The following is an 85,741-nucleotide window of genomic DNA, read 5'->3' as shown; positions in this document are numbered from 1 at the left end:
TTCGCCATGTTGCCTTATCAAAAATAATTTTCTTTCTGTGAACGGCACAACGTTAGAGGGTAATCGTTGGTCTTCACCAGATCAGGACCACGATCTGAATACGATCCGTTTTGAACGGCCGGCCCATCTTGCGATTACCCGAGATACTCCCATTACTTTTACAGGCAAATACAAGGTTACGACTCATTCGGATGACAAAACGCCGCAGCATTTGACTGATATTTCTGAGCAAAAGCAGACGATAACGACGCAAATCGGCGGCTATCCTGTGAAGTGGACCTACTACAAACAAGGAGCAGATTTATTCGTAGAAACCGAAAGTGAGGATACTCACTTTGGAGGGATCAACCAGACGCATATTGGTCTGGGGAAAGAACGGATGATTGGCAAGCCGATCACAGCCAACTTCGCCGGAGACGGCAATAATAAGGCAGTCGATGTCTACAAGAACTTCAAGGGAAAGGAAGCTTCTATTTATATGTTCTACTATACAACGGACGAACCTGAAGCAGAGACGAGCGTACCCTTGCAGCCACTGACTAGCAACAGCCAAGCATCTAAATAACCATGCTATAAAAGGAGGGTTCTCTATACCTGTGTGATTCACAGTATAGGAACCCCCTTTTTATTCGCCTAGTAAGGCACAGCCTGCTGCTTGAAGCTGTTGTATTCTCATCTTATTTTACAGAACCTTGCGTAACACCATTAATAATCCATTTTTGTGCAATCAGATAGACAATAATCATCGGCAGCAAGGCCATCAAGTACGAGGCAAAGGCCAGATTAAAGTCAGTATTGAACTGTCCCTGGAACACATACTGGACGAGCGGCAATGTATATTGCTCCGCATCGCTGATAATAATGAGCGGCAGCAAAAAGTCATTATATGTGGACAAACAAGTGAGAATCCCCACTGTAGCACTAATCGGCGCCATCAGCGGAAATATAATACGCCAAAATGTCCCCCATGTCGTCGCACCATCTACCGTGGCTGCCTCTTCCAATGCCACTGGAATCGAACGAATATAACCGACATACACGAAGACATTAAACGCCAAGCCATACACCGTATGCAGCACAATGAGGCCCAACAGATTGGTCATATGCAGCCCCGAGGCCAGCTTTACAATCGGCAGCATGATGATCGGGAACGGAATAAACATGGCGCTGACAAAGTAAAAATATAATCCTTTGAAAAAACGCCGCTGCATATTGCGAGCAATGGCATAAGCAACCATCGAGTTGGTGAACAAAGTGAGTATGACCGTCGATGTTGTCACCATCACACTATTCTGAAAAGCACTGAAAAAATGGGTCATTTCCACTGCACGACTAAAATTTTCCCAATGCAGCTCCGTCGGAAAGGCAAAGGCGGAATGCGCCATCTGCTCGGGATTTTTGAGTGCAATCGTCACCGTCATATAGAGGGGAAACAGGATAAATATTGTCCCCAACGCTACCAGAATCAGCACAGGCCAGTTGGTACGTCTGCTTGTTTTCATCAGTTATCCATCTCCCTTCTCTGGAGGAATCGCAGCTGTAAGATGGAAATGATCGCGATCACAATAAAGTAAATCACAGAGTTAGCTGACTGATAGGCAAATTCTCCTCCTCTAAAGCCTCCGGTGTATATCAGATGAGAAATCGACTGCGTGGCCCGTCCCGGTCCGCCGTTCGTCAAGGCCACGATCTGATCGAATACCATTAGGGAATTTTTCATCGCCAATACCATATTGATCGTAAAAAATGGAGCAATCAACGGAAAGGTAATGCTCCAGAATTCACGCCATTTACCTGCACCGTCCAGGTTGGATGCCTCATACAGACTGGTCGGAATTGTTTGCAGCCCTGCCAGATAGAGAATTGTATTAAAGGCAATGCCCTGCCATACGGCTACAATGACCACTCCCACCCAAGCCAACTGCTCGCTACCCAGGATGTTGGTCGATAGTGAACTGATGCCCAGATTTTGTCCCCAAATCGTAAACACGTTCGAGAACAGGTAATTAAATATGTAACCTACAATTAATACACTCAAAATATTAGGCAAAAAATAAATTCCTCGAAAGAAATTACGAAAACGTATTTTAGCGTTCAGCCCCATGGCAATCAACAAGCTGAGAATATTAATCGCAATGGTAACCACAATCGCAAATTTGAAAGTAAACCAGTAAGCATTGCCCACATTGTCGTCCTGAAACAAATTAATATAGTTCTTAAATCCGACAAAGTGATACTGATGCCCGAATCCGTTCCAATTGGTAAGCGAATAATAAAAACCCTGCAAGGCAGGTAAGGTCAAAAATACAAAAAACAATAGCACCGCCGGCACCGTCATCCAGTAAAAAGTCGTCAGTCGCTTATTCATGTCTCATCCTCCTCCCCTATCGGCGGTTAGCTACCTTATTCCACTCACGGTCGAGCTTGGCTAGATAGGCGTCGATATCTCCATTTTGCAGGAAAGCCTGCACAATAGAATTCAATTGGACTGCTTTGGGAATATAATGATCGGCAAAATCAATGACACGGCCTGATTTAAAATACGGCAGCAGCTCTGCCACACTCGGGTCATCCTGTGTGACTCCCTTCACCGCTGAAAACAACGTTTGTTCCGTAATGTATTGCTTGCTGTTCTCTGGCTTCAACAGGAAGGCAATGAACTCTTCAGCTTCCTTTTTATGCGGGGTGCTTTCCGAAACAGCTAATAGCGTATCTATCCCAGACACTAGCTTGACCGCTTTTGCGTCATTCCCTGTGGGAAACGGGAAAAATCCGAGTTCCACTTTCGGGTTAGCTTTGCGGATTTCAGATATGGCCCACGAGCCTGAATGTACATCAGTCCCTGCCCGTTAGCGAAAGCACGGTTCCCGTCAGCATAGTTTTTGCCAAAATTATCATTATGTCCGTATTTCAGCAGCTCCAGCTGCTTTTCCGCAACCTCGCGGTACTTGTCCTGAAAGGTGACCTGATTCTCACGCCGTTGCAGGAAAAAATCAATGCCCACCAAATTCGGACCCAGTGCATTAAAAGGGAGGTTCGTCTGCCAATCATCTTTATATGTAAAATAGAATGGGATCTTGCCAGCGGCCTTGATTTTTTGCGCCGTTGCAATCAGGTCATCCCATGTTTTGGGCACCTGTAATCCCATTTCCTTAAAAAGCGTCTTGTTATACATCACACCATTCGCATTCGCAGCATAAGGAATTCCATACACAGGATCGACCCCGGTCACATCCTTAAGCATTTTTAGGTAAATCGGGTCCACCGTACGTGGTAATTCTGTATTTGCCAGATCCGTAAAAATACCGCTTTGCGCCAAAATGGAGTAGGTATCTGTGGCCCCAAGCCCCACAATGTCAGGTACATCGTTTTTGACAACCCGTGTCAATAGCACCGTTTCTGCCTCTGGCGGGTTGACCTGTGTCACTTCAATACCGGGATGCTCCTGATTGAATTGAGCGATCAGCTTATCGAATGAACCCTTAGCCTCCGGCTTATTTTGGAAAAACTCAATTTGCACCTTGCCTGAAGCGTCGCCCTTATTGCATGCGCTTACAACGATCGTTAGCAGCAGGATCGCCGCTAGTGCAGACAGCTTTTTGGCCCCATTCCACATGCTCATACCTCCTTTTCCCCTATGTCAATCTATGCGATACTAGACAATTAATACCCGTCCCTGACGAAAAAGAAACGATACCGTAGAGGCAAACGCCTTCCCGAAGTCCAACACCGTTCGTATTAAAAAAAGATCCAGCTAACCTTCAAACGGTCGCGTGGATCCCTTTCGCTTTTATAATGTTCGGGTTACAAACTTATTTCTAAACAATCTTCTTTTGCCATCGTGTAAAACTAATAATCATGCAGGCTATAATCATTCCTCCTGCACACATCCAAAATTCAAATGAGTTGTCAATCCTTAGAGCAAGCAATATTTCTCGAAATGGGTCCATTAACATAATGAGTGGCCTAAACAACTCGAAGAGAAATACGGATAAGATAAGAATCACTATATAAGCAAATAACGGCCGTGACACAAACAAACACACAACGCTACTCAACATGAGCTTTACCAGACAAACCAGCGTTAATACCAAATAAAACCCAAGTATGTAGGGGATAGCGTCCGACCGGAAAGAGGCAACGGATGACCCATATTTAAAAAAAAGTAGAGCTGTGCGGAAAAAACAACCATCCAGCGATTACACCTATAAGCAAGCTTGTCCCCATAAAAATGACCGTTATGGCTGATAGTGCTAGCAACTTGGCAAGCCAAAACTGAAAACGTCGATACGGTCGTAACACATATAGCCTATAGGCTCCAGAATAGAGATCCCCGCTTAATTGGTCCACATACAGAATGGGCAGGATTGCTGTAATGAGAAATAAAGCAACCTCACTCATCATCAGCCACGGCAGATTGAGATTATTTACGACCACAGTTCCTTCACCAAAACGTAAGACCTTCGTACCCGTTACTTTATGGCTCCATATAATTGCGATCACGATTAATATATAGGCTATATATAATAAAAGACTGGATTTGCGATTCCAAATTCGTAACATTTCACTTCGCCATATTCCTAGCACGAGGAAATCCCCCTAATACAGATAATCATCGGTCACAAACCGGCGGTAAGCCCCCCAAGTAAAAAAGATAAGATATAGACTAACAACGGTGATAATCGCTCCATTCACAGACAAATTCCCCATTAAGGACCTATCTAGTCCTGTATGCTGCATATATGGAACAATCATAAATGCAATCACATTGTATAAGTAGGGGATATGAGAAACCAAAGCGGCCAATTTTAAATACAATGAATCAAACAACAGTGAGCCCAGATTGTATACCATACAAAAACCGATTGCATACGTTACACTCTTACTGTACATCGCGACAAAGCAGTAAAAGGAGCTTATTGCCAATAATGAGGCAAGTGCCCAACCATAGTATTCAAGCATCTGTAGTCCCTGAGATCCAGACAGTCCCGCATCACTTATATCATATGAAAGAGTCCATACTTCAACGATCACCTGCGAGGATACTGCAAATGCCATGAGAAGAAGCAAGATAGAAGTATTCAAAACCAACAACTTACCCCAGAAAATCTGACCGCGGGTAAATCGGCGCATAAACAACAAGCGCAGTTGCCCGCTTCGAAATTCCTCTGTGTATACAGCAGCCGCTAAAACAGCCACAGCTATATTACATGCTAAAAACAAATTCTCACGCAGACCCGTAACGACAAAGTTTAGGGATAATACCTCTACAGGAATCTTCATCGTGCGCAAGAAATATACTCCTGTCGAACAGGCTAGCATTGGTGTACATAATACCATGAGCCAGAACCACTTTCGTCTCCATAATCTCTCGAACTCGCTGTATACTAATAACTTCATAGTCCCATTAATCCCATAAAGGCATCCTCCAGACGTTGGCCTTCCTTTATCAGCTGATCAGCGGGCCCCTGCCAAACTAGCCTACCCTCTTTAATTACAATGAGTTCATCGCACATCTGTTGCAATTCATCCAGTAGATGACTGGAGATAAAAAAGGCATAATTCGCAGAATCACGCAGCTGAAGCACAATATCTCTCAGCTCTCTCATCCCCATGGGATCAAGACCGTTGGACGGTTCATCCAGCAGCAGAAGCTCAGGAGCGCCCAGCATGGACTGCGCAATACCTAGTCTTTGCTTCATTCCCAGCGAGTAGGTTTTCACCTTGTCATCCCCCCGCTTTTCCAGCCTCACCTTTGTAAGCAACTCTTCGATATGTATCTCCCGATCTGAGGGCGCAATTTCAGAATGTAGCCGTGACAAGTTGCGCAAAACCTGCCTACCTGTCATGTAATCAAAAAAGACTGGAGATTCAACAATGGCCCCTACCTTGCATAACGCCTTTTCCCGATCAGTGTGCACATCATATGAAGCTATCTTTACAGAACCGCTGGTTGGCTGCATTAATCCGGTCATGATTCGCATCATTGTAGTTTTACCGGCCCCATTAGGCCCAATAAATCCATATATCTTTCCTTTTTGAAGCTTAAAGGAGACACGATCTAACAAATACCTTTTTCCCATTTTTTTCGTCACCTGGCTGACCTCCAGCAAGGAGTCCGACATACTATTTCCCCCATTCATAACGAATCGTAAAATAGTTTCAACGCGGGCATTGGATATATAAGATTTCTATTGACGACACAAACTTCAGTTAACAATGATCCACATTAACCATACAGTTTAAAAAATACCACATGTTGCGAAATGTAAAAGGTTCGCTTTATATGTAAAATAAAATATAAATAATTTATAAATGTCATTTAATATAATAGATGGTTATTAATTTGGCGATAATGTCTTTACCATACAAAAATAGCCCTTCGGCAGACGCGCTACCTCAGGGCTATTCTTTATGCAAATATACGTTGCCTATCTTCAGCAACCAGCCTGTTGCCTACTCCAGTTCAACCCACTCGCCGAGCAACGTGTCCAGCTCCGCTTGCAGTCGCTCACGCACGTCCCACAGCTCCGCCATGCGCGCTGTGTCGCTGCTTGTGCCGAGCAGTTCCAGCTCGGCATCTGTCGCCGCCAATGCTGCTTCCTTGGCGGCAATCGCCCGCTCCAACCGCTCGCGGGACACAGCGGGTGGGCGGGACGGCTTCGCGGACTTTGCTCCGCGTGCCCCACTCCGGGCATCGGGCGTCCCCAAGTGACCTGCCGCCCCGGAGCGAGCACGGCTCGCATCGGCTCCAGTGGTCGCTCGTGTCCGCGCAGCCGTTCCCGCATCATTGCTCGCTGCACCGGCAGGCGTAGCTAGACCCGAGCCTGAGCCGCCACCAGATGCGGCTCTACCTGCAGATGCCGAGCGTACTCCTGCATCCGCTCCGTGTTGCGAGTGGGCGTTTTCCAGCTCCCGCTTCTTCGCGCGGTATTCATCGAAGCCGCCCAGATAAAAGGACAACTTCCCGTTCTCCAGCTCCCACACGCGCCCAGCCAGCTTATTCACAAAGTAGCGGTCATGGGAAATGGCTAGCACCGTTCCCGTGTAGGTGCCCAGCGCTTCCTCCAAGGCCTCGCGGGAATCGATGTCCAGATGGTTGGTCGGCTCATCCAGCACCAGCAAATTCGGCTTTTTCATAACCAGCAACGCCAGCCGCAGGCGAGACCACTCCCCACCGGACAGCATGCTCACGGGTTTAAACACATCCGCACCATAAAATAAATACTTCGCCAGCTGTCCGCGTGCTTCGCCTTCTTCTAGCCCTGCTTCCTCCTTGAAGTAAGCAAGCACCGTCGCCCGGCTATCCCGTTCTCTCTCTTGCTGCGCCAAATATCCGTACTCGACGCGTGCGCCCCATTGGACCGTGCCTGCATCTACGCTTTCCTGACCAAGCAACAGCTTGAGCAGCGTCGTTTTGCCTGCACCGTTATCGCCTAGCAAAGCTACCTTTTCACCAAATTCCAGGCTGCCTGTTGCCCCGTTTAATATTTGACGTTCTCCATAGGCTTTGGTGATGTCCTCGAATTGAAGCACCCTGCGACCAGAACGATCCTCCAACTTTAGGTGAAACTCCGCACCTTGAGGGTCCAGTACAGGTCGCTTCACCAGCTCCATTCGTTCCAGCGCCTTGCGGATTGAGGCTGCTTTTTTGAAAAACTTTTCATTATCGCCATTGCGTCCCCACTCTTCCAAACGGCGAATGGCCTCTTTCATCTTTTTGATCCGCTTTTGCTGCTCCTTATAATCCTCAAATTGCAGCAGCAGACGTTCTTCCTTCTCCTTAACGTAGCCGCTGTAATTCGTATAGTACGTAAAGGCCTCGCCATCCTCCAGTTCGATCATCTTGCCGGCAACTCGATCCAGAAAATAGCGATCATGGGATACAACCACACACGCACCTGCGTAGCCCTGCAAAAATTGCTCCAGCCATTCCAATCCTTTCAAATCCAAATGGTTGGTCGGCTCATCCAGCAACAGCAGATCTGGTCGTCCAATGAGCTGTGATGCCAGCGCTATTTTGGTTTTTTCTCCGCCTGAAAGTGACCCGAAGTTGCGCGTATACATAGCTTTGGGAATACCTAGCCCATCCGCTATCTGATCCATACTGGCATCCATTTCATAGCCGCCGTTACGCTCAAACCGCTCCTGTAGAGAAGCATACGTTTGCAACAGCTTCTCTAACAGCTCGGGATTCGCTGCCACAACCAGATCTGACATTTCCCGTTCCAGTGTGGTCATCTGATTGCGGCAATCCTTCAGTTCACGATAGGCGTAAGCCAGCGTTTCGTATACGGTGAAGCTTTCAAACTCTGCCGGGATTTGCGGCAAATAGCCGATTTTCGTATCCTTGGCGATGACGAGCTGCCCTTCATCTGGGCGGGACAAACGCGCAATTAGGCGTAATAGGGTGGTTTTGCCGCTTCCGTTGCGACCGATAAGCCCCACCTTTTCTCCCTTATGGATATCAAACGTTGCTCCATCTAAAATCAGATTGGCAGCGTGGTATTTTTTCAATTGTTGACCGTTTACAATATACATGTTCAGGCTCTCCTTTATTTAGGAAGACCCTTACCCAGGTAACACAAAAAGAGCCGCAGGAGCAACCCCGCGACTCTTCGGAAGGTACAGCAATCCGTTCGAGTTAAGGTAGGCGTCTTCTCGCGATGTTTACAACCGTATGATTAAAATTGGACAGACTTCTCCCGTTGTATGGAAAAGCATGAACAATGCCAGCCATAGCAATCGGCAGCTGGCTAATACGGTTGTTCAGCATCTCGTGATTCACCTACCTCACCCCCTTCTTCATAATTGGAAGTAGTATAACATGTTTTTTCAAATAACAAAAGGGAAAAATATCCTACTGGGCTATGACACGGAGTGGTGTCCTCTGATTGTCTGCGATGTGCCCGCTCTGGTAATCGAAAAAACGCCGCAGACAAAAGCAACAATCACAAATGCCCCACCTACCCAAGCATTCGTGGCAACAGATTCGCTATTCTCAATCACTACCCCTCCCAAGGCAGAACCGAGAGCGATCCCGACCTGGAGTGCGGAGAAATTAAAGCTTTGCTGAATACTACCCGATTCGGGTGCATTTTCAATAAGATAACTTTGCATCGGGGGCGACAAGGCCCAGCTCAGGATCCCCCAGATGATCAGGAGCGGCGCAAACATATACACCGAGTGAATCGAGAAAGGCAGCAGGAACATCACGGCGATAAACACACCCACGACGATGAGGATGCTTTTCGCTGTACCGAATCGGTCTGCCAAAGAGCCGCCAATAAAACCTCCGCTCACTGCCGCCAGCCCAAAGACGAAATAGGCCACACTCACCCACGAGGCGTTCAAGCCCATCAGGTTTTCCAAAAACGGAGTGAAATAAGCATATAACGTGTAGTGTCCCGCCAGTGTCAGCGTTGTTACCAGATGGGCGCTGATTACTTTAACATTTTTCAAGGACTTCAACTGCTCACGCATAGGCACAACATGCTCTGTTGGAATCCGCTCCATAAACAAGTGCATAATGATCATAGAAACTACGGTCAACAAGGCAATGATCAGGAATAGCACCCGCCAGCCAAACGCATTTCCAATCAGCACCCCGGCTGGAATGCCTAGCACGATGGAAGAACTTACCCCCATGGAGATCACGCCGAGAACGCGGGCTTGATAAGCTTTGGACACTACTTTGACTGCAATGGTTAGCGACAATGTCACGATCAATGATCCACTGGCAGCAGTAATGATACGAGATATAAACAACACAGCATAGTTCGGACTCCAGAAAGCCAGCAGACTTCCCAGAATAAAGATAAACATCGACCACAAATACAGTCGCTTTCGTTCGATTTTGGCGGTCAACGCCAACAAAGTCGGCCCGGCAATAGCGTACACGAGCGCATAGATCATGATGAGCTGTCCTGCCGTGCTTACAGAGACGTTCAAATCCTGTGCAATCTGGGGCAGCACGCCACCGATAATCAACTCCACCAGACCTACCGTAAAGGTCGCAATGGTTAAAATAACTACTTTGAAGTTCATTACATTAGCTCCTTTGCTGTCATGTAAATCCCTCGCATCACGCAAAAAAATCCTGACCACAAGAAATGTACAAGACGTACACTTTTTGTAATCAGGATTTATCGGTTCCTGGTAGAGACCCTCAAACCATATTATTGAGGTTATACAAATGGGGTATTCATTTATTACGCTTCACGAAGGTTATAGCTATTACTATAAAGGAGCCTCTGGTTAAGTTCAACCCCTACAGCCGCAAAAATTCGCTCATGGCACGATCTGACAGATAGGGTAAATACTCATGACCGTATTCGTGATACACAAGCAATTCCTTGTCCGATACGATTTTATTGTACACCGCAAACTGTGTGGAAGGTGGGCAAATCACATCCGATAGCCCTGTCACGAATAGCACCCGTCCTCGAATACGGTCTGCTAAATGTTGAATGTCGATGTAGCCTAAGCGGTGAAACACTTCGCTCTCACGTACATGATTGGGATCAAACCAGCGAAAATAATAAACCAGTTCCTCATAGGCCGATGTCGTTGCATCCAGCGCCCAAGCTCTTTTATAGTCCGACAGGAACGGATATACCGGTACCGCCACACGGACACGCGGCTCCAATGCAGCGCAAGCAACCGTTAGTGCCCCGCCTTGGGAGCAGCCAAATGCACCGATCCGTTCAGGGTCAACCTGCTCCATAGACATTAGAATGCGCACCGTCTGCACCGTATCCAAAAATACGTTGCGGTAGTACAACCGATCCGGGTCCGGGTCGTCAATTCCGCGGATAATATGACCTCGAACCGTCGTTCCCTGAACCTGCAAATTGTCCTCAGACAGCCCGCCTTGCCCTCGGCAGTCCATGGCCAGCACAGTGAATCCGTGTGCCGCATAGCTCACCTTGTCGAACCAGTCGCCACTGTCGCAGGAATACCCATGAAACATAGCCAAGGCTGGACCTTGTTCCGTAAGATGCTTGGGACGAGCCAGCTTCCCATGAACCCTCGCTCCGCCCACTCCAGTAAAATACAGATGGTAACACTCCACCAGTGGAGAGACAAATTCGGCAGGCTCCAGTGTATATTCCAATGGCTGTCGTTCCAGCTCCTGTAGCGCCCGTTCCCAGTACATATCAAAATCCTGCGGCTTTGGATTACTCCCCATATAGGACTGTAGCTGCTGTAAAGACATATCCTCCGGCATGTAAAATTCCTCCTACATCCGGCCTGACTCACGATCATCTGCGACTACTTCATCCGTCGCGATGACATACTTCATAATGTCAGATACTGTCGTGTATGCGATACCTACATACGTATCAGCGGCTCCATAATAAATCGCAATTCTTCCGGTGTCTGCATCATGCAGTGTAGCACACGGGAACACCACATTTGGCACAAAGCCACGCTCTTCATACCATTCCTCTGGGGTCAACACGAAGTTGGAGGAACGATATTTGACTTTGGACGGATCATCCAGATCAAGAACAGCTACTCCCATGCTGTATACCAGTCCATTGCACGTGCCTGTCACCCCATGATAGAACATCAGCCAGCCCTCTGTCGTCTCAATCGGTGCTGGTCCGCCACCAATCTTCACCGATTGCCACCAGCCCTGACCACCCTTGCTCATTACATGACGATGCTTGCCCCAATACACCAAGTCAGGACTTTCGCTCAGGAAAATATCACCAAACGGAGTATGACCACTGTCGCTCGGACGGGATAGCAACATAAAGTTTCCATTTAGCTTGCGAGGCAAAAGCACTCCATTGCGATTAAACGGCAAGAACGGATTTTCCAAGCGCACAAAGCTTTTGAAATCCTTCGTTTGTGCGATTCCCAGCGCTGCACCATAGAAATCTGTACACCAGATGATATAATACGTGTCTTCCACTCGAACCAGACGCGGATCGTAAGCATAATTAGGCTGATATTCATTTCCTTCCTCATCGACCATATGCAGACGCTCTGTCTCAATGTCCCAAGCCAGCCCGTCGTCACTCCAGCCGAGATGCAAATGCGGGCGTCCATTAATCGTTTCAGCACGGAATATCCCTACAAACCGTCCTTCATACGGAGCTACGGCACTGTTGAAAATACGGGCAATGCCAGGCACCGGATTTCGTCCAATGACCGGATTCTCAGTATGCCTCCATACTGGAGCCTCACTGCCTTCCGGCTTATCCTGCCAAGGCATTTTCGACAAGCTGTCTCCTACAATTCGTACGTTACCTACATCCAAATCTACATTCAATTTACTCATACTTAACTCTCCTCTCACCTAGACACTTCATTTTATTTTTTTCTATTTCACTGAACCCTGTGCAAATCCGTTATAGATATATTTTTGTAATGATAAAAATGCAACCAGCGTCGGAATAATCGCAATGATGATGCCTGCGCTAATGACTTCCCATTGCGAACCGTATGGCCCTTTAAACTTAAACAGTGCCGTCGATATCACCTGAAGGCTTGTTTTGGGCATATACAGGAACGGAGTGTAAAAATCGTTGTAAATATTAACACCCTTGATGATGATTACCGTCACAATGGCAGGCTTCAGCAGCGGCAAAATAATGCGCCAGTAGATGGTTAGATAGGATGCCCCATCCAGCATGGCAGACTCATCCAGCGCCACCGCGATGGAATCCAGAAACTGAAGGAAAATATACACCGCGATAATATCGGTTCCCAAATACAGTAAAATGGCTGCCCAAGGTGTGTTAAACAGTTCCAGCTTGTTAATGATCTGGAATGTCGATACCTGTGTCGTCACCCCCGGAATGAGCGTGGCGAGTAAGAACGCACCCAGCATGAGACTTTTACCTTTAAATTTAAAGCGATTCAAAATATACGCGATCATGGAACCGGTCAACGTAGCCCCGATGATAGAGATCAGCAAAATAAAGGCTGTGTTCAAAAATCCGGTTAGCATATTTCCATCCACAAAGGCCTTGGCGTAGTTCGCCCAGTTCAGCCAGTTCACCGGGGGAGTCAGAGGACTGGTTGCCGCATATTCAGCCTTCGTCTTCAAAGATGCAAACAAAATCACAACAATTGGCAGTAGAGCAATGAACGCACCTAGCAATAGCGCACCATACTTGATGGTGTTTGCCAGTAATCTTTTTAGCTTATACATGATTAGTCCTCCTCCCCCCGAATCAGCAACCGCTGAAGCAGTGTAACAGCAACTACGATCAGTAGCAGAACAACCGCCATCGCTGAGGCTAAACCAACCTTGCTGTATTTAAATGCCACATCAATCGTCTGAATGACGAACGTCTTACTGCCGTTGGAGCCACCAGTCATAATGTAAGGAATATCGAATGCACTGATCGCGCCACTAATCGCCAAGATCAGATTCAGCTGCAAAATTCGCTTAATAGTCGGCAAAATGATAGAGCGGAACTGATGCCAGCGGTTGGCTCCGTCGATATCGGCTGCTTCGTACAGATCACTGGATATGGAAGAAATCGCACCTAGAAACACAATAAAGTTAAAGCCCATGTATCTCCAGATAGACGTACCAGCCAGCGAAATATTAATAATCTCCGGGTTGCCCAGCCACAGCTTGACATACGAACCCAATCCCATTGCCTGAAGCAGTGTATCAAGGGTACCGTCTGGCTTAAAAAAGAATAGAAAAATAAAACCAATCGCCACCCCGTTCATCAGGGAGGGAAAGAACAAAATGCCTTTAAAGAAATTTTTAAACCAGGTCTGAAAGCTGAGAATGGTTGCAAAATAAAGGGCCAAACCCATCTGTACAAACGTAGCTACAAAGTAATACAAACTGACCTTAAACACCGAGAAATACTCGGGGTCGGTAAAGATTTTGATATAGTTTTCAAAGCCCACATATTCCAGACGCTTACTATAACCATTCCAGTCCGAAAAGCTGTATTTAAACATATTGATCACCGGCAAGTACGCAAAAGTGACCAGCAGCGCCAGCGGAATAAATGAAAAGGCAACAATAATCGCTAATCTTTGTTTGGAGTAGCTGAGATTCGAAAATTTAAACATGCTGCACCTCCTGGCTATCCGTCCATCAACTGCCACTTCAATCTCTTCTTATGGTCAGTTCAGATGGCTATTTTGCTTCCTTGGCTGCCACTTCAGCACGCGCCTTCACCCATGCATCGTTCAGATCCTTCATAATGGTGTCATACGATTCCGGGCGGTTACCCACCGCTGCCTCAATAATTCGTTTCTTGAAATCAGGTTGCCACAAGCCGATTTCTCCCATTTTGTCGATTTTATCGACAATTCCTTCCTGCCCCTTCGGTGACGGAGTGAGCGCTTCAAAAACAACTCCCTCATTCTCATACTGCTTCAAAATGGCAGGCATTGCGGCACCCTTCAGCGGACTAATGCTGCCTGCCTGCTCTACAGCATAGTTGGACTTTTCGGTAAACCAATCCACCCAGGCACGGGCCGCCTCTTTATTTTCACTGTTTACATTAATACCGAGGTTAAAATCACCAGCCAGCGGTACAAGTACCTTGGAGGCATTCGTTGGGAAAGGCATGAAACCGATATCATCCTTGTTAGAAGCTACGCTTTTGATCTGATCAATCGCCCATGAGCCAAGCACCATCGTACCGATTTTGCCTTGAGCAAGATCCGCCTTGGAGGTCTCCCAATCCGTAGTCGTTGGATCTTTTTCAATCAGACCATTTTTAGCCGCATCGTACAGGACCTTGTACAGCTCATAGTGAGGCTGACCCTTCGTGAAATTATCATCTGTAGTCGGTTGTGTGACATTCACGTATTCCTTCGTACCTGCTACTGTTGCCAGGCTAGACTCCCACTGAGTCAGTGCCCAACCAGAGGCATAGTTGGTAAACAGCGGCACTGCCTTGGTTTTGTCCTTAATTTGCTGTAACGCTTTCAGGAATTGATCCGGTGTTTTAGGAATTTGTGTGATTCCTGCTTCCTTGAACACCTTTTTGTTATAAATCACACCCGAGTAAACCATCGCAATCGGAATACCGTAGCTGTTACCATCCACTGTACGTTCTTCAATGCCGGTATACTTGTTTTTCATCTCCTCATAAGTACCTAGAGGCTCGAAAAAATTGGGTAACTCTTCAATTGGAATGCTGCCAGGAATCAGCAAGACATCTCCGTAATCCCGAGTCCCCATCCGAATTTTAATTTGACCATCATAATCGGCCAATGCCTGAAAATTGACCTTCACGTTCGGATAAATTTTGTTAAATTCCTTGGCGTAATCCTGAAATACGGTATCCACAATATCTGTCCGCTGTGTGATCACCGTAATTTCCCCTTCCGGTCCCTTCGGATCAGAGCTGGTAGCTGGCGCATCCTTCTTTGAGGTACAGCCAGTAAACAGTCCCGCTAACAAAAGCACGGATAGTAATGACATTAAAACCTTGGACAACTTCATGAGACGACCCCTCCTGTTGTTTTGAATAAGGTTATCGTTAAACTAACAAAATCATTTTATTATGTTAGCGCTTACTGTGTCAATTACAATATTTTTTTGTAATAACAACACCCGAATGTTATGCAGAAACACAAATTAAGTATAGTTGACAGTTTATAAATACATAGATAAGATACCTTTTGTAAGGTTAACGATAAGCTAATAATTCATTTTCCGAAGGAGGCTTGTCTCTTGGAAACACTAGTACACGAAATTAGACAGGAATGGAAGGAACATATACTCCCATTCTGGCTAGGCTTGAAAGATGAAGCGCATGGCGGATTTTATGGCGAGGTAGACGCGGATCTGCACATCCATAAACAAGCGGACAAAGGTGGCATCGCCACTGCGCGGTTACTCTGGTCTTTCTCAGCAGCAGCCCGTGTAACAGGGGAACGTGCCTATGCAGATGCGGCACGACATGCTTTCATATTCCTGCGAGATCACCTGCTTGACCCATTACATGGAGGAATGTACTGGATGGTGGACTACACCGGGCAACCTGTGGATACGTGCAAGCACGTATATGCGCAGGCATTTGCCATCTATGCGTTGGCAGAATATGCACGAGCTACGGGTGACCCAAATGCATTGCCACTGGCAATGAAACTGTTTCACCTCGTGGAGCAAAAAGGGTATGATCCTGCTCTCCAAGCATACGGAGAACAATATGATCGATCGTGGAACGAGCAGCCTAATGAGCTACTCAGCGAAAATGGAGTTACCGCGCATATTACCATGAATACGCATATTCATGTTTTGGAAGCGTATACCCAATTGCTGCGCGCCTACCCAAACGAAGAGGTTCGGGACGCACTGAAGAACGTGCTGGACATTTTATACCAGCGTGTTTACGATGCTTCCGCCCGGCGGTTGGGAGTATTCTTCGACCGCGAATGGCACTCTCTGCTTGATTTGACCTCATATGGTCACGATATCGAAGCCAGCTGGTTGATGGAGGACGCCATGAATGTGCTGGGTTATCATCCATCCGAGTATGTGAATATGGTGGTGGATATTGCCAGCGCGGTAGCTGAGCGGGCTGTTCAGCCAGACGGATCGCTCATCAACGAGCGGGAGGGAGAGCGGGTAGACACTTCACGTATCTGGTGGGTACAGGCCGAGGCAATGGTTGGTTTTTACAATGCGTTTCAGCGGACACAGGATGAACGATTTTTGAAAATTGTGCGAAATCTATGGACCTATACCCGGCAGTATATCATCGATCCGCGCACCGGAGGCGAATGGTTCTGGTCGGTTCAAGCGGACGGTAAGCCTGACGCGAGAGAGATTGCAGGCCCTTGGAAGTGCCCATATCATAACAGCCGATTTTGCATTGAAATGCTGGAAAGGATGGATAAACAATGATTCATAACAAATACGATGAGCTGCTAGCGCAGCAAGAAGAACTGATTACGCGCCCCAATGAGGTTAAAACCTCCTTTTACAATGGTATCTATGAACGCTACCTCTATCCGGTGCTCACACGCCATCATGTTCCCATTCACTGGCGGTTTGATCTGGATGCACAAACCAATCCCTTTTTCATGGAACGACTGGGCGTCAATGCAGCACTGAATCCTGGAGCGATCTATCATGAAGGAAAATACATTCTTGTTTCGCGCACCGAGGGATTGGACCGAAAGTCGTTTTTTGCCTTAGCAGAGAGCGATAACGGCATTGATCAGTTTCGATTCGTTGACGCTCCCTTAGTATGGGATGATATCGACCCAGAAGAAACCAATATGTATGATATGCGGCTGGTGAAGCATGAGGACGGCTGGATTTACGGTATTTATTGCTCGGAGAAAAAGGACCCTGACGCGCCATCCCACGATACCTCCAGCGCTGTCGCTCAGGCTGGACTGGTCCGCACTCGTGATCTCCGCACATGGACCCGGCTCCCCAACATCACTACCCAGTCCCCGCAGCAACGTAACGTTGTCCTGCATCCCGAATTTGTGGACGGCCAATATGCCTTCTATACTCGTCCCCAAGATGGGTTTATTTCGACCGGATCAGGCGGAGGCATCGCGTTCGGTCTCTGCAAAGATATTACACAGCCCGTGATTGAACATGAGACAGTCATTGACGAGCGCTACTATCATACGGTATACGAAGTTAAGAACGGCCAAGGTCCTGCTCCGATCAAAACGAGTCGAGGCTGGATTCATATCGCTCACGGGGTACGCAATACAGCCGCCGGGCTGCGATATGTGCTGTATACCTTTGCCACCAGTCTGGAAGACCCTACGCGCGTCATCGCCAAGCCCGGTGGGCATTTTCTGGCTCCTTATGATGAGGAACGCGTGGGTGATGTTTCGAATGTTATTTTCTGCAATGGAGCAGTCGTTAATGAACGGGATGAAGTCTTCATATACTATGCGTCCAGTGATACCCGTATCCACGTGGCGACGACCACGATTGCCCGTCTGGAGGACTATACTTTCAATACACCATCCGACCCATTGCGTTCTCTTGGCAGCGCCGCTGTCCGCCGTGAGCTGATCCATCGCAATGAAGCGCTATTGCAAGCAAGCAACCGTCCTTCCCAGCGGATCTAAGCCGTAAGCTTTATCATGCTTGCGGAACCATGTATACTATCCATAGAACAATTGTTACCCGCAGGCTAATCGTTGTTCTATGGGCAGCTATGCTGCCAATCCTTGTATCTTTACAGAGCAGCTGCACCGCTAAGCTAATTGAATTTCTACAAGCGGATAAGCTATTCATATTCACCCCAGCATTTTGCAACCGTTATCTGGATGTAGGCAAAATGCTTATCTTTTTACAATTGGAAGGCGGAACAGGAATGAAGAGCAACGTAACGATGCGGGATATTGCAGATAAGCTGGGAATAAGCAGCGTGACCGTGTCGAAGGCGCTCAATGACAAGGATGGGGTTAGCGAGGAACTCAAAGAACGTATTAAAACACTCGCGGGCGAAATGGGTTATCGTTTTAATACCGTTGCCAAGTCCATGAAAGAGGGGCTCACCTATAACATTGGTGTTGTCATCCCTGAACGTTTTACTGGTCCTGGCCAATCGTTTTATTTGCATATTTACCAGCAAATTTCACGGGCACTGGAGCCATACGGCTACTACGGTATCCTTCACATCCTCCATCGCGAGGACGAAGAGCAGCTTAATCTGCCACGTATCTATTACGACCGTAAGGTGGACGGCTTCATTCTTCTGGGCCAAGTGAGCAAGCCATATATTGAGCTGGTACAAACCATGGACCAACCTAAAATGTTTCTCGACTTTTATGATGAGCATGCCGATATCGACTCTGTGGTGACGGATAATTTTTACGGAGCCTACGAGCTAACCAATTATTTGATCGCCCAGGGACACCGGGATATTGCTTATGTGGGAAATATCTATTCCACCAGCAGTATTCAGGATCGTTTCCTCGGCTACTATAAATCCTTGCTGGAGCACAGGTTGCCCCTCCGTAACGAGTGGGTACTCAGCGACCGGGACGACGAAGGGTCCTATGTTGAAATGGCTCTGCCTCAGCTACTACCGACCGCCTTTGTATGCAACTGCGATCAGGTCGCTCACAATCTGGTGCACCAGCTGATTGGTCTGGGATACCGCGTACCCGAGGACTGCTCTGTGGTCGGCTTTGATAACGATGTATACGCCACGCTTATTGTTCCGCAACTGACCACGGTCGGAGTAGACATTGAGCAAATGGCACGTACGGCGGTGGATTCAATAATGAAAAAAATAAGCCATCCCGGCAGTCGTTTTGGCCGAGTCCTCGTACAGGGTCACATTGTATATCGTGATTCCGTGCAGCCCCTTGAGAGGTCATGATCCGTGAATATTCCACAACCAAAAGCCGCTCAGCATGTCGCTGGAGCGGCCTTTGACGTTTATAAACTTTGCAGCGTAATCACGGGCTTACCCCTCAATTAAGAGCGCTGGGCGACAAAGGAATTGCCCGTCCGATTGAGAATCGGCAGCATTCGCATTTCCTGTCCCATCGTGGCTTGGCAAAGTGGACAAGCCGGCTCGCTCAAAAAGGTAAAATCCGTTCTCATCCATCCGTTGCAACCATCGTTGGTACACGACCAAATAGCCGTATTTTCCTCTGGAATGATCTCCGGGGCCTGGCGTCTGTACATCTATATCCCCCCTTGGTTGTTATAGGGGAACATCCCCTGTCGGCATACTGTTAATTCCGTCCTGTGCGGGTATTAATATGCTCCAACCTACGGAAAATATGCGTATTTTACCAAAATTCTTATTTGCGGATAGCCTTGGTCCAGAAACCACCATGAAATTGCTTTGGCTCCACCGTAATGACAAAAGCCTTGGGATCCAGCTCCAGGATAGACTGATACAGCTTATTCTGGTTTTTACGCTTGGCCAAAATCTCCATTACGAGGCGTTCTCCATCACGTCCACTGCCCAGCCAGGCTGTAACGCCATACCCTTTGTCTCGCAGCGCATTGGCAATTCCTCCATTGATCTCATTGCTGATCACCTTCACGGTGACATAACCGAGCGCTATTTTTTCCTCAATCCACGCTCCAATAAGAATCCCCACTGCGTAGCCTATAGCGTATACCGCAAGACTTGCCACTTGATCCAGATACTTAAGCACGACATTCAAGCCCAACACATAAACTGTAACTTCCACGGTGCTGATGAGTGCAGCAATGTACTTCTGTCCTTTCAGCGTCAAAATCATGCGCAGTGTGTACGCCGATACATAAATAAGTTGAATAACGAGAATAAACAATAAAATTTTGAGCATACGCTCACCCCTTATTTCACGATCTAGTTGACCCCGTCCCCAACATTATGCCCCTGTCTGTGATCTACAGCCTCACGTTTCGTATTACCCTCGCTCGGGTAATGACTAACTACAGCATGCTGAATGAAAGTTTGATTATATGAGGAGGGCTATACCATGAAGGATAACGGAATTAGCGATAAAATCAAAGGTAATGTAAATAAAGCTAAAGGTGAAATCAAAGACCAAATCGGGAACGCCACGGATAATAAGTCCCTTCAAGCTGAGGGTAAATTGGATAAAGCCAAAGGTCACCTTCAGGAAACAGCAGGCAAACTGAAGGATCACAAATAGTCCAACTTTTGATACCCTAACGTACTGTACTCCAAACAAGTCTTGCTGTCTTGTACAGCGGACTTGTTTTATTTTGTTCGGTTACTTTTGGAAAATTATTTACGCAGACAGGGCAACTTTTACAGTCGCTTTTGCGTCTAACTAATATAAGCACAACCAATAACAACCCTTCCAACCTGTTGGATTTTGTATGTATTAATGTTACTCTAGTCTATGTATCAAGCTATAATTCTTAAATAAAGGGGTAGACCAACGAATGAAATCATTGAAGTCCATGAAGAAACCTGTCATCATCACTGCCGTGTCGGCCTTGGCCATCTCCGGGGCTCTGTTCAGCCAATCTACATATGCTGCACAAGTAACTAAGCCGATCCAAGCAGTATATAACAATATTAAAATTATCTATAACGGAACCGAGGTTGCCTCGGATGCTAAAACAGAACCATTTCTGCTGGATGGCGTGACGTATATCCCGCTGAAGCTGGCAGGTACAGCTTTGGATAAAAAAGTAACATGGGATGGCACAAACAAACGCGTAGTCATTGCTGATAACGGCGTTCCTATTGATCAGTCTACGGTTACAGCACTGAACAACCAGATTACGACGCTGACTCAAGAACTGAACACAGCCAAAGCAGCGAACACGACGAAAGACGCTACCATTGCTCAGTTGCAAAAAGACAATCAGACGCTGAAAGATGAAGCAAGCAAAAATAGCTCAAGCACCTTGAAGGATCTTCAAAAGGAGCTGAACGATGATCACAGCGATAAATACGATACTAATTCGGATATTGAGCTCAGTGGCAACAAAAAGGATATTACAGTGACCATCGAAATGACGAAATCCAGATGGGAAGGTTTATCTAGCAGCAAACAAAGGACCTATCTGGAAGATATCGTTGAAGATATTTTGAAAGAGTACAAAGATGCCGAGGTAGAGGGTACGGTTAAGAACTCTAGTAATAGAGATAAATTAGCAACCTTTACAACCAATAGCAGAGGCGATGTTACGATTAAAAAAGTAGGTACATCTTTCGACGCAAGCAGTATCCAACGTGATTTATTCAACAGATACAGCAGCTACGCCGGATACGGCTTTGATTTCAGCGTAAGAGGCGACAGCAATAAAGCTAACGTGGATGTGTATGTAAATCCGGATGATTGGAACAAGATGTCAAATTTACAAAGAAGCAACCTGACAGATGGCATTATTGATTTTCTTAAAGACGAAGAGTCCATTGATAGAGTCGATGGAACTGTACGCAATAAAGGGAACAGCAGTCAAATCATTACCTTCTAAGATTATGACTTGTTTATATTATACTAATCAAAATATTCATATAAAGAGAGACCGGATCATTATGGATCCGGTCTCTCTTTATTATATACCGTGAGGTTAAGTTATACAGTATAATTTACTCTTCGCTCTAATCAACAAGTCGTCCCGCTGCAATAATATATTGCACCTTTTCACCCATATTCCCGAAATCGCGTTTTAACGTCAGCTTTCCTTTTCCTGTACATTGAATTTTGCTTCCTGGTATAGATTTAGAGTAAGGATCCATAGTAAATGTTTTCCCATACATTATTAAAGGGCGGATGTCCACTTGTTTCTTGGAAAATTTCAAGCTTTCATCATAGTTTGCGTGAATTATTAGCTTTCCTACACCATTCCATTCATAACTGTGTAGGTCAAAGGCTTCCTTATTCGTTACCTCCGCAAGATCTTGCCCCAAAAAGCTAAGAAGCACCTGACTTTTATTAAAACTATCATGTTCCAACTTCAGTAAGCCCCGTTCTGAGTCCCATTGCATCTTGGCATCCGTATCCTTGACCAACACCGAAATAGGGAGAAACATAGCATTCTCTTTTATAACAGGTACGGTATCCATTGTTACAGGCTCACCATTAATAGAAATATCTCTTGATCCAATGGTGACTACTACGCTACGCTCCAATAAATTTACCGTTGCCGTTTTATTCATAGCATTGTACCCCACCTTACCTCCCAGTAAATCTTTTACCGCTTTGAGGGGAATTAACAACCTTCCTTTAGGATCAACAAATGGTGGTTCAGGTTGAGTATATAAAATATAGAAATCGTTTACTTTAAAATGAATAGGGATTTCTTGAGATTTAGCAGTTGCGTCCCCTACTATTGGATTTAAACACAATAAAGTAATTAGAAAACATATTAAAAAATTAGTTTTCATACCGTTCTCCTATAAACTTATAACGTAGTTACCATTCATAAAAATGTGATAATCATCTATTTTGGTTTTGAATCCAACTAGCCATCCTAGTGTCGGGATCATAGTACTTAATATAATAAGTAGGCCAAGCAATAGTTCCATGCCATTTTTCCCCGTCCCACAATGAATATTCAGGGTAATCCCCCCAAGAATAGTAGTAATCTGAGTTAACCTTGGAAACTAGTAAATTATAAAAATCCCCACTTATCGCCCCATAAATATTGTTCCCATCAAAGTTATTTTTCGCTATTGAAAAAACTCTTTTAAGAGACAACGAAGGAAAATCAGATTCATCAAAAAAAGTCATCATAACGACAATTTTCTCGGAGCCAACTATTAGATAAGAATCGCCAGAATTAGAGTCAATGTAGAATTTCATAGGTTTGATTTCTGCTCCCTCTGACCATGTTCCGTAAGAATATTCAAACCGATTACTGTTTCTAACATATCCCTGCCAAACTTTCCGACCAGTCTGGTAAGAAAATCCTCCTTCAACTCCCCGTCCTTTTGCTGAATCAAAGCCGAAGTAGAACCACGGCTGCTCTCCATCTCCCAATCTATGAACATAGGGAAGCCAAAAATTCCCAGTCACACCATCGAATCCGTCAAATTTCAATTGAACCCTTGAAAAAGCTCCTGTTGTTCCTCCACTCACTTGCGATGGAGTGGGATTATTTTTACTTGATATGGAAACATCATGATTGTTGCTTGGTTCACTCAAAGAGTTTGTTTTCATATAAGTAGCATCCGTTACACTATCCTCTTTTGATTCAACTTTATCCGCCATGCCTACATAACCTTTTTCTGAGCTGTATACTTTTCCATCGAGCGTAAGATATATGTATTCCGATTTGTTAAGCTTCTCCAGATTTTGTTGTAGATCACTATTACTTTTACTCTTTAGTGATGTACTATCCGCTGTATTCAGTAGTTCAGCAATAGATGCTTTTGGATTAACGGCAATCTGGTGTTCCTGAAGTTCATGGACAATGGCCCGCTGTTTGAGATTTTCAAAAAATGAAGCATCGTACTCAGTTGCCTTAGGCTCCGCAGAGGCGAGGCTTCCCGAGAAGGCGGAACACATGAGGATAGTTGCTAACCCCATGCCAAAAAACTTATTTTTCCTAAACATACACAAACCTCCTAGTTATTTTTCGAAACTAGCATACTCCCACAAATATATAACGTCAACCATAATTTATAATTTTTACCTAAAAAGAGAGCAAGGTGTTTTACATATCATAGTGTATAAAAGGGTCCACTACATATAAAAAAAGAGAGTGTGGAATAGCACGGTCATAGAAGTTTCAAAGCCTTTAAGTTTTTTTCTATTATCATCTTACAGGTATACAACGATTCTTGGATGTCGAAACCTCCTCTACAGTTATGTAATTCATAAATACATTAATTATATTTATAAATATAAAGGTATTTAAGCAATGAAAGCAGAATATATCACTGTATTCCACTTTAGAAAGGGGTAAATGTATACGATGAGAAGATTGCTTAAACGTAGAGCCAGGTCGAGCATTGCATTAACAATGACTTTATTATTGGCAATTGCAGCCGTACCATTAGGTACACTGGACGCCGCAGCAGCGGAGCCGAACCAAAACAAGAAGCAGGATGTGCCGACCTTCTCTAATGTATCGGTTCACGATCCTTCGATTGTCAAAGACGGTGACACTTATTATGTGTTTGGGTCGCATATCGCCGCAGCGAAATCAAAAGATCTCACAAACTGGACTTCTTTTGCAAACGGTTACACTACGCCTGGGAATACCCTTTACGGGGATTTATCGAAGAATCTGGCCGGATCTTTCGCTTGGGCGGGTGAGAATGATGCGGACAGCAAAGGAGGATTCTCGGTATGGGCGCCCGATGTGTTTTGGAATGAGCATTATGTCAATAAGGATGGCACAAAAGGGGCCTACATGATTTATTATAGTGCCTCCTCCACCTATATACGCTCCGCGATCGGCATTGCCGTTGCCCCCAATATTGAGGGACCCTATCAATATGTGGATACCATTGTGAACACTGGTTTTACAAAGGAGACTGCATTCGATAAAAATAGCAAAGTAGATAAAAAGTGGACAAATACGCCGATTCCACAACTCATTAATGAAGGCAAGCTGAAGGGTCCCAGAGCAGGATGGTTTAATGCCGACGGTTCTTATGTGAATCGGGTGTTCCCGAATGCAATCGATGCAGCAGTCTTTTATGATACAGACGGGCGCTTATGGATGACGTATGGGTCATGGTCCGGAGGCATTTTTTTGCTGGAGCTGGATAAAGCAACTGGCAAACCGATCTATCCAGGCCAAGATGGAACGACGGAGGATGGCCGGTTGATTGATCGTTATTTTGGCACCAAGATTGCAGGTGGATACGGTGAGTCCGGGGAAGGTCCGTATATTGAATACAACTCAAAAACGGGTTACTACTATCTGTATGTAACCTATGGCGGACTTGCAGCTGACGGTGGATATAACATGAGATTATTCCGTTCCAAGAGTCCGACAGGACCTTATAAGGATGCCAAAGGGCAGAATGCTGTTCTGCCAGCAAACACCAAAAATGCAGCCTATGGCAACAAATTAATGGGTAACTTCTTGTTCGATAGCCAAATAGGCGATCCAGGTACAGGTGTGGGCTACGGCTATGTATCTCCTGGGCATAACTCGGTGTACACCGATCCTGCTACCGGACAAATGTTTGTTGTCTTTCATACCCGATTCCCTCAGCAGGGGGAGACTCACGAGCTGCGTGTACATCAAATGTTCATGAATCAGGATGACTGGCCTGTGGTAGCTCCTTACCGTTACGGTGGCGAGACGCTTACAAAGCTGGATGAGAAACAATTCATTGGCGATTATCAATATATTAACCATGGTAGTGATTCTTCGGCGACAATCAAAAATACGCAGTTCATTCAGCTGAAAGCAGATCACACTATTAAAGGCGATGTGCAAGGAACATGGCACAAGTCGGGGGATGCGAATATCCAACTAACACTGGATGGCATTGTGTTTGATGGAGTATTCCTGAGACAATGGGACCAGGTAACGAATCAATATATTTTGGCGTTTACAGTTCTATCGAATAAAGGCGAAATGGCCTGGGGCAGTAAGTTCCCTGATATGCCGGATACGACAGTCGTTGACAGTGTGTATCGTGAATTAGATCTTGGCGATACGAGCCGGGTGACGGCTAATCTGACGCTTCCGAAGGAAGGCAGTCGGCAATCCGCGATTACCTGGAAAACTTCAAACCCAAACGTCATTTCTGATACTGGTGAAGTCAAGCGCCCCGGGATCGGTGAAAAGGCTGTATCCGCTACTTTGACGGCTTCCATCACCAAAGGAGACAGCAGTCGGGATAAAACTTTTAACATTACGGTAGCTCCTTATGAGAAGGCAACATTGACCGCTTCATACCCATTTGAAAATAACCTAAAGGATCAGAATGATGCTTTTGCCAATGGTAAGGTTATTGGTGACCGGATCGATCGTCAGGGAGGAAGTGTATCCTACGCTGAAGGCGTAAGGGGCCAAGCTGTAGTCCTTGATGGACAGTCAGGTATTGCTCTGCCTGAAGGACTCATATCCAGCTCAGCCTATTCTGTGTCACTGTGGGTGAAGCCCAGCGAGTTGACTGTCCATACACCAACTTTTTTTGGAGCTATGGATAGCAACCACTGGGTTAGCCTTCTGCCCAGAGGACCCGAGAAGGATAACACTATGGTCTGGTCCGGCAGCTCAACTTGGTATACTGGCAGTACGGGCCTGAAGATCAAAGCCAATGAATGGACACATCTGGCCTTCACTGTAGATCGTGGGGTATTAGAGGTGTATGTGAATGGCAAAATTCAATTTACCGGCTCAAAGTTCCCGGATGTCTTTACCTCTAAATCTGGAACATTCAGCCTAGGGGTCAATTGGTGGGACCCTGCGTTCAAAGGATCTATAGACGAGCTGAATATATTTGAAGGCGCGCTCCCTCCTGCACAGGTGGAAGAGTTAGCCCAGATGAAGTGAATTAAGACTATTTGTGAAATGCGTAAGCATAGCTAGTGTCGAAGAATGAAAAAAAGAGAGCGCTGAACAGCACTCTCTTTTAATAAACCATATAAATATTAGTAGGCCAGTGCAAAAAGTCCTTTGATATGGGACAGGTAACGGATGTTACTGCCTTCTTTCATCAAAGTAGCTACAGCGCCTTTCAGTTGGGTGCCATTCGCGCCTACAGTACCGATCGCGTCTGTTCTTCCCAAGCTGCCCAGTGTACCGGAGAACACTGGCGTAAAGCGTTCCATTTTCGCTCCGTTGAAATAAGCGAAGATGTTGTAACCAACTAATTCACCCATTTGCCAAGCCAACTGTGCAGTTGGAGGGTATGGACGCTCGCCTTCACCTGGGAACACTACTGCGCTGTCGCCAGCGAGGAAGATGTCTTCGTGGGAAGTCGATTGCAGTGCGCCATTCACAGTTGCGCGACCGCGGTTTACTTCGATACCGGATGCGCCAACCAGTGCATTACCTTGTACGCCGCCTGTCCAGATCAGTGTGTTCGTTTTGATCGAACGTCCGTCTTTCAAGAGAACTTCGTCAGCTTTCATTTCTGTAATCGGAACACCCGCTACGATTTGAACGCCACGTTTTTCAAGGCTTGTTACTGCACGATCAACCAGTGGTTGAGGGAAGCCTGCCAAAATAGATGGTCCAGCTTCTACGCAATACAAGTTGATATCTTCGTAGTTAATGCCTTTTTCACGGCAAACTGCAGGCAGTTTGTCAGCATATTCGCCCACCAGCTCAACGCCAGTCAGACCGCCGCCACCGATAACAATGGTAGCGTCCGCTTTGTTACCGGATTGCTTGTAAGCATCCAGACGAGCTTCCACATGTGCACGGATGCGATTAGCTTCTGCCACTGATTTCAGTGTGAAGCTATGCTCTTGCAGCCCCGGAATACCGAAGTATGCCGTTTCACTGCCCAGGGAAATAACGAGAGCGTCATAGCTCAACGTAGCACCACTAGCCAGAGTTACTTTCTTATCGTCCGGTTTGATTTCGGAAACAGTATCCACTTTCAGGATAATATCTTTGTTACGCAGCAGTTTTTCCAAAGGAAGCGCCACAGCTTTTTCGGCAATCGTACCTGCCGCCAAACGGTGCAGTTCCGTAATAATTTGGTGCGACGCAAAGCGGTTTACCACTGTAATGGTTGCTTGGCTAGCGTCCATATGCTGGCGTGCTGTAAGAGCGGCCAGCAATCCGCCGTATCCGCCGCCCAAGATCAAAATTTGCTTCGACATGTCCATCCTCCGTTCTCGATCAGGTAATTATTTGCTTTCGCGTTGGCGCTCATTCAGAATATCCAGGAAAGCCTGGCTGAAACGCAGCGTTTTTTGTACATTAGGATCTTTAAGCATTTTGAGCAGGCCAAACAGACCTACACTGCCGTCCGTAGTTTGTACACGGTCATTTGCTTCAATTGCAGCAGAAGCCAATCCTTTAGCCGAATCTGTAACAGGCTTCACAAACTCTCCCATGGAGTTTTTCATATCTCCGATAAAGACAGGGTCAGTTGCCAGACTGCGGGCTACATCATAAGCATCGGTCATCAAAGTAACCATCTCAGTCAACTTTGGCAGATTCTCTACCAGTACGGTCAGCGATTGCTGAACCTCCGGTTTCATCAATTGGTCCAATACATCCCGAGACTCTTTGGTAGCTTCTTGTGTTACGGCCACCTCTTGTTGGTTTTCAGACATGCGTGAACGTCCTCCTTTACTGTGAAAATAGAAGTCCATTCCTTTCTCGTAACCTGCATCATAAACTCTAGCAATAAAACGTTCAATGAATTCGCCCTTAAACATGCAAGAAGCACAGCTTAAACCGGCCTATACCCTAAAGGGCAAGACTGATGATCGCAGATGCCAATTGTATATTGCTTGGACGTTATTCTGTTGTTGTTACTGCTGCGGAATATCTCACGAAGCGCTCCCTCGTGACTACAACAGGCCGAAACGGAACCCTATACCTCTATATTACACCTTTCACAACCCAATCGTCGAAGAAATTTTAAATTTGCACAAATTTCTGCAAATTTTTTATTGTTATTTTAGATAAAAATTAGAATAAGCACGATTTTTGTCTAAGTTTACCTTAAAAAAAGGGGCATTTTATACTAGAGATGGGTAATAGAGAGAGTGAGTTTCTGTTCATTAATATGAAAACCAATACAAAACATATTCCTACGGAGGGTTAAACGATGGCTAAAACATTTGCAGATATGGTTCAAGAAGCGAGGCAGCACGTTCAGGGCATTACTTCACAGGAGGCCCGTCAGCGAATTGAATCCAATCCAGATACATTCGTTATCGACGTACAGGATTCTCATGATGCAGGTGCTTGCGGCCTAATTCGCGGTAGCGCCAATATTTCACTGGGTATGCTACCCATCCGCGCTGACCTGGACGTTCCACAAGATTTGCGTGATGAACGCTTACGTGACCGCAACCGCCCAATTATCACCACTTGTGGGGCAGGCGGACAAGCTGCATTGGCAGCTTATATACTGCAACAGATGGGCTTTACCAATGTGGCCTTTATTGAAGGCGGAACAACAGCCTGGAAGGAATCTGGCTTTGAAGTAGAACTGTATTAAGGGAATGTAGCCGATTCCCCAGCAAATCGTCCTAGGTGCGTAAGGTGTCCTCAGAAGCATCGGAAGCACCAGAAGGTTCAAAATCATCCGGAATCGGCAGTGGCACGCCAGACTCGATAAATTCCTCTACATCACGGGCTGCTTTAACTTGATTGCACTCGTTGCAGGCGCATACGCAATTTACTGGCGTGGTGTGTCCACCTTTAGCCCGTGGAAGTAAATGATCAATCGTGTCGCCATAGCCACCGCAAAAAAAGCACGTATAACGGTCACGTTTAAGCACATATTGGCGGAATTCCTTGTTGCTATAAAGTCTGCGGACCGTGTACGGATTTACAATCACTGCCATGCGTTCTCTGACCAGAGTCATCGCCAAATCAAGCTCAATCTCCTGATGCCAGCGTCTCCCTTGGTCGGTTTTGCCTCTTAGTCGAATCATGCCATTGCGATTAAGCCGCAACGCACGGGTATCCGCAGGCTTCAGCCTGCTAAGCAAATGACGAACCCGTTGCCGATGGCGCTCACGCGCTTTGTCCGTGACGGGCTTCCTACGGGGGCGTTGGGAATCATTAGAAGGCTGCGCGGACGCTTCCAGACCGTACGCAGTCGTATCTGCTTCGGAGCTATGCCGTTCCACAGGAGCAGCCAAGGGCTTCGTTTCCTCATGGGAAGGAGCGGACGTAACCGCCCGTTCTTGCGGGGCTAACCCCCGACAGGAACGACAAGGACCACGTCGGGAATAAGGCCCCGCCCGGCGACCGGTTCTGCGCTGAAAGTCTGATAATGGTTTTATCTCCTGACAATACGTACATTTTTTCATCAGCGGTTCTCTCGCTTCATCCTTATTCTGCTGCGGATCTGTCACGTTCATCCCTCCTTCCCTTTCTTGTTCGAGCTTATGGTTTGCCCGAAATCCGAACTATAGCTAAGTTAGATTCATTTTACCGTTTTCACGTTTCCTTTTCTAGCCATCGAGTCGTTGTCATCACTCAAGGTATAACAAATTTTAATGATTTAGCATACGTTATATAGCGATCCATGTTCTTCATCAACATCATATTGACCATCAGACGTTTAGCCCCCCTCACTTGGTGGGTAACTTGTTATATATGAAGGAGGGACGCACATGAAAAGGAACCATACGATGATGCAATTTTTCGAGTGGAATGTCGCAGCTGACGGTTCTCACTGGAAAAAGCTTGCCCGCCTGGCACCGGAACTAAAAGCCAAAGGAATTGACGCGATATGGATTCCACCTGTCACCAAAGGCCAATCTCCTGAGGATACGGGTTACGGCGTCTATGACCTTTACGATCTGGGCGAATTTGACCAAAAAGGTGCAGTACGCACCAAATACGGAACCAGGGAAGATCTGCTGGAAGCTGTCGCATCCTGCGTTCGCCACGGCGTAGCCGTCTATGTCGATCTGGTCATGAACCATAAGGCAGGTGCAGATGAAACCGAAGTATTCAAGGTCGTCGAGGTCAACCCGGATAATCGTAATGAGGTCATTTCCGAGCCCTTTGATATCGAAGGCTGGACTAAATTTACATTCCCCGGCCGGCAAGGGAAGTATTCCACATTTCAATGGAACTTCGAACATTTTAACGGAACGGATTACGATGCAAGTCAGGACCGGACAGGAATCTATCGTATTTTAGGTAAAAATAAAAACTGGAGCGATAATGTAGATGATGAATTCGGCAATTATGATTATTTAATGTTCGCCAATATTGACTATAATCATCAGGATGTGCGTAAGGAAATGATCCGCTGGGGCAAGTGGCTGGTGGATACTCTACAATGCAACGGATTCCGTCTGGATGCAATCAAGCATATTAATCATGAATTTGTACGAGAGTTTGCTACAGAAATGATTAAAAAGCGCGGGCAGGATTTTTATATGGTAGGCGAGTTTTGGAAACCGGATCTGGAATCGTGTCAAAAGTTTCTGGATACCATCGATTATAAAATCGACCTGTTTGACGTATCCCTCCACTACAAACTACATAGCGCTTCCTTGGGTGGTAAGGATTTCGATTTAAGCACCATTTTCGAGGATACGCTGGTTCATACCCATCCCCTGAACTCGGTTACTTTTGTCGATAATCATGATTCCCAGCCGCATGAAGCGCTCGAATCCTGGGTGGAGGACTGGTTTAAGCCCAGTGCCTATGCACTCATCCTACTGCGCAAAGATGGTTATCCCTGCGTATTCTACGGGGATTACTACGGTATCCAGGGACAAACGCCTGTGAAAGGCAAGCAAGCTGAGCTAGACCCGCTCCTATATGCTCGGTACCACAAAGCTTATGGTGAGCAAAAAGATTATTTTGATGATCCCCATACGATTGGATGGGTTCGTCAGGGCATTCCTGAGCTGCACGGCTCTGGATGTGCTGTGGTGATCACCAACGCAAATGACGGGGAAAAGCGCATGTTCGTGGGTAAACAACATGCAGGAGAAAAATGGACCGATTTGACTGGGCATCACGATCATGCCGTGAAGATCGAACAGGATGGCTACGGCGTATTTCCCGTTCGTGCTGGCAGTGTATCTGTATGGGCACTTCCTACCGAGGAAGACAGCCTGGAAACAGAGGATACCGCGAACGCTTGATGTATATCAACTCAAAGAGGACAGGATGCAAGGAAGCGCCCTGTCCTCTTTGTATATGGAAAATCACTCCGTCACCTTGCTTTGGTTGGCCACAGCCTGTTTTTTTGCCTCAACATGACTCGGATCCCCAAGATAGAAGCGCCGTATAGGATCGATATGCTCATCCAGCTCATACACCAGTGGGATACCTGTCGGGATGTTCAAATCCAGCAGTGCAGTTTCGTCCAAATTCTCCATGTACTTGATCAAGGCTCGTAAAGTATTACCGTGTGCGGAAATGATAACCCGGTCCTTTTTGAGAATCAACGGCACGATCCGTTGCTTCCAAAACTCACCAACCCGATGCACAGTGTCTTCTAGGCTTTCCCCGAGCGGCAGCTCCTCCGGCTTAATATGGCGATAACGCTCTTCCCGATGTGGACTCCGTTCATCCTGCTCATCCAACATGGGTGGTCGCACCGTCAAACTACGTCGCCAAATATGAACCTGCTCCTCGCCGTATTGCACGGCGGAATCCAGCTTGCTGAGCCCCTGAAGAGCACCATAGTGGCGTTCATTCAGCTTCCATGACTTCTGCACAGGTATCCACAGATGATCCAGCTCATCCAAGATATGATACAACGTGCGGATAGAACGTTTTAGCACAGAAGCAAATGCCAAATCAAACGTATACCCAGCCTCCTTGAGGATACGTCCTGCCTCGATGGCCTCATGAGTTCCCTGTTCAGTCAGATCAACATCCGTCCAGCCTGTGAACAAGTTTTGTCGGTTATACACGCTTTCTCCATGCCTCACCAGCACCACTTGATACATATACCTCACTCCTCACCTATCTATCCTCTATGTTTTACCCAACTTCTATGTATTTAACGTAAAATGCATTTTTTAAACCGCCTTTTTCATACAAAAAAGGACGACATTCAGCCGCCCTTCTCTTCTCATCCTACTTAAACCATATGCAATAGTCGCAGATCTTAGTCCCTATTGCTAAGCTTGGCTAACAGATCCAATATTCGTACATATAGCCACACTAACGTTACCAGCAATGCAAAAGCACCATACCATTCCATATATTTGGGTGCGCCTTGATCAGCTTGTTCCTCAATGAAATTAAAATCTACGAGCAGATTCAAAGCGGCAATGATGACGATAAATAAACTAATGCCAATACCCACCCAGCCCGTTTCATGGATATACGGAACATTCATACCGAAAAAATTCAAAATAAAATCAACCAACGTCACCAGAAAAATCGCCATCGTACATAGGACAACAAATGAGATAAAGCCACGTGTCACCTTGATGATTCGTTGTGTATACATAAAGAGCATCAAGAACAAGATACCCACAGTCAGCAAAATGGCATTAACTACAATTCCAGGGTACTCATACTCCATAAAAGCGGAAACGCCACCCAAAGCAAAGCCACTCAGAATCGCATATACAGGAGAAAGCAATGGAGCCGCTTTTGGAAAAAAGGATATCGCAAGTGCTACGCCTGCCATCCCAATAAAGCCTGCCGTCAGCAACGATAGCACCTCTACGGTTCCTTGGTAGGTCATATACCAGGTAATACTGCTAGAAACGATAAGTAGGACCAGCAGAAGTAACGTTTTGTTCACCGTTCCTCCGATGGTCATACGTTGTTCGCTAGCTTCTCTTTCATCTTCACGTAAAAAGATGTCATCACGTAAAACCGGATTGCTAAAGCTCATACAGGGTACTCCTTTTCGATGTGTTATTTACGATGTCATATGTATATATCGGCACAACCTGAAAAAAGTTTCAGAAAATTTCAAACAATAAAAAAACTCTAACCTTGCCTTTCGGCAAAGCTAGAGTTAGAGGGTCAAGTCGTTACAGATTAAAAATCAGCGGTAGCAATTTGGATAGTACCTGTTACTGCTCCAACTGGAGTCGCCTGAAGAGCAGCTACCAGCAGCAAAGCAACTTCTAACGTAAGGCTGTTGCCCGCTGGGATTACATAAGTGATCACAGGAGCATTGACACGGGTAACCACAAGATCAACCGGATTGGCACCTGTATTATTCACAGTAATCGTAGCATTATTACCGCCTCTCAGATTTTCAAAGAAGGACTTACCCACACCAGCAGCAAGATTGTAGAATTGCGAAGGTAAAAGAATCGCCATAGTCTTCACCTCCCTTGCGTTTGATAATGTATTCTATGCTCCCAATCTATCAACGTAACGTTAAGTGTCTCAGTAATAAGACACAATTTAAAAGACTTATAGATTAACGTACTCTCTATATATTAAAAGGAGTTGCCCTCTCAGATCCTTTGCAGAATCTGCGGACAACCTGTCATTTTGAAAGGTTAAACCATTTTTTTCATATTATAAGCCTAATCATGATAAAATACGTACCATAATGAAAAAGACCCGAGGAGGATAACCACATGAAACAGGAACTGATTGACCGCCTGACTACATATGTTCAGGTGGATACCCAATCCGACGAAAGCAGCCACACTTGCCCCACCACACCCGGACAGCTCACATTGGGCAACCTCCTGGTAGACGAACTGAAATCCATCGGTATGACAGACGTAACCATTGATGGTCATGGTTATGTAATGGCAACCCTTCCCTCCAATACGGATAAAGAAGTGCCCGTCATTGGTTTTCTGGCACACCTTGATACGGCTACTGAGCTAACCGGCGCAGGAGTGAAGCCACAGTTGACGGAGAATTACGATGGAGGCGATATCACGCTGAATGCCTCGCTGGGTGTAGTACTTTCTCCACGTGAGTTTCCCGAATTGACTCAATATAAAGGCCATACCCTAATCACAACAGATGGTACCACCCTGCTCGGTGCAGACAACAAAGCTGGCATCGCAGAAATCATGACAGCAATCCACTATCTGATTGATCATCCAGAAATTCAACATGGCAAAATTCGCGTTGCTTTTACACCGGACGAAGAGATTGGAAGAGGACCTGAACGCTTTGATGTAGCCGCTTTTGGTGCTGAATATGCTTATACAGTAGACGGCGGACCGCTCGGAGAACTGGAGTATGAGAGCTTCAATGCCGCAGCTGCTCATATTACCATTCATGGTGTGAATGTACATCCTGGTACGGCTAAAAACAAAATGATCCACGCTGCCAAAATCGCTATGGAACTGCACAGTAGATTACCTGCGAATGAAGCCCCGGAATATACAGACGGGTATGATGGCTTCTATCATCTGTTGGAGTCTACAGGCACAGCAGAACAAGCCAAACTGTACTATATTATCCGCGATTTTGATCGCGAGAGCTTCGAAAACCGGAAAGCTTATTTGACAAATATCGTAAAAGAGCTCCAGGCTGCCTATGGAGATAACCGCATCACGCTGGAGCTGAGAGATCAGTATTACAACATGAAAGAGAAAATCGAGCCTGTCAAACATATCGTCGATATCGCACATGAAGCAATGACAAAGCTGAATATTGAGCCCATTATCAAGCCGATTCGTGGAGGCACAGACGGTTCACAGCTGTCTTACATGGGACTGCCTACACCGAATATTTTCACAGGTGGGGAGAACTATCACGGTAAGTATGAGTATGTGTCAGTGGACAACATGGTGCTTGCCACCAAGGTTATTGTGGAAATCGCACAATTGTTCGAGCAACGCGGCAAGTGAACCACTTTTACACACACTGACACGTTTAGATTAAATATGAAGGCATATCGTTTCGTAATGGAAACGATATGCCTTTTTTATTGAAGCTCTCATATCCCCTTTAAATTTTCGATACCTTTATAACTTTTATCCGTCTTCAGACCGACAATTATATAAGACTATAAAAAATATATTTAGTAAAGAAAGGTAGGCAGTCCACTTGAATACAATAGATGCATTAATTGTAGCCATTCCCTACATACAACAGGTTATGCGTGAGAAAGTAACCCTTGCTCTCTTCGACCGCACTCACGTTCTTGCTTACACCCAATCAGAGGGTATGGACCTCGGCTTTGAAACAGGCTCGGAGCTGCTGGAGGACTACAAAAATTTTGCCATGCTTAAAAATGGACATGAGGCCAGCTTGACCCACATTCCGGCTGAAGTCCTGGGATATCCTCTTGATATGATCAGTATTCCTGTCTTTGACGATAAAGGGGACGTCATCGCAGCGTTTGCCGCCTCCTATAATTTGACCAACAAAAATCAACTGGATCAAATCGTATCCGAAAACCTCTCCATTACCGAGCAGCTCATTGAGATGGTGCAACATGTAACAGCGCATTCGGAGGAGTTACAGGCTACCAGTGAACACATTTTGAAGAACACCCAAATTGCCGTACAAAACTCGGGTAAAATTAATCAGGTTGCTGTATTTATCAAGGAAATTTCCGATCAAACCAACCTGCTTGGATTGAATGCTGCGATCGAAGCCGCACGTGTCGGAGAAGCAGGAGCAGGCTTCGGTATCGTTGCTCAAGAAGTACGCAAGCTGTCCGTAGAGTCCAAAAAAGCGACGGTCGATATCGAGGGAGCCCTTAAGGATGTACAGAACTCCATTCGTCAGATGGAGCAGGAAATAGAGCAAATTGTTTCTTCTTCTCAAGAGCAGGCGACTCTGGTAGGCTCTTTCACCGAAGTCATGGAGCGTATGCAAAAGGCGAGCGAAACGATGCAACATCTGGCCGATAACCTGACTTCCTATATTGTAAAATAAATAACATCGTTACTTTGCATGAGAAAGGGGAGCGCACTGATCCGCAAATGGCGAAAAAGTGCGCTCCCCTTATTTACACAATCCCTACTGGGTAAGACGATCGAAGTCTAAAATCAAGCAGTAAAAGAAAAAACACCATGATTCGAAGGATGCACGGAGTCTAAATCTCCCAATGTATTTCCTATCGGAAGAGCAACACTAAGAAACGCTAAGACCATAGTTATCGAGCTTAATGCCTTTTTCATTATGAAGCCCCCTTAATAAAATGGTTTGGTATTGCTCTTGCTGGGACGGTGTTGCCAAATCTCGGTAAGTTTCGAATAGTGCAACCAGTGTTCTAAAATCGGCATCGGCTTCTACCCCAATAGAGAATTGCAGAGAAACAAGGATATAATTCAATGCAACGATATACTGCTTCTTTTTCAAATAGTAAATAGCTAATTGGTTGACCAGTTTCAAATAATATACGCGGTTGGCTCTATCTTCATAACCTTCAAATATCTCAATATCATCGGCAAACTCGTTCAGCAGTTCATCAATCTCCCAATCGTTCAAGTTAGCTGCTTCAGTAATACCAACCAATCCTGGTAGTAGCTCCTCGTCATTGTTGTGAAGAAACTGAACATATTCCGGTAAAAGTTCCTTCTTCCCCAAAAGTAAATCAATCATATATAAATTGGCCTTGGCGAGAAAACGGAATCTCTCTACTTCTTCGTGACCGCTTTGATCCAGCCCCATAAACCAGCCCATTTCGCTATACTTCATAATATAATCTCTGGCTTCCTCATACTGGCCTATATTCTGATAATAAATCGATTTCGCTAGATAACTGTAAGCATAATAAAACACCAGCGGGTGTTTGGTGTCCAATGTCTCATACTTGCCGTCCGCAGCATTTCTCAGTTGGGTGTGATACAGGCTTTCAGCCAACGAATGCAAATAATCCGCAACCTTGTTCGCTTCATCCCAATCATTATGCGTGTAGCTGATTCTAAATAACTCGCAAGCTTTATCAAGCGCGTGGCTGTCCGACAACAAATAAATAGCTCCCCTTTGATTCAGGACCTCTTCCACTAAACCCCGCCTCCCTATCCTGAAAATTACGGTCACCCCTAGCCTTGTGGCTATTCTTCAGGGTAGTTATGCTATTAGCCCCATTTTTACATGCCAGTATATTACAAATATAGTCAAAGCCTAACTTGAAGTCAATTTAATCATCGGTACATTCATATTTTTGCAATCTGACATGGATATGTATATTTACGAGTCACGAATAGAGGATTTTCATTATTGAAATAATGCTAAAGAAGACAAAAGGTGGGCTCTCTTATGAGTGGTTTTCATGATCTATAGTATCGTCAGGGTAACTACGTTACGAATTAGTGCGTACTTTTCAACCGAATACCGGGGCCTTACAATCAAACCTGTGCACGAAAGCAAAGTATAGAGTACGACTCAACAAAGCATGTACCTGTTCATCCAAATACAATTCACTTAAGGAGTGAAGTTAATAACATGGAACTTCAATTGGCTTTAGACTTGGTAGATATCCCACAAGGTATTGCATTGGTAAAAGAAGTGGAATCGTATATTGATATCGTAGAAATCGGTACGCCGATTGTCATCAATGAAGGACTTCACGCTGTAAAAGCAATGAAAGAAGCATTTCCCAATCTAAAAGTGCTGGCTGACCTGAAAGTTATGGACGCAGGGGGATATGAAGTGCTGAAAGCTTCCGAGGCTGGTGCCGATATTGTGACGATTTTGGCTGTAGCTGAAGATGCAACGATCAAAGGTGCTGTAGAAGAAGCTAAGAAACAAGGCGGCAAAAAAATCCTGGTGGACATGATCGGTGTTAAAAACCTGGAGCAACGTGCGAAAGAAATTGATGCTTTAGGCGTTGACTACATCTGTGTGCACACAGGCTACGATCTGCAAGCGGAAGGACAAAGTCCGTTCGAAGCATTGCAAACCGTCAAAAAAGTCGTAAAAAACTCCAAAACAGCCGTAGCTGGCGGCATCAAGCTGAGTACATTGGCTGAAGTGGTAAAAGCTCAACCGGATCTGGTTATCGTAGGCGGCGGTATCACTGGCGAAGACGACAAAAAGGCTGTAGCCTCGCAAATGCAGCAGCTCATTAAACAAGGTTAATCCCAATGGAGACCTCTCAATATTTATCCGAGGTAATCAAGGAGCTGCAATTCGTTCCACAGCTAATCAGCGATACCGAATCGGAACAGCTGATCCACTCCATCGCTGCTGCGAATAAGGTATTCGTAGCAGGAGCGGGGCGCTCAGGGTTCATGATTCGCTCGCTGGCCATGCGGCTGATGCATATGGGAATTCAAGCTTACGTCGTTGGGGAAACCGTAACCCCTGGTTTAAGCGAGGGTGATCTGCTGATTATCGGTTCAGGCTCTGGTGAAACTAAAAGCCTAGCCTCCATGGCAGACAAAGCGAAAAAACTCGGGGCCTCACTGGCGCTCCTTACCACCTCCCCCGAATCCACCATCGGCAAACTGGCCGATATCATCGTTAAGCTGCCCGGCGCACCCAAGGACCCATCCAACAAGAATTACCAAACCATTCAGCCCATGGGCTCACTGTTTGAACAAACCCTGCTGCTGTATGGCGATGCGTTGGTACTCAGAACGATGAAGCTGCGCAAGCTGACTTCCGAATCCATGTATGGTCAACACGCCAATTTGGAATAAAACTGCTTTTTCCTTTACGATAACAAAGCAGGCTGTCCCTACATGTCCGAGCATGTAAAGACAGCCTGCCTATTGTGTTTAAATGAAGTAAAATCTTAGTCTTCTACTCCTCTGTCTCAAATCATTTATTCATTACTCCCTACTGGCAGCGGCGGCACTTTGGATGGATCAACCAGCGCCCAATATGCATATTTGGCCTTTAACCGTTCATTGAACAGCAGCGGCTTATCCAGCCGGGCAATCGGGAATGTAGTAAGCCACGTATTGCCATCATCTGTCCCCCAAATCGTCACATTGCTGAGATGTTCCTGCTGTCTTGTAAACATATCGAACAGCGCCTGATAACGATGAGCCTGCCGGATCAGTAGAGCTTCAGGAATCGTTTCGTAGCGATCCGTATCATTAGAGTAGAGGCCCATATCCAGCTCTGTGATCTGATTATCCAGCCCGAGTGAAGCAAACTTTTCGATGGATTGCTCGATTTCGGCAATAGTAGGGAACTCCAGGCGGATATGCGATTGGTGACCTACGCCATCAATCGGTACACCTTTGGCAAGCAAATCACGCACCAGATTGTACAGAAAATCCCGTTTCTTCGGTTCATGGGTATTGTAATCGTTAATGAACAACCGCGCGTTTGGCCCCGCCACTTCCCTCGTGACACGGAACGCTTTTTCAATATAATCGGTTCCTGTAATCTGATACCACTTGCTACGGCGCATGCCGTCTGGCTGATCAGGATCAATGACCTCATTCACCACATCCCAATCGGTAATAACATTTTTATAACGAGCGGCAACAGCACGAATATGCGTCTCCAGGCGGTCCAGCAAAAGCTTTTTATTCTCAGCAGTCGGTGTCATCGGCTGTCCATTTTTGTCCTTAAACATCCAATCCCCGGTTTGGTTATGCCACACTAAGGTATGGAAACGAATTTCCAATCCGTGCTGTTTTGCAAATTGCACAATTTGGTCTGCTTCCTCCCAATGGAACTGCCCCTCGGATGGTTGCAAGGAGACAGGCTTCATCGCATTCCCTGCAACGACGCTGTTAAAATGCTTCTGTACCAGTTCTCCGTAAGCCCCTTCGGTCTGGAAAGCCTCAATCGCTGTGCCGATGCTGAACTGTCCCTGATATAATCCATGCAAAGAAGGTATGTCCTTCTCAATCGCCAGCGGCGGCACCAGGGACAATTCGAAATCATCCATATAAAAGGAAGACGTCCCTTCTGGCGATTCCAGGTACATAGAAACGGCATCTGTGTCATGTGCGAGCGTATACGTGCCAGCCAAATGCATCCATCCTCCTGTCGTAATCGCCGTATCGCCTACAATCGTTTCATATGCACTTTGTCCTTGATAATCACGCTGTACGCTGAGCCTCACCTTGGCAGGCTGCTCACCCGGCGCCAGCTTCACCCAGGTGCTGACCGTATAACGGTTGCCCTTTTGCATCGTGGCAGTCACGTCCAGCTTGGGACCGGCATATGCCTTTTGTCTGCCTGTTGTCAGCAGACTGTATGAGCCGGTCCGTGCATCGGCATTCGAGACCTGCACAGTCTCGGCTCCTAAGCGGGATACCCAACCTTGGGCTGTGCCATCTTCAAACCCAGATACAATCCCACTTGTAGGATTCGTTGGTGTTACTGATACCTGCCTAATTTCCACCTCATCCACATAGTAGGCCTGAGCGGGGTTCGAGTTCTCCACATACAGCTTCAATGCATTCATCTCCCCGGTAAACGTATATCTCCCCTGAAGTTTAATCCACGAAGTATCTGCTGTTTCAGTCTGGGCTACAGTCTTCCATGCTGTAGTCCCCCCTGTCGGCTGCTGCTCCATCGTAAGCTTAATCACGCTTGGAATTGCCGCATTGCCGTCCAGTTTTACATACCCGCTAATTTCATACTCCACATCCGGCAGCAGCAGCGGCTTCACATCCAGCTCTGCTCCGTTCCAAGCCGCCGTACGAGCGGTTGCCTTCAGACTGTGCGTACCGCCATAGGCCGCTTCCGTGACGGATGCAATTTGGGTATAAGCTCCCCGGGGCTTCCAGCCGTCACTGTTTCCTTGCTCAAATCCATACGTTTTAATGATCTTCCCTGCCGATAGCACCTTGTCCGAAACCGACGGAGAATGTTCCATAGACGAAGCTGCCTTCGCTACAGACGTTCCCCACCATCCGATAGGTGATAACAACAGCACTCCAGCCAGTACCAGACAAAAAGGCGTATACCAACATGACCGCACAGCAATCCCTCCTGCACTCAAATTTTTGAATTCATATTTGGCACTCTTGGATTATAGTTATCTGCGGATTGGAAACGGCTCTTAGAATGAATGTAAAATATTCACTATCCTTTGACGCCTCCCAAGGTCATACCCTTCACAAAATATTTTTGTAAAAACGGATAGACTAAAATAATAGGCACTGAAGCAACAATCGTCATCGTGGCACGAATAGAGGTAGGCGTAACCGCCTTCGCCAAATTTTCCGACCCTGCAAATTGGCTGGCATAGTCCTGAGCGTTAACGGACGTATTGGAATTTTGTAGAATTTTCATCAGCTCATATTGGAGAGTGCTCCATTGCTCATACGACGAATTGTACAAAAATACATCGAACCAGGAATTCCATTGCGAGACCGCCGTGAACAGGGATACTGTTGCCAGCACTGGCACACACAGCGGCAAAACAATGCGCATAAAAGTAGCAAACTCGCCAGCCCCATCAATACGTGCCGACTCCAAAATCCCCTCTGGCAATCCCTCAATAAAGGAGCGAATGACTATGACATTAAACACCCCGATCAAGCCCGGCACGATGTACACCCAAAAGGTTCCCAGCATCCCAAGTTCACGAATCAAGAGAAAATTTGGGATCAATCCACCGCTAAAATACATCGTTAAAATAAAAGCAATCGAAACAAATTTGCGCAGCACATATTCCGGTCGGCTGATCGTATACGCCACCATTGCGCAGCAAAACACTGAGGTCACTGTACCCGCGACCGTACGTAATACAGAAATTAACGTAGCATGAAAAATCGTCGCTTCCTTGAATACAAATTCATAATTACTCCACGTGAATTCACGCGGCCACAAATAAATCCCACCCCGAATCGAGTCATTCGCTTCATTTAATGAAACCGCCAACGTATTTAAAAATGGATACAGCGTGAACACCATTAGGCACAGCATAAACACAACATTGCACGCATCAAAAATCCGATCCGAGGGCGCCCGAAATCGCCCGTGTATGGCCTTCCCTTTGCCCATGACTTCCTCTCCTTTCTAAAAAATAGCCTAGTCCTGCACTTAAATCCGATTGATTATTCTTAGAGTTTGTTGGTACTGTTACTTGGAACTATCATTTTGAGTGGTTATATCTAGTGGCAATTGGAGTGAATTATGTGGATTATTTTTGGGACTATAAGAAGTCGTGTTGTAGTTCGTTGGTAAGGTCTTGATGAGGTCCGCGAAGCGGCCTGTTAAAAATCCACTGACCTTCCCTGTAGAATGGATGAGCAAGTTCCCCTGCTACAACCCTCAGTTCTTAAAAAATGACTTTACGGAGGATAGCAGCGGAGCGGGCGGAATTGTTCTAAAGAAGCGGAGCGTTCACCTTTATTCCCGGATTTTAACCTATGATTTTTATTCCAATAAGAAAATCCGGGGATAACAGTGATCGGAAGAACAATCCGCACGCGAAGCGACCTTCTCCCCCGTAACTCACTCTTTTTTAGAACAACCGCTCCTCCCCTAACCGCTTCGCAATATGATTGGCGCTAAACAACAGAATGAAGCTAACCACCGTTTTGAACATTCCAGCAGCAATGGAAAGTGAAAAGTTCCCCATCTGGATACCATATTTCAGGACGAAAATATCTAAGTTTTCCGAGTAATCCACGTTCATGCCGTTGCCCAGTAAATATTGCGGTTCAAAGCCTGATTCCAGCAGGTTGCCAATGTTCATTATGAGCAGGATGATAAATACAGGCTTTAGTCCCGGCAAGGTCACATGCCAAATCCGCTGAAACCGCCCTGCTCCGTCCATCTCGGCCGCTTCATACTGCGAGGGGTCAATCGTGGTCATCGCGGCCAAATAAATGATGGTATTCCAGCCGGCATTTTTCCATACCTCCGACGATCCGAGAATCCCCCAAAAGTAGCTTCCCTCACCCAACCACAGAATAGGTTCCTTAATGAGTCCAAGCCACATCAGCACCTCATTGACAATACCACCGTCTGCTGATAGCGCCGTACTAATAATGCTGGCCGCAACTACCCACGAAATAAAATGTGGCAAGTAGCTGATCGTCTGCACCACTCGCTTAAATACAATCTGACGAAGCTCATTCAGCAAAATTGCTAGTGTTATAGCGGTAACAAATCCCAGCACCAGATTAATAAAGCTCATCGCCAGCGTATTGCGCATCACCCGCAGAAAGTGTTCATCCTGAAATAGAAAACGGAAATGCTTCAATCCAACCCATTGCTGATCAAGCAGCTTGCGGGCAGGCTTAAAATCCTGGAAGGCAATCGTCCAGCCCCAAAGAGGCAAATATTTAAAAATAAGCAGCCAGATTAAAAAAGGGACGGACATCCATACGAGTGCACGCTGCTGATTCAGCTTGTGTATAAATCCCCTAAAGCCGGTTCGCCGTGAGAGCGGCAAATGGCCCGAGGAGGTCGTAACAGGTGGCGGTGACGTGTAGCTCATAGCTGCTTCCTCCTTTATTTTTTCCCGACCGTCTTGATTTTTTTGGCAACCTCCTTCGTGATCAGCTCCTCAAAGGCCTTCACATCCAGCTTGTTAAACTCGGTGGTGTATTCCTTCCAAATGGCATCAAACTGTGCCGGTGCAGACAGTACCAAGCGCGGGAAATATTTGCGCTGCAGGTCTCCTTTCTTTTGCTGGAAAATCTGCGCAGGCGAGCCTTGATCAACCTGAATGCTCCAGGCTGGGAACCATGGACGCTCGTCAGGTGCGGAAAACATCTGCGAGAAGGACTCTACACCGTTCGCTTTAAGCAGCTTTTTATCACCTTCGGTATACGACATCCGCGCAACCTCAGGCTGCCGTCCGGGGCTAGCCGAGTTGCCGTCGGGCAAGGAAGAACCGTTACCGTACCGCGGCCAGCTGTATTCAAAATATTTGAACCCAAATGAGTCACGGAACGCATCCTCACCCGTCTTCTTAATTTGCTCCTTGGTCCGATAAAAGCGCCCATTTTTATCTACATCATAGGTTTCACCTTTGATCCCCCAGTTGGATAATACCTGGTTTTCGTCGGTCAGCAGATTGTTGAAAAATTTGATGATACGTACCGGGTCCTTGGCACTGACTGTAATTCCGATGCCTCGGTTATTAACAAATGACGACGGATCAAGATACTGATCCTTTATATTCCGGTCGTATACAACAGGCAGCCCTACATATTCCAGATCATCATTACCCGAACGCTTGGAAGCCTCCTGCAGGTTATTTAGAGACTGCCCTGCCTGCCAGCGATAATCGAAAAAGCCCAGCACCTTACCCGAGGTTAGCTTCGCCAAATATTGGTCGTAATTGTCTACAAAGGAGGATTTATCGAATAGGCCCTCTGCGTTAAGCTGATTCAGTTCCTGGAGATACCGCTTTGTGATTTCCTCATCTCCATAATCCGTCGCCTGGTGTGTTTTCATATCAATAATCGTGCCGCCATCATTGGGATAGCCTGCCAGATGCATCGGCGCATTCGTAAGCGCATAAAACCTATCCTGCGTGGTTAACGCCAAGTACCCGGTTAATCCCTCGTCTGCATGCTTTTTCGCATAGTTCCGAATCAGAGCCAAGTACTCATCTAAAGTTTTTATTTTTGGGTATCCCGCCTCCTTCAACACTCTACGCTGTATCCAAAAAGCTCCCTGCTCTATATTAGGAGCAGACAAATAATCACCGACCACCGCACTGAACGGCAGGAAATAGATATTCCCATCCTCCGCTTTCATCAGATTGTAGTACGATCCATATACACGCTTGATATTTGGCCCATATTTATCGATCAAATCATTCAGGGGAATAAAAGCCCCGGCATCCAGCAGTTTATCAATCGTGCCATCAGGTACAATCACGTCTGGATAGTCATTACTGGCAATAAACGTGCCGATTTTCGTATTCGAATCCCCTACCAAATGCTCCAGCTTCCAGTTCACGCCGGTCTGATCTTCCAGTATTTTTCCGATCCGCGTTTCATTGGTATTAATGTCTCTTCCCGCCGTGGCATTAAAATACGTGAATGTGACCTTCTCCTTGCTATCTCCCGACGCAGGCTCCTTACCCGAGCTCCCTGAGCAAGCAGCGATCATAGATGCCATCATAACCATTACCAGACTGATGATTCCGAACCTTTTGCTTGTCATGCCAGACCTTCCCCTTTCGGCCTCTTTTGTCGATTGTGTGTGAATAGCAAATTGTAAGCACTTTCATTTTATAAAATGCCTTTCATTTTGTTCACCTGTCAATCTATAGGTGTTACTTAGGAAACTATAGGTCCCGATCCGCAGGAATCATTATACGAATCTCCGTACCCTCGCCGGGGGCACTGCGAATGACCAGCTTAAAGCGGTTGCCGTAGTAAAGTTTTAGACGATAGATGACATTTTGCAGACCTATACGCTCACCCATTTCTTCCTGCCTTTGCATGTAACCATATAAGCGCTGCACCTGTTCCGCAGACATGCCCACCCCATCATCCCGAACCGTTAGCATCAGTCGTTCTTCCTCATGCTCAAAAAGAATCTCAATGCGTCCCCCATGCTTTAGCGGCTCAATGCCGTGGATACTTGCATTTTCAACCAGCGTCAGTACGACCATTTTGGGAATCAAATTGTCCAAGTCTTCGGAGCGTGCCTGTACATCGTACTGTATTCGCTCACCAAAGCGATATTGTTGGATTTCCAGAAAACAACGGATCAACTCCAGCTCGTCCCGCAAAGTAACCCGATCCTTGTTCCACACCAGCGAATTGCGGAAAATCCGTGCCATATTATGAATAATGCGGGCTGTCTCATCCTCATGCTTCATCAGGCTTCGCATACGAATCGTCTCCAGCGCATTGAACAGAAAATGGGGGTTGATCTGGCTGTGAAGTGCATTCAACTGGGCGTGCCTACGCTGAATCTCCAGATTTTTTCGCTGAATATCGGCCATATAGACATCGTTAATCAGTCGTTTGATTCTCAGCGTCATCCGGTTAAATTCACCTGTGAGCTGTCCGATTTCATCACTCGAGTCCATACCTGGAATGAGTTCAAAATGCTGATTTTTCACCTTCTTCACATGTTTCAGAATGCGATGAAGCCGCACGTTCAGCGAACGTGTAATCCAGATAATGATCAAGGTGGGCAGCAGCATATTTACACAGGTTAACAAGAGCGCAAAATTGCGAGGTTCCTGCATTTCATACAACACTTCATCTCTGGATACCGCAGCCACAATGCTCCAGCCGTTCAGATTATTCGTAAGCACATAATGAGTCTTGAATTCCATGGTGTCATTGGGTAGCTTGAGGGTGCTATAGGCCACGCTCTTATGATTTATATCAACCTTGGGGTCATTTGTATATTCGACTTCTCCCCGTTCGTTAAGCAGAAAGAGACTCCCCTGCAAGTTCAAGTTATTGAAAATCTCCCGAATGGATGACATTCGCAGCTCTATTTTCAGTATTTTTTCACGACCATTTTGGGAATAAAAATAGTTCATCCGTCGAATCAGGCTGAAGGGGTGTAGCTGCTCAGCGGTACTGTCGTCAGTACGGACAAATATAGGCTTGGACTGGCGTCCAGGCGGGATTTGGGTATACCAGGGGAAGCTTTTGACCCTCTCATCTATAAAGCTGATTCCCCCGGAATCCATTAGCGTTGGATTATCTGTATAGATCGTAATTCCACCCACGGATTGGTACACAGGACTGTAAGTATTGTTTAAGATACGACGTAAATAAGAGTCATAAACAGCAATATAGTCAGCAGGGTGGGGATATGTTTCTTCCAACACCTCATTGAGTCGATAATCGGTATAAAAGATAGACGAGATTTCCATCGCATCTTCAAATTCCCGGTAAAATTCAATTTTAATTTGTTCCAGTGCGCGCGTAATATCCTGAATACGCTGTTCTTTCACATTTTGCGAGGTAACATGGTAAAAGATCAGATTGGTCAGCACGATAGGTGTAAAAACACAGAGGAAATAAAGCAGCAGCATTTTATCTCGCAGCCGTATATGATCCAGGATAGTTCTCAGCCTCTTCATTCGCCGGACCTCTCTGGCTCGTACCCAGCACTTAGGCTATTGCGGTATTCACTTGGCGTGACGTGCGCCAGCTTTTCAAACTGAGTCACAAAATAGTCTGAACTGCCGAAGCCCACTCGCTCCGCAATTTCATAAATACGCAGGTCCGTCTGCCGCAGCAGGCGTTTCGCCTCCTGAATGCGCAATTTCAGCAGAAATTCGTTAAAGTACACCCCGTATGTTTTTCTGAACAATTGACCGAGGTATACCGGATTCATGTAAAAGTGAGCCGCTATGCTTTTCAGGCTTATATTCTCGGCAGCATGCTGCTCAATATAAGCACGGATGTGCTGGATTCCTCCCTGCTGACATTCCTTGCGCAACGTCCCAATATATTTTCCACTTTCTTCGGCAAAGGCTGTAAACAATCGTTGGAGTTCACCCAACGACAGATTCATATCCTGCCAGTTTATCATCGGTTCCAGTGACTGGAGTGAGCGCTCATTTCCCTGCATGTTTTGAATGACCCGCACGATACTAAGAACGCATTGATGCAGACTCATTTTCATAGCCTCAGGAGCATAATACTCTTCCCGAAAGCTGCTAAATAAATAACCTACGGTCGCACGTAGCTCTTCCAATTGGAGCTCCTCCACCTGCTCTGTCAAGCTATCCAGTACGTCCTGACGAATGGTCCTATAGTGGAGGGATGGCATTTCATCCTGTAAAAAGATAACAATACCACTAGGGTCATGAATGTATTTATGAAGCACTGCTTCCTTTGCACTGGCATAAGACTGCTGGATATCCCGCAACCGATTTACAGGACTTCCCGCATAAACGAATACCCGAATTCCCAACTGGTTTTTTACTGACTCCATCCCCTCTATCTCCTGTTGTAGCGCTTTCATAAACAATTCTACTTTGGCTCCAAAACCCTCTAAAAAGAAGTCCGGTACGATAAGACCAACCCGGTTACGATGCTCATGGACATAGAGGGGGTACTTGCCGTCCATTAAACGATGAAGCGCTTGCTCTATAAGCTCCCTGAACTGGAAAAGCGATAGCATGACACCATCGTCACCGGAGCGCCAAGGATGCTGATCATTCAGCTCAACAAGTACATAGTACATACACGTGGCTTCTCCAAGCCGCAACTGTTGCTCCCAATGTGTCACCACTGCATCATCCACTGGGTTCATCATCATCGTCTCTAACAGCCCGCCTGTAAGGTGGTGTTGATATCGCTGCGCGTTCTGTTGCTCACGGTGCAATCTTTCACTCAGCTTGCGCAGTGTAGCCGAAAAGTCCTCATCATCAACCGGCTTGAGTATAAAATCATGCACTCCATAGCGGAGTGCCTGCTGTGCATAAGTAAAATCACTGTAACCACTCATGATAATAAAAGCAGGATGTTGGGTACCCCGTTCGAGTACGGATCGAATCAGCTCTAATCCATCCAGCACAGGCATACGAATATCGGTAATGATCAGATCCGGGTGAAGACGACTGATTAGCTCCAGCGCATCCTCACCATTATCAGCTTCTCCCACGATTTCAAAGCCACAGGTTTCCCAATCCACAAGTTGAATTAGCCCTTTGCGGGTGAATATTTCATCATCCACCACAATGGCTCGATGCAGCTTCATAACCTGCCTCCTCCTTTCAATGAAACGTTATTTTATTGGGGTTGACTACTTCGCGGGCCTTGCACGATATCCCAGCTGGAGAAATATGGCCTTTGCAACGTATTGTGGCACTTCGAGAGCAGTTTGTACAGACGGGATTTCATCATAAGGTCGCTCCAAAGCGTGAAAACTATTGCCCCCAGCTGCTTCCTCGCCGAACACAACCGTGACCTATAGTGGCTTGTTGATGAACAGACATCCAGCGTTGTCACAGATACAGTCATCCAGCTCAGAGGGGAATGTATAGTCTATTTCGGGGTGTGGCTCTCCAATAAGAAAGCCGCTTGGTCATTTAAACCAAGCGGCTTTCTTATATTTGGATTGCGTTTTCTCTTCTTGTTATTTCTATACTTTATACATTTTGTGCGTAGCTTTCACTTGGCGTTTTGGTCAACACCACATGCAGGCTGGAGTTCGCTCCCGCACCACCACGATAGGAAAAGTGCTCATCTCCAGTAATATGGATCATATCCCCTTGGACAACTTCCGTTTGTTCACCATTTACAGTTACAGTACCGCTTCCTTCAAGAACGAGCAAATATACATTCGCTCCTGGATGGTTATGTGTTGGCAACTCAGCATTAGGGGTGAAGTTGAGAATAAAAATAACATTGTCAGCTTCCTTATGCACAATTCGTTTTGTAAATGCAGCTTCTTTATATTCCTGAAATTGAATGAGGTTTGATTTTTTCATGTAGATTCACTCTCCTGTTTGTAATTGGATTGGGCCTATATAGTCTTATTGTATTTGATTATTACGCTCGTCTTGTGATTGCGATCACAAACATAAATTTAAGTCATAAATACTTTGAAATATTCAAAAATTTGATTTCAATCATCTTTTTCATCATCACATCTAGCTAGAATCAAATTGTGTTAGACAAACCAAAACAACAGGAGGTTATTCCTATGAAACCAGGATTCAAGCTGGCAAAGAATATATATTGGGTAGGAAAAATCGATAATCGTGAGGTACCCTTTCATCGGCTTACCCTATCTAAGGGTACAACCTATAATGCATACTTACTAAAAACCGGAAAACCAACCATTATAGATACCGTAGATATGGCGTTCGGTAGAGAATTTGCCGAAGCTGTAGCGGAATTGATCGACCCGTTGGATATTCAATATATAATCGTCAATCACACGGAACCGGACCACTCCGGCGGGTTGGCGGCCCTTGCTTCCAAGGCAGCAAACGCCACCATTGTCTGCACTGAGATTGCCGTTCCGGAAATTCAGCAGATGTACAAGCTCCAGCATCGGAACTTCCTCGTAATCAAGGATGGGGATCAACTCGATATTGGAGGCAAGACACTGCTATTTAAGGAAACACCTTACCTCCATACGGAGGAAACCATGATTACGTATTGCGTGGAAGATAAAATCTTGTTCCCTTGCGATATTTTCAGCACACACGTAGCTGTAGAGCATCTATTTGCCGATGAGGCCGGTTTTGATATTACCGAGGATTTTATCGGATACTACCAGGCTATTATTCATCCACATCGCAGATATGTGCGTACATTAATCGAAGCTGTATCTGACTTGGATATTGAGATGATTGCTCCTTCCCACGGCTTCGCGATCCGACATGATATTGCCAAATTTATTGATTTGTACGCATCGATGAGCACCGAAACCAAGGATGATAAAAAAGTAGCGATTGTTTATGCCACCTTAAAAAATAATACTAAAAAAATGGCAAACATCCTGAGAGATTGCTTTTTGGAGAACCAAATCAAGGTGGAGCTATGGGATGTAGATAAGGCGGATGAAACCGAGATATTAAATAGTATTGCCTCAGCGGATGCTGTTTTCGTCGGTAGCTCTACCAAATATGCCGACATGACAGGCAAATTGGAAGACCTGCTGCAACAAATGCAAAAGATGAATTTGGAAGGCAAGCTTGCTGCCGCCTTTGGCTCCTATGGCTGGAGCGGTGAAGCCATTGAGGTCGTACAGGATTACTTGAACGGTACTAATATGAAAGTCCAAAGTACTTCAGATGTAATCAAGTCAACGGGTATGACGCATGTGGAATTTCCGGTACGTGTTCGCTTCTCTCCTACAGAAGATGAAAAAGTGAAAAAAATAAAAAATGCTGCTGAATTTGTCTCAGATCTGCTGCTTAGTGTTATTTAGCGCAGAAAGCTAGAGGAATAGGAGAGATGCCGAATGGGTAACCAACATTACGTTATAATCGGAGGCGGCGTGGCCGCTATCAACGCGGCAAAAGCAATTAGAGATCATGATGAGTTAGCCGAAATTTCGATTTACGGGGAAGAATCCTCCCTTCCGTATAACAGAGTCAAGCTTTCCAAGGCGCTATTTACTGACTTGCATAGCGACAAAATCCTGATCAAAAAGGAAAAATGGTTTGCCAATCAGCGGATTAACGTTTATTCCGGCATAAAGATCACCGCGATACACGCAGAGGACTGCACCATCGAAACAATAAATGGACAAACCGTTGCTTATGACAAGCTGTTGCTGTGTACAGGAGCCCATAACCGTAAGCTGGTGCTGGACGGGGCTTCACTAAGGAACGTTCACAACATTCGGTTTCGACAAGATGCAGACAGACTTAAAGCGGAATTGCGAGAGGGAGACCGGATATGTATCGTCGGGGGCGGTATTCAGGGTGTAGAAACCGCCTGGTCCTTCCAGCAAGCCGGATATGCCGTCACCATTCTGGAAGCTTCGCAACGGCTGATGCCCCGTCAGCTAGATGAAAAGGCATCCGCTATTTTGACCCGCCGAGTAATCGAACAGGGCACCCAGGTATGCCTTGGACAAGGCGTAAAGCGTATTACAGGCACGGAGCATGTAGAGGGCGTAGAACTGCAGGACGGCACTGTTATTCCCTGTGAACATGTCGTGTATTCTATCGGCATTGTACCTAATACGGAGCTTGCTCGCCAAATCGGTCTTGATATCAGACAAGGCATTCAGGTGAATGCGCAGATGGAGACCAGCTTCCCCAATATATACGCAGCAGGTGATGTAGCCGAGTTCCACAATAGAGTAGATGGATTATGGGAAAGTGCTATGGAACAAGGGAAAATAGCAGGCACTAATATGGCGGGCGCCTCCGCAGCTTACCAGCGTCCCATTCCTGCCACCCTGTCCAACAGCTATGAATGCCCCTTGTTTTCCATCGGTCTGGTAGATGAACAGGCCTGCGACAACAGCCTGACCCGTGAAAATCAAGTTTCTTATACACGTATGTTCATACAAAACGGCTCTATCTGTGGCGCGATTGGCTTCGGAGATGCTCTTGCTTCACTTCCATATAAAGCAGCCATTACCCAAGGACTCAGTCCGGACGCACCAGAGCTTACAAAAATTTTAGATGACAAGGAGAATTAACAATGAAAAAATATGTATGTCAGCCCTGTGGATACGTTTATGATCCTGCTATAGGTGACCCTGATGAAGACGTGATGCCAGGTACAGCGTTCGAAGACCTTCCAGAGGACTGGGTTTGTCCAGTCTGCGGTGAGGATCAAAGCCATTTTGCCCCTATAGATGATACAAAATAACAAGAACACACTATACTTTTTAGTTTCCGGTTGATGAATGGAGTGAATGAATGTGAATGAAATGTCCTGCCCCTGCCAGTGCGAACAGGAGCCCTGTGCCCGCAAAGTGCCTATCTTTTCCTCTTTGTCCTGCGAAGATTTGTGCAAGGTTAGCTCCATGATCCGGCACCGAAAATATCAGAAAGGCGAGGCCTTGATTGTCGAGGAACAGGCATCGGATACGCTATACATTATTAAAAGCGGGCATGTCAAGCTGCTGAAGATGACACCTCAGGGGAAAGAGCAAATTCTACACATTCTGACTACTGGCGATTTTTTTGGTGAGTTGAACATATTTAATAACGACGAGCTGAGTAATTTTAGTGCGTACGCCTTAAAGGATACTGATATTTGTATGCTCACCAAGGATGATATGGAGGAGTTGATCCGCAACAATCCCGATATCTCTTTGAGGCTGCTTAAAACGATTACCAAACGCTTGGCACATACTGAAAACCTGGCTCAAAGTCTGGCTACCAAAGACCCGGAAATCCGTATTGCTACATGATTCTCGAACTCGGACATAAATACGGCAAGCCAGACGGCTCCAATATTAAAATAAATCTCCCCCTCTCACGCGAGGAAATGGCTAATTATGTGGGTGTGACACGTGAAACCATCAGCCGCAAGTTCGGAAAATTTGAACAACTGGGGATTATTCATATCAAAGGTACACGAGAGATTACCATCTGCGATGTACAGAAACTGAACGAATATATGGATTAAATAAAAAACCGCTTCTTTGAGCTTATGGCTTGTGGCGACTTGGCCACTTCCCATTTGCCAAAGAGCGGTTTCTTTTGTTCTTTACATTTTGCTATCAGCTATTTCTCCATCGTTGTGTTCACACCTTGGGATGACGCTCCCCATGTTAATTGCTCCGATGGAAGCTCCGGGAGAACCATGTCCTTGGCAGGCGCAGCCTGAACTGTAGCCGGCCTGGAGCAATCCCACACTACCTTGACCAAATACACAAACAACAACACGTTTAGCAATGATGTCACACACAAAATAATACCGTAATGATCCTGAGAATTGGAGCTATAGAAAATATCAAAGGTGTTCAGGAAAATCGTAAGACTGAATCCACCCGCAAGCCACAAAAATCTGCGATCTCGCAAATACAGGTACGCCAGTACAGCTAACGCGGCCGCAGGGAACAGGTACCGTTCATGCATGCTGGAAGCGAAGGTAAATACACCTGCAATGAGTACCAGTGCAGCTGCTGCTGCGAACTGTGGTTTCCGACTGCGGATATACATCCACCATGTAAACAAAGTCACCAGCACAATGCAGATCATACCCCATGTATGGTAACTGAACAGGAACAGCGTTGTAGTGTCCTGCGTATAATTGCCACCAATGAGTGCGAAGAAGTTATACGCGTTCACCGAAGCATATGGATATTCGCCAACTGTCCCCTTGTATAAATCAAGCAGCCATAATGGCTCCTGCCCCCATGAAAATGGCAATATGACCAGAATGGTTGTCACAACGGCACCACCAATGGACAACAGCCAAGGCTGTATTTTGCGCTGTCTCAGCAGCTCGAAGAACAGAACCGGCCCATAAATAATGCCCTGTGGCTTCATTAATACCGCTATCGTAAACAGTACAGCGGACCAGCCGATCCGGTTTTCCACCAGCAGCACAATCATGCCTACAATCAGCATGGTAAAGAATGAATCTACCTGTCCCCAGAAGGTCGAATTGATAAATACAGCCGGGTTAAACACGTAGAATATGGCCAATCCGAGGCTCACTCCATAGCCGACCCGTTTGCTTGCCAACCGGTACAGCATGTACGCTGTCACGATATCGGCTAATATATTCGGAAGCCGCAGCAATACGGACATATAAGGACTGAAAGCATCCGTAGAGCCGATTTTACCGATCACATATAAAATATAAATATAGAACGGTGGATAGTCACTGGAACCATTCGTGTAAAAGCCTGACAAGCTATTCGCTGCTGTCGTAGCCCAGTTTCGGAATAGCATTAAGTCCATGTGACCCGAGATCCATGGGGCGATCGCCATTCTTAAAAAGAACCCCACACCCAGCACAGTCCATAGCATCAGTCCCCGGTTACGTTCCCCGAGCTTCCATTCTTGAGCCCGAAAACGGTAAGCAATAAACACGAACGCACCGAAGAACAAAGCGGCGAAAATCGCCATCGGAGTAGCATAAGCAGATGAAGAATTTCCATTCCTTCCACCACCCATACCACCGCCTGGACCGCCCATGCCCATTCCAGATCCGTTACCAGACATGCCACCCGGACCTCTGTTGTGCTGTCCGTCTCTAGCAATACCACTGCCGCCCGATGCAGGCGTATCATTCCCGGCCGTTGTGCCTTTGTCACCTGATATCGATGGATTCTCAGTAGTGGAGTTTGTCGTCCCCTGATTCTTGCCGTCAGAGCTGTTCGTCGCATCCGTAGATGCTGAGGACGAATTCTGCTGGTCCTGTCCTACATTTCCTGTTCCACGGTTCCCCGCAGTCTGACCGTCAGAGGAACGTTGCCCCGGCCCTCCCATACCTCCGCCTGGTTCTCCTCCAAACCCGCCGGATGGACCTTGCCTCACTGCCGCAGACTGAGACGCGGAACTACCTGAGTAACTCCATAACGACACGATACTAACGGCAGCACACAATATGAGACTAAATAGAAGTATATATTTCAGACCGTTCGCTTTCCAAACGTTCAAATCCGATGCACCTCTCTCTGTTTCTATTTTCCTCATATTGTATCTGCCTTAGCTTAGGACTTTGTGAGTTCTGGCTGAATGTTGGCTGAATACGTAATCATCGCACTGAACATTGCTGCTCCAACTCCATAATCGCTTTTTCCAGCTGAGATTGTGGATGCTTCAGCATGTTGCCATGACCGGCTGCTAATAGAGACGGATTGTAAGACGCCAGCTTTTTGGCACTTGCCAGCGAAACTTCCTTATCCCAGGTAGCTAGTGCCGGAAAAGGAAACAGCGGCTTGAGCCTTCCCGCCACCGCAACACCGCCCCGAGTCTGGAAGGCATCACCTGCAATCAACGCACGGGTACGGGTATCCAAAAACCCCATCGAGCCTGGCGTATGTCCCGGTGCGCTGATTGCCAGCAGCGAACCCACATGATCCCCATCCTCCAGTAAAACGTCAGGCTGGGTAAGGATATTCTTTGGCACGCTGCCCCGAATAGGAGTGTCCGGTTCGCCTGTCTCCAACGATACATCACCCTTCAGCAGCCGAGCATCTCGTCTTGAAATGAATACTTGTGCCTCAGGATACTTTTCCTTCAGCTTATCCAACGCACCTACATGATCCCCATGCGCATGGGTAAGTACAATTCGTACAATCGGCTGTCCAATGCGCGCCGCAGCTTGTTCAATACCCTGAGCACTATATGGCAATCCGGCATCGATCAGGGTAAGCCCCTCTTTCTCCTCCACCAAATAACAGTTCACCGGGAACAGCCGGGGCATAAACGTCAATTGATACACATGCTGCACCTGAACGATACGCATTTTATCTCATCTCCTTTTCTTGATCGCAAACTAATTATATTAGTATTATAATTAACGTAATTAGTTTTAGGCAAATTTTTTCGTAATATGCCCATCGGTACGTTGGTTTTTTGGTCATACGTAGCGTTAAAGGAAAGGATTATACAAAGCAAAAAGCAGACCCGGAATCGTACCTCTGGGTCTGCCTTTATTCATATTATGCACATGTCTTTCAATTCATTAGCTCTACCGGATGGCCTCAGCAATAGGCGTACTGCCGGACACCAAATCAATCGCACGATGATACGTCAGTTTTTCCTCCAGTGCTGCTACCACCGTTGCCGCTACATCTTCACGTGAGATGGTATGGCTGGTAAGATCTTCACCAGTAGCAACCTTGCCAGTACCCTCATCATCTGTTAGCCCGCCGGGACGAAGAATCGTGTAATCCAGATTGCTCGCTCCCAGCAAGCGATCTGCATAATGCTTTGCCACATAATACGGCTTAATCGATTCGGGCCACTGCTCCCGGTTCTCCGCATGTAGAGCGCTGACCATAATAAAGCGCCGGATACCCGCTTGCTCAGTGGCCTCCATCGCCTTGACTGCTCCATCAAGGTCGATGAGCAGTGTTTTATCCGCTCCTGTTTTGCCGCCGGAGCCTGCCGTGAACACGACAGCATCGCTGCCTTTTATAGCTGCAGCAATTTCATCAACTGTCCCTTCAAGGTCAGCTACTACCGTTTCTGCTCCCAAACGTTCAAGCGCTTCGGCCTGATCCGGTTTGCGAATCAACGCCTTTACGCGATGCAATTCATGTTGCCCCAGTAGGCGAACGAGTTGTCTGCCTACTTTTCCATTGGCACCAATCACCAATACGTTCACTCTTATCCCTCCTGTATTCACGGTCTCTCATCTACTTTATACTGATATATTTTACCCTTTGAGTCCAGGACGCAATCATATGGGCTATATCAGATTGAACTCAGTTTTTTTCTGAATGCTCCACATCTCGCTTATGCTGTAACACGCGAAGACCTGCCCAAAAGGTGTCCATCATCACTTCGATACTCCGATCCACATCCACAGGTAAACCAAAACCACCCTTTTGTTCAAGCGAGGCAAAACCATGCAGAAGACTACGGAATCCCCTCGCTGCATGAATGCAATCTGCTTCGTTGAAACCGTAGCCACTGGATAGCACGGTAATGACAAGTTCCGCTACGCGATCCGCTGCATGTCTTAGCTCGGTATCATTTCGGTCGGTTGCATACAGCATCGCTTCATACAAACCAGGTCGCTCGCGCGCATACTGCATATACGCTCTCCCCATAGCAGTCAGCGCATCTTCGCCTGCTCTGCCTACGGCTGCGCTCACCAATGCCTCCTCTAACTTTTCGAGGCTATGTAATGCTAGCACATGACGCAATCCGTTCAACCCGTCCACATGGTTGTACAAAGATGGAGGACGAATATGCAGCTTTTGCGCCAGCGTAGTGAGCGTGACATCTCCCATCCCACGTTCATTGGCAATATCCTCAGCAGCCTTCAGGATATCTTGTAGCTTTACTCCATGTCTAGGTGACATCATCCTGTCCCCTTTCGTTGAATTCCTATGTAAGGTGATTTTCATATGGATATACAGACTAAGTTCTTATTTTGTCTTAACTAATCCTGTTAGTTTATACAAAGAGGGTCCCGTTTGCAACAGTTCCATCCCCCGGATCTTTTTTTAGAAGAAGAGCCAGTAGGATATTACTGATATAATACAAAGAGATTATAGAGCGGATCTGATATCTTTTCCGATTCCCTGCAAAGGAGCTAACTATATCTATGGAATCCAAGCCACTTCCAGCTATTGAATTTAATCATATCACCAAATATTTCACTGGATCGGGGCAGCAACGTGCTGTCCTGAACGGGATTACAGCAAAGGTCCCTCGCGGAAAAATCACGACACTGGTCGGTCCGTCAGGCTCTGGTAAAAGCACACTGCTTTCATTGTGCAATCTCTTGCTAACATCGGATGAAGGAGAAATCAGCGTCCTCGGCAAGCCTATAACCGAGTGGGAGATCCCTGAACTGAGACGAAAGGTAGCATTGGTTTTTCAAGATGCTCCCATGCTTCAGGGGACGGTCCTCTACAATCTCCAGACTGTAGAGCGGCTGCATGGTACGGTACTGGAAGATCCGGTTGGCCTGTTAGAGCGCGTAGGACTCACCCGTGACCTGCTGGAACAGAAGGCGCAGGAGTTGTCCGGTGGACAAAGACAGCGCTTGGCCTTGGCACGGACGCTCGCGAACCGTCCGGATATTTTACTACTGGATGAGATTACTTCTGCACTGGACCCCGCCTCAGTCAAAGAGGTTGAGGAACTGCTGCTTCAAATGAACAAAGAAGAGGGAACAACAATGATCTGGATTACGCACCATATGGAACAAGCCCGCAGAGTAGGCCACGAAACATGGCTGATGATTAACGGAAGACTGGTAGAGCAAGCGGATACGGAGACATTTTTCAATAATCCACAGCATAGTGAAACCCGCAAATTTGTAGCAGGAGAATGGGTATGACGATTGTTGCCTTGATTCTCTCTCTTGGTTTTGTATTTATCGCCATCGTCATGTCCAAGTCCTTCAAACTCGGTTTGGACCGAGACATTATTATTGCCACGATCAGAGCATCCGTTCAGCTACTGGCGATTGGATATGTATTGCATTTGATTTTCGGGATGCAAAGCTACGGATTTATCGTATTATTCATTCTGCTCATGATCACTGTAGCTTCTCAAAATGTTGCGCGCAAAGGACGTTTTATTCCCCGTCTCATGTGGAAGTCATTCCTGACGTTGCTGTGTGTGGAAATCGTTACACAGGCATTCCTGATTGGCCTGCATATCATTCCGGCGACAGCCCGGTACATGATTCCGATTAGCGGCATGATCATTGGCAGCTCCATGATTTTGTCCAGCCTGCTGGTATCACGGCTCAAGTCGGAAGTCCTGCTGCGCAAGCCTGAAATCATGCTCATTCTCGCACTGGGGGGAACCCCGAGACAAGCCATCTTCCCTATACTGAAGAATTGCATACGTTCCAGTATGATTCCAACCATTGAGGGGCAGAAAACACTCGGGCTTGTTCAGCTTCCCGGTATGATGACCGGACAAATCATTGCAGGTGCCAATCCGATTGTCGCCGTGCGTTTGCAATTGCTCATCGTATTCACTACCATGACCTCTGCCATTTTGACCAGCGTGCTGCTCAGCCTATTCATTTATCCGACATTATTTACCCGCCAGCAACAACTGCGCACAGAGTCTTGGGAGGTCTGATAGAGACGGATACACCTAGTTATTTACCAGTAATTTTCCATATATCAAAATAAAATAGACATGTTTAATTCCTGACACGAAGGTTAATAGATACACGTAGACGCTTTACTAAAATTCGATGAGGAGTGATTGAACATGGCTAACAACAACCAAAATGGCAAAATGAGTCGCGAAGAGGCAGGACGTTTAGGTGGAGAAGCTACTGCTAAAAATCACGACAAAGAATTTTACCAAGAGATCGGCGAAAAGGGTGGCGAGGCCACATCCAAAAGTCATGGCAAGGACTTCTATCAGGAAATTGGTGAAAAAGGCGGAGAAGCCACTTCCAAAAACCATGGCAAGGAGTTCTATCAGGAAATCGGTCGCAAGGGCGGTGAAGCCCGTGGCAATTCGGACCAAAGTGATAGCGACGGGAAAATGAGCAGGGAAGAAGCAGGCCGCAAAGGCGGCGAAGCTCGCGCCCGTCAACGCAAAAATAACTAAGATTGATTAGGATACGTTGTCGGTGCAGTTGCAACGCAAAGGCACAGACTGCATAGAATGCGAAGTAAGTGAATGTTTATGTTATAAAAGCCTACCTGCCGGTGTTCCGGTAGGTAGGCTTTTGTGTGAATAGTTACTTTTATCAAAAGGCCACTTTCAACATCCGATCATACGTCATACAATATACATATTCAGGTTAAATAACCATCCTACATATTTTATTACAAATGAAAGAATGGAATAGTCAGATTCTTTTCTCTTGTCGTCTTACTTATTGTTATAAAAGTGTGCATGCAACTCAGGTCAAATATTCGTGCATCCTGGCTGCTAAGATGGAGTCGAAAGGAGGGAACCCCCGTGTACGAATGGAACGAAATGGTCCAGCTTATGATTGATTGGATTGATAATAATCTTACTTCAGCACCATCGTTGTTGAGAATGTCCGACCAGTTAGGCTATTCCCCTTACTACTGTACAAAACAGTTTCATTCTCTAACAGGAATGACGTTAAGGGATTATGTATGGATGCGCAGGATTAGTCGTGCAGCCCTTGAACTCCGGGACAGCAATGTCCGCATCCTCGATGTTGCCGTAAAGTACGGGTTTTCTTCACAGGAAGCTTTTACACGAGCATTTGTAAAAGCGTTCGAGGTAACTCCGGCTGTATACCGGAAGGAGCCCCGTCCTATTCCATTAGCCATTCGCGTTGAGGTGTTCTCTCCTTATCATTACCATTTGAAGGAGCGGGATAAGATGGTTAAGGAGCATTTACAAGAAGCCGAAGTCAAAATCGAGCATATACCAGCACACAAATTTATTGGAATCTGGGATATCTCTTCTCGAAACTACGGGGAATTCTGGAGAAACGGTCATAACTGTGATGAAATTTGTGGGACCCTGGAAAGCATGTCTCACCTTAAGCTTCCCGGACAATTAGGTCAAACCGCAGGCTGGTTCTATCGGCATGGTCAGAAGGGATATCTGTATGGAATACCGGTTGCTACTGACTACAATGGAGAGATTCCAGCAGGTATGGAGTGCCGAAATATCCCCGAATCAGATTATCTGGTGTTTTTCCATCCACCCTTTAACTATTTAAAAAACAATGGAGATGTTATGAGAGTGGTGGAGGAAAAAGCTTGGAATTTTGACCCAGGCAGTATGGGGTATGCATGGGATGAGGAAACGAAGCAGGATTATCAACGGCATTTCCCTGAGGGATACGGCTACGCAGTGTTACGTCCTGTGAAAAAAAATAAGGGAAAATAAAAACAGTATCATGGTGGACACAATACGTTTTAAATATAGAATAAACCGATCACTGAATCATACAGTTGTCGGTTTATTCTTGATCAGTATTTTTATTTTGCAAGTAACTATCAATGATTTTAACCCAATCTGGTAACAACGCCACATGATGTTTTATCGTTTCACTATCTGATTCTAATACAATCACGCCGTCTGAGCTACTGTTGTCAATGACAATTAAATGATCAATAAGTTTAAGATGTAAGAGCAGATTGTCCAGTGAGGTCTGATGCCTTCTTATAATATCAGCAGTATCAATATGGTGACCCCCATTTCGAACTCGTGCAGCAACTCGCTCGATATTAAGACGATAATCACCAAGACCCACATAAAACATGATGACTTCAAAACCATTTTCTTTTGCCACTCGCATTTGTCGAATCACATTGCCACCAGCAAGTGTCGTCTCTACAGTAAAATCCCGTTTATTTCTTATACAATCCCGCGCTAGTTTAATCGCTTCCTTTCCTGCCGACACTTTGTGTCGATCAGGGTTTTCACGATCAATCCCTCGTGCTAACGCATCTGGATCGATATTAACACTTACACCAAGTTTATCAACGATTAGATTACGAATTGTACTCTTACCACTTCCGTTGTTTCCTGCGAATACAAACATAGTAGCAAACGGCTCACTCATGTTAAAATATCCTGTTCTTTAATTCGTTCGATTTGACCATTACTGTACTCTTTAACAAACTGACCATCCGGCGTTTTGTAGACAATATATGTGCCATTTGCCTTAGCGTCCAGTTTTGCTCTATCTCCAGTTAGTTTGATCAACTTGCCTAGGTCGTGTATACGATTCATTAGCCATCACCATCCCATTCAAATCATATAACGAGAGTATATCATAAATCGAAAAGCCTGAAAGATTCCAGCTTCACTCAAATCCATACGAATACCACACAGCTAAAATCGAAACAAGTAAATAGATCAATATATCGCCCTTTTTTTTAGAATAAAGCTACTTTCAGATTTATTATTCGTCTATATCAGCAAAGACGCCCAGAAAACTCTATTATGATTTCATGGCCGCCATTGAAGATGTTAGTTATAATCCCATTGGAAATAATAGGAAATAGATAAACACAGGACAAAAATCAATTGATCCAACAAATTTCTTTTTTACACCCCTGATGAACAAAAAATAGAAACTAAGCTAAGTACGCGGTGATAAGTTGTTAATATCAGGTAGGAGGTATAGGCTATGAAATCCTTTCGCTTTTGGCTGGTCCTAGTCTCTTGTATAGTTATTGCTGTAAATCTTACAGGGTACGACGACTATAATATACTATTGGCTATGATTAGCCCGTTGGTTTGGATGTATGAATCTTTTCAATTTGTGCGAAAAGCACATATCCCTATAGCCGTTGTATACTTTACTACGATAGGTTTCTGGTATCTCATTGGATACGTTGTCGATCGTTTGATTAGAAAATCAAAAAATTAAAATCAATTGAAATTATTTTCTAAATCATCATCTACCTTCTCAGGCTCGTACTCGACTGTTTTATAGTCAGGTGAAGAAGGAATCATATTGACCACAACATTCCTCATTTGTAGCTTGTACTTTCCTTCTTCAAAAGCAAGAATATGCTTGATAGGAGGTAACTCCATATCCTTATACTTCGTTATCGAAGAAACAACAATCTTGGAGGGGTCAGAATCATCCACAGACATGATACGATAATCTATCGGTGTCCCTTGGGCTTTTAGAAAATTAAGTCGTGCCCTCTCTGTTTTAAAACGATAATCATCAGACAGTGAAAGCATCTTATCGTAGTCACGACTCATAGAAGCGTTCATATATTCTGAAAATGTAGAGACAGCAGCCTCTTTGGGCTTATCGGGAAGTTTATAAGGTTCCTTATCCCCTCCAAAACCAGTAGCAACTACGATCAAAATCCCTCCAAGAACAATCAAACAAGCCAACTTCTTATGTAGCGCAATCTTCAATGAAGAAAACCTCCCTCGCTAAAATTCAACCATATATTTGCAACATATACAGAGTTGTCGCCTTTCATAATAAGTCAACTTTTACTTAGATGCGGCTTGATAATGTTTACATGTATAGTCTTATTTATTAGGGTACTATTTACAGTCGCGCCCATAACCTCTGAAACCCATCGGAGAGGCACCATCACACGATTAGGTGAGACTGGCATAACAGGCGCATTAGGCATTATTTTTTCTATATCATTTACATAAGCTACTTTACTGCCAATAGTCAGACGTACGATTTCGCCATGCTCAGAAAAGATTGTAACCTCCTGCTTCTCTCTATTCCAGCTTACACTCTCGCCCAAACTCTCTGATACAAATCGAATAGGGACATACGTTGTATTGGTTGCTCGTTCGATATAAGGATTTGCATCAGATGTGACTTCAACATTGTTTACTGTAAGGACAAAATTGTACAGATATTTAGGAAGTGCAGCATTTGCTTGATCTACGGTTACAAAGCAAATCACCGCAAATAGTATAGTATTAACTGCTCTTTTCAACATGTGATAGCTCCTTTTTCAGGTAGAAACGAATTTATGAAACTCATTGAAACTTGAAATTCTATGGAATATGACTATGCAAATAGCTTGCATATCACAAGAATGTATACCTCAACTAAAAGCATACCACATTACCCAATTTCCCCCAATATTAGTTGTGGGCATGCGGGCCTGATTTTGCAGTATCTGCAGAATTTTATAATCCACTTGATCCATTCACTACATCTCCTTAAACACAAGATCTTAATTGATTTATAGAGTAAAAAGAAACCAGTCCAACACATTGTAAGCGTGTATTGGACTGGTGGACGTGTACACGTTGGCTTCCAGACAAATTAGATCAGCGTATAACCGCCATCCGGGAATAGCACGCTTCCGGTGGTGAACTTGTTAGTCATCAGGTACAACACCGTATGTGCGATTTCCTCATTATACCCCACTCGCCGTAGCAAGGTTACTTCCTTGTATTCTTCAAAAGCCTGCGCCCGCTGCTCCCCCTCGGGGCCGTCCCGCCAGATCGTGCCGGGAGACACCACATTGACCCGTACTGGAGCCAACTCCACCGCCAACGCCTTGCCCAAACTTTCAATCGCGCCGTTAGCCGCTCCATATGTAGCACCAAATCCCATCGGCCGTTGACTGAAGGCTCCAGACATGAGAACGATTGAGCCATCCTTGGAGATATGCGATACCGCATGCTTGGCAGCAAAATACTGCGGCCAGAATTTTCCCTCGAATGGAGTCTTCGCCTTTTCCGTATCTATGGTGATCGGACCACGTGTATAGCTCGCACCCGGAGTAAACAAATGATCGAATGCGCCGACCTTTTCAAAAAACGCCTGTACTTCCTCTTCCTTTTGATTGTTCAATTGAAAGGTCTCCACCGCTTCTGTAGGAATGAGCTTCTTCGCCTGCTCCAGCTTTTCTGCAGAACGGCCAGCGATTACGATACTCGCTCCTTGCTTTGCTGCTTCTATGGCTGTTGCCAGCCCTATCCCTGCACTGCCGCCAATCACGACAACACGTTGATTATGTAAATTCATACTATTATCATCTCCTTTATAAGGATTGTATCATAACTATTTTATAAGCATATATATTTTTATTCGGGTGAACTTTCAAGGGCTATATTCTTGCGGTAGGATGTCGGCGACTGACCGGCCCAGCGTTTGAATTGCCTGCTAAAATGTGCAATATCCCCATAGCCGAGCAAATCAGCAATTTGCTGCACTGACCATTGCGGATCAGCCAGCAGCAGCTTGGCCTCATGCAAGACAAGCTCGGATAGATACACCCGCGGAGATACGCCAAAAACGCTACGGAATACACGATTACAATGAGATACGCTAATACCCAGTTCGGATGAAATACCCTCGATCCCATCCTGTTTTTCCAACGAGCCGGCCTGTCTATAAGGCTGATTAACCCTGCCCTGAAGACGACTGGCAATCTGATGGGCAAGCTCTGCCTGCACATATCCACGCCCTGGCAGATGAGCGGCTTCACTGGATACAGCCTCCCACAACGTTGCGAACAGTTCGAACACAGCAGATTGAATCCGCATACGCTTTGCCACTGAATCACCATCTATACCTTTGTCTTCAAGCGCAGAAAGACCGAGCAGCTTGCCTAGCGCTGGTCCCATCTGCTTCGCTACTGTGCCATCCGCTGGAAAAAGTACTTGCTCCAGACGGCTCAGTAGCGAAAGAAACAATTTATCATCAATGTCGAAATGCATGCAAAAATACGTAAATCCCTCTCCGTTGCTACGGCTGGAGTGGATAACTCCCGGGCGCAAGAGCATCAGATCCCCCTGTCGCTGAATATAGCTGCGACCATCCACGACCATGATCTGCTCTCCCGCGAGCACGATGTTAATTTCATATTGCGGATGTTCATGTGGCGGATAGCTCCACTCTCTTCCGACACTTCGTGTATGAATGGCAAACAGATTGACCGTAGTCCGCACATCGGGAAAAAAGAATTCCTCTCCGGCGACCGTAAGGCCTGGATCATGGGGTCGCTTTGGCAAACGTGGTGACGACATGTTTTCCCTCCTGGCTTACATATATCGATATACTCCAGTATATCGTTTCCAGCGCGATTTGGATAAATAGTTGAGCGATTTGACAATGGTTCCTCGGCACATGTCATGCTAGGCTCTAATTGAAGTTAGTCAATGTTAAATTTTATCATGAAAGGGGTTTCAATATATGTCGAAAAATATATTTTATAACACGCAGCATGCACCTATCGGTTCATTCTCCAGCTTTACACTCGGGTTTAAGGGTAACCGCGGCGGACTCGGCCTGGAGCTGGGCAAGCCTGCTGATGAAAATGTATACATCGGGCTGCAATCCAGGGATGGCGGATCGTATGAGGCGCTTCCCTTTTTTGCATCCATACAGGATGAAAGTACCCGTTATGATGTGGAGAAAAAGGATAAAAAAACGGAGCCTCTACTCGTTGCCTTTGCCGATCAGGACATCACCCGTGAGCTAAAAGCAGGAACCGATACATGGCAGGCAGGCGATTTGACATTCCGGCTGTACTCTCCCGTTCGCCCGGTACCCGAGCCGGGAATTGCGGGCATAGATGAGCTGCGGGCAGCGTTGGTTCCGGCAGTATTTGCTGAGCTAACGATCGATAATACACAGGGTGCTGCTGCACGGAGAGCCTTTTTCGGCTACCAGGGCAGTGACCCGTATAGCGGCATACGCATTATAGGAGAAGATCCACGCAGGGACGCTATGGATTCTACCCGATTGAAGGAAAGACTCACAGGCATCGGTCAAGGACGAAGCACTGCTATTGTGACCAACAGCAGCGAAGCGGTACCTGCCAGCGGATTTGCGATGGAGAAGCTACTTGGGGAGGCCATGGCTGATAACTTATCCTTTGGCTTAGGTGCAACGGGTGCGCTCCTGATGGACGTTCCCGCAGGAGAGAAGCGCACGTATGCCTTCGCTATATGTTTTTATCGCGGCGGCATTGTGACAACAGGTATCGAAGCATCATATTACTATACCCGACTGTTCAAGGATATCGAAGACGTGGGAAGCTATGCGTTGAAGCATTTTACCAACCTAACCGCAGCCTGTGTTCAGGCGAACGACTGGATTGAATCGGCGAGCTTGAGTCTGGATCAGAAATTTATGCTCGCTCAGGCCATTCACAGCTATTACGGCAGCACTCAATTGCTCAGTCAGCAAGAGGATGGCGAACCGATCTGGATTGTGAACGAAGGCGAGTACCGAATGATGAATACACTCGATCTGACGGCAGATCAGCTTTATTATGAATTGATTTTGAATCCATGGACGGTGCGCAACGAGCTGGAGTGGTTTGTCCAACGGTACAGCTATCGGGATGAAGTACGCTTCCCGGGGGAGGAACAGGCCTATCCCGGTGGGATCACGTTTACACATGATATGGGCGTGGCCAATGTGTTCTCCCGGCAAGGGTATTCCTGTTATGAACTGGCAGGGATTGACGACTGCTTCTCTTACATGAGCCACGAGGAACTGGTGAACTGGCTTTGCTGCGCCACGGTATATATCGAGCAGACACAGGATCAGTCATTTACGACACGTATGCTGCCTGTCTTGTGCGACTGCTTCGAAAGCATGCTGCGGCGGGATCATCCAGATCCGGCACAGCGAAACGGCTTAATGGGCCTGGATAGCTCAAGAACCCAGGGAGGCGCAGAAATTACGACTTACGATAGTCTAGATGTATCCTTGGGTCAGTCCCGCAATAACATTTATTTAGGCAGCAAATGCTGGGCGGTATATGTTGCGCTTGAAAAGATATTTGCCTCAAAGGGGCTTAACTCCCTTTCACAGGAAGCTGGCTCACAGGCAGACAAATGCGCAGCATCGATCACCGCTCACATGACAGACAAGGGCTATATCCCTGCAGTCATTAAGGAAGGCAACGACTCACAGATTATTCCTGCCATTGAAGGGCTGATCTTCCCCTATTTTACAGGATGCGAGGATGCGCTTGAGCCTGATGGGCGGTTCGGTGAATATATCCAAGCACTTCGACGCCATTTGCAAACCGTACTGGTACCAGGAGTTTGTCTATTTGAAGACGGAGGCTGGAAGCTATCCTCGACCAGTAACAACTCCTGGTTGAGCAAAATCTATCTGTCTCAGTTTATTGCCCGTGAGCTGCTGGAACTGCCTTGGCAGGAAACGGGGCAGGCGGCTGACGTAGCCCATGTTTCATGGCTCCTCCATCCTGAAGAATCCTATTGGTGCTGGAGCGACCAAATGCTCTCCGGCATTGCCCACGGCAGCAAATATTACCCACGCGGGGTTACCGCTATTTTGTGGCTGTATGAAGGCAAAGGAAATCGGCTGACCCTCCCTCAGCATATGAGTCAAGATGAGAAGCAGCATGCCTGAGACGAACGAACCCTCACTCGTCCAAAGGAGGCCCAAATAATATGAGCAAGCGGATGAATATGCCAAGCGAGAGCGGCTATGACGCTTGGTTGCACTACCATCGCGACCAATTTGTAGAAAAGATGCCTGCTTGGTGCAGAGTCATCGTAGTTCATGAAACAGATGATGAAGTGCTTCAGACGGCTGCGAGTGAGCTTCGGCAAGGATTGGCTTCCATGTTCGGACAGCAGCCGAAGATAAGTACCGTTCCTGTCAATGTACCATTCGTTGCGCTGGGTACGCTCCAAGACCATCCATGTATCGCAGAACGGTTTAGTGCAGAAGAACAGGCAGAAGTGAGCGCAGAAGGCTACCGAATTCGCGGAGTAGAAGTGCCGAAACTTGCAGATTCAACTGGGCAAGATCACGATGATATCAAAGGACAGTGCCTTATAGTTGCGGGGCAGACGTCAAAAGGAGTATTGTATGGAGTCTTTCATTTGCTGCGCTACCTGCAAGGAGGACTAGACGGCAATCTGAAGCCCACTGCCGGGGAATCATTGCACGCTCCCACTCTAGACCTGCTGTCTAATCCGGCTAACTCCATTCGCATGATTAATCACTGGGATAACATGGATGGTAGTGTTGAACGTGGATATGCCGGGGCATCTATTTTCTACAACAACAATGCCTTTACTACAAATATGGAGCGCCTTCGAGACTATGCCCGTCTACTCGCTTCTGTAGGCATTCAGGCGTTATCCATTAACAATGTGAATGTCCATCAGGTAGAAACTGAGCTGATCACAGATCGGTTTTTACCTGATGTAGCCAAAGTAGCAGCCGTATTTCGCGCCTATGGTATCCAAATCTACTTGAGCATTAACTATGCCAGCCCGATTCAGCTCGGTGGATTAACCACAGCCGATCCTCTGGATCCCGGTGTAGCTGAATGGTGGCAGACCAAAGCACAGGAGGTTTACGCAGCAGTTCCCGATCTGGGTGGTTTTGTGGTCAAGGCCGATTCTGAAAATCGGCCCGGTCCCTTCAGCTATGGGCGCCATCACGCCGATGGAGCCAATATGCTGGCGGATGCACTACGGCCCTATGGCGGACGTGTGATTTGGCGTTGCTTTGTCTACGACTGCAAACAGGACTGGCGTGACCGCAAGACGGATCGGGCTCGCGCGGCCTTTGACCATTTTAAACCGCTGGATGGACTGTTCCGGGATAATGTCATTTTACAGATTAAAAATGGCCCTATGGATTTTCAGGTGCGAGAGCCTGTCTCCCCTCTGTTCGGCGCGCTGGAAGCCACTCAGGTACTGCTGGAGTTCCAAATTGCACAGGAGTATACCGGACAACAAAAGCATCTATGTTACCTGGTTCCGCAATGGAAGGAAGTGCTTGATTTTGACACCTACGCACAGGGAAAAGGCTCCACCATCAAGCGCATCGTAAGTGGTGTTTTGCATAGCAACAGCGAATCTGGTTCTCATCACAGGAAGGCTACTGTCCATGCAGGCAGCGGCAGTTTCCAGGAGGAGCCAACGAATCATGTTCCCAAGGGCACGAACTTTGGAATAGCCGCTGTTTCCAATATTGGTGCAGACACCAATTGGACCGGACATTTGCTCGCCCAGTCCAATCTTTACGGCTACGGCCGGTTGGCATGGGACCCGGATCTATCCGCAGATGAAATCGCGGATGAATGGGTTCGGCTAACATTTAGCAATCAAGGCAAGGACTACGGCGATCCTGAGTTGATTCCTACTATTAAGCAAATGCTGCTCGATTCTTGGAATATCTATGAGTCCTATACCGCCCCTCTGGGGGTCGGCTGGATGGTCAGTCCCAATCACCACTATGGGCCGGATGTTGATGGATATGAATATTCGATGTGGGGCACCTACCATTTTGCCGATTGCTGGGGGATCGGGGTAGATCGGACGACTGCAACTGGAACGGGCTATGCAGGACAATATTTTCCTCCTGTTGCCGAAATCTACGAATCTACAGACACCTGTCCAGATGAGCTGCTCTTATTCTTTCACCATGTTCCTTATACGCACGTGCTCCAATCCGGCCAAACGGTCATACAGCATATTTATGATACTCATTTTGAAGGTGCCGAACGTGCGGCCCATCTCCAAGCAACATGGATTAGTCTGCGGGAGCATCTAAATGAATTGATCTATGAACAGGTGCTGACGCGGCTGGAGCATCAGGCTGAGCACGCCAAGGAATGGCGGGATCGGATCAATACGTATTTTTATCGCAAAAGTGGTATTCCCGACGAAAAAAATCGCCCTATCTATTAAGCAGATAGCCTCATGCGTTGCTTGCATACACACTGGGTTTTGCCTCCCTTTCACGGGAATACCATAAAAGACACACGTCTTACTCAGACCTGTGTCTTTTTTCGCATGGTCTAATTTATGCACACGGTTGCTAACGCAAAATGTCATATTTGTCCACTCTGAATGTGCAATAAATTCTTCTTTTTTATGCAACCGCTTGCTTTATACTATTTTTGTAGACGTTTACAAAATGTTGTCGAATTAGACTATGCTTTTGGGGAGGATGATCGGTTTGACCTTGTATCGAAGTCTATGGAAAAAAGGGTGTATGCTTCTACTAAGCCTTGTGCTGTCTCTGACCGCCTTCATTGGCTCACCCTCTAATACGGCGAGCGCTGCGGTTGCAGATGATTTTCAAGCTTCCGTTATGGGACCGCTGGCGAAAATCAATGACTGGGGTTCCTTTAAAAAGCAGCTACAAACGTTGAAAAACAATGGCGTATATGCCATCACTACCGACGTCTGGTGGGGCTATGTGGAGAGCGCAGGAGATAACCAGTTCGATTGGAGTTACTACAAAACCTATGCAAATGCCGTGAAAGAAGCGGGACTGAAGTGGGTTCCTATTATCTCTACGCATAAGTGTGGAGGAAATGTGGGAGATGATTGCAACATCCCACTGCCAAGCTGGCTGTCAAGCAAGGGTAGTGCAGATGAAATGCAGTTCAAGGACGAAAGCGGCTATCCCAATAACGAAGCCCTTTCCCCATTGTGGAGCGGAACCGGTAAACAATATGATGAGCTGTATGCCTCATTCGCTGAAAACTTTGCCGGGTATAAAAGTATCATTCCCAAAATTTATTTGAGCGGCGGTCCTTCCGGGGAATTGCGCTATCCGTCCTACTATCCAGCAGCAGGATGGAGCTACCCGGGACGAGGCAAGTTCCAAGCTTATACTGAAACAGCCAAAAATGCATTCCGCACAGCTATGAATGACAAGTACGGATCATTGGACAAGATTAATGCTGCTTGGGGCACCAAGCTTACCAGCCTTAGCCAAATCAATCCACCGACCGACGGGGACGGATTTTACACGAACGGCGGGTATAATTCCGCGTATGGAAAGGATTTCCTATCGTGGTACCAAAGTGTGCTTGAGAAGCATCTAGGTGTCATCGGAGCAGCGGCCCACAAAAACTTCGATTCTGTGTTTGGTGTCCGGATCGGGGCCAAAATTTCTGGTCTGCACTGGCAAATGAACAATCCTGCCATGCCGCACGGCACAGAACAAGCGGGTGGATATTATGATTACAACCGTCTCATTCAGAAATTCAAGGATGCCGATCTAGACTTGACATTTACTTGCCTGGAGATGAGTGACAGTGGCACAGCACCGAATTATTCGCTGCCGTCCACCCTGGTTGATACCGTCTCCTCCATCGCGAATGCCAAGGGTGTTCGCCTGAATGGTGAAAATGCACTTCCGACAGGCGGCAGCGGCTTCCAAAAAATCGAGGAGAAAATCACGAAGTTCGGTTATCACGGGTTTACGTTATTACGCATCAACAATCTCGTCAACAATGATGGCTCACCAACCGGTGAGTTGAGTGGATTCAAACAATATATCATCAGCAAAGCCAAGCCTGACAACAATGGCGGTACAGGCAACAAAGTAACGATATACTATAAAAAAGGCTTCAACTCGCCTTACATTCACTACCGTCCGGCTGATGGTAGCTGGACTGCTGCACCTGGTGTGAAAATGCAGGATGCCGAAATTAGCGGCTATGCTAAAATTACCGTCGATATCGGTTCTGCCTCCCAATTGGAAGCCGCTTTTAACGACGGCAATAACAACTGGGACAGCAACAACACCAAAAACTACTCCTTCAGCACGGGCACTTCTACGTACACGCCCGGTAATAGTGGCAATGCAGGAACGATCACTTCAGGCGCTCCAGCGGGTGCGAATCCCGGGGATGGCGGCGGTACAACTAACAAAGTAACGGTATACTACAAAAAAGGCTTTAACTCACCTTACATTCACTACCGTCCGGCTGGTGGTAGCTGGACTGCTGCACCTGGTGTGAAAATGCAGGATGCCGAAATTAGCGGCTATGCTAAAATTACCGTCGATATCGGTTCTGCCTCCCAATTGGAAGCCGCTTTTAATGATGGCAATAACAACTGGGACAGCAACAATACCAAAAACTACCTTTTCAGCACTGGCACTTCTACCTACACACCCGGCTCTAACGGAGCCGCAGGAACTATCCGAACAGGGGCACCTTCAGGGAGTGTCCTCAGCGTAGTGACTTCCACCTACGCAACCGACCTCAACGAAGTTACAGGACCTATCCAAACAGAAAAACTTTCAGGTGTATCCTTAAACGTAAGCACTTCTACCTACGCACCCAACTCTAACGGAGTTGAAGTAACAGCTCAAACGGAGGCGCCTTCGGGCGTCTTCACCCCTATGGATCTGGGTACCCTCTCCAAGCCCACCTCCCTCAGCACAGACTGGAGCAAACAGAGCATTTATTTTATCATGACAGATCGTTTCAGCAACGGTGATCCATCCAATGATAACTACGGTGGCTTCAATTCCAACAACAGTGATCAGCGCAAGTGGCATGGTGGCGATTTTCAAGGTATTATTAACGAACTCGACTACATTAAAAATATGGGGTTTACCGCGATCTGGATTACCCCAGTAACGATGCAAAAGAGTGAATACGCTTACCACGGCTATCATACGTATGATTTTTATGCAGTAGATGGGCATCTCGGAACAATGGACAAGCTCCAAGAGCTGGTTCGCAAGGCACATGACAAGAATATTGCTGTGATGCTGGACGTAGTTGTGAATCACACAGGTGATTTCCAACCGGGGAACGGGTTCGCCAAGGCTCCTTTTGACAAAGCAGACTGGTATCATCACAATGGTGACATTACAGGCGGGGACTACAACTCCAACAATCAATGGAAAATCGAAAATGGTGATGTAGCTGGACTGGATGACCTAAATCATGAAAACCCCGCTACCGCAAACGAGCTTAAAAACTGGATCAAATGGCTGCTTAATGAGACAGGCATCGACGGGCTGCGGGTGGATACCGCCAAGCATGTACCGAAGGGTTTTCTAAAGGATTTTGACCAAGCTGCCAACACCTTCACCATGGGTGAAATTTTCCATGGCGACCCTACTTATGTGGGCGATTACACCCGGTATCTTGATGCTGCACTAGATTTTCCGATGTATTATACAATCAAGGACGTGTTCGGACACGATCAATCCATGAGAAAAATCAAGGATCGCTACTCCGATGATCGTTACTATCGCGATGCTCAGACCAACGGTGTATTTATCGACAATCATGATGTAAAACGTTTCCTGAATGACGCATCTGGCAAGCCGGGTGCTAACTATGACAAATGGCCACAGCTCAAGGCCGCTTTGGGCTTTACTCTGACATCTCGCGGGATTCCAATTATCTACCAAGGCACTGAGCAAGGCTATAGTGGCGGAGATGATCCCGCCAATCGGGAGAATATGAATTTCAACGCCAACCATGACCTGTATCAGTACATCGCTAAGTTGAACTATGTGCGCAACAACCACCCTGCTCTGCAAAACGGTAGCCAAAGGGAAAAATGGGTGGACGACTCCTTTTACAGTTTCCAGCGCTCTAAAAATGGCGACGAGGCCATTGTATTTATCAACAACTCCTGGAATAGTCAAACCCGCACAATTGGCAACTTCGATAATCTGTCCAACGGAACCCGCCTGACTAACCAGCTGAGCAACGACTCCGTTCAGATTAACAACGGCTCGATCACCGTAACTCTCGCTCCAAAGGAAGTTAAAGTTTTCACCAAGTAACAGTCACATTCAGTTACATTGATTATTCAGATGTGCTAAAATAAGTTATAGAAGGATATGCTAAAAAAGAGCAAGGATGCTGGTAACATCCCTACTCTTGGCAACAGCCGCTTTGAAGAGCGGTCGGCTGTTCAAAGGCGATCTAAAGAAATAGACCGTTTTCCCCTTGAGCAGGGCGGTCTATTTCTTTTTGTTTTGGTTCAGCGCAATAACAATCGTAACGATTAACCCGATCAACGCTATTAATAGCGTGCCGAACATCATCATTAATGTCAGAGCATCCTTAACCTCCACAGGCATCACCTCCCTTCCGGGAGACTTAGCCGACCGCCCACCTAAGCCATTCTGTTGTTACTGGAATTATAGCACGTAAATCCATCCTTTTGCGACAACGTTTTACAGCTTTATTAAACTAATCTTATGTGAACACTCATCGTCCTTTGTTGCTTACACTGTAACATCTGTCCATAAATACAAAACAGGCACCCGACGAAGCGTACACTTCGTTGCAGGTGCCTGTTTATATATAAACAACGTGGGAATACTTAGGCCTCAGTAGCCACGTTGATATTGTTCAGGTACGGAAGGCTTCTCGCCGCGCAGCGCCACCGCTGCATGAATCGCCCAATAAGGGTCGCGCAGCAATCCGCGTCCTACAGCGACCAAATCGGCATCCTTATTGCCGATTACAGACTGCGCTAAGGCTGGGTCATCCAGTATGCCGACGGCGATTACTGGGATGTTCAGCGCCTCGCGGATTTGGCGAGCAAACGGCACTTGATAGCCCGGGTAGTTGCCTGGTTTTCTGGCTCCAGCCGGGCCTTCTCCGCCCGAGCTGACATGGATCATATCTACGCCTGCAGCCTGATATGCGCGGCTCAGTTCAATAGCATGATCCACATCGTATCCACCATCTACGTATTCCACCGCGCTGATGCGGAAGATTAACGGCATACCCGCAGGCATTTGCTTACGCACAGCCTGAACGACTTCTACGCCGAAACGGGATAAATCCTTACCATACTCGTCATCTCGTTTGTTCGTAACTGGCGAGTGGAATTGGTGAATCAGATAACCGTGTGCACCGTGAAGCTCGATTGTATCTACGCCTGCTTGAACCGCCCGGCGGGCAGCGTCTCCGAATTTTTGTACCATACCACGGACTTCCTCTGTGGTCAGTGCGCGCGGCTGTTTATAATTTGCATCCGGGTATGCAATGGCCGAAGGAGCCACCGGCTCTGCTGCATCCTCAGCTTTACGGCCTGCATGAGCAATCTGAATGCCAACCTTGGCCCCGTGCGCATGAATACCGTCAACCAGCTTTTTATACGCCGGAATATGTTCATCTGACCAAAGCCCCAGATCGTAATCCGTAATCCGCCCATCCGCTTCCACGTCCGTCATTTCTATAATAATCAGACCCGTGCCTCCAATTGCCCGGCTTAGGTAGTGGACATGATGCCAATCATTCGGAATTCCGTCCTTGGCTGTCACCGAGTATTGGCACATTGGGGCCATGACCACACGATTTTTTAACTCCAAATCTTTGAGTGTGTACGGTGTAAACAACGAAGTCTTCAAAACGCTCATCTCCTTTTTATCTCTACCACATAACTAAAAATGCGTTCCAAATTACACGGTCTATTATAAGCATAATCGGCACAGTCCAAACGAAACAAAGAGATTCCCCCAACCGGGGTATCCCTTCGTATTTGCACCTTGCAGTCATTATGTATATCGTAAGATTATAGATATATTGCACACAATCTATTATCCACAACTTAATAACTTTTTGCAAGTAAATATTTAAATATTATTAAATATTTTTTTGTCTACATTTTTCCCGGCTCTTAGCCATAACACAAAAAGACGCCCTTACGGGCGCCTCTGCGAAACCAATTTTATTGTGCTGAGCCTAATTGGACCCATGCCTTCTCAATCTCTGCAACCGCCTGATCCTTGTTCATGTTACCACTGATATAAGCCTGCATCAGCTCACCAAATTTTTGGTGGAATGTATCCAGCGAGTAGTTGACAGACAGATCACCGGACTTGGATGTTTTCAAAATGCTATCCATTTCCTTAGGCATTTCCAGATCAGGAAGCGGTGCATCCTTAATTGGAGGAATCACCTTCGCTACCTGGGAGAACCAGTTCTTACCGTATTCCGAAGTGTACAGCCAGTTGAAGAATTCAATCGTTTCCTTGGATACTTCGGAGTCCTTGTTGATACGTAGCGCCTGATCCGCACCGGTAATGATGACCGATTGGTCCGCTTTGTCACTCACCGGATATCCCATGATGCCAATCTTGAGATCAGGGTTAATTTTCTTGATCGCTTCCTCATCCCACGCACCTTTACCCGTCATAAATGCAGCTTTTCCAGATGCAAAATCACTTACTCCCGCATTGCTGTCCCGTTCCAGCGGCTTATCTGTACCATGTTTCACCGTCAGATCAATGAAGCTAAAGAAGTTGTTGTACAGCACTGGATAGTCCTTGATTTTTGCTTTACCTGCAATAAAATCATCAACGAGCTGCTTTGGCTCTACCCCGGCATCCTGCGCAGCAGCATCTACATAGTGTTGGAAGATATGCTTCCATACCCACCACTCTTTATATGCATTAGCAAATGGAGTAATGCCCTTCGCCTCTAGCTTGGTAACAGCATCCTGCATCTCGGCAATCGTCTTCGGCGGAGAGGTTATTCCAGCCTTGGTAAGCAAATCTTTGTTGTAAATCAAAGCAAACAGGTTCCCCTTGACTGGTAATCCCAGCACTTTGCCGTCACTGGAACTCATATTGGCCCGGACGGCATCCGTCATGGCTGCTGCCAGCGGTTCATTGGTCAGATCGGCGCTATAATCAGCATAGGTGTCGATGTCGCCCCCGGCCGTGGTCTGGAACACATCCGGTGTACTGCCTGAAGCTATTTTTGACTTGAGAATGGTGTTGTAGTCTGCCTGCATGATCTCCAGATTGATCTTTACATTAGGCTTGACCTTTTTATACTCCTCGATGTACGCATTAAAAGCATCGGTATACTCCGGTGAGGCTGTAAACATGTTTATTGTAACCGTTTTCAAATCATCTTTGCCGCCAGTGCTTTCTTTAGCCGCATCTGTGCCACCACTACTTCCACATCCGCTCAACAAACCGACCGTCAAAAGCAAACTGCCGGATAACGCCATCATCTTCTTTAACATGGATACTCCCCCATCTGTTTGTGATCAACGTTCATGCGCTCATTCTAAAAAATATAGCCTCATTTAAAAAGGCAGATTAGTGAAGCGTTAAGGGTAAAAAAGTGGTTTATTGCAGGCTCACGCGATACTCTGAAGGTGACACCTGATAATAATTGCGAAAAGCCTTGCTGAAATAGTTTTTATCCTTATAACCGAGCATATCGGAAATTTCCTGAATTTTCAGGCTGGAATCACCCAGGAGCTCCTTCGCCTTGTCCATTCTGACCTTCTGTACATATTCGTGAATGCCGTAACCAAATTGCTGCTTGAACAACTTCATCAGATATTCCCGGCTCAAAAAATAGGTTTCGGCAAAAAACGAGATTTTGATATCTTCAAAATAGTATCGCTCGATGTACCTTTTGATCTCTGTAATATCAAAGGGTTGGTTACCCGCCTGTGCATGTTGGACCCCGGCAATGTAGAGCTCCAGTATCTGGTATAGTCTCTGGCTGTAGTCGGCAAAGCTCACAAAATCAGCAGACAGCTCGCCTTCAATCACACGACCCAATTCCCCCAAAGTCCCCTCCTGATTAGACGCGGACATAGGCGTACCCAGCTCAATCGCTGCTTCTCTCAGTAAAAAATGAAACTCCCGCAGCAATCGATCCGCATCCTGTAAACGGAAAACAGGACCAGCTGCCAATTGTTTCAGTAGATCGCCCAGAAGTACCTTTGCTCGGTTGGCCTGGCCGGTCTGAGCATCCTTTTGGATCGACAACAGCCGATCCGTCCATGGCATTTCCTCTGACGTCCCCATTTGCCGGGGTACCGTGTGGAGAATAGATTCCCCTTCCAGCTTCAACACATCTGTATTGTGAATGAACCTCTTGGCATCCCTATACGCAGAAGCCAGCTCCACTACGTCTGAACAGAGCTTGCCCACTCCGGCTGCTACCACCATACTGAACAGCCCATGCAGGTTCGCAACCGCCTTCTGTGCCACTTGTGCCAGTAGGAGGGACATATGTTCTTCTTGTCCTGGGGCCAGAGTACAGATCGATACGACCTCACGCTCTCTTCGCGGGTGGGGGAAGCTAAAACAACGCAACCGTTCATCTGATGTCTGCGCTAATACATTAGTTACGGCAAAGTCCATCAGATCGACATCGCCATGAAAACGAGTCCTGCGAATCTCATCCCTGTTCAGTAACCGTAGCACGATCACCCCAAAGCGGTTCTCCGCCCGATCGGCTCCAATTAGTGGGAGCAACGACGTATTGGCCTGCCTTTTAAAGCTGCCATCCAAAATGGATACATACAGCTTCTCTTTCAGCTTCGGTAGTGACATATTCAGCGTGATGCTCTGGTTGATGAATTCGTCTTGGCTTTGCTTGCGGCTTTCCAGAATGTCCACCGCCTTGCGCAGGGCCTGATTCAGATCCTGGCGGTTGATAGGCTTGAGCAGATAATCTACTACCCGTGATTGAATCGCTTGTCGCGTAAATTCAAAGTCGTTGTAGCCACTAATGACAATGGTCAGCAGATGGGGATATGCCTTTTCGATCACACGAAGAAATTCAATGCCGTTCATCTCCGGCATTTTCATATCCACCATCACCACATCGATAGGATGCTGACCCAGCAGTTCCATCCCCAACCTTCCATTCGTCGCCTCATAAATATGTTCGATGCCCAGACGATCCCAGTCTCCAACAATACGAATGGCCTCTCGTAACGGTTCTTCATCGTCAATAATCAATACGTTATACATGGTCGACTCCTCCCCGGGGAATTTGCATTCTCATTTCCGTGCCCGTTTCATCCGTAAGTATGAATAATCCTGCCTGATCTCCATACAAAAGCTTCAACCGTGTGTTCAAATTCTTCAAGCCAATATGCTCGCTCTCCCGCTCTTCCCATTTTTCGTGGAACGAATCCAACACTATTTTCAGCTTGTCCTCTGAAATTCCAGGTCCGTTGTCCCTGACTGCAATTGTAGCGTCTGTAGCACCCGATTCGGCTGAAATGACGATCAGAATGTCACTTGATACTTTTTCTAATGCATGCTTGATAGAGTTTTCTACCAACGTTTGCACGGATAATCTCGGAATTGGCAGCTCCATCAGCGTGTCCTCCCATACCACTTCGACCTGAAGTCTCGCCCCGAATCTTGCCTTTTGCAGACCTATATATCGTTCGATATGCTTGAGCTCCTCGCGGGCAGCTACGATATCCTTGCCGTTGATGGAATACCGCAAAGTTTGGGCCAATGCATCCACCATATCCGCCATATCGAACATCTTCCGCTTTAATGCCTGTGTAGATATGGCTTGTAGGGCATTGTACAGAAAATGGGGATTAATCTCAGCCTCCAGCGCCTTGAGTATGGCATTCTTTTCGACCAGCTTCATGCGATAGCGCTCATTAATAAGTTCTTCGGTTCTTTGGACCATTTCGTTAAAGTGCAGCGACAAATATGCAATCTCGTCATGCCCCTTCACAGGAGCCCTTGCCTCAAAATCTCCGGTGCTGAACCGTTTCATCTGGGTAGATAGCTTATGTAAAGGTCGGGTAATTGCGTTCGAGGTCAGGGTCACCAAAATAATAGACACACCTAAAAATAAAGCCCCGATGACATAACTCCAATTCCGTGTGGTCGTAGCTGCCTCATAAATTTGGCGATATGGAATCGGCTTGATGAGCTGCCACCCTTCCTTTTCACCTGCATCATACACGACTAAATACTCCTGGTTGCTGTTGCTGTCTGACCACGTTACTTGTCCGCTTCCTCCCTCTCCGATCTGGGCCAATACGCCAGAATCATGCATTCGTTCATACAGCGGAAGGCTGTTCACATAAAAGGGAACCCGCTTGGGGCTGATTAGCATCAGTTGATCCCCTTTACCCAGTGGAATATTCCGCATGATTTCATCTACGGAGCTCGTGTTGTAATAAAAGGACAACACTGCCTGCGGGTGACGGGATGCAATCGATCTCAGCACTCGATGGTAAGCCATAAAGCTGGCTTGTGGCGCCACATAGCCCATATCAGAGCGGGACTCCACAAAGGATTGAAAAGATTCGTTAGCAGTGCTAGCCATCGCCTCTTTATACCAGGGAAGCTTGGGAATATCCGTGTTTATTCCTTTGCGTACTGTAATATTGTACGTTTCCCTAGTCACCACGTAGTATTGATGCCGATCCGCCACATACAGATAAATCGCTTCCAGATCATTGCGGGAATAGAACATGTTGCGCAAGTAATTTTCAATGACCATTCGTGCAGCGTAGTCCCGGTTCTCATTGGCAATCGCGTTCATGATATCGTTATAGCGAAGCTGTGGAAGGGCCAACTGCTGCATTCCCTCCAAGTAATCCTCCAAATTCTGATTGACCAGCAGCAGATTATTCGTCGTGCTGGCGATGCTATGATTAACCGACTCCTTTTCAATCATCTGATAGGAAATAATCGTGAGTGAGCCCACCACCAGAATAATCACCGAGGTAAAAAGTAGAATGAGCTTGTTCACTAATTTTTGCGTAATCCGCCTCCACATGGAACGAAGAATTGTTCCTGTATGCCCTGACATCATGATAACCGCCCCTTTTGAAAGCGTACACATTTTTACCCTCAACTGTTTTCTTAAATCCATTGGTCCGGCCCTAGGGGCTATCCTATACTTTCATTATATCTTAAACAGCTTGGAGCGAAAGACCGGAAAATGCTGAGAAAAAGAGGTGCGTTATGCTGAAAAAAAGGGGAACATGGGGCGACAAGGGCAGTAAGCTGGAATTTGGTTTATTCACACTGCCCGTAATTTTGTGCATTACAATTGCATTTTATATTCCGTTTTTGATGACGATACGCTATTCCCTGACCAAGTGGAACGGCATATCCAAACATCCGAAATTCGTAGGTCTAGATAACTTCAAGCAAATCCTGCTCGGAGACGCTAACTTTGCACATGCAGCCTGGTTTACGATCAAATATGCCATTCTGTACATTGTATTGGTAAACGTGCTGGCCATTTTGCTGGCGCTCGTCCTCGACATGAAGCTCAAAAGCTCGGCCTGGCTGCGCGCGGCTTTCTTTATTCCTTATATCCTCAGCCTCGTCATTGTCGGCTTTATATGGAAATTCATCTTTATGCAAGGTTTTGAATCACTGGGGCACAGTACAGGCTGGGGCATCTTCCAGCTCAGTTGGCTAGGCGAGGAAGGGCTCGCGTTTATTTCCATTTTGGCGGTATCCATCTGGCAATCCATTGGCTTTTACATGGTCATTTATATTGCAGGCTTGCAATCTGTACCTGAGGATCTAAAAGAGGCTGCCATCGTGGATGGGGCAGGGCCGATTCGGAGATTTTTCAGTATTATTTTACCGATGCTCGCACCCTCGATTACGATCTCGGTCTTCATGGCACTCACCAACTCGATCAAGGTGTTCGACGTCATTTTATCGCTGACTGGCGGTGGGCCAGGAGGTACGACATACAGCATTGCGTATGATATTTACCGAGATACGTTCCAAAACAATCTGTATGGCTACGGAACAGCCAAAGCCTTGATTTTATTCGTTGCAGTGCTGGTCATTACGATTATTCAATTGTCTATTTTCAAACGCAGGGAGGTTGAAGCCTGATGCAACGCAGCCGTACAGGACGTATTTTGCTGGAAGCGGGCATGATTGTATTATCGCTGTTATTTTTGTACCCGCTGTTTCTCGCCATTAACAATTCGTTCAAAAGCTTCGCTGAGGTCATGACCGACGTCATTGCGCTGCCCAAGCAGCTTTCGCTGGATAACTACGTATACGTATGGAAGTTCATTGACTATCCACGCTTATTTCTGAATAACACGATTATTACTGTGCTCGGGCTGGCAGGCATTGTGCTAATATCCTCCATCGCTGCCTATAAGCTGGCACGGACGAAAAGCAAGTGGAGCTCCGCCATTTACATGCTGTGCATTATGCCGATGCTGATTCCATTTCAGTCTATTATGCTGACCGTCTTGCGCCTGGCGAAAGACTTGAATTTGGCAGATAGCACTTGGGGACTTGGCCTGCTGTACTGGGGTTTTGGAGCCCCATTGGCAGTGTTTATCTATCACGGCTTTGTGAAAGGCATTCCGGTCGAAATTGACGAAAGCGCCAAGATCGACGGAGCCTCAGGCTTTCGGCTTTTCTTTTCCGTCATCTTTCCGTTGCTGAAATCGGTCACCGCTACTATTGTTATTATCGACGTGATGTGGATATGGAACGATTTCCTGCTTCCGCTGCTCATGGTTAACGGCTCACCCAGCACCAAAACGCTTACGCTGGCTGCCTATACTTTCGTTGGGCAATATACATCAGACTGGCAATATGCTATGACCGCAATGGTAATGGCTGTACTGCCCTCCATTATCGTATTTATCTTTCTGCAAAAATACATTGTTAAAGGCGTAGTGGCCGGGGCCGTCAAAGGCTGAGGCAATTACATCATTACAGATGACCCCCAGAGGACTTGCGTAAAGTTTACGCAAGTCCTTTTGACTGATTGGCTCCACCTTCCTTGACATTTCTCCACATAAATGATTTACTAATTTCATTATTCGTAATTATTACGATTAAGTTATCAAACAGAAGGTGCTGCTGCTTTCCTATCTCGCATTACAGTTACTACTGCACAGTCAACATTTTATGAAACTTTCGAAGGGATGAGTGATTACGTTGGCAAACGCTATGGAAAGAGATGAGAAAATACCGGTCACGGTACTAAGTGGGTACCTCGGTTCCGGCAAAACTACACTGCTGAACCATGTACTGAACAACCGGGAAGGCTTACGGGTAGCTGTCATCGTCAATGATATGAGTGAGGTTAATGTGGATGCGGATCTCGTTCGTGACGGTGGAGGGTTATCCCGTGTGGATGAGAAGCTGGTGGAAATGTCCAACGGCTGCATTTGCTGCACCTTGCGCGAAGATTTATTAAAAGAGGTAGAGCGACTGGCGCTCGAAAAAAAAGTTTGACTATATTCTTATTGAATCCACAGGTATAGGTGAGCCCATTCCAGTGGCCCAAACCTTTAGTTATGTAGATGAGCAAAATGGAATTGATTTGACCAAGCTGACCCGATTGGACACAATGGTCACTGTCGTGAATGCGCCAGAATTTTGGAAAGACTTCTACTCTAGAGACTCCCTTAAGGATCGTGGGCAGGAAGTGGCTATGGAGGATGCACGTGGCATCGTTGATCTGCTCATAGAGCAGGTGGAATTTTGTGACGTGCTAATCATTAATAAATGCGATCTGGTATCCTTAGAGGAACTCGAACGATTGGAAAAGGTGCTGCGCAGCATTCAACCGAACGCCAAAATCATCCGTTCTGAATACGGCAGAGTGGACCCAAAAGAGATTTTAAACACGCATCGCTTTGATTTTGAAACTGCTAGTCAGGCGGCGGGTTGGATACAGGAAATGAACAAGGATGAACATGTACCGGAGACAGAGGAATATGGCATTGCTTCGTTTGTGTACAAGCGCAAAATCCCATTTCACCCTGAACGTTTGTTAAAATGGCTGGCTCAATGGCCTACTGAGGTTGTACGTTCCAAGGGATTAGTGTGGCTCGCCACGCAAAACCGTACTGCCTTTACATTCAGTCAGGCGGGTAGCTCCAAACAATTCGCACGCGCAGGACTATGGGTGTCTGCTTTGACTGAAGAAGAACGACAATACTATCTCGGTGAAAATTTTGAAAAAACACCCGATTGGGATGAGAAATATGGCGACCGGGTTACCAAACTCGTATTTATTGGTATCGATATGAACCGGGAAGAAATCGAGCGTAGCTTGGATAAGACACTGCTAACCCCTGAAGAAATGGAACAGGACTGGCGCAAGTTGCCTGACCCGTTTACGAAAAACATATAATGAGTTTGAAAAAGCGCCTAAAGTGAGCAACTACCTCCCATCTTAGGCGCTCTGGCCTTATTTATGCTTAACCCATTGCGCGTTATCGATCGGCCAAAAGATCACATCCGCACGTCCGACAATATCCTTGATGGCAACAAAACCAATTGCACGACTATCCCTACTATTATTGCGGTGGTCACCCATTACAAAAATATACCCATCAGGAACCTTGGAATCGGTTATGGTTCCGTTTGGAAAGTCCACATTGTTATATAATTCTCCCTTGGCGTGAGCATCTTGGATAGCCTCTTGAATGTATGGCTCCTCTACTTTCTTACCATTCACATAAAGATGATCACCTTGATACTGAATCGTATCTCCAGCCACTCCAATCACACGCTTAATAAAGTCCTTTTGTTCCTTTTTTACATGAAATACAACAACCTCACTTGCCTTGGGGTCACGAAAATCGTAAATCACCTTATTCACGACCACTCGTTCATCTGTTTTGAAATTCGGTTCCATGGATGCTCCCTCAACAATAAATGGCGCAAATAACAGCCAACGTATAATGAACACGAGCACAATGGCAACAATAATTGCCTTAAGCCAATCGATCATCTCCTTGTTCATTCGCGGTCGCTTTTCCTGCAATGGTTCGGAAGTTGAACTTGTCAAATGCTTCCCGCTCTCCATGCGCTAAACCCACCTTTTCTCACAGTTTTATTCCTATTATATGTATAATGTTTAAGTATAATCAAATTTTCCCAGTCTAGCAAAACTGTATTTTTAGTTGAAACAAAAGTGTGAACTTTTTTTTCACAATATTAAAAAAACAATAAAAAACTGTTGATGCAAACGTTAACA

72 protein-coding genes, 4 pseudogenes and 1 riboswitch are annotated in these 85,741 nt (G+C 46.3%); of the genes and pseudogenes, 27 read left to right on the top strand and 49 right to left on the bottom strand.

Features of this window, described 5'->3' with window-relative positions:
- A pseudogene (locus tag C400_RS0104935) lies at positions 1 to 565 on the top strand (DUF4179 domain-containing protein); the annotation flags it as partial.
- 112 nt (positions 566 to 677) lie between these two features.
- On the opposite strand, the gene C400_RS0104930 reads toward C400_RS0104935, so the two are convergent.
- The 14 genes and pseudogenes from C400_RS0104930 to C400_RS0104865 form a co-directional block, all read right to left on the bottom strand.
- On the bottom strand, positions 678 to 1,502 hold the full coding sequence (locus tag C400_RS0104930) for a carbohydrate ABC transporter permease (RefSeq protein WP_017426161.1): 825 nt from the start codon (positions 1,500 to 1,502) through the stop codon (positions 678 to 680).
- A complete protein-coding gene (locus C400_RS0104925; RefSeq protein WP_016822711.1) occupies positions 1,502 to 2,368 on the bottom strand; it encodes a carbohydrate ABC transporter permease in 867 nt (288 codons plus the stop codon). Before C400_RS0104925 ends, C400_RS0104930 begins: the two co-directional genes overlap by 1 nt.
- 16 nt (positions 2,369 to 2,384) lie before the next feature.
- Positions 2,385 to 3,616: pseudogene (locus tag C400_RS0104920) on the bottom strand (ABC transporter substrate-binding protein).
- Positions 3,617 to 4,155: 539 nt separating this feature from the next.
- Positions 4,156 to 4,587, bottom strand: a complete 432-nt coding sequence (locus C400_RS27390; protein ID WP_017426160.1) for a hypothetical protein — start codon at positions 4,585 to 4,587, stop codon at positions 4,156 to 4,158.
- 12 nt (positions 4,588 to 4,599) lie between these two features.
- Complete coding sequence (locus C400_RS0104910; RefSeq protein WP_026065365.1) at positions 4,600 to 5,400, bottom strand: ABC transporter permease; 801 nt, start codon at positions 5,398 to 5,400, stop codon at positions 4,600 to 4,602.
- A complete protein-coding gene (locus tag C400_RS0104905; RefSeq protein WP_017426158.1) occupies positions 5,397 to 6,125 on the bottom strand; it encodes an ABC transporter ATP-binding protein in 729 nt (242 codons plus the stop codon). Before C400_RS0104905 ends, C400_RS0104910 begins: the two co-directional genes overlap by 4 nt.
- 331 nt (positions 6,126 to 6,456) lie before the next feature.
- On the bottom strand, positions 6,457 to 8,541 hold the full coding sequence (gene abc-f, locus C400_RS0104900) for a ribosomal protection-like ABC-F family protein (RefSeq protein ID WP_017426157.1): 2,085 nt from the start codon (positions 8,539 to 8,541) through the stop codon (positions 6,457 to 6,459).
- A gap of 103 nt (positions 8,542 to 8,644) precedes the next feature.
- Positions 8,645 to 8,788 (bottom strand): RAxF-45 family protein, encoded by a 144-nt coding sequence (locus C400_RS27385; protein WP_016822706.1) that lies wholly within the window; start codon positions 8,786 to 8,788, stop codon positions 8,645 to 8,647.
- Between the two features lie 80 nt (positions 8,789 to 8,868).
- Entirely contained in the window at positions 8,869 to 10,047 is a 1,179-nt protein-coding gene (locus tag C400_RS0104890) for an MFS transporter (RefSeq protein ID WP_017426156.1), read from the bottom strand.
- A gap of 68 nt (positions 10,048 to 10,115) precedes the next feature.
- Positions 10,116 to 10,215, bottom strand: a riboswitch (purine riboswitch).
- A gap of 55 nt (positions 10,216 to 10,270) precedes the next feature.
- Complete coding sequence (locus tag C400_RS0104885; protein WP_017426155.1) at positions 10,271 to 11,230, bottom strand: acetylxylan esterase; 960 nt, start codon at positions 11,228 to 11,230, stop codon at positions 10,271 to 10,273.
- A 12-nt stretch (positions 11,231 to 11,242) separates the two neighbouring features.
- A complete protein-coding gene (locus tag C400_RS0104880) occupies positions 11,243 to 12,292 on the bottom strand; it encodes a glycoside hydrolase family 130 protein (protein ID WP_016822703.1) in 1,050 nt (349 codons plus the stop codon).
- Between the two features lie 42 nt (positions 12,293 to 12,334).
- The gene (locus tag C400_RS0104875) at positions 12,335 to 13,168 is read right to left on the bottom strand and encodes a carbohydrate ABC transporter permease (RefSeq protein WP_016822702.1); all 834 of its coding nucleotides are present in this window, start codon (positions 13,166 to 13,168) and stop codon (positions 12,335 to 12,337) included.
- A gap of 2 nt (positions 13,169 to 13,170) precedes the next feature.
- Entirely contained in the window at positions 13,171 to 14,055 is an 885-nt protein-coding gene (locus C400_RS0104870; protein WP_016822701.1) for a carbohydrate ABC transporter permease, read from the bottom strand.
- A 67-nt stretch (positions 14,056 to 14,122) separates the two neighbouring features.
- Positions 14,123 to 15,442, bottom strand: a complete 1,320-nt coding sequence (locus C400_RS0104865) for an ABC transporter substrate-binding protein (RefSeq protein WP_016822700.1) — start codon at positions 15,440 to 15,442, stop codon at positions 14,123 to 14,125.
- A gap of 231 nt (positions 15,443 to 15,673) precedes the next feature.
- Here C400_RS0104865 and C400_RS0104860 point away from each other — a divergent pair, with 231 nt between their 5' ends.
- From C400_RS0104860 to C400_RS0104850, 3 genes are all read left to right on the top strand, one after another.
- A complete protein-coding gene (locus C400_RS0104860; RefSeq protein ID WP_017426154.1) occupies positions 15,674 to 16,849 on the top strand; it encodes an AGE family epimerase/isomerase in 1,176 nt (391 codons plus the stop codon).
- Entirely contained in the window at positions 16,846 to 18,045 is a 1,200-nt protein-coding gene (locus C400_RS0104855) for a glycoside hydrolase family 130 protein (RefSeq protein WP_017426153.1), read from the top strand. Before C400_RS0104860 ends, C400_RS0104855 begins: the two co-directional genes overlap by 4 nt.
- Before the next feature lie 248 nt (positions 18,046 to 18,293).
- On the top strand, positions 18,294 to 19,307 hold the full coding sequence (locus tag C400_RS0104850; protein ID WP_026065364.1) for a substrate-binding domain-containing protein: 1,014 nt from the start codon (positions 18,294 to 18,296) through the stop codon (positions 19,305 to 19,307).
- A 98-nt stretch (positions 19,308 to 19,405) separates the two neighbouring features.
- On the opposite strand, the gene C400_RS0104845 is transcribed toward C400_RS0104850, so the two are convergent.
- On the bottom strand, positions 19,406 to 19,618 hold the full coding sequence (locus tag C400_RS0104845; protein WP_017426151.1) for a cold-shock protein: 213 nt from the start codon (positions 19,616 to 19,618) through the stop codon (positions 19,406 to 19,408).
- A 119-nt stretch (positions 19,619 to 19,737) separates the two neighbouring features.
- On the bottom strand, positions 19,738 to 20,253 hold the full coding sequence (locus C400_RS0104840) for a DUF2179 domain-containing protein (protein ID WP_013373641.1): 516 nt from the start codon (positions 20,251 to 20,253) through the stop codon (positions 19,738 to 19,740).
- A gap of 156 nt (positions 20,254 to 20,409) precedes the next feature.
- On the opposite strand from C400_RS0104840, the gene C400_RS26430 reads away from it, so the two are divergent.
- Entirely contained in the window at positions 20,410 to 20,586 is a 177-nt protein-coding gene (locus tag C400_RS26430; protein ID WP_013373642.1) for a CsbD family protein, read from the top strand.
- 256 nt (positions 20,587 to 20,842) lie between these two features.
- On the top strand, positions 20,843 to 21,886 hold the full coding sequence (locus tag C400_RS0104830) for a stalk domain-containing protein (RefSeq protein WP_017426150.1): 1,044 nt from the start codon (positions 20,843 to 20,845) through the stop codon (positions 21,884 to 21,886).
- A 127-nt stretch (positions 21,887 to 22,013) separates the two neighbouring features.
- Here the strand turns inward: C400_RS0104830 and C400_RS0104825 are convergent, their stop codons facing one another.
- Positions 22,014 to 22,799 carry a copper amine oxidase N-terminal domain-containing protein gene (locus C400_RS0104825; RefSeq protein ID WP_017426149.1) on the bottom strand — a complete coding sequence of 262 codons (786 nt, stop codon included), beginning with the start codon at positions 22,797 to 22,799 and terminating at the stop codon, positions 22,014 to 22,016.
- A 52-nt stretch (positions 22,800 to 22,851) separates the two neighbouring features.
- The gene (locus tag C400_RS0104820) at positions 22,852 to 23,970 is read right to left on the bottom strand and encodes a hypothetical protein (protein ID WP_017426148.1); all 1,119 of its coding nucleotides are present in this window, start codon (positions 23,968 to 23,970) and stop codon (positions 22,852 to 22,854) included.
- Between the two features lie 361 nt (positions 23,971 to 24,331).
- Between C400_RS0104820 and C400_RS0104815 the strand changes: the two genes are divergently transcribed.
- Positions 24,332 to 26,878, top strand: coding sequence for a LamG-like jellyroll fold domain-containing protein (locus tag C400_RS0104815; protein WP_017426147.1), 2,547 nt, complete (start codon positions 24,332 to 24,334; stop codon positions 26,876 to 26,878).
- A gap of 98 nt (positions 26,879 to 26,976) precedes the next feature.
- Here C400_RS0104815 and C400_RS0104810 read toward each other — a convergent pair whose 3' ends face one another.
- Together C400_RS0104810 and C400_RS0104805 are read right to left on the bottom strand one after the other, a co-directional pair.
- Positions 26,977 to 28,158, bottom strand: a complete 1,182-nt coding sequence (locus C400_RS0104810) for an NAD(P)/FAD-dependent oxidoreductase (protein WP_013373647.1) — start codon at positions 28,156 to 28,158, stop codon at positions 26,977 to 26,979.
- A 27-nt stretch (positions 28,159 to 28,185) separates the two neighbouring features.
- The gene (locus C400_RS0104805; protein ID WP_017426146.1) at positions 28,186 to 28,617 is read right to left on the bottom strand and encodes a DUF1641 domain-containing protein; all 432 of its coding nucleotides are present in this window, start codon (positions 28,615 to 28,617) and stop codon (positions 28,186 to 28,188) included.
- A gap of 500 nt (positions 28,618 to 29,117) precedes the next feature.
- Here C400_RS0104805 and C400_RS0104800 point away from each other — a divergent pair, with 500 nt between their 5' ends.
- Positions 29,118 to 29,513, top strand: a complete 396-nt coding sequence (locus C400_RS0104800; RefSeq protein WP_017426145.1) for a rhodanese-like domain-containing protein — start codon at positions 29,118 to 29,120, stop codon at positions 29,511 to 29,513.
- A 31-nt stretch (positions 29,514 to 29,544) separates the two neighbouring features.
- On the opposite strand, the gene C400_RS0104795 is transcribed toward C400_RS0104800, so the two are convergent.
- Complete coding sequence (locus C400_RS0104795; RefSeq protein WP_017426144.1) at positions 29,545 to 30,378, bottom strand: HNH endonuclease; 834 nt, start codon at positions 30,376 to 30,378, stop codon at positions 29,545 to 29,547.
- Between the two features lie 261 nt (positions 30,379 to 30,639).
- Between C400_RS0104795 and C400_RS0104790 the strand changes: the two genes are divergently transcribed.
- The gene (locus tag C400_RS0104790) at positions 30,640 to 32,133 is read left to right on the top strand and encodes an alpha-amylase (RefSeq protein ID WP_017426143.1); all 1,494 of its coding nucleotides are present in this window, start codon (positions 30,640 to 30,642) and stop codon (positions 32,131 to 32,133) included.
- A gap of 63 nt (positions 32,134 to 32,196) precedes the next feature.
- Here the strand turns inward: C400_RS0104790 and gpmA are convergent, their stop codons facing one another.
- The 3 genes from gpmA to C400_RS0104775 form a co-directional block, all read right to left on the bottom strand.
- Positions 32,197 to 32,946 carry a 2,3-diphosphoglycerate-dependent phosphoglycerate mutase gene (gene gpmA, locus C400_RS0104785; RefSeq protein ID WP_016822688.1) on the bottom strand — a complete coding sequence of 250 codons (750 nt, stop codon included), beginning with the start codon at positions 32,944 to 32,946 and terminating at the stop codon, positions 32,197 to 32,199.
- A gap of 161 nt (positions 32,947 to 33,107) precedes the next feature.
- Positions 33,108 to 33,848, bottom strand: coding sequence for a Bax inhibitor-1/YccA family protein (locus tag C400_RS0104780; RefSeq protein WP_017426142.1), 741 nt, complete (start codon positions 33,846 to 33,848; stop codon positions 33,108 to 33,110).
- A gap of 149 nt (positions 33,849 to 33,997) precedes the next feature.
- A complete protein-coding gene (locus C400_RS0104775) occupies positions 33,998 to 34,285 on the bottom strand; it encodes a hypothetical protein (protein WP_013312533.1) in 288 nt (95 codons plus the stop codon).
- A 266-nt stretch (positions 34,286 to 34,551) separates the two neighbouring features.
- On the opposite strand from C400_RS0104775, the gene pepT reads away from it, so the two are divergent.
- Together pepT and C400_RS28385 are read left to right on the top strand one after the other, a co-directional pair.
- Positions 34,552 to 35,787, top strand: a complete 1,236-nt coding sequence (gene pepT, locus C400_RS0104770) for a peptidase T (RefSeq protein ID WP_016822686.1) — start codon at positions 34,552 to 34,554, stop codon at positions 35,785 to 35,787.
- Positions 35,788 to 35,986: 199 nt separating this feature from the next.
- The gene (locus tag C400_RS28385; RefSeq protein ID WP_016822685.1) at positions 35,987 to 36,823 is read left to right on the top strand and encodes a methyl-accepting chemotaxis protein; all 837 of its coding nucleotides are present in this window, start codon (positions 35,987 to 35,989) and stop codon (positions 36,821 to 36,823) included.
- A 198-nt stretch (positions 36,824 to 37,021) separates the two neighbouring features.
- On the opposite strand, the gene C400_RS0104760 is transcribed toward C400_RS28385, so the two are convergent.
- The gene (locus tag C400_RS0104760; protein ID WP_017426141.1) at positions 37,022 to 37,897 is read right to left on the bottom strand and encodes a hypothetical protein; all 876 of its coding nucleotides are present in this window, start codon (positions 37,895 to 37,897) and stop codon (positions 37,022 to 37,024) included.
- 441 nt (positions 37,898 to 38,338) lie between these two features.
- On the opposite strand from C400_RS0104760, the gene hxlA reads away from it, so the two are divergent.
- A complete protein-coding gene (hxlA, locus tag C400_RS0104755; RefSeq protein ID WP_013312540.1) occupies positions 38,339 to 38,974 on the top strand; it encodes a 3-hexulose-6-phosphate synthase in 636 nt (211 codons plus the stop codon).
- A gap of 5 nt (positions 38,975 to 38,979) precedes the next feature.
- A complete protein-coding gene (gene hxlB / locus C400_RS0104750; RefSeq protein WP_016822682.1) occupies positions 38,980 to 39,537 on the top strand; it encodes a 6-phospho-3-hexuloisomerase in 558 nt (185 codons plus the stop codon).
- Between the two features lie 125 nt (positions 39,538 to 39,662).
- On the opposite strand, the gene C400_RS0104745 is transcribed toward hxlB, so the two are convergent.
- From C400_RS0104745 to C400_RS0104715, 7 genes are all read right to left on the bottom strand, one after another.
- Positions 39,663 to 41,786, bottom strand: coding sequence for an endo-1,4-beta-xylanase (locus C400_RS0104745; protein WP_017426140.1), 2,124 nt, complete (start codon positions 41,784 to 41,786; stop codon positions 39,663 to 39,665).
- Positions 41,787 to 41,890: 104 nt separating this feature from the next.
- Positions 41,891 to 42,814 carry a carbohydrate ABC transporter permease gene (locus tag C400_RS0104740; protein ID WP_016822680.1) on the bottom strand — a complete coding sequence of 308 codons (924 nt, stop codon included), beginning with the start codon at positions 42,812 to 42,814 and terminating at the stop codon, positions 41,891 to 41,893.
- A 463-nt stretch (positions 42,815 to 43,277) separates the two neighbouring features.
- Positions 43,278 to 44,258, bottom strand: coding sequence for an ABC transporter permease (locus tag C400_RS0104735; RefSeq protein WP_017426139.1), 981 nt, complete (start codon positions 44,256 to 44,258; stop codon positions 43,278 to 43,280).
- A gap of 14 nt (positions 44,259 to 44,272) precedes the next feature.
- Positions 44,273 to 45,940 (bottom strand): ABC transporter substrate-binding protein, encoded by a 1,668-nt coding sequence (locus tag C400_RS0104730; RefSeq protein WP_017426138.1) that lies wholly within the window; start codon positions 45,938 to 45,940, stop codon positions 44,273 to 44,275.
- Positions 45,941 to 46,064: 124 nt separating this feature from the next.
- Positions 46,065 to 47,831 carry a sensor histidine kinase gene (locus tag C400_RS0104725; protein WP_017426137.1) on the bottom strand — a complete coding sequence of 589 codons (1,767 nt, stop codon included), beginning with the start codon at positions 47,829 to 47,831 and terminating at the stop codon, positions 46,065 to 46,067.
- A complete protein-coding gene (locus C400_RS0104720) occupies positions 47,828 to 49,459 on the bottom strand; it encodes a response regulator transcription factor (RefSeq protein WP_016822676.1) in 1,632 nt (543 codons plus the stop codon). Before C400_RS0104720 ends, C400_RS0104725 begins: the two co-directional genes overlap by 4 nt.
- Positions 49,460 to 49,850: 391 nt before the next feature.
- Complete coding sequence (locus C400_RS0104715; protein ID WP_016822675.1) at positions 49,851 to 50,192, bottom strand: cupin domain-containing protein; 342 nt, start codon at positions 50,190 to 50,192, stop codon at positions 49,851 to 49,853.
- A gap of 215 nt (positions 50,193 to 50,407) precedes the next feature.
- On the opposite strand from C400_RS0104715, the gene C400_RS0104710 reads away from it, so the two are divergent.
- The 4 genes and pseudogenes from C400_RS0104710 to C400_RS0104695 all read left to right on the top strand — a co-directional run bounded on the left by C400_RS0104710 (position 50,408) and on the right by C400_RS0104695 (position 53,808).
- Entirely contained in the window at positions 50,408 to 51,643 is a 1,236-nt protein-coding gene (locus tag C400_RS0104710) for an FprA family A-type flavoprotein (protein ID WP_016822674.1), read from the top strand.
- 33 nt (positions 51,644 to 51,676) lie between these two features.
- A complete protein-coding gene (locus C400_RS0104705) occupies positions 51,677 to 52,870 on the top strand; it encodes an NAD(P)/FAD-dependent oxidoreductase (protein WP_017426136.1) in 1,194 nt (397 codons plus the stop codon).
- A gap of 2 nt (positions 52,871 to 52,872) precedes the next feature.
- Entirely contained in the window at positions 52,873 to 53,043 is a 171-nt protein-coding gene (gene rd, locus C400_RS0104700) for a rubredoxin (RefSeq protein WP_016822672.1), read from the top strand.
- A 61-nt stretch (positions 53,044 to 53,104) separates the two neighbouring features.
- A pseudogene (locus tag C400_RS0104695) lies at positions 53,105 to 53,808 on the top strand (Crp/Fnr family transcriptional regulator).
- 98 nt (positions 53,809 to 53,906) lie between these two features.
- Here C400_RS0104695 and C400_RS0104690 read toward each other — a convergent pair.
- From C400_RS0104690 to C400_RS0104675, 4 genes are all read right to left on the bottom strand, one after another.
- Positions 53,907 to 55,622: a glycosyltransferase 87 family protein gene (locus C400_RS0104690; protein ID WP_017426135.1), complete on the bottom strand. Its 1,716-nt coding sequence runs from the start codon at positions 55,620 to 55,622 to the stop codon at positions 53,907 to 53,909.
- 268 nt (positions 55,623 to 55,890) lie between these two features.
- On the bottom strand, positions 55,891 to 56,604 hold the full coding sequence (locus C400_RS0104685) for an MBL fold metallo-hydrolase (RefSeq protein WP_017426134.1): 714 nt from the start codon (positions 56,602 to 56,604) through the stop codon (positions 55,891 to 55,893).
- A gap of 225 nt (positions 56,605 to 56,829) precedes the next feature.
- Positions 56,830 to 57,468: an SDR family oxidoreductase gene (locus C400_RS0104680; RefSeq protein WP_017426133.1), complete on the bottom strand. Its 639-nt coding sequence runs from the start codon at positions 57,466 to 57,468 to the stop codon at positions 56,830 to 56,832.
- A 100-nt stretch (positions 57,469 to 57,568) separates the two neighbouring features.
- Positions 57,569 to 58,171 carry a TetR/AcrR family transcriptional regulator gene (locus C400_RS0104675; protein WP_017426132.1) on the bottom strand — a complete coding sequence of 201 codons (603 nt, stop codon included), beginning with the start codon at positions 58,169 to 58,171 and terminating at the stop codon, positions 57,569 to 57,571.
- Positions 58,172 to 58,416: 245 nt separating this feature from the next.
- Here C400_RS0104675 and C400_RS0104670 point away from each other — a divergent pair, with 245 nt between their 5' ends.
- The 4 genes from C400_RS0104670 to C400_RS0104655 all read left to right on the top strand — a co-directional run bounded on the left by C400_RS0104670 (position 58,417) and on the right by C400_RS0104655 (position 61,667).
- Positions 58,417 to 59,157 (top strand): ABC transporter ATP-binding protein, encoded by a 741-nt coding sequence (locus tag C400_RS0104670; protein WP_017426131.1) that lies wholly within the window; start codon positions 58,417 to 58,419, stop codon positions 59,155 to 59,157.
- A complete protein-coding gene (locus C400_RS0104665; RefSeq protein ID WP_016822665.1) occupies positions 59,154 to 59,915 on the top strand; it encodes an ABC transporter permease in 762 nt (253 codons plus the stop codon). Before C400_RS0104670 ends, C400_RS0104665 begins: the two co-directional genes overlap by 4 nt.
- A 135-nt stretch (positions 59,916 to 60,050) precedes the next feature.
- Complete coding sequence (locus tag C400_RS0104660) at positions 60,051 to 60,398, top strand: KGG domain-containing protein (protein ID WP_013373683.1); 348 nt, start codon at positions 60,051 to 60,053, stop codon at positions 60,396 to 60,398.
- Positions 60,399 to 60,755: 357 nt separating this feature from the next.
- Positions 60,756 to 61,667 carry an AraC family transcriptional regulator gene (locus C400_RS0104655; protein WP_017426130.1) on the top strand — a complete coding sequence of 304 codons (912 nt, stop codon included), beginning with the start codon at positions 60,756 to 60,758 and terminating at the stop codon, positions 61,665 to 61,667.
- Between the two features lie 73 nt (positions 61,668 to 61,740).
- Here C400_RS0104655 and C400_RS0104650 read toward each other — a convergent pair whose 3' ends face one another.
- From C400_RS0104650 to C400_RS0104615, 7 genes are all read right to left on the bottom strand, one after another.
- Positions 61,741 to 62,346, bottom strand: coding sequence for a zeta toxin family protein (locus C400_RS0104650; RefSeq protein WP_016822662.1), 606 nt, complete (start codon positions 62,344 to 62,346; stop codon positions 61,741 to 61,743).
- The gene (locus C400_RS27375; RefSeq protein WP_017426129.1) at positions 62,343 to 62,516 is read right to left on the bottom strand and encodes a hypothetical protein; all 174 of its coding nucleotides are present in this window, start codon (positions 62,514 to 62,516) and stop codon (positions 62,343 to 62,345) included. The genes C400_RS0104650 and C400_RS27375 overlap by 4 nt, the downstream gene beginning before the upstream one ends.
- Positions 62,517 to 63,161: 645 nt before the next feature.
- Positions 63,162 to 63,665, bottom strand: coding sequence for a hypothetical protein (locus C400_RS0104635; RefSeq protein ID WP_017426128.1), 504 nt, complete (start codon positions 63,663 to 63,665; stop codon positions 63,162 to 63,164).
- 74 nt (positions 63,666 to 63,739) lie between these two features.
- Positions 63,740 to 64,216 (bottom strand): copper amine oxidase N-terminal domain-containing protein, encoded by a 477-nt coding sequence (locus C400_RS0104630; RefSeq protein WP_017426127.1) that lies wholly within the window; start codon positions 64,214 to 64,216, stop codon positions 63,740 to 63,742.
- Positions 64,217 to 64,324: 108 nt separating this feature from the next.
- Positions 64,325 to 64,429: an AsnC family protein gene (locus C400_RS28640; protein ID WP_016822657.1), complete on the bottom strand. Its 105-nt coding sequence runs from the start codon at positions 64,427 to 64,429 to the stop codon at positions 64,325 to 64,327.
- 119 nt (positions 64,430 to 64,548) lie between these two features.
- A complete protein-coding gene (locus tag C400_RS0104620; RefSeq protein WP_017426126.1) occupies positions 64,549 to 65,256 on the bottom strand; it encodes an SDR family oxidoreductase in 708 nt (235 codons plus the stop codon).
- A gap of 59 nt (positions 65,257 to 65,315) precedes the next feature.
- Positions 65,316 to 66,260, bottom strand: coding sequence for an AraC family transcriptional regulator (locus tag C400_RS0104615; RefSeq protein WP_017426125.1), 945 nt, complete (start codon positions 66,258 to 66,260; stop codon positions 65,316 to 65,318).
- Positions 66,261 to 66,426: 166 nt separating this feature from the next.
- On the opposite strand from C400_RS0104615, the gene C400_RS0104610 reads away from it, so the two are divergent.
- The 3 genes from C400_RS0104610 to C400_RS0104600 all read left to right on the top strand — a co-directional run bounded on the left by C400_RS0104610 (position 66,427) and on the right by C400_RS0104600 (position 74,787).
- The gene (locus C400_RS0104610; RefSeq protein ID WP_017426124.1) at positions 66,427 to 68,625 is read left to right on the top strand and encodes a glycoside hydrolase family 52 protein; all 2,199 of its coding nucleotides are present in this window, start codon (positions 66,427 to 66,429) and stop codon (positions 68,623 to 68,625) included.
- Positions 68,626 to 68,666: 41 nt separating this feature from the next.
- Positions 68,667 to 70,925, top strand: a complete 2,259-nt coding sequence (locus tag C400_RS0104605; protein WP_017426123.1) for an alpha-glucuronidase family glycosyl hydrolase — start codon at positions 68,667 to 68,669, stop codon at positions 70,923 to 70,925.
- Between the two features lie 271 nt (positions 70,926 to 71,196).
- Positions 71,197 to 74,787: a family 14 glycosylhydrolase gene (locus C400_RS0104600; RefSeq protein WP_017426122.1), complete on the top strand. Its 3,591-nt coding sequence runs from the start codon at positions 71,197 to 71,199 to the stop codon at positions 74,785 to 74,787.
- A 180-nt stretch (positions 74,788 to 74,967) separates the two neighbouring features.
- Here the strand turns inward: C400_RS0104600 and C400_RS27370 are convergent, their stop codons facing one another.
- From C400_RS27370 to C400_RS0104575, 5 genes are all read right to left on the bottom strand, one after another.
- Positions 74,968 to 75,081 (bottom strand): putative holin-like toxin, encoded by a 114-nt coding sequence (locus C400_RS27370; protein WP_016822651.1) that lies wholly within the window; start codon positions 75,079 to 75,081, stop codon positions 74,968 to 74,970.
- Positions 75,082 to 75,339: 258 nt separating this feature from the next.
- Positions 75,340 to 76,368: an NADH:flavin oxidoreductase/NADH oxidase gene (locus C400_RS0104590; protein ID WP_016822649.1), complete on the bottom strand. Its 1,029-nt coding sequence runs from the start codon at positions 76,366 to 76,368 to the stop codon at positions 75,340 to 75,342.
- Positions 76,369 to 76,688: 320 nt separating this feature from the next.
- Positions 76,689 to 77,993: an ABC transporter substrate-binding protein gene (locus C400_RS0104585; protein ID WP_016822648.1), complete on the bottom strand. Its 1,305-nt coding sequence runs from the start codon at positions 77,991 to 77,993 to the stop codon at positions 76,689 to 76,691.
- Positions 77,994 to 78,099: 106 nt separating this feature from the next.
- Complete coding sequence (locus C400_RS0104580; protein WP_016822647.1) at positions 78,100 to 79,746, bottom strand: response regulator transcription factor; 1,647 nt, start codon at positions 79,744 to 79,746, stop codon at positions 78,100 to 78,102.
- Positions 79,739 to 81,598 carry a sensor histidine kinase gene (locus C400_RS0104575; protein ID WP_016822646.1) on the bottom strand — a complete coding sequence of 620 codons (1,860 nt, stop codon included), beginning with the start codon at positions 81,596 to 81,598 and terminating at the stop codon, positions 79,739 to 79,741. Before C400_RS0104575 ends, C400_RS0104580 begins: the two co-directional genes overlap by 8 nt.
- Before the next feature lie 122 nt (positions 81,599 to 81,720).
- Between C400_RS0104575 and C400_RS0104570 the strand changes: the two genes are divergently transcribed.
- The 3 genes and pseudogenes from C400_RS0104570 to C400_RS0104560 all read left to right on the top strand — a co-directional run bounded on the left by C400_RS0104570 (position 81,721) and on the right by C400_RS0104560 (position 84,892).
- Complete coding sequence (locus C400_RS0104570; RefSeq protein ID WP_016822645.1) at positions 81,721 to 82,617, top strand: carbohydrate ABC transporter permease; 897 nt, start codon at positions 81,721 to 81,723, stop codon at positions 82,615 to 82,617.
- On the top strand, positions 82,617 to 83,447 hold the full coding sequence (locus tag C400_RS0104565; RefSeq protein ID WP_013373701.1) for a carbohydrate ABC transporter permease: 831 nt from the start codon (positions 82,617 to 82,619) through the stop codon (positions 83,445 to 83,447). Before C400_RS0104570 ends, C400_RS0104565 begins: the two co-directional genes overlap by 1 nt.
- A 253-nt stretch (positions 83,448 to 83,700) precedes the next feature.
- Positions 83,701 to 84,892 (top strand): annotated as a pseudogene (locus tag C400_RS0104560) (GTP-binding protein).
- Positions 84,893 to 84,949: 57 nt separating this feature from the next.
- On the opposite strand, the gene lepB reads toward C400_RS0104560, so the two are convergent.
- Positions 84,950 to 85,570 (bottom strand): signal peptidase I, encoded by a 621-nt coding sequence (lepB, locus tag C400_RS0104555; RefSeq protein WP_016822643.1) that lies wholly within the window; start codon positions 85,568 to 85,570, stop codon positions 84,950 to 84,952.
- Positions 85,571 to 85,741: the final 171 nt, after the last annotated feature.

It is taken from the genome of Paenibacillus sp. ICGEB2008 (assembly GCF_000307675.1).
Lineage (GTDB): Bacteria > Bacillota > Bacilli > Paenibacillales > Paenibacillaceae > Paenibacillus > Paenibacillus polymyxa.
This window is presented reverse-complemented; position numbering and strand designations above follow the sequence as displayed.

Excerpts from the sequence above, each read along its gene's own strand:
- C400_RS0104930 (WP_017426161.1), bottom strand. The coding sequence starts at position 1,502 with ATGAAAACAAGCAGACGTACCAACTGGCCTGTGCTGATTCTGGTAGCG.
- C400_RS0104925 (WP_016822711.1), bottom strand. The coding sequence starts at position 2,368 with ATGAATAAGCGACTGACGACTTTTTACTGGATGACGGTGCCGGCGGTG.
- C400_RS0104910 (WP_026065365.1), bottom strand. The coding sequence starts at position 5,400 with ATGAAGTTATTAGTATACAGCGAGTTCGAGAGATTATGGAGACGAAAG.
- C400_RS0104905 (WP_017426158.1), bottom strand. The coding sequence starts at position 6,125 with ATGTCGGACTCCTTGCTGGAGGTCAGCCAGGTGACGAAAAAAATGGGA.
- abc-f (WP_017426157.1), bottom strand. The coding sequence starts at position 8,541 with ATGTATATTGTAAACGGTCAACAATTGAAAAAATACCACGCTGCCAAT.
- C400_RS0104890 (WP_017426156.1), bottom strand. The coding sequence starts at position 10,047 with ATGAACTTCAAAGTAGTTATTTTAACCATTGCGACCTTTACGGTAGGT.
- C400_RS0104885 (WP_017426155.1), bottom strand. The coding sequence starts at position 11,230 with ATGCCGGAGGATATGTCTTTACAGCAGCTACAGTCCTATATGGGGAGT.
- C400_RS0104880 (WP_016822703.1), bottom strand. The coding sequence starts at position 12,292 with ATGAGTAAATTGAATGTAGATTTGGATGTAGGTAACGTACGAATTGTA.
- C400_RS0104875 (WP_016822702.1), bottom strand. The coding sequence starts at position 13,168 with ATGTATAAGCTAAAAAGATTACTGGCAAACACCATCAAGTATGGTGCG.
- C400_RS0104870 (WP_016822701.1), bottom strand. The coding sequence starts at position 14,055 with ATGTTTAAATTTTCGAATCTCAGCTACTCCAAACAAAGATTAGCGATT.
- C400_RS0104865 (WP_016822700.1), bottom strand. The coding sequence starts at position 15,442 with ATGAAGTTGTCCAAGGTTTTAATGTCATTACTATCCGTGCTTTTGTTA.
- C400_RS0104855 (WP_017426153.1), top strand. The coding sequence starts at position 16,846 with ATGATTCATAACAAATACGATGAGCTGCTAGCGCAGCAAGAAGAACTG.
- C400_RS0104850 (WP_026065364.1), top strand. The coding sequence starts at position 18,294 with ATGAAGAGCAACGTAACGATGCGGGATATTGCAGATAAGCTGGGAATA.
- C400_RS0104845 (WP_017426151.1), bottom strand. The coding sequence starts at position 19,618 with ATGTACAGACGCCAGGCCCCGGAGATCATTCCAGAGGAAAATACGGCT.
- C400_RS0104840 (WP_013373641.1), bottom strand. The coding sequence starts at position 20,253 with ATGCTCAAAATTTTATTGTTTATTCTCGTTATTCAACTTATTTATGTA.
- C400_RS26430 (WP_013373642.1), top strand. The coding sequence starts at position 20,410 with ATGAAGGATAACGGAATTAGCGATAAAATCAAAGGTAATGTAAATAAA.
- C400_RS0104830 (WP_017426150.1), top strand. The coding sequence starts at position 20,843 with ATGAAATCATTGAAGTCCATGAAGAAACCTGTCATCATCACTGCCGTG.
- C400_RS0104825 (WP_017426149.1), bottom strand. The coding sequence starts at position 22,799 with ATGAAAACTAATTTTTTAATATGTTTTCTAATTACTTTATTGTGTTTA.
- C400_RS0104820 (WP_017426148.1), bottom strand. The coding sequence starts at position 23,970 with ATGTTTAGGAAAAATAAGTTTTTTGGCATGGGGTTAGCAACTATCCTC.
- C400_RS0104815 (WP_017426147.1), top strand. The coding sequence starts at position 24,332 with ATGAGAAGATTGCTTAAACGTAGAGCCAGGTCGAGCATTGCATTAACA.
- C400_RS0104810 (WP_013373647.1), bottom strand. The coding sequence starts at position 28,158 with ATGTCGAAGCAAATTTTGATCTTGGGCGGCGGATACGGCGGATTGCTG.
- C400_RS0104805 (WP_017426146.1), bottom strand. The coding sequence starts at position 28,617 with ATGTCTGAAAACCAACAAGAGGTGGCCGTAACACAAGAAGCTACCAAA.
- C400_RS0104800 (WP_017426145.1), top strand. The coding sequence starts at position 29,118 with ATGGCTAAAACATTTGCAGATATGGTTCAAGAAGCGAGGCAGCACGTT.
- C400_RS0104790 (WP_017426143.1), top strand. The coding sequence starts at position 30,640 with ATGAAAAGGAACCATACGATGATGCAATTTTTCGAGTGGAATGTCGCA.
- gpmA (WP_016822688.1), bottom strand. The coding sequence starts at position 32,946 with ATGTATCAAGTGGTGCTGGTGAGGCATGGAGAAAGCGTGTATAACCGA.
- C400_RS0104780 (WP_017426142.1), bottom strand. The coding sequence starts at position 33,848 with ATGAGCTTTAGCAATCCGGTTTTACGTGATGACATCTTTTTACGTGAA.
- C400_RS0104775 (WP_013312533.1), bottom strand. The coding sequence starts at position 34,285 with ATGGCGATTCTTTTACCTTCGCAATTCTACAATCTTGCTGCTGGTGTG.
- pepT (WP_016822686.1), top strand. The coding sequence starts at position 34,552 with ATGAAACAGGAACTGATTGACCGCCTGACTACATATGTTCAGGTGGAT.
- hxlA (WP_013312540.1), top strand. The coding sequence starts at position 38,339 with ATGGAACTTCAATTGGCTTTAGACTTGGTAGATATCCCACAAGGTATT.
- hxlB (WP_016822682.1), top strand. The coding sequence starts at position 38,980 with ATGGAGACCTCTCAATATTTATCCGAGGTAATCAAGGAGCTGCAATTC.
- C400_RS0104740 (WP_016822680.1), bottom strand. The coding sequence starts at position 42,814 with ATGGGCAAAGGGAAGGCCATACACGGGCGATTTCGGGCGCCCTCGGAT.
- C400_RS0104735 (WP_017426139.1), bottom strand. The coding sequence starts at position 44,258 with ATGAGCTACACGTCACCGCCACCTGTTACGACCTCCTCGGGCCATTTG.
- C400_RS0104730 (WP_017426138.1), bottom strand. The coding sequence starts at position 45,940 with ATGACAAGCAAAAGGTTCGGAATCATCAGTCTGGTAATGGTTATGATG.
- C400_RS0104725 (WP_017426137.1), bottom strand. The coding sequence starts at position 47,831 with ATGAAGAGGCTGAGAACTATCCTGGATCATATACGGCTGCGAGATAAA.
- C400_RS0104720 (WP_016822676.1), bottom strand. The coding sequence starts at position 49,459 with ATGAAGCTGCATCGAGCCATTGTGGTGGATGATGAAATATTCACCCGC.
- C400_RS0104715 (WP_016822675.1), bottom strand. The coding sequence starts at position 50,192 with ATGAAAAAATCAAACCTCATTCAATTTCAGGAATATAAAGAAGCTGCA.
- C400_RS0104710 (WP_016822674.1), top strand. The coding sequence starts at position 50,408 with ATGAAACCAGGATTCAAGCTGGCAAAGAATATATATTGGGTAGGAAAA.
- C400_RS0104705 (WP_017426136.1), top strand. The coding sequence starts at position 51,677 with ATGGGTAACCAACATTACGTTATAATCGGAGGCGGCGTGGCCGCTATC.
- rd (WP_016822672.1), top strand. The coding sequence starts at position 52,873 with ATGAAAAAATATGTATGTCAGCCCTGTGGATACGTTTATGATCCTGCT.
- C400_RS0104690 (WP_017426135.1), bottom strand. The coding sequence starts at position 55,622 with ATGGGAGGGCCGGGGCAACGTTCCTCTGACGGTCAGACTGCGGGGAAC.
- C400_RS0104685 (WP_017426134.1), bottom strand. The coding sequence starts at position 56,604 with ATGCGTATCGTTCAGGTGCAGCATGTGTATCAATTGACGTTTATGCCC.
- C400_RS0104675 (WP_017426132.1), bottom strand. The coding sequence starts at position 58,171 with ATGTCACCTAGACATGGAGTAAAGCTACAAGATATCCTGAAGGCTGCT.
- C400_RS0104670 (WP_017426131.1), top strand. The coding sequence starts at position 58,417 with ATGGAATCCAAGCCACTTCCAGCTATTGAATTTAATCATATCACCAAA.
- C400_RS0104665 (WP_016822665.1), top strand. The coding sequence starts at position 59,154 with ATGACGATTGTTGCCTTGATTCTCTCTCTTGGTTTTGTATTTATCGCC.
- C400_RS0104660 (WP_013373683.1), top strand. The coding sequence starts at position 60,051 with ATGGCTAACAACAACCAAAATGGCAAAATGAGTCGCGAAGAGGCAGGA.
- C400_RS0104650 (WP_016822662.1), bottom strand. The coding sequence starts at position 62,346 with ATGAGTGAGCCGTTTGCTACTATGTTTGTATTCGCAGGAAACAACGGA.
- C400_RS27375 (WP_017426129.1), bottom strand. The coding sequence starts at position 62,516 with ATGAATCGTATACACGACCTAGGCAAGTTGATCAAACTAACTGGAGAT.
- C400_RS0104630 (WP_017426127.1), bottom strand. The coding sequence starts at position 64,216 with ATGTTGAAAAGAGCAGTTAATACTATACTATTTGCGGTGATTTGCTTT.
- C400_RS28640 (WP_016822657.1), bottom strand. The coding sequence starts at position 64,429 with ATGGATCAAGTGGATTATAAAATTCTGCAGATACTGCAAAATCAGGCC.
- C400_RS0104620 (WP_017426126.1), bottom strand. The coding sequence starts at position 65,256 with ATGAATTTACATAATCAACGTGTTGTCGTGATTGGCGGCAGTGCAGGG.
- C400_RS0104615 (WP_017426125.1), bottom strand. The coding sequence starts at position 66,260 with ATGTCGTCACCACGTTTGCCAAAGCGACCCCATGATCCAGGCCTTACG.
- C400_RS0104610 (WP_017426124.1), top strand. The coding sequence starts at position 66,427 with ATGTCGAAAAATATATTTTATAACACGCAGCATGCACCTATCGGTTCA.
- C400_RS0104605 (WP_017426123.1), top strand. The coding sequence starts at position 68,667 with ATGAGCAAGCGGATGAATATGCCAAGCGAGAGCGGCTATGACGCTTGG.
- C400_RS0104585 (WP_016822648.1), bottom strand. The coding sequence starts at position 77,993 with ATGTTAAAGAAGATGATGGCGTTATCCGGCAGTTTGCTTTTGACGGTC.
- C400_RS0104580 (WP_016822647.1), bottom strand. The coding sequence starts at position 79,746 with ATGTATAACGTATTGATTATTGACGATGAAGAACCGTTACGAGAGGCC.
- C400_RS0104575 (WP_016822646.1), bottom strand. The coding sequence starts at position 81,598 with ATGTGTACGCTTTCAAAAGGGGCGGTTATCATGATGTCAGGGCATACA.
- C400_RS0104570 (WP_016822645.1), top strand. The coding sequence starts at position 81,721 with ATGCTGAAAAAAAGGGGAACATGGGGCGACAAGGGCAGTAAGCTGGAA.
- C400_RS0104565 (WP_013373701.1), top strand. The coding sequence starts at position 82,617 with ATGCAACGCAGCCGTACAGGACGTATTTTGCTGGAAGCGGGCATGATT.
- lepB (WP_016822643.1), bottom strand. The coding sequence starts at position 85,570 with ATGGAGAGCGGGAAGCATTTGACAAGTTCAACTTCCGAACCATTGCAG.